Annotated in this window: 92 protein-coding genes, 3 pseudogenes and 1 riboswitch (1 of these 96 running past the window's edge); of the genes and pseudogenes, 63 read left to right on the forward strand and 32 right to left on the reverse strand. The window is 72.8% G+C overall.

The genetic code is table 11. The features are described 5' to 3' along the window. Positions 1–1110, forward strand: partial view of a tRNA uracil 4-sulfurtransferase ThiI gene (gene thiI, locus AB0K82_RS17555; RefSeq protein ID WP_364398017.1) — the 3' portion only. 144 nt of this gene lie to the left of the window's left edge; only the last 1110 of its 1254 coding nucleotides appear in the window; its start codon lies off the left edge, out of view; the stop codon is at positions 1108–1110. A 72-nt stretch (positions 1111–1182) separates the two neighbouring features. On the opposite strand, the gene AB0K82_RS17560 is transcribed toward thiI, so the two are convergent. Further along, on the reverse strand, positions 1183–1854 hold the full coding sequence (locus AB0K82_RS17560; RefSeq protein ID WP_364398019.1) for a helix-turn-helix transcriptional regulator: 672 nt from the start codon (positions 1852–1854) through the stop codon (positions 1183–1185). A 296-nt stretch (positions 1855–2150) separates the two neighbouring features. On the opposite strand from AB0K82_RS17560, the gene AB0K82_RS17565 reads away from it, so the two are divergent. Further along, positions 2151–2402: a type II toxin-antitoxin system prevent-host-death family antitoxin gene (locus AB0K82_RS17565; protein WP_364398021.1), complete on the forward strand. Its 252-nt coding sequence runs from the start codon at positions 2151–2153 to the stop codon at positions 2400–2402. Positions 2403–2404: 2 nt separating this feature from the next. Next, a complete protein-coding gene (locus AB0K82_RS17570) occupies positions 2405–2776 on the forward strand; it encodes a type II toxin-antitoxin system VapC family toxin (protein ID WP_364398023.1) in 372 nt (123 codons plus the stop codon). A 136-nt stretch (positions 2777–2912) separates the two neighbouring features. Here AB0K82_RS17570 and AB0K82_RS17575 read toward each other — a convergent pair whose 3' ends face one another. Continuing rightward, entirely contained in the window at positions 2913–3821 is a 909-nt protein-coding gene (locus AB0K82_RS17575; RefSeq protein WP_364398024.1) for an EamA family transporter, read from the reverse strand. A 268-nt stretch (positions 3822–4089) separates the two neighbouring features. Beyond that, on the reverse strand, positions 4090–5112 hold the full coding sequence (aroF, locus tag AB0K82_RS17580) for a 3-deoxy-7-phosphoheptulonate synthase (protein WP_364398025.1): 1023 nt from the start codon (positions 5110–5112) through the stop codon (positions 4090–4092). A 287-nt stretch (positions 5113–5399) separates the two neighbouring features. On the opposite strand from aroF, the gene AB0K82_RS17585 reads away from it, so the two are divergent. From AB0K82_RS17585 to AB0K82_RS17605, 5 genes are all read left to right on the forward strand, one after another. Next, positions 5400–5993: a sulfite oxidase-like oxidoreductase gene (locus AB0K82_RS17585; protein WP_364398027.1), complete on the forward strand. Its 594-nt coding sequence runs from the start codon at positions 5400–5402 to the stop codon at positions 5991–5993. A 54-nt stretch (positions 5994–6047) separates the two neighbouring features. Then, positions 6048–7262 (forward strand): histidine kinase, encoded by a 1215-nt coding sequence (locus AB0K82_RS17590; RefSeq protein WP_364398029.1) that lies wholly within the window; start codon positions 6048–6050, stop codon positions 7260–7262. Positions 7263–7324: 62 nt separating this feature from the next. Beyond that, positions 7325–8104 (forward strand): LytTR family DNA-binding domain-containing protein, encoded by a 780-nt coding sequence (locus tag AB0K82_RS17595; protein ID WP_364398031.1) that lies wholly within the window; start codon positions 7325–7327, stop codon positions 8102–8104. Then, on the forward strand, positions 8097–8447 hold the full coding sequence (locus AB0K82_RS17600; RefSeq protein WP_364398033.1) for a hypothetical protein: 351 nt from the start codon (positions 8097–8099) through the stop codon (positions 8445–8447). Before AB0K82_RS17595 ends, AB0K82_RS17600 begins: the two co-directional genes overlap by 8 nt. A gap of 40 nt (positions 8448–8487) precedes the next feature. After that, positions 8488–10185 carry a cation acetate symporter gene (locus tag AB0K82_RS17605; protein WP_364398035.1) on the forward strand — a complete coding sequence of 566 codons (1698 nt, stop codon included), beginning with the start codon at positions 8488–8490 and terminating at the stop codon, positions 10183–10185. Positions 10186–10607: 422 nt separating this feature from the next. Here AB0K82_RS17605 and AB0K82_RS17610 read toward each other — a convergent pair whose 3' ends face one another. The 5 genes from AB0K82_RS17610 to thiO all read right to left on the reverse strand — a co-directional run bounded on the left by AB0K82_RS17610 (position 10608) and on the right by thiO (position 15868). Next, complete coding sequence (locus AB0K82_RS17610) at positions 10608–11471, reverse strand: deoxyribonuclease IV (protein ID WP_364398037.1); 864 nt, start codon at positions 11469–11471, stop codon at positions 10608–10610. Positions 11472–11526: 55 nt separating this feature from the next. Next, positions 11527–13545 (reverse strand): Stk1 family PASTA domain-containing Ser/Thr kinase, encoded by a 2019-nt coding sequence (gene pknB, locus AB0K82_RS17615; RefSeq protein WP_364398039.1) that lies wholly within the window; start codon positions 13543–13545, stop codon positions 11527–11529. A gap of 180 nt (positions 13546–13725) precedes the next feature. Beyond that, positions 13726–14553, reverse strand: coding sequence for a thiazole synthase (locus AB0K82_RS17620; RefSeq protein ID WP_364398040.1), 828 nt, complete (start codon positions 14551–14553; stop codon positions 13726–13728). 2 nt (positions 14554–14555) lie between these two features. Continuing rightward, positions 14556–14756, reverse strand: a complete 201-nt coding sequence (gene thiS / locus AB0K82_RS17625; RefSeq protein WP_364398041.1) for a sulfur carrier protein ThiS — start codon at positions 14754–14756, stop codon at positions 14556–14558. After that, the gene (thiO, locus tag AB0K82_RS17630) at positions 14753–15868 is read right to left on the reverse strand and encodes a glycine oxidase ThiO (RefSeq protein ID WP_364398042.1); all 1116 of its coding nucleotides are present in this window, start codon (positions 15866–15868) and stop codon (positions 14753–14755) included. Before thiO ends, thiS begins: the two co-directional genes overlap by 4 nt. 163 nt (positions 15869–16031) lie before the next feature. On the opposite strand from thiO, the gene AB0K82_RS17635 reads away from it, so the two are divergent. The 4 genes from AB0K82_RS17635 to AB0K82_RS17650 are packed head-to-tail and all read left to right on the forward strand — an operon-like array spanning position 16032 to position 18565. Next, a complete protein-coding gene (locus AB0K82_RS17635) occupies positions 16032–17204 on the forward strand; it encodes an FAD-dependent oxidoreductase (RefSeq protein ID WP_364398043.1) in 1173 nt (390 codons plus the stop codon). 37 nt (positions 17205–17241) lie between these two features. Then, a complete protein-coding gene (locus AB0K82_RS17640; protein WP_364398044.1) occupies positions 17242–17619 on the forward strand; it encodes an Rv2175c family DNA-binding protein in 378 nt (125 codons plus the stop codon). Between the two features lie 51 nt (positions 17620–17670). Then, positions 17671–18354, forward strand: coding sequence for a thiamine phosphate synthase (gene thiE, locus AB0K82_RS17645; RefSeq protein WP_364398045.1), 684 nt, complete (start codon positions 17671–17673; stop codon positions 18352–18354). Between the two features lie 46 nt (positions 18355–18400). Next, positions 18401–18565 carry a hypothetical protein gene (locus tag AB0K82_RS17650; protein ID WP_345358450.1) on the forward strand — a complete coding sequence of 55 codons (165 nt, stop codon included), beginning with the start codon at positions 18401–18403 and terminating at the stop codon, positions 18563–18565. 146 nt (positions 18566–18711) lie between these two features. Here the strand turns inward: AB0K82_RS17650 and AB0K82_RS17655 are convergent, their stop codons facing one another. Both AB0K82_RS17655 and AB0K82_RS17660 read right to left on the reverse strand, forming a co-directional pair. Then, complete coding sequence (locus tag AB0K82_RS17655; protein ID WP_364398046.1) at positions 18712–18840, reverse strand: hypothetical protein; 129 nt, start codon at positions 18838–18840, stop codon at positions 18712–18714. Positions 18841–19090: 250 nt separating this feature from the next. Further along, on the reverse strand, positions 19091–20152 hold the full coding sequence (locus tag AB0K82_RS17660) for a polyprenyl synthetase family protein (RefSeq protein WP_364398047.1): 1062 nt from the start codon (positions 20150–20152) through the stop codon (positions 19091–19093). Between the two features lie 49 nt (positions 20153–20201). On the opposite strand from AB0K82_RS17660, the gene metF reads away from it, so the two are divergent. Beyond that, positions 20202–21110, forward strand: coding sequence for a methylenetetrahydrofolate reductase [NAD(P)H] (metF, locus tag AB0K82_RS17665; RefSeq protein WP_364398048.1), 909 nt, complete (start codon positions 20202–20204; stop codon positions 21108–21110). On the opposite strand, the gene AB0K82_RS17670 is transcribed toward metF, so the two are convergent. The 4 genes from AB0K82_RS17670 to AB0K82_RS17685 all read right to left on the reverse strand — a co-directional run bounded on the left by AB0K82_RS17670 (position 21062) and on the right by AB0K82_RS17685 (position 23884). Continuing rightward, positions 21062–21649 carry a GNAT family N-acetyltransferase gene (locus tag AB0K82_RS17670; RefSeq protein ID WP_364398049.1) on the reverse strand — a complete coding sequence of 196 codons (588 nt, stop codon included), beginning with the start codon at positions 21647–21649 and terminating at the stop codon, positions 21062–21064. The two genes, metF and AB0K82_RS17670, sit on opposite strands and share 49 nt — an antisense overlap. A 5-nt stretch (positions 21650–21654) precedes the next feature. After that, the gene (locus tag AB0K82_RS17675; protein ID WP_364398050.1) at positions 21655–21978 is read right to left on the reverse strand and encodes a hypothetical protein; all 324 of its coding nucleotides are present in this window, start codon (positions 21976–21978) and stop codon (positions 21655–21657) included. Positions 21979–22102: 124 nt separating this feature from the next. Then, complete coding sequence (locus AB0K82_RS17680; protein WP_364398052.1) at positions 22103–23263, reverse strand: hypothetical protein; 1161 nt, start codon at positions 23261–23263, stop codon at positions 22103–22105. 156 nt (positions 23264–23419) lie between these two features. Then, entirely contained in the window at positions 23420–23884 is a 465-nt protein-coding gene (locus tag AB0K82_RS17685) for a YbaK/EbsC family protein (protein ID WP_364398054.1), read from the reverse strand. Here AB0K82_RS17685 and AB0K82_RS17690 point away from each other — a divergent pair. Continuing rightward, positions 23883–24575: an RNA-guided endonuclease TnpB family protein gene (locus AB0K82_RS17690; protein WP_364398056.1), complete on the forward strand. Its 693-nt coding sequence runs from the start codon at positions 23883–23885 to the stop codon at positions 24573–24575. The genes AB0K82_RS17685 and AB0K82_RS17690 overlap by 2 nt on opposite strands. Before the next feature lie 250 nt (positions 24576–24825). Further along, on the forward strand, positions 24826–25278 hold the full coding sequence (locus AB0K82_RS17695; RefSeq protein WP_364398058.1) for an SAV_6107 family HEPN domain-containing protein: 453 nt from the start codon (positions 24826–24828) through the stop codon (positions 25276–25278). Between the two features lie 515 nt (positions 25279–25793). On the opposite strand, the gene AB0K82_RS17700 is transcribed toward AB0K82_RS17695, so the two are convergent. Further along, the gene (locus AB0K82_RS17700) at positions 25794–26288 is read right to left on the reverse strand and encodes a transcriptional regulator (RefSeq protein WP_252782932.1); all 495 of its coding nucleotides are present in this window, start codon (positions 26286–26288) and stop codon (positions 25794–25796) included. Between the two features lie 555 nt (positions 26289–26843). On the opposite strand from AB0K82_RS17700, the gene pyrR reads away from it, so the two are divergent. The 17 genes and pseudogenes from pyrR to AB0K82_RS17785 all read left to right on the forward strand — a co-directional run bounded on the left by pyrR (position 26844) and on the right by AB0K82_RS17785 (position 44570). After that, complete coding sequence (gene pyrR, locus AB0K82_RS17705) at positions 26844–27380, forward strand: bifunctional pyr operon transcriptional regulator/uracil phosphoribosyltransferase PyrR (protein WP_345358125.1); 537 nt, start codon at positions 26844–26846, stop codon at positions 27378–27380. Next, positions 27377–28285, forward strand: a pseudogene (locus AB0K82_RS17710) (aspartate carbamoyltransferase catalytic subunit); the annotation flags it as partial. The gene pyrR and the pseudogene AB0K82_RS17710, both read left to right, overlap by 4 nt. A gap of 98 nt (positions 28286–28383) precedes the next feature. Beyond that, positions 28384–29664 (forward strand): dihydroorotase, encoded by a 1281-nt coding sequence (locus AB0K82_RS17715; protein ID WP_364398161.1) that lies wholly within the window; start codon positions 28384–28386, stop codon positions 29662–29664. After that, complete coding sequence (gene carA / locus AB0K82_RS17720) at positions 29661–30776, forward strand: glutamine-hydrolyzing carbamoyl-phosphate synthase small subunit (protein ID WP_364398060.1); 1116 nt, start codon at positions 29661–29663, stop codon at positions 30774–30776. Before AB0K82_RS17715 ends, carA begins: the two co-directional genes overlap by 4 nt. A gap of 40 nt (positions 30777–30816) precedes the next feature. Beyond that, positions 30817–31014 carry a hypothetical protein gene (locus tag AB0K82_RS17725; protein WP_252799881.1) on the forward strand — a complete coding sequence of 66 codons (198 nt, stop codon included), beginning with the start codon at positions 30817–30819 and terminating at the stop codon, positions 31012–31014. Beyond that, positions 31014–34352: a carbamoyl-phosphate synthase large subunit gene (gene carB, locus AB0K82_RS17730; RefSeq protein WP_364398062.1), complete on the forward strand. Its 3339-nt coding sequence runs from the start codon at positions 31014–31016 to the stop codon at positions 34350–34352. Before AB0K82_RS17725 ends, carB begins: the two co-directional genes overlap by 1 nt. After that, positions 34349–35227: a dihydroorotate dehydrogenase electron transfer subunit gene (locus AB0K82_RS17735; protein ID WP_364398064.1), complete on the forward strand. Its 879-nt coding sequence runs from the start codon at positions 34349–34351 to the stop codon at positions 35225–35227. Before carB ends, AB0K82_RS17735 begins: the two co-directional genes overlap by 4 nt. Further along, complete coding sequence (locus AB0K82_RS17740) at positions 35224–36252, forward strand: dihydroorotate dehydrogenase (protein ID WP_364398066.1); 1029 nt, start codon at positions 35224–35226, stop codon at positions 36250–36252. The genes AB0K82_RS17735 and AB0K82_RS17740 overlap by 4 nt, the downstream gene beginning before the upstream one ends. Then, entirely contained in the window at positions 36249–36947 is a 699-nt protein-coding gene (pyrF, locus tag AB0K82_RS17745; RefSeq protein WP_364398068.1) for an orotidine-5'-phosphate decarboxylase, read from the forward strand. Before AB0K82_RS17740 ends, pyrF begins: the two co-directional genes overlap by 4 nt. 1215 nt (positions 36948–38162) lie before the next feature. Beyond that, positions 38163–38489 carry an integration host factor, actinobacterial type gene (mihF, locus tag AB0K82_RS17750; protein WP_364398069.1) on the forward strand — a complete coding sequence of 109 codons (327 nt, stop codon included), beginning with the start codon at positions 38163–38165 and terminating at the stop codon, positions 38487–38489. 49 nt (positions 38490–38538) lie between these two features. After that, positions 38539–39129, forward strand: a complete 591-nt coding sequence (gene gmk, locus AB0K82_RS17755; protein WP_364398163.1) for a guanylate kinase — start codon at positions 38539–38541, stop codon at positions 39127–39129. A gap of 14 nt (positions 39130–39143) precedes the next feature. Continuing rightward, on the forward strand, positions 39144–39410 hold the full coding sequence (gene rpoZ / locus AB0K82_RS17760; protein WP_252782944.1) for a DNA-directed RNA polymerase subunit omega: 267 nt from the start codon (positions 39144–39146) through the stop codon (positions 39408–39410). Positions 39411–39545: 135 nt separating this feature from the next. Beyond that, positions 39546–40730, forward strand: coding sequence for a bifunctional phosphopantothenoylcysteine decarboxylase/phosphopantothenate--cysteine ligase CoaBC (gene coaBC, locus AB0K82_RS17765; RefSeq protein WP_364398165.1), 1185 nt, complete (start codon positions 39546–39548; stop codon positions 40728–40730). Between the two features lie 116 nt (positions 40731–40846). After that, positions 40847–42040 carry a methionine adenosyltransferase gene (gene metK / locus AB0K82_RS17770; protein ID WP_364398071.1) on the forward strand — a complete coding sequence of 398 codons (1194 nt, stop codon included), beginning with the start codon at positions 40847–40849 and terminating at the stop codon, positions 42038–42040. A 498-nt stretch (positions 42041–42538) separates the two neighbouring features. Then, positions 42539–43846, forward strand: coding sequence for a cytochrome P450 (locus AB0K82_RS17775; RefSeq protein WP_364398073.1), 1308 nt, complete (start codon positions 42539–42541; stop codon positions 43844–43846). A gap of 124 nt (positions 43847–43970) precedes the next feature. After that, positions 43971–44168 (forward strand): hypothetical protein, encoded by a 198-nt coding sequence (locus tag AB0K82_RS17780; protein ID WP_364398075.1) that lies wholly within the window; start codon positions 43971–43973, stop codon positions 44166–44168. Between the two features lie 12 nt (positions 44169–44180). Further along, positions 44181–44570: an MmcQ/YjbR family DNA-binding protein gene (locus AB0K82_RS17785; protein WP_364398077.1), complete on the forward strand. Its 390-nt coding sequence runs from the start codon at positions 44181–44183 to the stop codon at positions 44568–44570. Positions 44571–44579: 9 nt separating this feature from the next. Here AB0K82_RS17785 and AB0K82_RS17790 read toward each other — a convergent pair whose 3' ends face one another. Then, positions 44580–45596: a hypothetical protein gene (locus tag AB0K82_RS17790; protein ID WP_364398079.1), complete on the reverse strand. Its 1017-nt coding sequence runs from the start codon at positions 45594–45596 to the stop codon at positions 44580–44582. Between the two features lie 112 nt (positions 45597–45708). Here AB0K82_RS17790 and AB0K82_RS17795 point away from each other — a divergent pair, with 112 nt between their 5' ends. Continuing rightward, entirely contained in the window at positions 45709–48063 is a 2355-nt protein-coding gene (locus tag AB0K82_RS17795; RefSeq protein ID WP_364398080.1) for a primosomal protein N', read from the forward strand. Here AB0K82_RS17795 and AB0K82_RS17800 read toward each other — a convergent pair. Next, positions 48056–48187: a hypothetical protein gene (locus tag AB0K82_RS17800; RefSeq protein ID WP_364398082.1), complete on the reverse strand. Its 132-nt coding sequence runs from the start codon at positions 48185–48187 to the stop codon at positions 48056–48058. The genes AB0K82_RS17795 and AB0K82_RS17800 overlap by 8 nt on opposite strands. Before the next feature lie 18 nt (positions 48188–48205). After that, entirely contained in the window at positions 48206–49660 is a 1455-nt protein-coding gene (locus AB0K82_RS17805) for an MFS transporter (RefSeq protein ID WP_364398084.1), read from the reverse strand. A 97-nt stretch (positions 49661–49757) separates the two neighbouring features. Between AB0K82_RS17805 and AB0K82_RS17810 the strand changes: the two genes are divergently transcribed. From AB0K82_RS17810 to AB0K82_RS17825, 4 genes are all read left to right on the forward strand, one after another. Then, positions 49758–50252, forward strand: coding sequence for a helix-turn-helix domain-containing protein (locus AB0K82_RS17810; RefSeq protein ID WP_364398086.1), 495 nt, complete (start codon positions 49758–49760; stop codon positions 50250–50252). 123 nt (positions 50253–50375) lie between these two features. Next, the gene (gene def / locus AB0K82_RS17815; protein WP_345358164.1) at positions 50376–50921 is read left to right on the forward strand and encodes a peptide deformylase; all 546 of its coding nucleotides are present in this window, start codon (positions 50376–50378) and stop codon (positions 50919–50921) included. A gap of 19 nt (positions 50922–50940) precedes the next feature. Continuing rightward, positions 50941–51867, forward strand: coding sequence for a methionyl-tRNA formyltransferase (gene fmt, locus AB0K82_RS17820; protein WP_364398088.1), 927 nt, complete (start codon positions 50941–50943; stop codon positions 51865–51867). Next, positions 51867–53252, forward strand: coding sequence for a transcription antitermination factor NusB (locus AB0K82_RS17825; protein WP_364398090.1), 1386 nt, complete (start codon positions 51867–51869; stop codon positions 53250–53252). The genes fmt and AB0K82_RS17825 overlap by 1 nt, the downstream gene beginning before the upstream one ends. 78 nt (positions 53253–53330) lie before the next feature. Here the strand turns inward: AB0K82_RS17825 and AB0K82_RS17830 are convergent, their stop codons facing one another. After that, positions 53331–54614 carry a pyridoxal phosphate-dependent aminotransferase gene (locus AB0K82_RS17830; protein ID WP_364398092.1) on the reverse strand — a complete coding sequence of 428 codons (1284 nt, stop codon included), beginning with the start codon at positions 54612–54614 and terminating at the stop codon, positions 53331–53333. Positions 54615–54742: 128 nt separating this feature from the next. Here AB0K82_RS17830 and AB0K82_RS17835 point away from each other — a divergent pair, with 128 nt between their 5' ends. Then, positions 54743–55675, forward strand: a complete 933-nt coding sequence (locus tag AB0K82_RS17835; protein ID WP_364398094.1) for a LysR family transcriptional regulator — start codon at positions 54743–54745, stop codon at positions 55673–55675. A 98-nt stretch (positions 55676–55773) separates the two neighbouring features. After that, positions 55774–56439 carry a ribulose-phosphate 3-epimerase gene (gene rpe, locus AB0K82_RS17840; RefSeq protein ID WP_364398096.1) on the forward strand — a complete coding sequence of 222 codons (666 nt, stop codon included), beginning with the start codon at positions 55774–55776 and terminating at the stop codon, positions 56437–56439. Position 56440: 1 nt separating this feature from the next. Here the strand turns inward: rpe and AB0K82_RS17845 are convergent, their stop codons facing one another. Then, positions 56441–57466: an MBL fold metallo-hydrolase gene (locus tag AB0K82_RS17845; protein ID WP_364398098.1), complete on the reverse strand. Its 1026-nt coding sequence runs from the start codon at positions 57464–57466 to the stop codon at positions 56441–56443. Positions 57467–57654: 188 nt separating this feature from the next. Then, positions 57655–57785: riboswitch (FMN riboswitch) on the forward strand. Between the two features lie 67 nt (positions 57786–57852). Between AB0K82_RS17845 and ribD the strand changes: the two genes are divergently transcribed. The 8 genes from ribD (at position 57853) to AB0K82_RS17885 (ending at position 64339) form a co-directional block, all read left to right on the forward strand. After that, positions 57853–58995, forward strand: coding sequence for a bifunctional diaminohydroxyphosphoribosylaminopyrimidine deaminase/5-amino-6-(5-phosphoribosylamino)uracil reductase RibD (gene ribD / locus AB0K82_RS17850; RefSeq protein WP_364398100.1), 1143 nt, complete (start codon positions 57853–57855; stop codon positions 58993–58995). Further along, the gene (locus tag AB0K82_RS17855; protein WP_364398102.1) at positions 58996–59595 is read left to right on the forward strand and encodes a riboflavin synthase; all 600 of its coding nucleotides are present in this window, start codon (positions 58996–58998) and stop codon (positions 59593–59595) included. It abuts the gene before it with no gap. Further along, on the forward strand, positions 59592–60239 hold the full coding sequence (gene pnuC, locus AB0K82_RS17860; protein WP_364398104.1) for a nicotinamide riboside transporter PnuC: 648 nt from the start codon (positions 59592–59594) through the stop codon (positions 60237–60239). The genes AB0K82_RS17855 and pnuC overlap by 4 nt, the downstream gene beginning before the upstream one ends. Then, the gene (locus tag AB0K82_RS17865; protein ID WP_364398105.1) at positions 60236–61444 is read left to right on the forward strand and encodes a bifunctional 3,4-dihydroxy-2-butanone-4-phosphate synthase/GTP cyclohydrolase II; all 1209 of its coding nucleotides are present in this window, start codon (positions 60236–60238) and stop codon (positions 61442–61444) included. Before pnuC ends, AB0K82_RS17865 begins: the two co-directional genes overlap by 4 nt. 55 nt (positions 61445–61499) lie before the next feature. Then, positions 61500–62012, forward strand: coding sequence for a 6,7-dimethyl-8-ribityllumazine synthase (gene ribH, locus AB0K82_RS17870; protein ID WP_364398106.1), 513 nt, complete (start codon positions 61500–61502; stop codon positions 62010–62012). A gap of 47 nt (positions 62013–62059) precedes the next feature. Then, positions 62060–62935 carry an ATP phosphoribosyltransferase gene (gene hisG, locus AB0K82_RS17875; RefSeq protein ID WP_364398108.1) on the forward strand — a complete coding sequence of 292 codons (876 nt, stop codon included), beginning with the start codon at positions 62060–62062 and terminating at the stop codon, positions 62933–62935. 40 nt (positions 62936–62975) lie between these two features. Further along, positions 62976–63404: a PH domain-containing protein gene (locus tag AB0K82_RS17880; RefSeq protein ID WP_364398110.1), complete on the forward strand. Its 429-nt coding sequence runs from the start codon at positions 62976–62978 to the stop codon at positions 63402–63404. A 335-nt stretch (positions 63405–63739) separates the two neighbouring features. Next, complete coding sequence (locus tag AB0K82_RS17885) at positions 63740–64339, forward strand: GNAT family N-acetyltransferase (protein WP_364398112.1); 600 nt, start codon at positions 63740–63742, stop codon at positions 64337–64339. Positions 64340–64720: 381 nt separating this feature from the next. On the opposite strand, the gene AB0K82_RS17890 is transcribed toward AB0K82_RS17885, so the two are convergent. Beyond that, on the reverse strand, positions 64721–65356 hold the full coding sequence (locus AB0K82_RS17890; RefSeq protein ID WP_364398113.1) for a response regulator transcription factor: 636 nt from the start codon (positions 65354–65356) through the stop codon (positions 64721–64723). Positions 65357–65402: 46 nt separating this feature from the next. Further along, positions 65403–66626 carry a sensor histidine kinase gene (locus AB0K82_RS17895; protein ID WP_364398115.1) on the reverse strand — a complete coding sequence of 408 codons (1224 nt, stop codon included), beginning with the start codon at positions 66624–66626 and terminating at the stop codon, positions 65403–65405. A gap of 169 nt (positions 66627–66795) precedes the next feature. On the opposite strand from AB0K82_RS17895, the gene AB0K82_RS17900 reads away from it, so the two are divergent. Next, positions 66796–67929 (forward strand): ABC transporter permease, encoded by a 1134-nt coding sequence (locus AB0K82_RS17900; protein ID WP_364398117.1) that lies wholly within the window; start codon positions 66796–66798, stop codon positions 67927–67929. Further along, the gene (locus AB0K82_RS17905; protein WP_364398119.1) at positions 67926–68600 is read left to right on the forward strand and encodes an ABC transporter ATP-binding protein; all 675 of its coding nucleotides are present in this window, start codon (positions 67926–67928) and stop codon (positions 68598–68600) included. Before AB0K82_RS17900 ends, AB0K82_RS17905 begins: the two co-directional genes overlap by 4 nt. Positions 68601–68744: 144 nt before the next feature. Here AB0K82_RS17905 and AB0K82_RS17910 read toward each other — a convergent pair whose 3' ends face one another. Continuing rightward, entirely contained in the window at positions 68745–69356 is a 612-nt protein-coding gene (locus tag AB0K82_RS17910) for a helix-turn-helix domain-containing protein (protein ID WP_364398121.1), read from the reverse strand. 89 nt (positions 69357–69445) lie between these two features. Here AB0K82_RS17910 and AB0K82_RS17915 point away from each other — a divergent pair, with 89 nt between their 5' ends. The 3 genes from AB0K82_RS17915 (at position 69446) to AB0K82_RS17925 (ending at position 71045) form a co-directional block, all read left to right on the forward strand. Then, positions 69446–69832: a nuclear transport factor 2 family protein gene (locus AB0K82_RS17915; protein ID WP_364398123.1), complete on the forward strand. Its 387-nt coding sequence runs from the start codon at positions 69446–69448 to the stop codon at positions 69830–69832. Between the two features lie 257 nt (positions 69833–70089). Beyond that, on the forward strand, positions 70090–70887 hold the full coding sequence (locus AB0K82_RS17920) for a Scr1 family TA system antitoxin-like transcriptional regulator (RefSeq protein ID WP_364398124.1): 798 nt from the start codon (positions 70090–70092) through the stop codon (positions 70885–70887). Further along, positions 70875–71045 (forward strand): DUF397 domain-containing protein, encoded by a 171-nt coding sequence (locus AB0K82_RS17925; protein ID WP_364398126.1) that lies wholly within the window; start codon positions 70875–70877, stop codon positions 71043–71045. The genes AB0K82_RS17920 and AB0K82_RS17925 overlap by 13 nt, the downstream gene beginning before the upstream one ends. Positions 71046–71146: 101 nt before the next feature. On the opposite strand, the gene AB0K82_RS17930 is transcribed toward AB0K82_RS17925, so the two are convergent. Then, on the reverse strand, positions 71147–71986 hold the full coding sequence (locus AB0K82_RS17930; protein ID WP_364398128.1) for a helix-turn-helix transcriptional regulator: 840 nt from the start codon (positions 71984–71986) through the stop codon (positions 71147–71149). Between the two features lie 263 nt (positions 71987–72249). Here AB0K82_RS17930 and AB0K82_RS17935 point away from each other — a divergent pair, with 263 nt between their 5' ends. Continuing rightward, the gene (locus tag AB0K82_RS17935) at positions 72250–73272 is read left to right on the forward strand and encodes an aldo/keto reductase (RefSeq protein WP_364398129.1); all 1023 of its coding nucleotides are present in this window, start codon (positions 72250–72252) and stop codon (positions 73270–73272) included. Positions 73273–73350: 78 nt separating this feature from the next. On the opposite strand, the gene AB0K82_RS17940 is transcribed toward AB0K82_RS17935, so the two are convergent. Then, entirely contained in the window at positions 73351–73905 is a 555-nt protein-coding gene (locus AB0K82_RS17940) for an NADH-quinone oxidoreductase subunit B family protein (protein WP_364398131.1), read from the reverse strand. Between the two features lie 84 nt (positions 73906–73989). On the opposite strand from AB0K82_RS17940, the gene AB0K82_RS17945 reads away from it, so the two are divergent. Continuing rightward, the gene (locus AB0K82_RS17945) at positions 73990–74898 is read left to right on the forward strand and encodes a LysR family transcriptional regulator (RefSeq protein ID WP_364398132.1); all 909 of its coding nucleotides are present in this window, start codon (positions 73990–73992) and stop codon (positions 74896–74898) included. Here AB0K82_RS17945 and AB0K82_RS17950 read toward each other — a convergent pair. Continuing rightward, positions 74867–75253 (reverse strand): PPOX class F420-dependent oxidoreductase, encoded by a 387-nt coding sequence (locus AB0K82_RS17950; RefSeq protein ID WP_364398134.1) that lies wholly within the window; start codon positions 75251–75253, stop codon positions 74867–74869. The genes AB0K82_RS17945 and AB0K82_RS17950 overlap by 32 nt on opposite strands. A gap of 76 nt (positions 75254–75329) precedes the next feature. Continuing rightward, positions 75330–75923: a dihydrofolate reductase family protein gene (locus tag AB0K82_RS17955; RefSeq protein ID WP_364398135.1), complete on the reverse strand. Its 594-nt coding sequence runs from the start codon at positions 75921–75923 to the stop codon at positions 75330–75332. 87 nt (positions 75924–76010) lie between these two features. On the opposite strand from AB0K82_RS17955, the gene AB0K82_RS17960 reads away from it, so the two are divergent. Next, on the forward strand, positions 76011–76463 hold the full coding sequence (locus AB0K82_RS17960) for a helix-turn-helix domain-containing protein (protein WP_364398137.1): 453 nt from the start codon (positions 76011–76013) through the stop codon (positions 76461–76463). A gap of 167 nt (positions 76464–76630) precedes the next feature. On the opposite strand, the gene AB0K82_RS17965 is transcribed toward AB0K82_RS17960, so the two are convergent. Continuing rightward, complete coding sequence (locus AB0K82_RS17965) at positions 76631–77284, reverse strand: NAD(P)-binding domain-containing protein (RefSeq protein ID WP_364398139.1); 654 nt, start codon at positions 77282–77284, stop codon at positions 76631–76633. Between the two features lie 66 nt (positions 77285–77350). Between AB0K82_RS17965 and AB0K82_RS17970 the strand changes: the two are divergent. Together AB0K82_RS17970 and AB0K82_RS17975 are read left to right on the forward strand one after the other, a co-directional pair. After that, positions 77351–77653, forward strand: a pseudogene (locus AB0K82_RS17970) (helix-turn-helix domain-containing protein); the annotation flags it as partial. 67 nt (positions 77654–77720) lie between these two features. Beyond that, a pseudogene (locus tag AB0K82_RS17975) lies at positions 77721–77954 on the forward strand (hypothetical protein); the annotation flags it as partial. On the opposite strand, the gene AB0K82_RS17980 reads toward AB0K82_RS17975, so the two are convergent. Beyond that, a complete protein-coding gene (locus AB0K82_RS17980; protein ID WP_364398141.1) occupies positions 77890–79365 on the reverse strand; it encodes a glycoside hydrolase family 71 protein in 1476 nt (491 codons plus the stop codon). The pseudogene AB0K82_RS17975 and the gene AB0K82_RS17980 sit on opposite strands and share 65 nt — an antisense overlap. 137 nt (positions 79366–79502) lie before the next feature. Here AB0K82_RS17980 and AB0K82_RS17985 point away from each other — a divergent pair, with 137 nt between their 5' ends. The 6 genes from AB0K82_RS17985 (at position 79503) to AB0K82_RS18010 (ending at position 84028) form a co-directional block, all read left to right on the forward strand. Continuing rightward, positions 79503–80414: a MoxR family ATPase gene (locus AB0K82_RS17985; RefSeq protein ID WP_364398142.1), complete on the forward strand. Its 912-nt coding sequence runs from the start codon at positions 79503–79505 to the stop codon at positions 80412–80414. Positions 80415–80416: 2 nt separating this feature from the next. Beyond that, positions 80417–81517, forward strand: coding sequence for a VWA domain-containing protein (locus AB0K82_RS17990; RefSeq protein WP_364398144.1), 1101 nt, complete (start codon positions 80417–80419; stop codon positions 81515–81517). Then, positions 81510–82607 carry an XdhC family protein gene (locus tag AB0K82_RS17995; RefSeq protein WP_364398145.1) on the forward strand — a complete coding sequence of 366 codons (1098 nt, stop codon included), beginning with the start codon at positions 81510–81512 and terminating at the stop codon, positions 82605–82607. The genes AB0K82_RS17990 and AB0K82_RS17995 overlap by 8 nt, the downstream gene beginning before the upstream one ends. A 166-nt stretch (positions 82608–82773) precedes the next feature. Then, a complete protein-coding gene (locus AB0K82_RS18000; protein ID WP_364398147.1) occupies positions 82774–82914 on the forward strand; it encodes a hypothetical protein in 141 nt (46 codons plus the stop codon). A gap of 62 nt (positions 82915–82976) precedes the next feature. Continuing rightward, positions 82977–83588, forward strand: a complete 612-nt coding sequence (locus tag AB0K82_RS18005; RefSeq protein ID WP_364398149.1) for a nucleotidyltransferase family protein — start codon at positions 82977–82979, stop codon at positions 83586–83588. A 116-nt stretch (positions 83589–83704) separates the two neighbouring features. Further along, positions 83705–84028, forward strand: a complete 324-nt coding sequence (locus AB0K82_RS18010; RefSeq protein ID WP_364398151.1) for a hypothetical protein — start codon at positions 83705–83707, stop codon at positions 84026–84028. A gap of 18 nt (positions 84029–84046) precedes the next feature. Here the strand turns inward: AB0K82_RS18010 and AB0K82_RS18015 are convergent, their stop codons facing one another. The 3 genes from AB0K82_RS18015 to AB0K82_RS18025 all read right to left on the reverse strand — a co-directional run. Further along, a complete protein-coding gene (locus AB0K82_RS18015) occupies positions 84047–85243 on the reverse strand; it encodes an aldolase/citrate lyase family protein (protein ID WP_364398153.1) in 1197 nt (398 codons plus the stop codon). A gap of 214 nt (positions 85244–85457) precedes the next feature. Next, positions 85458–86363 (reverse strand): aldose 1-epimerase family protein, encoded by a 906-nt coding sequence (locus AB0K82_RS18020; protein ID WP_364398155.1) that lies wholly within the window; start codon positions 86361–86363, stop codon positions 85458–85460. A 99-nt stretch (positions 86364–86462) separates the two neighbouring features. Further along, a partial coding sequence (locus AB0K82_RS18025; RefSeq protein WP_364398157.1) for a DUF2877 domain-containing protein occupies positions 86463–87380 on the reverse strand: 918 nt, incomplete at its 5' end.

Below are 87380 nucleotides of genomic sequence, written 5' to 3' on the forward strand. Positions count from 1 at the left end.
ATCCGGGCCGCCGTGAAGGGGCTCGGCATAAAGATCAACCTCTGGCAGCGCGAGGGCGTCATCGTCGTCCGCACCGAGAGCGGCGAGCTGGCCGACGTCGACGCCGTCGCCCGGCGGCTCACCGACGTGATGGGCATCGTGTGGGTGCACCGCGCCTGGCGGGTCGACAAGGACGTCGACGCGACCGTCCAGGCGGCCCTCGACCTCGTCGCGCAGCACCCCGCGCTGGCCCGCAAGGGCGCGTTCGCCATCCGCGCGCGCCGCCGCGACAAGCGCTTCCCGATCACCTCCTCCGACCTCAACGCCCTCGTCGGCGCGAAGGTGAAGGAGCGCTACGACCTGCCGGTCAACCTCAAGCACCCCGACCTGGCGGTGTTCATCGAGGTCGACCAGCGCGAGGTCTTCGTCTTCACCGACGGCACGCCCGGCGCCGGCGGCCTGCCGGTCGGCATGAGCGGCCGGGCGCTGGTGCTGATGTCGGGCGGCATCGACTCGCCCGTCGCCGCGTACCGCATGATGCGCCGCGGCCTGCGGGTCGACTTCCTGCACTTCTCCGGGATGCCGTTCACCGGCCCGGAGTCGATCTACAAGGCGTACGCCCTGGTGCGCGAGCTGGACAAGTTCCAGGGCGGGTCGCGGCTGTTCGTCGTGCCGTTCGGCAAGGCGCAGCAGCAGATCAAGTCCTCCGGGGCCGACCGGCTGCAGATCGTCGCGCAGCGCCGCCTGATGCTGAAGACGGCGGAGGTCGTCGCGGGGAACCTCGGCGGCGCGGCGCTCATCACCGGCGACTCGCTCGGCCAGGTCAGCAGCCAGACCATGCAGAACATCACGGCCCTCGACGACGCGGTGAGCCTGCCGATCCTGCGCCCGCTCATCGGCATGGACAAGACCGAGATCATGGCCGAGGCCAGGAAGATCCACACCCTGAGCATCTCGGAGCTGCCCGACGAGGACTGCTGCACCGTCCTCACCCCCCGCCGCGCCGAGACCCGCGCCAAGATCGAGGACCTCCGCCAGATCGAGAAGCGCCTCGACGCGGGCGAGATGGCCGAGCAGCTCGCCACCAACCTCCAGCAGCACCGCCCCTCCTACGGCGAGCCCACCGCCTGAGCATCCGAGACGACCGCGGACAGGACTTGAGTGAGGCCCCCGGCAGAGCCGGGGGCCTCACTGTTCGTACGGCTACTTGATGGAGTCGAGGTCGAGTTCGGCGACTTCAACGCAGGTCGCGTACGGCATCACGCGCAAGCTGACGTTCGGTCGCCGAGCGGCGTCCAGAAGCGCGCGGAGCTGGCTGCGCATGACCTCGGGACCACCGATCGGCCGCCGTAGCGCGGCCTCATCGATGATCGCAATGAAGGTCGGCGCTGTCCGGTCGGTACGGCCGAGCAAGGTCCGGCGGGCAGAGCGCGCCTGCACTCGCCGCTGCACGACCGCCTCGTCCCCAGGCAGTGATGCGCGGATGACGGCACGAGCATAGTCGTCGGTTTGCAGTAGTCCGGGGATCAGCTGCGGGCTCCACTCCTCGATCGTTACGGCGTCGTCTTCCAACGCCACGTACGAGCCCCGAAACACATCGGAGTAGTCCGTCCACCAGCCCCGGCGCCAGGAATTCTTATGGAGTTCGATGAGGGCGGCGCGGTTGGCGTTGCCGACGCCGTAGAGGTCGAGGATCGCGCGGAGGTCGGCGATCGTTGGTTTCGTCTGGGCCTTCTCGATCCGGCTGACCTTGAAGCGGCTCCAGCCGAGCTGGGCGGCAGCCTCCTCGACGGCGAGGTCGACGTCCTTGCGCAGTCGGCGCAGTTCGCTCGCCAGCTTGCGTCCGCGCACGGTGGGGCTGTGGGGCTCGGTCATGCCTGAGGCTATCCAATCGCTACATAAAGCAATCGGGCTGTGGCCGACTGTGGTCGAATGGGTGGCGAGGTCACCCGATCGCCGCCCCTCCCGGCTTGCCGCCGTCGTCCTCCTGGCTGGCGCACCAGAGGTCACTCTGACGGCCGACGAGGTCGCGCAGATCGGGGCGCCTACGTGACGAGGCAAGCGCATGGCGAGCAGGGTGAGACTTCCCGAGGGGAAGTCGTCATCTCGCGAACCTCGGTAGGCCGGAACCTACTTGACTAGACTTAGTCTGGTCGACTCAGGAGGTGCTCATGTCCGAACGAACGGCGGAGCAGTTCAACATCCACGAGGCCAAGACACACCTCTCCCGGATCATAGATCGGGTCGAGGAAGGCCAAGAGATCATCATCAGCCGTGCGGGGAAGCCCGTCGCCAAGGTGGTGCCTTTGGCCACTCGGGTCCACCGCAAGGGGCGGGGGTCATTGCGCGGCAGGCTTGCACTCGCCGATGACTGGGACTCGGACCAGACGAATGCCGCCATCGCCACCGACTTCGGGCTCTGACCGTGAGACTGTTGCTGGACACACATGTCGTCCTGTGGTGGCTGACCGATGCCCCGGAGTTGGCGGACGACGTCAAGGAACGGATCGACACAGAACCCGACGTGTTCCTCAGCGCGGCTTCCATCTGGGAACTGGCGATCAAGCAGGCGACGGGGAAGATCGGTCCTGCCGATATTCCGGAGCAGGTGGCGGCCTGCGATCTGCGGGAGCTCCCTATAACGGCGCACCACGCGATGGTCGCGGGGAGATTGCCCTCCATACACCGGGATCCGTTTGATCGGATGCTCGTAGCGCAGGCACAGGCCGAAGGCCTGACGCTGGTGACCCGGGACGCGATGGTGCAGAAATACGACGTTTCTTTGCTATACGTCTGATCGCTCAGTGCGGCTTCTGAAACGGCCGGCTGAGGCCGTGCCGGTGCCGCTGACGTGGCCGTCTACTCAGGCGAGACGGTAGCTCGCCTGAGTAGACGGCGCGGGAATCGACGGGTGGGCACCCGGCCCGGCAGGCTCAGCGGGAGCGGGTGGGCACGGTGAGGACGAGCAGGCTGGCGGCGAGGAGGGCCAGACCGCCGAGGGCGAGCGCGCTCAGGTGCTCGCCGAGGACGCATAGGCCCAGGACGGCCGCGACCGCCGGCTCGGCCAGGGTGAGGGTGGTGGCGGCGGCGACCGGGGTCGTCCGCAGCCCCCGGCCGTAGAACAGGTAGCCGAGCCCGGTGGTGATCACGCCGAGGTAGAGGGCCGCCGCCGCGCCCGGCCCGGTGAGGAGCCAGCCGGAGCCGACGACGAGCAGCACCGGCAGCAGCAGCACTCCGGACCCGCCGAACAGCGCGCCGAGCACCGCACGGCTGTCGTCGCCCCGGGTGATCAGGTACGACGCGACGGTGGCGTACGCGGCGTAGCCGAACCCGGAGATCAGGGCCAGCGCGACGCCGATGGGCTCGACGCCGGCGGCCTGGCCGCCCAGGGTGAGCGCGGCGCACCCGGCGACCGCCCCCGCCGTGGAGAGCAGCCAGCGCCGGGTGAGCGTGCCCATGCGCAGCAGCCGGGACAGCAGACCGGCGAAGACGGGCCCGCTGCCGATCGTGACGACGGTGCCGGTCGCGACGCCGGTACGGGCGACCGCGCAGAAGAACGCCACCTGGTAGACGGCGACGAGCGCCGCGCCGAGCAGGAGGATCAGCCGGGTGCGGGTGCCGCGGGCGAGCAGGGGCCGCAGTCCGCCGCAGCGCAGGGCCACGGCGAACAGGAAGGCGCCGCCGATGAGGAGCCGGGCGGCGCCCACGGCGACCGGACTGGCGTGGACGAAACTGCGGACGGTACCGGTCGTGCCCCACAGGGAGGCGGCCAGGACGATGTCGGCGGACCCGCCGAGCCGCCGGCGCGCGGGCGCGGCGGAGGAGACCTCAGTGGTGGTCAAGGAGAACGCTCCAGATATCGAACGGTTCGAAGGAACGCGAGATCCGGGGCGCGCCGAAGAGCCGCTCGGCGGCGGCGTCAGAAGAAGCGCCCGGCGGTGCCGGGCGTAGGAGTGGTGGCCCCGGTCAGAACCGGGGCGGCCCGAGCTGGGCGGTGTAGTACGCCATACGGGGCAGACTACCGTCCGCGTACCGCGAAGACGATCGGGGCGTCCGACCTCGAACCGGGCGCGCCGCCCGGAGGACCTCCGGACGGCGCGCCGCCCGCGGTTAGGCGGTGGCGAGGGTGCGGCCGACGATGGGCGGCAGGTCGCGCACCGTCTGCGCCAGTTCGCGGACGTCGTCGTCGACGAGGGCCTGCGGGCCGTCGCACAGCGCGCTCTCCGGGTTCGGGTGCACGTCGATGATCACGCCGTCGGCGCCGACCGCGATCGCCGCGCGGGTCAGCGGCAGCACGAGGTCGCGCCGGCCGCCGGAGTGCGACGGGTCGACGATGACGGGCAGGTGCGACAGCCGCTGCGCGACCGGGACGGCCGAGATGTCGAGGGTGTTGCGGGTGGCCTTCTCGAACGTGCGGATGCCGCGCTCGCACAGCACGATGTCGAGGTTGCCGCGCTGGGCGACGTACTCGGCGGCCATCAGCCACTCCTCGATCGTGGCGTTCATCCCGCGCTTGAGCATGACGGGCTTGCCGACGCCGCCGACGGCCTGCAGCAGCGCGAAGTTCTGCATGTTCCGGGTGCCGACCTGGAGCATGTCGGCGTACGAGGCGACGAGCTCGACGTCGTGCGCGTCCACCACCTCGGTGACGATGGGCATGCCGGTCTCGGCGCGCACGTCGGCCAGGATGCGCAGGCCCTTCTCACCGAGTCCCTGGAAGGCGTACGGGGAGGTGCGCGGCTTGAAAGCCCCGCCGCGCAGGAGGCTCGCGCCCGCGGCCTGGGCCATCCGCGCGGCCTGGAGCGTCTGCTCCGGCGTCTCGACCGCGCACGGCCCGGCGATGAGCGTCATGGTGCCGGGGCCGATCGGCACGCCGCCGACGCGCACGACCGAACGGTCCGGGTGGTTCTCCCGGCTGACCAGCTTGAACGGCACCGAGATCCGTACGACGTCGGTGACGCCGCGCAGGGCGTGGAGGTTCAGCGTGCCGAACTGCTCGACGTCGCCGACCAGCCCGATGATCGTACGGTTGACGCCCCGGCTGACGAACGCCTCGCCGCCCGCGCTCTCGACGACCGTGACGACGGCCTGGATATCGGCTTCCTCCGCGTCGGCGGACATGACAACGACCATGATGCTTCCTCTTCCGAAACAGTCGGTTCTTGGCCGGAAACGACAAATGCCCCGGACCCATCGGGCCCGGGGCATCTGTCGGTGGTTGCCTTCTAGCGCAGCGTCCTTCCGGCAGTCACCCGTGTCCCGGGCCCGCCATAGGTAAAGGAGAAGACGTTGCGCATGGACGACAGCCTAGCCGATGCGCCGCGCGCCGTGGGCGGAGGGGTTCGGCACACCCCGTGCGCGGGGGATGGCAGGATGGCCGATGACCATGAGCGGGCAATCGGAGAGTCGAGGACGACGCGGTGGGGCCTGACGACCGCCTCCCGCCGGGACAGTACGTTCCGCGCGGCTGGCCCGTCCTGCACTACGGCCCGGTGCCGAAGTTCCGCCCCGCCACCTGGGACCTGCGCGTGTACGGCGCCACCGAGGCCGGGCGGGAGTACCGCTGGACCTGGCCCCAGGTCCAGGCGATGCCGCGGGGCAGGGTCGCCGCCGATTTCCACTGCGTCACGAAGTTCACCGTTCCCGACGTCGAGTGGGAGGGCATCCTCACGGCCACGCTCGTCCGGCTGGCGCCCCCGGCCGACGACGCGACCCACGTCATGGTGTGGGCGGAGTACGGCTACAGCGCCAACCTGCGCATGATCGACTTCCTTGAGGAGACGACGCTGCTGGCCACCCACCAGGGTGGTGAGCCGCTCACGCCCGACCACGGCGCGCCCCTGCGGATGGTGGTGCCGCACCTATACGGCTGGAAGAGCGTGAAGTGGGTGCGCGCCATCGAGTACCTCACCGTGGACCGCCGTGGCTTCTGGGAGGAGCGGGGCTACCACAACATCGCCGACCCGTGGCGCGAACAGCGGTACTCCTACCAGGAGGACGAGCCTCCGGCGTAGGGGAGTTGCCGAAATCCCGACGTTTCCGTGACGATGGCATTACCGTCTGTGGTCATGGTGGGGATATCGGTCGAGGCGGTCCTGGCCGCCACGGCGGCGCTGATGGCGGCCGCCGCGGGTTGGTCGCTCGGCTCGGTCCGCCGACGCGACGGGCCGGACGGGCCGGACGCGCCGGGCGGTGAGGCGACGTTCGCCGTCCTGCACACCATCTCGCTGGCGTCGGCCTCCCTGCGGACCGGCCTGACCGAGGAGTCGGCGCGCCGGGCGGCCCGTCACCTGCGAGAGCTCCTCGGCGTCCCGGCCGTCGCCGTCACCGACACCGAGCGCCTGCTCGCCTGGGACGGCGCCGGGGACGCCCACGCCGAGACCGTGGTCCCGCTCGCCGCCCAGGTGCTCGGCACCGGGCGGCCCCGCGTGGTCGTGTCGGAGCTGATCGCGTGCGGCGACCCCGGCTGTCCCGTCCGGGCCGCGGTGATCGCGCCGCTGACCATCGAGGGCCGCGTCGCCGGGGCCCTCGCGGCGTACGGCGCGGGGGTCCGGGACGAACGCCTGCAGACCCTCGGCGAGGTCGCCCGCTGGGCCTCCGGGCAGTTGGAGCTGGCCGAGCTGGAGTCGTCGAAGACGCGCCTGATGGAGGCGGAGATGCGGGCCCTCCGCGCCCAGATCTCCCCGCACTTCGTCTACAACTCGCTGACCACGATCGCGTCCTTCATCCGCACGGACCCCGAGCGCGCCCGCGAACTGCTGCTCGACTTCGCCGACTTCGCGCGCTACTCGTTCCGCGACCGGCGCGACTTCACGACGCTGGCCGAGGAACTGCGGTCGATCCACCGGTACCTCCTCCTCGAGCGGGCGCGCTTCGGCGACGAGCGGCTGCGCTTCACCGTCGAGATCGCGCCCGAGGTGCTCCCGGTCGCGGTGCCGTTCCTGTCCCTGCAGCCGCTGGTGGAGAACGCCATCCGGCACGGCATGCGGTGCGGCGGCATGGAGCGGCTGCACGTCCGGATCGTCGCCGGGGACGCCGGCGCCGAGGCGGCGATCAGCGTGGAGGACGACGGGGTCGGGATGGACCCCGGCCGGCTGCGGGACCTCCTCGCGGAGGGGCGGGAGAGCGCGCCGCACGGCGGCATCGGCCTGGTGAACGTCGACCACCGCCTGCGTCAGGTCTACGGAGAGGAGTACGGCCTGGTCATCGAGACGGCCGTCGGGGCGGGGATGAAGGTCAGCCTGCGCGTGCCGAAGAGCCACACCGCCGTCGCATCCCGGTAATGAAAAACAACTACTTGGTGAAATGAGTTGCATACTCTGCGTAAAAGAGGGAGTCTCCTGCCATGCTTCGCGTCCTCGCCACCGACGATGAGGCCCCCGCGCTGGAGGAGCTCACCTACCTGCTTCGTCGGCATCCGCGAATCGAGCACGTCACGCCCGCCCGCGACGCCGCCGAGGCGCTGCGCGAGATCGGCAGGATGATCAAGAGCGGGGAGCGGCTCGACGCGGTCTTCCTCGACATCTGCATGCCCGCACTGGACGGTATCGACTTCGCCCGCCTCGTCGCCGGCTTCGCCGACCCGCCCGCCATCGTCTTCGTCACCGCGCATGACGAGTTCGCCGTCACCGCCTTCGAGTTCGGCGCCGTCGACTACCTCCTGAAGCCGATCGACCCCGACCGCCTCGGCGAGGCCGTACGGCGCGTCGACGAGATCGTGCACCGGGACACCGCGCCGTACGAGCCGGAGGCGGACGAGGTGATCCCGGTGGAGCTCGGCGGCCGCACCCGGCTGATCTCCCGCGCCGACGTCACCCACGCCGAGACGCACGGCGACTACATCCGCCTGCACACCGCCGAGGGCAGCTACCTCCTCCGGATGCCGCTCGCCGCGCTCGCCGAGCGGTGGCAGGCCGCCGGGTTCATCCGCATCCACCGCAAGACGCTCGTCGCGGCGGCGCACATCACCGAGCTGCACTTCGACGAGGGCCGCACGGTCGTACAGATCGGCGACCTGCGGCTGCCGGTGAGCCGCCGCCAAGCCCGGGAGGTTCGCGACCTGCTGATCCGTCGTTTCCGGCAGCGGCCGCCGGCACCCGATGAGCCGCCCTCGCCCGATGAGTGAACGCGTCACCGTCACCGGGCCGCCCAGCGGCTCGCCGCGGCTCCCACACCGTGCCGCCGAAGACCGGGACGGGACGGACCCGGCGCCCGTCCGGTCGCTCATGCGCGTCCAGGCGGGGCACGCCGCGCTGACGTGTGCGATCGTCGCGCTGGTCAGCGGCGGGCTACCGCTGCTGTTCGCGTGGGAGCCCGCGCTGTCGCGGGTCCGGCTGTTCGGCGTCCGGCTGCCCTGGCTCGTGCTGTCCGCGGTCGTCCCGGTGGTGTGGGTCGCCGTCGCGCGCCGGCACGTACGCCTCGCCGAACGGGCCGAGCGCGACTTCGCGGCCATGGCCCGGCGCGAGTGACCGGAGCCGGTGACACCTCCCCACCGGGCGAGGAGAACAAATGATCACAATGCTCGCGATGGCCCTGCTCATCGCCTCGCTCGCGACCGTGCCGGCGCGGGGCCGACCGGCCCAGGGGGCCGACCTGTACGCCGCCGCCCGTGAGGTCTCCCCGTGGTGGAACGCCTCGGCGATCAGCGGCGAGTACGTCTCGGCGGCGGCGTTCCTCGGCATGGCCGGCCTGGTCCTCGCGTACGGCGCGGACATGCTGTGGCTGCCCATCGGCGCCGCCGCCGGTCACGTCGTGCTGCTCGCCTCGGTCACGGCCCCGCTGCGGCGCTCCGGCGCGTACACGCTGTCGGACTTCGCCGAGTGGCGGCTGGGCTCGCGGCGGGTGCGCCGCGCCGTCAGCGCGTGCGTGCTCGTCATCGGCTGGTTCTACCTGCTGCCCCAGTTCCAGGGCGCCGGCGTCACGCTGTCGGTGATCAGCGGACTGCCCGTGTGGATGGGCTGGCTCGTCGTCGTGGCGGCGGTGGTCGTCCTCGTCCTGCCGGGCGGGGTGCGCAGCATCACCGGCGTGCAGGCCGTGCAGTTCTGGCTGAAGCTGATGGCCGTCACCATCCCCGCGCTCGTCTTCATCGCCGTCTGGCGGCTGCAGAACGACGCCGACGCGGCCCGGCCGCCGTACTTCCACCGCGACACCACCGTCACCGCCGACACGGCCGCGGGCATCCACCTGACAACTCCGGTCGCGGTCGCGGTCACCGGTGTCCTCGACGGCCGTCGTCACCACGGCGAGCGGCTGCGCCTCGTGGCGGGCCGGCACCGGGTCCGCGCCGGCACCCGTATCCGGTTCCCCGCCGGCGCGCCGGTGCCGCGCACGTCGCGGATCGCGCTGCTGCGCGGCGACCGCTGGGCGACGCCGTTCGCGGGCGGCCGCGAACACCCGCTGGCCGCGACGTACTCCGTGCTCCTCGCGACGATCCTCGGGACGATGGGCTTACCGCAGATCACCGTGCGGTTCTACACCAACTCCTGCGGGCGCACCGCCCGGCGCACGGCCGGGCTCGTCGTCCTCATGCTGGCGGTGTTCTCCCTGTTCCCCGCGCTGTTCGGCACCCTCGGCCGGGTGTACACCCCAGAACTGCTGATGACCGGGGAGACCGACGCGACGCTGCTCCTGCTGCCGCACCGGATGGTCCCCGGAGTCACGGGCGACCTGCTGACCGCCCTCATCGCGACCGGCGCGTTCGCCGCCTTCACCTCCACCTCCTGCGGCGTCGTGGTGGCCGTGTCGGGCAGCATCGCGCAGGGACTCGGCGGGGGAGCACGTGGCTTCCGCACCGCCGTCCTGGTCGCCGTCGCCGTGCCCCTGCTCATCGCGCCCTGGGCCTGCAGCCCCCAGTCGGCGGCTCTGGTGACCGTCGCGTTCGTCGTCGCCGCCTCGTCGCTGTGCCCCCTGCTCGTCCTGGGGGTGTGGTGGCGGCGGCTCACGCCGCCCGCCGCGATGGCGGGGATCGTCGCGGGCGGGGTGCCTGCGGCCGCGACCGGGCTGGCGCGGGTGCTCAGCGACCCCGGCCCGGGGTCCGGCTGGCTGGGCACGCTCGTCGAGCAGCCGGCCATCGTCACCGTCCCGCTGGCCTTCGCGGTGACCGTCACGGTGTCGCTGCTCACCCCCGGGCAGGTCCCCGAGCGCACGGAGCGCGCGATGGCCCGCATGCACCTGCCCGAGGGTCCCGAGCCGGGCGGGCCGGGCTGAGACCGTTCGTCGCGTCGCACCGACCGCTCGGCCCTGGCTTACCGAACGTATACCGCTCACTACGAACCGTTTGCCGAGGCGAGGGCCAGATGGGTTTCGCGGCGGGGCGCGCGGACCCTAGGGTTTCGGACACAGCAACGTTCTCGGGACGGCCGCCAGGCTCCGACTCGGGGGGGTGGACGCCAGGCGGCGCGCCTGGGTGCTGCTGAACGGTCGGGGGGTTGTTCAGCAGCACCCAGGCCTTTTTCATGCCCGGCGCGGGCGTGGGAGGCGTGGGGCACGACGTGAGCCCGAGCGGCGGACAGCCGGTGCGGACGGGAGACCGGTCGGCGGTCAGCCGGGCGCGGGCGGGGAGCCGCGCGATGGTCAGCCGGGCGCGGGCGGAAGGTCGAGCCGGGCGCGAGCGGGAGGCCGGGCGGCGGTCAGCCGGCGCGGAGCTTCTTGAGGGTCTCGATGTCCGCGCGGTGCGGTTCCGCGCTGCGGCCCGGGGTCTCGATGACGAGCGGCACCCCGCGGCTGACCGGATGACGGAACAACTCGGCGAAGGGCGCGGCGCCGATCAGCCCGGCGCCGATGTTCTCGTGGCGGTCCCGGCACGACCCGCAGGGGTCCTTGCTGTCGTTCGCGTGGATGAGCTTGAGCCGGTCGGCCCCCACGGTCTCGGCCAGGGCCTCGAGCATCGCGGCGACGCCTCCCGGCGCCGTCAGGTCGTGCCCGGCGCTGAAGGCGTGGCAGGTGTCGAGGCAGACCCCGGCGCGGGGATGCCGGTCGACGGCGTCGAGGTAGGGCCCCAGGTCGGTCACGGTGGCGCACAGCATCTGCCCCTGGCCGGCCATCGGCTCCAGGAGCAGGTCGGGACCGTCGGCGGGGATCTCGTCCAGGAGCGGCAGCAGGTGCTCGCGGATCTGTCGCATCGCGTCCTCGCGCGGTTGCGACACCGCCGAGCCGGTGTGCACGACCACGCCCCGCGCGCCGATCACGACACCGCGCTGGAGGGCGTGCCGGATCGACGCGACCGAGTGGTCGATCGTCTCCGGGCTCGGTGACCCGAGGTTGATGAGGTACGGCGCGTGCACGAACACCGGCAGGTCGTGCTGCTCACTGTGCTCCCGCAGCCGCCGGTCCTCTTCGGGTTTCCCGGCGGCCCGCGCCCAGCCCCGTGGGTTGCTGACGAAGACCTGGACGGCCTCGGCCCCGATCTCGGCGGCGTAGCGGAGCCCGCCGGTCGCGAGCCCGCCGGCCACCGGGACGTGCGCGCCGATCGCGTTGAAATCTGTTCTGACCATGACCGATCCAGCCTAGCCTCGTCTTGCCGGCGCGGACGCCGGGCCGGCAAGACGCTCAGTGCCAGATCTTGACGACCGAGCCCTTCGGCGTCGGGGTGTTGGGGGGCGGGTCCTGTCCGGTCACGGGGTCGCCGGGCTGGCCGCCCGTGACCTGCACCTGGAAACCGGCCTGTACGAGCGCTTGGGCGGCCTGGGCGATCGGCTGGCCCATCACGCCGGGGACCGGCGCCGGCTGGCCGTTCTGCTGGTCGTGGCCGTGCATTCGCTGCCACAGACAGGCGAAGTCCAGCGGCGCGCAGTCCTTCTGCGCCTTGGTCACGGTGACGGTGACGGTCTGGCCCGGGGTGAGCTGCTGGCCGAACGGTGGGTCCTGGTTGATGACGGTGTTCGGCTGCTGCCCGTCGCCCGGGTCCTGCTCCTGCCACTGCGGGTTGAGACCGAGCTTGCTCAGCTTCTGGGCGGCGACGTCGCGCTTGAGGCCGACCAGCTTCGGCATCGTGATGCCCCTGCTGACCACGAGCGTGACGGGGTCATCCGGGCTCTGCATCGTCCTGGCGGCGGGCCTGGTCCTGATCACCGAGCCGACCGGCACGGTGGTGCTGGCGTCCTTCACCACGTCACCAGGAGTGAGCCCCGCCTGCTGGAGCTTCTGCTTCGCCGTGTCGAGCGGATCGTTCTTGACATCCGGGATCGCGACCGGCTGCCTGCCCTTGGACAGGATCAACGTGAGCAGGGTGCCCTTCTCGACCTTGGTGCCCGCCTGCGGCTGGACCTCGGCGACCCTGTCCTTGGGGATCTTCGGGTCGAACCGCGAGGACCCGACCTTGACCTTGAGCCCGACGTTCTCCGCGGCGACGCGGGCCTGCTCCTCGGTCAACCCCGCCAGCTTGGGCACGGCCTCCTTGTTGCCCACCGTCTGATACCAGACGATCCCGCCGAGCAGCAGCACGACGGTGAGCGCGCCGGCGATGACGGCGTACAGCCCCGGCGGCCGCAGCAGCCGGTCGCGCATCGTCGGAGGCGGCGGCGGCTCGTGCTGGACCGTCATCGTGTGCGCGCCCAGCATCTGCGTCCCCGCGTGCGGCGGCGCGTAGCCGCCGGCGTGGTGCCCGAGCATCTGCGTCGAGCCGTCCGTGACCGTGGGGCCGACGGCGGGTGCCGGGAGCGCGGGAGCCGAGGGCGGCGGCGGTGTCGGCGCGACTCCGGCCAGCGACGCGTCGACCTCCGGTGGCAGCAGGCGGTACACCTCGCCCGCCGCGGCGTGGAAGTGGTCGGCGTCGGACGGCCGGCGCGCCGGGTCGCGGTTGGTGGCGCTGGCCACCAGCGCGTCGATCTGCGGCGGCAGGCCCGGGATGACGCTCGAGGGCAGCGGCACCGTCTCGTTGACGTGCTTGTAGGCGACGGCCAGCGGCGTGCCGCCTTCGTACGGCTGGCGGCCGGTGAGCAGCTCGAACAGCATGATGCCCGCGGCGTACACGTCCGTACGGGCGTCGGCGTCGCCGGAGATGACCTGCTCGGGCGCGAGGTAGCCGACGGTACCGATGATCATGCCGGTCTTCGTCTGCTTGCTCGCGGTCTCGGCGCGGGCCAGGCCGAAGTCGGCGACCTTCACCTGCCCGTCGGCGGTGAGCAGGACGTTCTCCGGCTTGACGTCGCGGTGGATCAGCCCGGCGCGGTGCGCGGCGCCCAGCGCGGACAGCACCGGCTGCATGGCCTGCAGCGCCTCGCGCGGGCCCAGCCGGCCGCGCTCGGTCAGCAGGTCGCGCAGCGTGCGCCCAGGGACGTACTCCATCGCGAGGAAGACATAGCCCTTGTCGGTGCCCTGGTCATAGACCGCCACCACGTTGGGGTGGGACAGGGCGGCCGCGCTCTTGGCCTCACCGATGAAACGCCGGACGAACTCCTCGTCCATGGCGAGGTTCGCATGCATGACCTTCAGCGCCACCGTACGGTCCAGCTTGGTGTCGTGACCGGCGTAAACGGTGGCCATGCCACCCCGGGCGACACGTGACCGTACGAGGTAACGCCCGTCGAGCACCTGCCCGACGAGGGGGTCCGCAACCGTCGTATCCATCAGGGGGAGTGTATTAGGGATTCGGGGGCATACTCGTCCTGACTCAGGATCAAAGCATCAATCCTTGCGGGATCGAGACCGACCGCGAGGCGAACGGCCTGCTCATGGGCGTGCCCGGCGCGGCGGGGGATTCCTCGCCGGTTCGCCGGACGGTCGACCGGCGGGGCGTGGTCCCTCCGGTCAGCCCGCAGAGCTCAGTCCTTCCCACGGCGAGGACGCGTGCGCGTACCGGCGCTTGGGGATCCGGCCCGCGAGGCGGGCCAGCCGACCGGCCTCCACCGCGTGCCGCATCGCCGCGGCCATCATGGTGGGCGACTGGGCGCGGGTGACGGCCGTGGCGAGCAGGACGGCGTCGCAGCCGAGCTCCATGGCGAGGGCGGCGTCGCTGGCGGTCCCCAGGCCCGCGTCCAGGATCACGGGCACCCCGGCCTGCTCGACGATCAGCTCGATGTTGTGCGGGTTGCGGATGCCCAGACCGGAGCCGATGGGGGAGCCGAGGGGCATCACCGCGGCGCAGCCGGCCTGCTCGAGGCGGCGCGCGAGGATCGGGTCGTCGTTGGTGTACGGCAGCACGACGAACCCGTCGTCGACGAGTCGCTCCGCGGCGTCGACGAGCTCGATCGGGTCGGGCAGCAGGGTCCGCTCGTCGGCGATGACCTCGAGCTTGATCCACTCGGTGCCGAGGGCCTCGCGGGCGAGCTTGGCGGTGAGGACGGCCTCGCCCGCCGTGAAGCACCCCGCGGTGTTCGGCAGCACCCGGATGCCGCACCGGCGGAGCACGTCGAGGACGGACCCGGGGGTGTCCGCGCCGACGCGGCGCATCGCGACCGTGGTCAGCTCGGTGCCGGACGCGGTCAGCGCCTCTTCGAGGACCCGCATGCTCGGGGCCCCGCCCGTACCCATGATCAGCCGGGACTCGAAGCTCTCGCCCGCGATGACGAGCGGCTCCGGGCCGGTGCCGCCCTCGGGCCGGTCGGCCGTGGGGACGTCTTCGGCGTGTCGCTGCATGGTCAGCCTCCCTGGACGGCGGTCAGCACCTCGATGCGGTCCGACTCGCGCAGAATCGTGGTCTTCCAGTCGGCGCGCGGCACGACTTCGTCGTTCAGCGCGACGGCGACGCCGGTGGGGTGTTCGGTCAGCGACGTGACCACGCCGGCCACGGACGAACCCTCGGGGGCGTCCCGTTCGGAGCCGTTGACAGTGATCTTCAATCTCGGAACCTTCCGGGTGCGAACGGCCGGATGACCTCGGGCGGTTCTCCGGTCGCGATGACGTCCGCCATGGCGTCGGCGGTGACCGGCGTGAGGAGGATGCCGTTGCGGTAGTGGCCCGTGGCGAGCAGCAGGCCGGGCAGCGCCGACGGCCCGAGGACGGGGGCGTTGTCCGGCGAGCCGGGCCGCAGCCCGGCGGTCACCTCGGCGAAGGCCAGCTCGGTGACGCCGGGGACCAGCTCGTGGGCGTCGCGCAGCAGCTCCCACACCCCGCCGGCGGTGACCGTCGTGTCGTAGCCCATCTCCTCCTGGGTCGCGCCGATGACGAGCTCGCCGTCGGCGCGGGGCACCAGGTAGACCGAGGAACCGCGTACGAGGCCGCGGACGGTGCTCCCCAGGAGGGGGAACGGGCCGCGCAGGCGTACGACCTGGCCCTTGACCGGGCGGACCGGCGGGACGGCGTCCGGCGGCAGCCCCTTCAGCTCGTGGCTCCAGGGGCCGGCGGCCAGCACCACCTGGTCGGCGTGGACGGTGTCGCCGCCGGCGAGGCGCACGCCGACGGCGCGGTCGCGGTCGGTGAGGACCTCGGCCGCGCGGTCCCGGACCAGAGTGCCGCCCAGCCGGTCGACGGCGGCCAGCAGCGCCGCGGACAGGCGACGCGGGTCGACCGAGCCGTCGTCGGGCGCGAACAGCCCGCCGCGCGTTGACGGCGCCAGCATGGGCTCCCGGCGGCGGCACTCCCGGCCGGTGAGCGCCTCGGCGGCGAGGCCGAGCGACTCCTGGAACCGGCGCAGCTCGTCGAGCACGGCCAGGTCGTCGGAGTCGAGGGCCACCTGCAGCACCCCGTCGCGCCGGTACGCGGTGTCCCGGCCGGAGACCTCCTCCAGCTCGGCCACGAACGAGGGGTACCGGTCGCGGGACTCGATACCGAGCCGCAGCAGGGCGTCCTCGCCGTAGTTCGCCTCGGTGACGGGGGTCAGCATGCCGGCGGCGACCCGCGACGCCTTGCTCGCCGGCTCCGGGTCGACGACCGTGACCCGAATGCCACGGCTGAGGGATCGCCACGCGATCCCGAGGCCGATCACTCCGCCGCCCACGATGACCACGTGCACGTGTGCGCTCCCTTCGCCGGCATGATCCGGATCAGGTCCAGAGCCCGCGCCGACCGAGGTGGTCGCCGAGGCGGGCTCATGCGGTCGGCGGCCGCTGTGCCGCCCTCTCAGCCCGGTGCGCCGGACTCCCGCGCTTACGTCAACAGACTATAAGGTCGCGAACATGGAGCGGGTGATCGTCGCAGGCGGTGGACTGGCGGGCGTCCGGACCATCGAGGCGCTGCGGGCCCAGGGCCACACCGCCCGGCTGACCCTCGTCGGAGCCGAGCCGCACCGCCCGTACGACCGGCCGCCGCTGTCCAAGGGCGTGCTGCGCGGGGACGTCGACGACACGACCGTCGAGGCCGACTGGACGGCGCTGGACTGCGAACTGCTCCTCGGTCATCGTGTGACCGGTCTCACCGACGTCCTGGAGACGACGGCGGGCCCGCTCGCCTTCGACGGCCTGGTGATCGCGACCGGCGCGTCGCCGATCCGGCTGCCCGGCGAGGGGCCGCAGCACGTGCTGCGCACCATCGACGACGCCCGGGCGCTCCGCGCCGAGCTGCGCCCCGGAGCCCGGGTCGCGATCGTGGGCGCCGGCTGGATCGGCGCGGAGGTCGCGACGGCGGCGGCCGCGGCCGGCTGCCGCGTCACGGTGGTCGAGGCCGCCGACGCCCCCCTCTCCGGGGCCGTCGCCGCCGAGGTCGGCGCGAAGACGGCGGGCTGGTACGCCGAGGCGGGGATCGAGCTCCGCACCGGCGTCAAGGTCGCGTCCGTGGAGCGGGGCGGTCTCGACCTGGCGGGCGGCGGCTCGGTCGAGGCGGACGTCGTCCTGACGGGCGTGGGAGTGCGTCCCGAGACCGCCTGGCTCGAAGGGTCGGGCCTGACCCTCGACAACGGCGTCGCCGTCGACGAACGACTGCGCACCGGCCGGCCGGGGGTCTACGCGGTCGGGGACTGCGCCGCGTGGTGGTCGTCGAGGTTCCGGCGCCGCCTGCGCGTCGAGCACTGGGACACCGCGCTGAACGCCCCGGAGGTCGCGGCCGCGGGACTGCTGGGCGGCGACCGGCTCTACGACCCGGTCCCGTACTTCTGGTCGGAGCAGTTCGGGCACATGGTGCAGTACGCCGGGCATCACCCGGTGGCCGACATCATGCTCTGGCGCGGCGACCCGGCGGCCGCCGGCGGGTGGTCGGCCTGCTGGCTGGCCGACGATCGGCTTGTGGCGATCCTCACGGTCGACCGACCACGCGATCTCGCACAGGGCAGGCGTATCATCGCAGGTCAGAAGCGAGTTGACCGGTCAGCGCTGGCGGATCTGGCCATTCCGGTCAAGGAGACCGTCCGTGAGTGAGGTTTCAGAAGATGCCGAAGGTGGTAGGCAGGGTTCCGTGACGCACACCGTTGCCGAAATCGAGATCGACCGACAGACCGACGCACTGGTGGGCGAATGGCTCACCCTTCGCGAAGTGGCCGACAAGCTCGGCCTCGATCTCAAGCGAGTGAAGCAGCTTCTCCGCGACCACAAGCTCCTGGGAGTGCAGCGCGCCGAAGGGCTCTGCGTCCCGGCGGCGTTCATCTCCGGCGATCAGCCCCTCAAGGGACTCCAGAGCACCCTGACGGTCCTCGCCGACTCCGGCTTCGACAACGTCGGGGCGCTGCGCTGGCTGTTCACCGAGGACGAGTCCCTTCCGGGCTCTCCCGTCCAGGCGCTCGCCCAGCACCGCGTCAAGGAGATCAACCGGCGCGCCCAGGCGCTGGCCCTTTGATCCGCGGAGGGCACGCCGCAGGTCCGCGCACCATCGGCGAAAGGGCCCGCCGTGGCCAGGCACCTGCCCTCTGAACGCGCCGTGACCCTGCGGGCCCGGCTCGACCGGGCCCGCCTCTACCTCTGCACGGACGCGCGCGAGGCACAGGGTGACCTCGAGGAGTTCCTCGACACGGCGCTGGCCGGCGGCGTCGACATCGTGCAGCTCCGGCAGAAGGGCCTCGAGGCGCGTCAGGAGATCGAGTACCTCTCGGTCTTCCGCGCCGCCTGCGACAAGCACGGCGCCCTGCTGGCGGTGAACGACCGCGCCGACATCGCGCACACCGTACGCGCCGACGTCCTGCACCTGGGCCAGGACGACCTCCCGGTCCAGGCGGCGCGCGCCATCGTCGGCCAGGACATCCTCATCGGCCGGTCGACGCACTCGGAGGCGCAGGCGGCCGCCGCGGCCGCCGAACCCGGCGTCGACTACTTCTGCGTGGGACCGACCTGGCCGACGCCGACCAAGCCCGGCCGCCCGGCCCCCGGCCTCGGGCTGCTGGAGTACGTCGCCGGGCGCGGGTTCCCCCGGCCCTGGTTCGCCATCGGCGGCATCGACGCGGGCAACCTCGACCAGGTGCTGGCCACCGGGGCCCGTCGCGTCGTCGTCGTCCGCGCGATCACCGAGGCCGATGATCCGCGCGGCGCCGCCGCCGAGCTCGCCCGCCCGCTCCGCGCCGCGGACCAGACGTTCTGACCGGCCCGGCACCCGATCGCGGGCTCGATGCGCGAGAATGGGAGACGTGATCAGCAACCCTGACGACGAGCGCCTCGTGGAGCTGGCCGACGACGACGATCTGGTGGTGCTGCCCGACCAGACGCGCGACGAATCCGAGCTCGGCTGGGGCGACTACCCCTCAGATGACGACGACGCCCGCCTCCTGGAGGACCGGCCGCCGCACTGGTGACGGACTCCGCCGGGGCGGCGGGTCCGCCGATACGACAGGAGCCCTTGGCCCGCGTCGCGGGCCAAGGGCTCTTCTTCATGGGGGGACGGTGGCCGGCTCTCGGCCGGCGGCTGCTCGGAGGCGCCCCCGTCGCGTCGGGTGCGGGCTCAGGGATGGACCGGCAGGCCCAGGCCCAGCAGGAACCCTGCGACGGCCACCAGCGTCAGCGCGAGGATGAGTCGGCGGCTGCGGGGGGTCCGTCGCGGCGCCGGCGCGGAGACGCGCACTCGGGCCACGGGTTCGGTGATACGCGGCGGGTAAGGCGTGTCGAGCTTCATGCGGTCAATCGATCGGTCATGCCCCCATTGTTAACCACCGAAACCGCTTTTGTCCGGCGAATGTTGATCCCGGGTCGTTCCGCAGGTCAAGTGCGGTGATCGGACGTGACGAGTCGTGGGGCGAGGGCCGGTCGGACGCGGTGATCGGACGCGACGGGTGGTGAGGCGAGGGTCGGCCGGACGCGACGAGTCGCGGGGTTCGGGCCGGTCAGACGCGGCGGGCGGTGGCGGCGATCGTCAGGTCCGACAGCGCCGCACGCGCCTCGGCGGTGAGTGGCGCGCTCGTGAGCGCGCCGGACGCCTCGTCGGCGTACCGGTCGATCATCCGCTCGCAGGCGTCCAGCGCGCCGGTGTCCACGATGATCGCCCGGAGCCGTTCGACCCCGTCGGCGTCGAGCCCGGGGTCGCCCAGCAGGCGCTCCACGGTCTCGGCCTGCGCCGGCGCGGAGCGTTCGAGGGTCAGCGCGATCAGGACGGTGCGCTTGCCCTCCCGCAGGTCGTCGCCCGCGGGCTTGCCGGTCTCGGCCGGATCCCCGAAGACGCCCAGGACGTCGTCGCGCAGCTGGAAGGCGATGCCCAGCGGCATGCCGTACGCCGATAGGGCGGCCATCTCCCCGGATCCGGCCAGCGCCGCCCCGAGCTGCAGCGGCCGTTCGATGGTGTATTTGGCGGCCTTGAACCGGACCACCTGGAGGGCCGCCTCGACCATGGCCCGCGGATCGACGCCGCACCCTCGGGCCTGCCCGACCAGGTCGAGGTACTGCCCGCACATGACCTCGGTGCGCATGATGTCGAAGACGGGCCGCCCACGCCGCAGCGCGTCCTCCGGAAGGCCGCTGCCCTGGAACATCTCGTCGCTCCAGGTCAGGCACACGTCGCCGAGGAGGATCGCCGCGCCCGCGCCGAACGCCTCGGCCGAACCACGCCACCCCGACGCGGCGTGCAGCGCCTCGAACCGGCGGTGCGCGGAGGGCTGACCGCGCCTCGTGTCGCTGCCGTCCATGACGTCGTCGTGGATCAGCGCGCTGGCCTGCAGGAGCTCGAGCGATGCCGCCGCGGCGAAGATCTCCGGGCAGTCCCCGCCGCCGGAGCCGCGCCAGCCCCAGTAGCAGAACGCGGGACGCAGCCGCTTGCCACCCGCGAGCAGCGCGTCGAGCGCCGTCACCATGGGTGCCAGGTCGTCGCCGAGAGTGCTCAGCATGGGGCGCTGCCGGTCGACGAAGGCATGCAGCGCCGCGTCGACCTCCTTACGTACGCGACTGGGGGCCATGAAGTCGAGACTAGTGGTCCTCGAGGCTCGTCCCGTTACGCTGGTCTGCATGACCTTCGCTCGTCCCACGATCCGGGAAGTGCTCGCCGCGGGCGAGCCGACGTTCTCGTTCGAGTTCTTTCCCCCCAAGACCGAGCAGGGCGCCCGCAATCTGTGGCAGGCGATCCGCCGCCTCGAGGTGCTGCGTCCCACGTTCGTCTCGGTGACGTACGGCGCCGGTGGCGGCACCCGCGACCGGACCGTCGAGATCGTCGAGCGGATCGCGATGGACACGACCCTCACCCCGGTCGCGCACTTCACGGCCGTGAACCACTCGATCCGGGAGCTGCGGCAGCTGATCGGCCGGTTCGCCGCCGTCGGCGTCCGGGACCTGCTGGCGCTGCGCGGCGACCCGCCCGGGGACCCGATGGGGGAGTGGGTCAAGCACCCCGAGGGCGTGGAGTACGCCGAGGACGTCGTCCGGCTGATCAAGTCGTCGGGCGACTTCAGCGTCGGGGTCGCCGCGTTCCCGTACAAGCACCCGCGGTCGCCGGACATCGAGAGCGACACCGAATACTTCGTGCGGAAGTGCCAGGCCGGTGCCGACTACGCGATCACGCAGATGTTCTTCCAGGCCGAGGACTACCTGCGGCTGCGCGACCGCGTCGCCGCGCGGGGCTGTGACGTGCCGATCATCCCGGGCATCATGCCGGTGACCCGGCTGAGCACGATCGAGCGGTCCGAGCAGCTGTCCGGTGCTCCGTTCCCGCGGGAGCTGGCCGAGCGGTTCGAGGCCGTCGGCGACGACCCCGAGGCGGTGCGCCGGCTCGGGATCGAGCAGGCGGCGGAGCTGTGCCGGCGTCTGCTGGCCGATGGCGCGCCGGGCATCCACTTCATCACGTTCAACAAGTCGACCGCGACGCGCGAGGTCTACGACCGCCTGGAGCTCAGCGGCAGCCGCGCGCCCATGACCGCGTAGAGCGGGCCGCCGCCCGGAAACCGGAAAGCGGTGAGCAGGTCCGTCAGGCCGAGCGAGCGGTACAGGTTCCGGGCGGGCGTCTCGGCGTCCAGCGTGGAGAGCACGACGGTGCGCTCCGGACGGTCCGCGCACAGCGTGGTGATCAGTCCACGGCCGAGCCCCTGGCCCTGACTGTCGGGATGGACGTGGAGTTCGGCGACCTCGAACGTGTCACTCATCCACGCGCCGGCGTGCTCCGGGCCGCCCACCTCGGCGAGCGCGGCGTGGACGACGTCGTGCCACCACTGGCCGGGCTCGCCGTGGAAGCCGTACGCGAAGCCGGCCACGTCACGCCGGCGCCCGGCGACGAATGCCCGGAAGCCGGGGTACGCGGCATGGCGCTCCATGATGGTGCGCCGGCCCGGCATCTGGTCGGCGGGCGGCTCCATCGCCGCTGCGTACGTCGCCAGCATCGCGTCGAGCTTCCGGAAGAAGCCGCGCCGGTCGATCTCCCGTATCTGCGGGGTGGTCTCCCGCCGGGCTCCGAAAGCTGATTTCACGTAGCTCACTTTGGTAGATAAGGCGGGACTTTTGACAGTGCGTCGTAAATGTCCCACAGAATCTGGGCGGCCGCCTGTTTGAGCCGGCCGCGCTCCGTCTCCAGTTCACGCTGCCAGGTGCGCGCCGCGGGCCCCACCCAGGCGTCGCCGACCGTGCGGATCGGCGGGTCCAGCGCCGCCTCGAGCGAGTGGGCGCTCGCGTACGCGCGCTCGTACGCGGCGAACAGCTCGACGTACGCCGGATTCGGCTGCTGTGCCGGATCGCCCGCCGACGCGGCCGGCGCCGTCGGCGGTCGTACGGTGGCCGGCGCGGGTGGATAAGCGCTCATGGATCCTCCTTCGCCGGAGGGATGACCAGAGGCGCTGTGCCCATGATGCGCTCGCTCATGTGTCCTCCTTCGTCGGAGGGGTGACCGGAGGCACTGTCCCTACTGATTCGCTCGCTGCGCTCGCTCATGTGTTCCTCCCGGTGTCGCCCTCGGACGCCGGATGAGCCGCGCCCGCGGCCCGGCCAGGCGAGCCGTCGGCCACCGCGCCGTGGCCGCCCGACGCCGCGTGACGGGCGAGGTCGTGGCCGGTGACGGTGTGATCGGCCGCCGCGTGCGGGGCCGACGTGTGGGCGGGCGTCGTATGGGCGGGCGTCGTATGGGCGGGCGTCGTATGGGCGGGCGTCGTATGGGCGGCGAGCGCCTGCAGCACCGCGGATCCGGGGTGCGCCGCGAGTGCCCGGCGTACGGCCTCGGAGTGGCGCGCGTGCAGCTCGGCCGCCGCCTCGGGGTCCGCCGCGACGGGACGGATCATCGCCTCGTGCGGAGGGTTGTGCGTTGGGATCCGGTGCCCCGGTGGCGCCGCGACCAGGTGCGCCAGGCCGATGTGCCCGAGGGCGACCTTCGCGCGCCGGTCGAGCCCGGCGTGCTCCAGCAGGCGGACCGCGTCGTCGTGCACGCCCTTTCGGGTCGCCTCCTCGAGGAGGTCGCGCAGCCACTTCTCGGACATCCGCAGGTGATGGCTGGCGAGGCCCAGTGACTCCCGGACCGCCGCTAGGCGCGCCTGGCGGCCGAGCGCGGCACCGATCAGGTCGGCGGCGCCGGCCGGGCCGAGGCGTGCGTAGAGGCCCTTGGCGTAGTCCGGGTCGTCGGCGTCGGTGGCCAGCCGCTTCCAGACGGCGGCCGGAATCGGGTGGCCGGCCGCCAACGCCGCGTGGATCGCGGCGGCGTCGGCGGACCCCGCTCTGGTGGCGGCGTGCGCGTCGGGGAAATGGCCGACGGAGTGTCCCGCCCCGGCCGTCGTCGTACCGCCCGAGCGGCCGCCGAGGTGGCCGGCGCCGACGCGCGGCATGTCGGCGGCGCCCTTGCTCAGATGGGCGATCGCGTAGCTCCGCCGCCGGCTGAGCATCCCCGGTTGGGCGCGGGCCCAGCTCTCCACCGCCGCCGCCTGATGCAGACCGGTACGCGGGACGCTCGGGGGCAGCGCGGCGTTCGTGCGCAGCCAGGCGGTGATGGCGTCCGACGCACTCGTCATCTGCTGGATGAGCCGAGCCATCGCCGCGGTGTCGATGCCGACGAAATCCTTGTCGCGTGCCGCACTGGCGCGCAGACCGTCCTGTCCAGCCATGGGGCACCCGCTCCGGAGAGTGCGCTTAAGCCTCAGGTGACCGTTGTATCACCGCCTTTCGGCGGTTGTCCCCGGCGACGCGTGCACGATCGGGTCACGGACCGTCCAGGTCCGGTCACGGCGGGGCGATGGACGAGTGCCTCGGGGCGGCGGCGATCAGTCGACGTCGGTGGGCGTGCCGCCGGTGAGGCGGAGCAACTCCTCGTACGAGGTGGGGAAGACGGTGTGCGGATGCCCGGCCGCCGCCCAGACGACGTCGTGCTTGGCCAGCCACGTGTCGACCAGGGTCCGGACCGGCTCCGGGTGCCCGAGGGGCGCGACCCCGCCGATGGGCTGTCCCGTCGCCGCCCGGACGAACTCCGGGTCCGCCCGCTTGATCTTCGCCGCGCCGATCCGCTGGGCCAGGGCGGTCGTGTCGACGCGGTGCGCGCCGCTGGTGAGGACGAGGAGGGCCTCGCCGTCGGCGGCGAAGATGAGGCTGTTGGCGATGGCGCCGACGTCGCAGCCGAGCTGAGCCGCGGCCGCGACCGCGGTGGGCGCGGCCTCGGGCAGTTCGCGGACCTCTCCGGTGGCGCCCAGTTCACGCAGGCGGGCGGCGACGTGTTCGACGTTGGGATGCATGGCAGCACCTTACGGGCCACGGCCCGCAGCGCTGCGCAAGTTCCGAAGGCTCGGCAGACAACTCGCCCGCCGCAACGGCCTTCGCACTAGTGATGATGGCAGGCGGGAACCCTCGGCGCGCTGGCGCAAGACCAAAGCCGCGTTGGGGCGGGTACACGCGAAGGTGGCCGACCAGCGGCGTGACGGGTTGCATAAACTCACCAGCCGCTTGGCCGCCACCTACGGCACGATCGTCATCGAAGACCTCAACGTCACCGGGATGCTGTCCAACCGACACCTGGCCCGCGTGGTCGCCGATACCGGCATGGGCGGGGTACGGCGGCACCTGGCCTACAAGACCACCTGGAACGGTGGGCGGCTGGTCGTGGCCGACCGGTGGTTCCCCTCCAGCAAGACCTGCTCGGGCTGCGGCGCGGTGAAAGCCAAACTCGCCCTGTCCGAGCGCACCTACGCGTGTACCGCGTGCCACCTCATCCTCAACCGGGACGAGAACGCCGCACGCAACCTGGCCGCCCTCGCGGCCAACGTCGCCCAGAGTTGCGGGGAGACGCTAAACGCCCGTGGAGCCGATGTAAGACCCACCCCAGGTGGGCCCTCGGCGCTGAAGCGGGAACCCCCGGAAGGGGGAACGCCGGGCCGCAAGGCCACGGCTGCCTTGAAGTGTGATCGCACCCGATCACATCACAGGTAACGGTAAGGGGTTTCGAACTGCGGAGACACACCTATTCGAACACGTTGACGAATGGAGTCGGGGCCGCTTTACTGAGATGCATGCTCGAACCTGTGTTCGAGTGCGGCGTGGGACTCGCGGCCCGCGCCGAGGGGATCGTCTCGCGGGCAGCGCGATGCCGGGCGGGATGCGACGGCCGGGCGGGGCGAGGGGAAGCGCTTCGCCCGGCTCCCCTGGGCCCTCGGGCCCGCCGAGCGGAAGGAGGCATGTCATGTCCGCAAGGTCGTCCACTGCCGTCCCACTGCATCCGACACCCCGGCGCAGGCCCGCCGCATCGGCGATGTCACTCCTCCAGACGGCGCGCCGCGGGCTGATCGAGGCCGCCGAGTCGGCCGCCCCGGCGCTGCGCTACGTCGCGGCGCACCTCGCGGCGCTCCGCGCCGCCGCCGCCGTGCTCGCCGAGCGCGCCGACCCCGGATCCCGGACGCGCGGCAGGCCGCGCAGCGTCTGGGTGCTGCTGCCCGAGGCCGAGCCCGCGCTGCGCGAGTGGGCGGCGTTCTTCGCCGCCGGCGCCGACAAGCGCGCCGCCGCGGAGGCCGGCCTGCCACGGGCGGTCACCGCGGACGAGGCCGACGAGCTGCTGCACGACGCGGAGATCTTCGTGTCGCTCGTCGAGACCACCCTCGGCGTTCCGGGCCAGCCCATGCTGCCCGCCGCCGGCTGAGACCTTTCCAGAGACGGGCTCCGCACACGGAGCCCCGGTCGACGCCCGCGGGTCCCGCCGCTGACCTCCCCCCGAACCGGCGGGCCCCGCGCGGCGTCCCCGCCTCACGCCCTCGGGACACCACAGCCCCGCGGCGCCCGCGCCCTCGCCGTCCCGTCGCGCCTCGGATGGCGAGCCGAATGCTCGGTGACCACAGGGACGAAACGGGTTGAACGTCGCGACTTCCCGGCGGTGGGGGCGCTCTCACCGAGCGCTTTGTCCGCCATCCGGGACGGCTTCGCGGCGGGGACCCGTGGCTCGCCAAGGGAGGCCGAGCACGCGCAGATCACTGGCGGATGCTGCTGCTACGGCGCGGTGAACGCCCGTGATCAAGGGCGGGCCGTAGCGGACGCCTCCCAGGTGGGCCGTCGTCGGCGCCATATGAGGAAACCCGCCCGGTGGGATACCGGACGGGCTCCGTCACGACGCATCGGTCATGCGGCAGCCCGGAGGGGCCGCATGATCCGGAAGGTGGATCAGAACGCTTCGACCGCGCGGCGTGCCTCAGGGTCGAGGACGCCCCAGCCGATGAGTTCCTCCGTGAGCTCCGTCGGTGACTTGTCGTAGATCACCGCCAGCGAACGCAGATCCTCCTGCCGGATGGACAGGACCTTTCCGTTGTAGTCGCCCCGCTGGCTCTGGATCGTCGCGGCGTAACGGGCGAGGGGACCGGCCTTGTCCTTCGGAAGCTGCTGGAGTCGCTCGAGGTCGATCACGAGCTTGGGCGTCGGGCCCAGAGGGCTCGGCGCGGCTCCGCCCGGGAGCAACTCCGACACCGGCACGCCATAGAACTCGGCGAGCTCGGCCAGCTTCTGAACGGTGACGGCGCGGTCGCCCCGCTCGTACGAACCCACGACGACGGCCTTCCAGCGGCCACGGGATTTCTCCTCCACGCCATGCAGGGACAGGCCCTGCTGGGTGCGGATGGCGCGAAGCCTCGCGCCGAGAGCCTTTGCGTATTCAGACGGCATCGTGCGGCCCCCAGGCTCACTTTCTCGTCGTCGATAGTGGCCCCGGGAGGGGGACCCGGACGGGTGGTTCCCGCCTGTCCCGAGACGGGTGTGCCGTGGGGCGCACTCTCAGCCGGCCGGGGGGCCGACTGCCCGAGGGGTCCATCTCCTGGGATGGTTACGGACAGTGACGGTAAAACGGGTAGCGCTCCAGGTCAAGCTGATTGGAAAAAAGCGGCGAAACAGTCGGCGTCCGCGGAGGCTCCGAAGAGGGGCTCGGAGGGTGCGGAAACCCTTGCGCAACGGGGCTTGCGCGGCCTGGCGACCACGCGTCGCGCGGGTCGCCGACCGCCGGGTAAAAGCTTGCCATACCCGTGGCCCGGCGTCCGGCGGCTCGCTTGCGCAGCGTCGTCACCAGCGTAAACGTGCTGGTCCCGGTGTCAGGGGCAGAGTACCGGGGCTGCTAACGTGAGAGCGCCCGACGTCCTTTAAGACCCGTCCAGAGAGGCGGGAAAGGAGGTTATCGAGGTGAGTGCTGCCTCCGTGCCCGCGCACGGACCGTCACCCGATAGTGATGTGAGTCACAAGACCGTTCTCGAGGCCCCCGACATCCGGCGGGCGCTCACCCGGATCGCCCACGAGATCCTCGAACGCACCAAGGGCGGCCGCGACATCGTCCTGCTCGGGATCCCGACACGGGGGGTCACGCTGGCCGCCCGCCTGGCCGGTCGGATCGCCGAGGTCGAGGGCGAGCCCGTTCCGCAGGGCTCCCTCGACGTGACGATGTACCGCGACGATCTGCGCATGCGGCCCGCCCGCGCCCTCGGCCGCACCGAGCTCCCGCCCGAAGGGGTCGACGACCGCGTCGTCGTCCTGGTCGACGACGTCCTCTTCTCCGGCCGCACCGTACGGGCGGCCCTCGACGCGCTGAACGACCTCGGCCGCCCGCGCGCCGTGCAGCTCGCCACGCTGGTCGACCGCGGCCACCGGGAGCTGCCCATCCGCGCCGACTACGTCGGCAAGAACCTTCCGACCAGCACCCGCGAGAAGGTCAAGGTGCTGCTCGCCGAGACCGACGGCCGGGACGCCGTCGTGCTGGAGGTCCCCAAGTGAAGCGCCACCTGATCTCGGCGGCCGATCTCACCCGGGACGACGCGCTGCTCATCCTCGACACCGCCGAGGAGCTCTCGCGGATCGCCGATCGCCCGATCAAGAAGCTGCCCACGCTGCGTGGGCGCACCGTCGTCAACCTCTTCTTCGAGGACTCCACGCGGACGCGGATCTCGTTCGAGGCGGCCGCCAAGCGGCTGTCGGCGGACGTCATCAACTTCTCCGCCAAGGGCTCCAGCGTGTCCAAGGGGGAGAGCCTCAAGGACACCGCGCTCACCCTGGAGGCGATGGGCGCCGACGGCGTCGTCATCCGCCACAACGCCTCCGGCGCGCCGCACCGGCTGGCCGGCTGGGTGCGCGGCAGCGTCGTGAACGCCGGTGACGGCACGCACGAGCACCCGACCCAGGCCCTGCTGGACGCCTACACGATGCGGCGGCGGCTCGGCGACCTCGACGGGCGCCGGATCACGATCGTCGGCGACATCCTGCACAGCCGGGTGGCGCGTTCCAACGTGCTGCTGCTCAACACGCTCGGCGCGCAGGTCACGCTGGTCGCGCCGCCCACGCTGTTCCCCGTCTCGGTGGACACCTGGCCGTGCGAGGTCGCGTACGACTTCGACGCCGTGCTCCCCAAGAGCGACGTCGTGATGATGCTGCGGGTCCAGCAGGAGCGGATGACCGCGGCCTACTTCCCGACCGTCCGCGAGTACAGCCGGCGGTACGGCCTGGACGCCCGCCGCCTGGCCGCCCTCCCGGACCACGCGATCGTCATGCACCCCGGTCCGATGAACCGCGGCGTCGAGATCGCCGCGGAGGTGGCCGACTCGCCGCGCTCGACCATCGTGGAGCAGGTCGCCAACGGCGTGACCGTTCGGATGGCCGTGCTGTACCTCCTCCTCGGCGGTTCGGAGCCGGCGATCGGCGGCGACACGGCGCGTGCCGGCGCCGTCTCGCCCAACGGGGACGCGAAACGCGGCGGCGACGCATCGAGAAGGGAAGACGCGTGATGTACCTCATCAAGGGCGCGCGGATCCTCGGCGGAGCGCCCGCCGACATCCTGCTCCGCGACGGCGTCGTCGCCGAGGTCGGCTCCGGCCTGACGGCGCCGGACGCCACGGTGGTCGACGCCGACGGCCTCATCGCGCTGCCGGGCCTGGTCGACCTGCACACCCACCTCCGCGAGCCCGGCCGGGAGGACGCCGAGACGGTCGAGAGCGGCACCCGGGCCGCGGCGGCCGGCGGCTACACCGCCGTGCACGCCATGGCCAACACCGAGCCGGTGGCCGACACGGCCGGCGTCGTCGAGCAGGTCTGGCGGCTGGGCCGGGAGGCCGGCCACTGCGACGTCCATCCGGTCGGCGCCGTCACCCGCGGCCTGGAGGGCGAGCGCCTCGCCGAGCTGGGCGCGATGGCCGACTCGGCCGCGCGCGTCCGGGTGTTCTCCGACGACGGGCACTGCGTGTCCGACGCGGTGCTGATGCGCCGCGCGCTGGAGTACGTCAAGGCGTTCGACGGCGTGGTCGCCCAGCACGCCCAGGAGCCGCGGCTCACCGAGCAGGCGCAGATGAACGAGGGCGAGGTCTCCGGGCGGCTCGGCCTGGCCGGCTGGCCCGCCGTCGCCGAAGAGGCGATCATCTCCCGCGACTGCCTGCTCGCCGCGCACGTCGGGTCCCGGCTGCACGTCTGCCACGTCTCGACCGCGGGCTCCGTGGAGATCATCCGGTGGGCGAAGAGCAAGGGCTGGCGGGTCACCGCCGAGGTCACCCCGCACCACCTGCTGCTGACCGACGAGCTCGCCGAGACGTACGACCCCGTCTACAAGGTGAATCCGCCGCTGCGCACCAAGGCCGACGTCGAGGCGCTGCGCGAGGCGCTCGCCGACGGCACGATCGACTGCGTCGCCACCGACCACGCCCCCCACCCGGCCGAGGCCAAGGAGACCGAGTGGGCCCCGGCCGCGATGGGCATGATCGGGTTGGAGACGGCACTGTCGGTCGTGCAGGAGGCCATGGTCGAGACCGGCCTGCTCGACTGGGCCGGCGTCGCGGACCGCATGTCGGTCCGCCCCGCGAGCATCGGCCGCCTCAGCGGCCAGGGCCGCCCGATCGAGGTCGGCGCCCCGGCGAACCTGACGCTGTACGACCCGGCCGTGCGCACGGCCGTCGACCCGACCGGATTCGTCTCCAAGAGCCGGAACACGCCGTTCGCCGGGCTCGAGCTGCCGGGCCGGGTACAGGCGACGTTCCTGCGCGGCCGCCCCACCGTTCTGGAAGGGAAACCGAATTGAATCGCGCGACCAAACCGGCGCTGCTCGTCCTGGAGGACGGCCGGACCTTCCACGGCACCGCGTACGGCGCCGAGGGCGAGGCGTTCGGGGAGATCGTCTTCAACACCGGCATGACGGGCTACCAGGAGACGCTGACCGACCCGTCGTACCACCGGCAGATCGTCACGATGACCGCGCCGCACATCGGCAACACCGGCGTCAACGACGAGGACCCCGAGTCCGGCCGCGTCCAGGTCGCCGGGTACGTCGTCCGCGAACCGTCCCGGGTCGTCTCGAACTGGCGGGCGCGCCGCTCGCTCGACGACGAACTGCGCGCGTACGGCGTCGTCGGCATCGCGATCAACGGCACCCGGGCGCTCACCCGCCATCTGCGGGACAAGGGCGCCATGCGGGCCGGGGTGAGCACCGTCGAGACCGACCCGCAGGCGCTCCTGGAGCGCGTGCTGGACAGCCCCGACATGATCGGCGCCGACCTGGCCCGCGTCGTGTCCACGCCCGAGCCGTACGTCGTGCGGCCCGAGGGCGAGGTGCGCCACCGGGTCGCGGCGATCGACCTGGGCATCAAGACGATGACACCCCGGCGCATGGCCGAGCGCGGCTGTGAGGTGCACGTCCTGCCCGCGACCGTGACCGCCGAGGAGATCCTCGCCCTCGAACCGGACGGGGTCTTCTACAGCAACGGTCCGGGCGACCCCGCCGCCTGCGACTACGCGGTCGAGTCCCTGCGCGGGGTCCTCGACACCGGCACGCCGGTGTTCGGGATCTGCCTGGGCAACCAGATGCTGGGCCGCGCGCTCGGCCTGGGCACGTACAAGCTGCGCTTCGGCCACCGCGGCGTGAACCAGCCGGTGCAGGACCGCGCCGACGGCCGGGTGCACATCACCAGCCACAACCACGGCTTCGCGGTGGAGGCGCCCCTCGACGGCCCGTTCGACACGCCGTACGGCCGCGCCGAGGTCAGCCACGTGGACCTGAACGACGGCGTCGTCGAGGGGCTGCGGCTGCTCGACCGTCCCGCGTTCAGCGTGCAGTACCACCCGGAGGCGGCTCCGGGCCCGCACGACGCCACCGGCCTGTTCGACCGCTTCTGCGACCTCATGGACCGCTCATGAGCACAGCGCCTCCGGTCACTCCTCCGACGGAGGAGGGCCCATGACCGACGTCTCCGGCCACGAGGCCGACCACGCCTCCGACACCGCGTCCCACGGCCACGTGCCCGTCGACCCGAACGACGCCGTCGTCCGGGCCCGGCCCCCGACACCGCTGGCCCTCATCCTCACCACCGTCGCCGCCGCCCTGACCGTGCTGGCCCTCGTGGCCGTCGCGGTCGCGTCCGGACAGGGAACCTGATGCCGCGCCGTACCGACCTGAAATCCGTCCTCGTCATCGGCTCGGGCCCGATCGTCATCGGCCAGGCCGCCGAGTTCGACTACTCCGGCACCCAGGCGTGCCGAATCCTCAAGTCCGAGGGCCTGCGCGTGGCCCTCGTCAACAGCAACCCCGCGACGATCATGACCGACCCGGAGATCGCCGACGCGACGTACGTCGAGCCGATCACCCCGGACACCGTCGAGAAGGTCATCGCCAAGGAGCGCCCCGACGCGCTGCTGCCCACGCTGGGCGGCCAGACCGCCCTCAACACCGCCGTGGCGCTGCACGAGTCCGGCGTCCTCGAGCGGTACGGCGTCGAGCTGATCGGCGCCAACGTCGACGCCATCCAGGCGGGGGAGAACCGCGAGCGGTTCAAGAAGATCGTCGCCGACATCGGCGCCGAGTCCGCCGCGAGTGTGATCTGCCACTCGATGGACGACTGCCTCGCCGCGGCCGGCACGCTCGGCTACCCGATGGTCGTGCGCCCGTCCTTCACGATGGGCGGCGCCGGGTCCGGCATGGCCTACGACGAGGACGACCTGCGCCGCATCGCCGGCGCGGGCCTGGCCGCCAGCCCGACCAGCGAGGTGCTCCTGGAGGAGTCGATCCTCGGCTGGAAGGAGTTCGAGCTGGAGCTGATGCGCGACCGGCACGACAACGTCGTGGTCGTCTGCTCCATCGAGAACGTCGACCCGATGGGCGTGCACACCGGCGACTCGATCACCGTCGCGCCGGCCATGACGCTCACCGACCGGGAGTACCAGCGGATGCGCGACGTCGCCATCGACGTCATCCGCGCCGTGGGCGTCGACACCGGCGGGTGCAACATCCAGTTCGCGATCGACCCGCGCACGGGGCGCATGATCGTGATCGAGATGAACCCGCGCGTGTCGCGGTCCAGCGCGCTGGCGTCCAAGGCGACCGGCTTCCCCATCGCCAAGATCGCGGCGAAGCTCGCCGTCGGGTACACCCTCGACGAGATCCGCAACGACATCACCCGCGAGACGCCCGCCAGCTTCGAGCCGAGCCTCGACTATGTCGTGGTGAAGGCGCCGCGGTTCGCGTTCGAGAAGTTCCCCGCGGCCGACAAGACGCTCACGACCCACATGAAGTCGGTCGGCGAGGCCATGGCGATCGGCCGGTCCTTCCCCGAGGCGCTGCAGAAGGCCCTCAGGTCGCTGGAGAAGTCCGGCAGCTCCTTCTCCTGGGCCCCGAGCCCCGAGGCGCTCTCCGAGGACGAGCGGGCCGCGCGGAAGGCAGAGCTCATCGACGACGCCCGCAGGCCGCACGACGGGCGGCTGCGCGCCGTCCAGCAGGCGATGCGCGTCGGAGCGACCGTCGAGGAGCTGTACGAGGCGACCCGGATCGACCCGTGGTTCCTCGACCAGATCGCGGCGCTCGACGAGGTCGCCTCCCCTCTCGCCGAGGACCAGCTCGACCCGGAGGCGCTGCGCGAGGCGAAGCGGCACGGCTTCTCCGACGAGCAGATCGCCGAGATCCGCGGCACCTCCGCCGAGGTCGTCCGCGAGCTGCGGCAGGCCCTGGGCATCCGGCCCGTCTACCTGACCGTCGACACCTGCGCCGCCGAGTTCGAGGCCCGCACGCCGTACCTCTACTCGACCTACGACGAGGAGACCGAGGTGCCCGTGGGCGACAAGCCCAAGGTGATCATCCTCGGCAGCGGCCCGAACCGCATCGGGCAGGGCATCGAGTTCGACTACAGCTGCGTGCACGCCTCGTTCACGCTGGCCGAGGCCGGCTACGAGACCGTCATGGTCAACTGCAACCCCGAGACCGTCTCGACCGACTACGACACCTCCGGCCGGCTGTACTTCGAGCCGCTCACCCTGGAGGACGTCCTGGAGGTCGTGCACGCCGAGCAGGAGACCGGCGAGGTCGCCGGCGTGATCGTGCAGCTCGGCGGGCAGACGCCGCTGGGGCTGGCGCAGAAGCTGAAGGACGCCGGGGTGCCGGTCGTCGGCACCTCGCCGGAGAGCATCCACCTCGCCGAGGAGCGCGGCGCGTTCGGGCAGGTCCTCGCCCGCGCGGACCTGCCCGCGCCCAAGCACGGCACCGCCACCACGTACGAGGAGGCGGCGGCGATCGCCGCCGAGATCGGGTACCCGGTGCTGGTCCGGCCGTCGTACGTCCTCGGCGGGCGCGGCATGGAGATCGTCTACGACGAGGACACGCTGAAGGGCTACATCGAGCGCGCCGGCGGCGGGCAGTGGAACCCCGAGCACCCCGTGCTCGTCGACCGGTTCCTCGACGAGGCCATCGAGATCGACGTCGACGCGCTGTACGACGGCGAGGAGCTCTACCTCGGCGGCGTCATGGAGCACATCGAGGAGGCCGGCATCCACTCCGGCGACTCCGCGTGCGCGCTGCCGCCGATCACGCTCGGCCGCGAGGACATCGACCGCATCCGCACCTCCACCGAGGCCCTCGCCCGCGAGATCGGCGTGCGCGGCCTGATGAACGTCCAGTACGCCCTCTCGGCGGGCGTCCTGTACGTCCTGGAGGCCAACCCGCGTGCCTCCCGTACGGTGCCGTTCGTGTCCAAGGCCACCGCCGTGCCGCTGGCCAAGGCGGCGGCCCGCGTGATGATGGGCGAGAGCATCGCCCGGCTCCGCGCCGAGGGCGTGCTGCCCGCGACCGGCGACGGCGGGCGGCTCCCGCTCGACGCGCCGATCTCGGTCAAGGAGGCGGTGCTGCCGTTCGACCGCTTCCGCACCCCCGAGGGCGTCGGCGTCGACACCATCCTCGGCCCGGAGATGCGCTCCACCGGCGAGGTCATGGGCATCGACACGGTCTTCGGCACGGCGTACGCCAAGTCCCAGATCTCGGTGTACGGCTCGCTGCCCACCAAGGGCCGGGCGTTCGTCTCCGTCGCGAACCGCGACAAACGAGCAATGATCTTCCCGGTGAAGCGGCTCGCGGACCTCGGATTCGAGATCCTGGCCACTGAGGGGACGGCGGAAGTCCTGCGGCGCAACGGCGTGCGTGCCAAGATCGTGCGTAAGCACAGCGCCGGCCCCGGGCCGGACGGCGAGCCGACGATCGTGCGGCGCATCCTCGACGGCGAGGTCGACCTCATCGTGAACACCCCGTTCGGCAGCCCGGGGCAGTCCGGGCCGCGCCTCGACGGGTACGAGATCCGCACCGCCGCGGTCCTGCGCGGCGTCCCCTGCCTCACCACGGTGCAGGCGCTCGGCGCGGCCGTCCAGGGCATCGAGGCGACCGCCGCGGGCGTCATCGGGGTCCGGTCGCTGCAGGAGCACGCCCAGCACCTCTGGGGTGGCGAGGAGGACAGTTGACCGACTCACCGGTCGCACCGGTACAGGTGCCCGGAACGGTCCTGACGATCAGGCGGACCGGGGCCTACCACGCGATGACGCTGGTGGCCCCGGGCATCGCCGAACGCTTCCGGCCGGGGCAGTTCGTCGCCCTGGCCGTCGGCGGCGATCGGTCGAGCATGCTGACGCGGCGGTGTTTCTTCGTCCGCGAGGTCAAGCCCGACTACGGCGGCACCGTCGAGATCGTCTTCGCGGTACGGGGCGCCGGCACCGAGTGGCTGGCCGCGCTCCGGCCGCGCGACATCCTCGACGTCGCGGGCCCGCTCGGCCGCCCCTTCCCGCTGCCGCGCCACCCCGTGCGCTGCGTCCTCATCGGCGAGGGGCACTCGGGGGCGGTGCTCTTCCCCCTCGCCGCCGTGCTCCGCCAGCGCGACTGCGCCGTCCACTTCGTGCTCGGCGGCGCCGAGTCCGACCACGTCTACGGCACGCGCGCGGCGCGCCGCGTCGGCGAGTCGACGTCCGTCGTCACCGAGGACGGTTCGCTCGGTCACCGGGGCCGCCCCGAGGACCTCCTGGCGGCCGTGGTCGAGGAGGTCGGCGCCGAGGTGCTGTACGCCTGCGGCCCGACCGAGACGCTGCGCGCGGTGTCCCGGATCGCCGTCCGCTACGACCTGCCGGTGCAGGTCGCCGTCGAGGAGCCCATGTCCTGCGGCGTCGGCGTCTGCCAGGCCTGCGTGCTCCCGGTCATCGACGACGAGGGCGTCACGCACATGGCGCGCTCGTGCGTGGAGGGCCCGGTGTTCCGCGGCGAGCGGGTGCGCTGGGACGACCTCGGCACGATCCCGTTCGACGCCTACGGCGCCCCCCGCTCGGTGCTCCCCGGAAACCTGTCATGATCGATATGGAGACCCGCCTCGGCGGCCTCACGCTGCCGAACCCGGTGCTGACCGCGGCCGGCTGCGGCGGGACCGGCCGCGAGCTGGGCCGCTTCTTCGACGTCGGCCGGCTGGGCGCGCTCGTGACGCCGTCCATCACGCCGCAGCCGCGCGCCGGCCGGCCCGCCCCCCGGCTCACCGAGACCCCCTCCGGCGTGCTGAACGCCGCCGGGCTGCAGGGCCCGGGAATCGAGACGTTCCTGCGGCGCGACCTGCCCTGGCTCGCCGAGCGGGAGGCCCGCGTCGTCGTGTCGGTCGCCGGCGGCAGCGTGGGGGAGTACGCCGAGGTGGCCCGCCGGCTCGGCGACGCGCCCGGCGTCTCGGCCGTGGAGATCAACCTCTCCTGCCCCAACGTCGAGGACCGCGGGTCGATGTTCGCGGCCCACCCGTCGGCCGCCGGCCGCCTCGTACGCGCGGTGCGCGCGAGCACGCCGCGCCGCCTCCCCGTGGTCGCCAAGCTGTCGGCCGACGTCACCGACATCGTCGGCGTCGCCATGGCGTGCGCCGACGCCGGAGCGGACGGCCTGTCGATGATCAACACGCTGCACGGCATGGCCATCGACACCACCACCCTCCGCCCCCGGCTCGCCGGCATCACCGGCGAGCTGTCCGGACCGGCGATCCGCCCCGTGGCGGTCCGCTGCGTCTACCAGGTGCACGCCGCCCTGCCCGAGGTGCCCATCATCGGGATCGGCGGGATCCGGACCGGCCTGGACGTCCTGGAGTTCGTCCTGGCGGGCGCATCGGCCGTCGCCGTGGGCACGGCGACCCTGCACGACCCGTCGGCGTGCGTACGCATCCTGCGCGAGCTCGAGGGGGCGTTGAAGGAGCGCGGCATCGACCGGCTCGCCGACGTCGTGGGGCTCGCCCACAAACCGGCGGGGAGCCTCCACCGCCGCATCGACCCCAACGTCGGCCTGGCGGTCGCCGGGGACACCGCCGGCGCGGGCTCGACCGAGCCGATCGAACAGGAGACCACCCAGTGAACACCGCTCCCATCGCCGTCGCGCTCGACGCGGCGGACCTCGAGACCGCCGCGCGCTGGGCCGCGCTGGTCACGCCGCACGTCAGCACGGTCAAGGTCGGCCTGGAGCTCTACCTGCGCTACGGCCCCGACGTCGTCGCCAGCGTCCGCGGCGCCAGCGGCGTCCAGGTCTTCCTCGATCTGAAGCTGCACGACATCCCGGCGACCGTCGCGGGCGCCGCGCACGCGGTGTCCCGGCTCAAGCCGGCGTACCTCACCGTGCACGCCGGCGGCGGCGCCGCCATGATCCGCGCGGCCGTCGAGGCGGCCCCGCAGACCAAGATCGCGGCCGTCACGGTCCTCACGTCGCTGTCAGAGGCCGATCTGGACGCGCTGGGACTGGGCGGCTCGGCCTCCGACGTCGTGCGCCGTATGGCCGCTCTGGCGGTCGGAGCCGGGGCCCAGGCGCTGGTGTGCTCTCCCCGCGAGGTAGCGGACGTCCGGGCGGAGGTCGGACCCGACATCACGCTCATCACGCCGGGCGTACGGCCCGCGGGCAGCGCGACGCAGGACCAGGCGCGGGTCGCCACCCCGGAGGAGGCCCTCGCGGCCGGAGCCGACCTTCTCGTCATCGGGCGGCCCATCACCGGCGCCCCGGACCCGGGCGCCGCGGCGGCGGGCATCGCGGCGGCGCTCCGCCGCACCGGCACCGCCTGACCGCTCCGGCCCTCCGCGAGCCGAGAGGGGTTCGCGCCGACCCTTCGCGGGTTGCACGCGGCCCGCGCCGGCCCTCCGCGAGCCGTATGCGGTCCGCGCCGGCCATCCGTTGTCCGACCTTTCGCGGGCGGTACGGGAGCCGCGCCGGCCACCCGCCATCGGGGACCGCCCGGCCGTACGCGGGCCGCACAGGGCGGCGTACGGCCCCGGCGTTCCGAGGGCGCTCAGAGGCGCCCGGCCTCCGTACACGGGCCGTAGAGGTCGGCGTGAGCCCCTGGGGAGGCCCGGTAGCGACGTTGAGCCACCCGGCCCCGCGCAACGCCCCCCGAGATCGTTCCGTGCGCCGCGTTCACCGAGCATTCCGCACCTCCCAGCCCACGCCCTCGCCGCCGCTCCGCATCGCGCCGCACTGCGGCGCGATGCCGCGCCGCGACGATCTTTGCCGTCACTATTGACCGCCGAAACGCGACTTTCCGGGCGTCCTCCGGCCGTAGCGACGGCAACGTGGCAACGACGACGGCCCAGTGCGACCCCTGGCGCACGACGCTGGGCGTCGGGTGTCGGCGTGCGTCTTCGGGGTCGGCCACCGCGTCGAAACGTTCAGCCCCGTACGCGGGCCGTAGCGGAGTCGTGAGCGCCTTGGGATCGGGGCGCGGCGGCGCGCCTGCGGTTCCGCACGCGGGCCACACAGGCGGCGTGCGCCCGGCCCGGCGGCGGGAAGCGTCAGAGAGCGCCGGTGGCGCTCGTACGCCGGCTGTAGGGGCCGTCAGGGCCCTGAGGGCGCGCGGGGAGCGGCGGCGCACTGTTCGGGCCCCACGCGTCCTTAGAGAAGCGCCGGGGCCGAACAGCGCGCCACCCCGGGCCCGGCGCCGCCGGGCCCGGGATCCGCTGGGCGGGGTCCGCCGGGCGGGGTCCGGCGGGTGGGAGGCGCGGGATCGCGCCGTCCCGGACGGGGGGCGGGAGTCCGGGGCGTCGGGTGCCCGGGGGGCGCTTGACTGACCCGTTTTCCCCTCGCAAGAAACGCCAGGCCGTCGTACGGTTCGGGGTGTAAGAACCCCCTACTTTCAATACAGTGAGTGACGAGGACGCCGCATAGAGTGACATCGGTAACTTAAAACCGGGCTATATGGCCTTTCACGTTGCTTTATGGGCCCTGAACTCGCTAGGTTCCCAAGCCGTCCGACTCAATCGAGTGGAAACACGAGGTGACCCGGCGTGGCGCTTCCGCCCCTAACCCCTGAACAGCGCGCCGCAGCCCTGGAAAAGGCTGCAAAGGCTCGCAAAGAGCGTGCCGAGGTCAAAGACCGGCTCAAGCACGGGGGTACCTCCCTCGCTGAGGTTCTGAAGGATGGGCAGGCCGACGACGTCATCGGCAAGATGAAGGTGTCGGCTCTGCTGGAATCCCTGCCTGGCGTCGGCAAGGTCCGTGCCAAGCAGATCATGGAGCGGCTCGGTATCGCCGAGTCCCGCCGCGTGCGGGGTCTCGGTGCCAACCAGCGCGCCGCTCTCGAGCGTGAGTTCGGTGGCGGTGCAACCCGCTGACCGAGCCGCGGACGGGCGCGGCGGGCAGACCGCCGCGGCCGGCTCCGCCATCCCCGTGGCGGGCGGCTCCATCCCGTCCAGGCGCCTGACGGTCCTCTCCGGACCGTCCGGCGTCGGCAAGAGCACGGTCGTCGCCGAGATCCGGCGTGCCCACCCGGAGGTGTGGCTGTCGGTCTCGGTGACAACTCGTGCCCCTCGTCCTGGCGAGGTCCACGGCGTGCACTACTTCTTCGTCGACGGCGCCGAGTTCGATCGGCTCGTCGCGGAGGGGGAACTGCTCGAGTGGGCCGAGTTCGCGGGAAATCGGTACGGCACGCCGCGCCGCGCGGTGCTCCAGCACCTCGAAGCCGGCGTGCCGGTCCTGCTCGAGATTGACCTGCAGGGCGCCCGCCAGGTGCACGCGGCCATGCCGGAGGCGCTGTTCGTGTTCCTCGCGCCGCCGTCCTGGGACGAGCTGGTCCGCCGCCTGGTCGGCCGTGGCACGGAGCCCGCCGAGGTGATCGAACGCCGCCTCGAGGCCGCCCGCGTCGAACTGGCGGCCGAGAAGGAGTTCGACCTCACGCTCGTCAACACGTCCGTCCGGGACGTCTGTGCCGAGCTGGTAGCCTTGCTGGCTGCACAACCACCGAACTCCGACTAGCGGAAGGCGCAGGAGTGGCATCGAATGCCCCTGGTGCCGAAGGCATCACCAACCCGCCGATCGACGACCTGCTGAAGATCGTCGACAGCAAGTACAGCCTTGTGATCATGGGTGCCAAGCGTGCCCGTCAGATCAACGCCTACTACGCCCAGCTCGGCGAGGGCCTCCTGGAGTACGTCGGTCCCCTGGTGGAGACCCAGGTTCAGGAGAAGCCGCTGTCGATCGCGCTGCGCGAGGTCCGCGAGGGCCTGCTTCACTCCGAGGCCATCGAAGGCGCCTGAGTTGTCCTCCGGCGGCCCCGGGGCGTGTCCCGCCCCCGACCCGCGCGCGTCCGCGGCGTCTCATCGGCGTCGCGCCGTGCCCGGTGAAAGGGCCTGCCGGTGAGTGAGGTCGCGGCGCGGTCCGGGCGGCCCCGCGTGCTCCTCGGGGTGGGCGGCGGCATCGCCGCGTACAAGGTCTGCGAGCTGCTGCGGCGGCTGACCGAGTCCGGCCACGACGTCCGGGTGATCCCGACGCGTGACGCGCTGCGCTTCGTCGGCGAGCCGACGTGGGCGGCGCTGTCCGGCGAGCCGGTGACGACCGAGGTCTGGTCGGGCGTCGCCGAGGTGCCGCACGTCCGCCTCGGGCAGGGCGCCGACCTCGTCTTCGTCGCCCCGGCCACCGCCGACCTGCTGGCCCGGGCGGCGCACGGCCTCGCCGACGACCTGCTGACCAATACCCTGCTGACGGCCCGGTGCCCGGTCGTGTTCGCGCCCGCGATGCACACGGAGATGTGGGAGCACCCCGCGACCCAGGCCAACGTCGCGACGCTGCGCTCGCGGGGCTGCGTTGTCATCGAGCCGGCCGTCGGGCGGCTGACCGGCGCCGACTCCGGCAAGGGGCGGCTGCCCGATCCGGACGCCCTGTTCGACGCCGCGCGCCTCGTCCTGGCGCGGCGAAACCTGCCGGCCGACCTCGCCGGACGCCACGTCGTCGTGTCGGCGGGCGGCACCCGGGAGCCCATCGACCCGGTGCGGTTCATCGGCAACCGCTCGTCCGGCCTGCAGGGGTACGCCCTGGCGCGGACCGCGCTCGCGCGCGGCGCCCGGGTCACGCTCGTCGCCGCGAACGTCGCGCTGCCGGACCCGGCGGGCGCCGACGTCCTGCGCGTCGGCTCGGCGCTCGAGCTGCGCGACGCCGTGCTCAAGGCGGCCGGCGAGGCCGACGCCGTGGTGATGGCCGCCGCGGTGGCCGACTTCCGGCCGGCCGGCTACCAGGACGTGAAGATCAAGAAAACGGACGGGGCCGAGCCGGACCCGATCCGCCTGGTCAAGAACCCCGACGTCCTCGTCGAGCTCGTCACCGCGCGTCGTCCCGGACAGGTGATCGTCGGATTCGCCGCCGAGACGAACGACGTGCTGCGCAACGGCCGGGAGAAGCTCGCCCGCAAGGGCTGTGACCTGCTGGTGGTCAACGAGGTGGGGGAGCGGCTGACCTTCGGCGCCCCGGACAACGCCGCAGTGATCCTCTCGGCCGACGGAGCCTCCGTCGACGTGCCGCGCGGCTCGAAAGAGGCGCTCGCCGACGTCGTATGGGATCAGGTGACCGGACGGCTAGAGTAAAGCCGCCGGCCCTTGTACGCCTCAAGCGTCGCTCGACCGGCCCCGGCTAGACTTCGGCCACCGGAAACGACCACTCTGCTACGTCAGTCAGCAGCCGCTGCAAGGAGTACACCTACGTGTCTCGTCGTCTGTTCACCTCCGAGTCCGTGACGGAAGGTCACCCCGACAAGATCGCCGACCAGATCAGCGACGCGGTCCTCGACGCGATGCTGAAGGACGACGCGCGCAGCCGCGTCGCCGTCGAAACGCTGATCACCACCGGGCAGGTTCACGTCGCGGGTGAGGTGACCACCGAGACGTACGTGGACATCCCCGGTGTCATCCGGGAGAAGATCCTCGAGATCGGCTACGACTCCTCCAGCAAGGGTTTCGACGGCCACTCCTGCGGCGTCTCCGTCTCCATCGGCGCCCAGTCGCCCGACATCGCGCAGGGCGTCGACGACGCGTACGAGACCCGCGAGGGCGAGGGCTCCGACGAGCTCGACCGGCAGGGCGCCGGCGACCAGGGCCTGATGTTCGGCTACGCCTGCCGCGAGACCCCCGAGCTGATGCCGCTGCCGATCACCCTCGCGCACCGGCTGGCCCGGCGGCTGTCCGCCGTCCGCAACAGCGGCGTGGTGCCCTACCTCCGCCCGGACGGCAAGACCCAGGTCACGATCGAGTACGACGGCGACCGCCCGGTCCGGCTCGACACGGTCGTCGTGTCCTCCCAGCACGCGCCCGACATCAGCCTCAGCGACCTGCTGAGCCCCGACGTCAAGGAGCACGTGGTCGACCCGGTCCTCGCCGACCTGGACATCGACACCGAGGGCTACCGCCTGCTGGTCAACCCGACCGGCCGCTTCGAGATCGGCGGCCCGATGGGCGACGCGGGCCTCACCGGCCGGAAGATCATCATCGACACCTACGGCGGCATGGCCCGCCACGGCGGTGGCGCCTTCTCCGGCAAGGACCCCTCCAAGGTCGACCGCTCCGCCGCGTACGCCATGCGCTGGGTCGCCAAGAACGTCGTCGCCGCCGGTCTGGCCGACCGCTGCGAGGCCCAGGTCGCCTACGCCATCGGCAAGGCCCACCCGGTCGGCCTGTTCATCGAGACCTTCGGCACCGAGAAGCTCCCGATCGAGAAGATCCAGGAGGCCGTCCTCCAGGTCTTCGACCTCCGCCCGGCCGCGATCATCCGCGACCTCGACCTGCTGCGCCCGATCTACTCCCAGACCGCGGCGTACGGCCACTTCGGCCGCGAGGAGCCGGACTTCTCCTGGGAGCGCACGGACCGCGCCGACGCCCTGAAGTCGGCCGCCGGTCTCTGACCCGCTCCGCTTCGTACGAGGCCGCCCTGGACACCCGTCCGAGGCGGCCTCGCCGCTTCCCGGCCAGGGGATGCACGCGCTGGTCCACCGGCACGGAGCCGGGCCGTACCGAATGCTCGGGGACGGTCTCGCCGTGGCGGTGAAATGTGAGTGTCGGCCCCTTCCTGGGCCGCGGTTGCCGAACGTTCGGTACGCCGTGGGCGGCGGACAGGCCCTGAGAACGAGCCCGAGCCCCGAGGTGGTGACGCTGGCGCGGGACGCCGACCTGCTGATCGCCGACGCGACCCATCCCGAGGTCGTTCCGCCGGAGGACGCCGAGTTCCTCACCAGCGCCCGGCAGGCGGGACACCAGGCCGCCGACGCCGGCTCACCCACCTGTGGCCAGGAGCTTCGCCCGAGGCGGCCCGGGAGGTCGTGGCCGCGACCTCCTCCGGCCCGATCACGGTCGGCGCGACCGGGGTGGAGGCGAGGCTCCGAAACCGCCGGTCACCGTCCGTGATGAGTTCGAAGCTTGAGGGCCGGTCCGGGCGGGGAGACCAGCACGTACGGACGGTGGGCCGCGCCGCCGTCGTGACCGGGTCGGGGGGCCGGATGAGTGAGCCGATCGTCTTTCCGTACGAGAACCCGGACTTCCTCGCCGATCCGTACCCCTTCTACCGCCGGCTCCGCGAGGGCGGCCCGGTCCGCCGGGTCGTCACCGTCCGCGGGCTGGAGGCCTGGCTGGTCACGCGGTACGAGGATGCTCGGGAGGCACTCACGGACCCTCGTCTGAGCAGCGACCTTCGCCGCGCCACGGACCACCGGCTCCTGGAACTGCTGCCCGCCGCGGAGCGGGACGGCGCGATGCGGAGCATGATCCGCCTCGATCCGCCCGATCACACGCGGCTGCGCCGCCTGGTGTCGCAGGCGTTCACGGCCCGCCGGGTGGCGCAGCTCGAACCACGGGTGCAGGAGATCGCGGACCGGCTGCTGGACGCGGTCGTGCCGGCCGGGCGGGCGGACCTGATCGAGGAGTTCGCCCTGCCCCTGCCGGTCACGGTGATCAGCGAACTGCTCGGCGTGCCGCTGACGGACCGGGACCGCTTCCAGGAGTGGACGAACGTCATGCTCACCCAGCATCCCGACCGGCCCGACGTCGCGGCGGTGGACCGGGCGTGGCGGCAGATGTGGTCCTACCTGGAAGGGCTGTTGGCGGCGAAGCGGAGTGATCCCGCCGACGACCTGCTCGGCGCGTTGATCATCGCCACGGACCGGGACGAGCGCCTCGATCAGGGGGAGCTGGTCGCGATGGCCTTCCTGCTGCTGGTCGCGGGCTATGTCACCACGGTCAACCTGATCGGCAACGGGATCGCGGCGTTGCTCGCCCACCCCGGCCAGCTCAAGCTCCTTCGTGACGATCCCGGTCTGCTCCCGGACGCCGTCGAGGAGTTCCTGCGCTGGGACGGGCCGGTCGACCCGGGCATCCTGCGCATCGCGGCGGAGGATCTCGAGATCGGCGGAGTGCGCGTTCCCCGGGGCGCGACCGTCATTATCGCGACCGCGATCGCCGACCGCGACCACGCCGAGTTCGACGACGCGGACCGCCTCGACGTCACACGTCCGGCCGGCGCCCACCTGGGGTTCGGGCACGGCGTCCACTACTGTCTCGGCGCGCCGCTGGCCCGGATGGAGGGACGGATCGCCATCGGGACGGCGCTGCGCCGCCTTGACGACCTCGCTCTCGCGGTGCCGTACGGGGAGCTGCCCCGGCACATCGGCGGCCTGCGCGGCCTGCGGCACCTGCCGGTGACGTTCACGGCGGTCTGATACCTGTCCGGTAATTCATTCACTTATCGGAATATTCACGAATGATCTTGCGCTCTGGGGTAGTAGAGACACATGTGACCCTTTAGCGGTCGCTGTGATGTTCCCCATTTCATGGAGGTCATCGGTGAACAGCAGCATCCCCGAACGCCGGATCCGGTCCGCCGGCCCCCGGCAACATCTGGTCAGGTCGCACTCGCTGCGAGCGCTGGCCGTCGCCGCCCGGCTCGAACGGCATCACGTCCCGGAGGGACCGCCAGGCCGGACCCGCGTGGACGACACCACTGAGGACGCCGGACTCGCCTGTGCCGCGCCGGACTGTTAGACCATAGGGACCGTGCGGGAGAGGCGGGCGGGAATGGTCACGGTCGAGGACGTACGGCGCGTCGCGTCGGCGCTGCCGCGTACGGAAGAGCACCTGATCAGGGACCGCGTGAAGTTCCGCGTCGGGCGGATCGTCTACGTCGCGCTCTCCGCCGATGAGGAGTGGATGGGCTTCGCCTTCCCGAAGGAGGAGCGCGCCGCGCTCGTCGCCGGAGAGCCGGAGAAGTTCCGCCTGCCCGGCCTCTCCGGCCAACGCTTCAACTGGGTCGAAGCCCGTCTGGCCGCGCTCGGCGAGGACGAGATGCGCGAACTCGTCCAGGACGCCTGGCGCATGGTCGTGCCCAAGCGCGTCGCCGCCGCACGTCTCGGACCGAGCCCGGTCACCGGCGCCCTGCGCCGGTGACCGGAGCGCTCAGTCCCGGGCGAGGTGTTCCCCGGTGACGCGGAGCAGCGCGACGGCCCGCTCGGCGGCGAATCTCGGGCATCGCACGGCGGCCTCGTCCACCGCCATTCCCCTCTCCGCATCCGGGTCGTGCAGGGCCCTCGCGAGTCGCGCCCAGTCCCTGGCCTCCACGTCGACGCCGGGGTGTCCGTCGGAATGCGGGCACGGCGCGGCGAGCGGAGCCTCGAGCGCCCGGTGGTAGAGCTCGGCCGTCTCCGGGGGGATCGCCTTCCACGTCGCGTGCCGCACGGCGAAGCCGACGGTGAGCGACAGCGGCAGCCGCTCCTCCTCAAGGGCGCCGTGGGCCAGCCGGTGGGCGGCCAGGACGCTCGCCTTCTCCGTCAGCCCGGGAGAGCCGCCGCACCACGCGTCGCCGGCGTCGCGGGTCAGCCGAGAGGTGTCGGCCCGGCCGTCGGGCTTCAGATAGACGCGTTCCAGGGCGTCGATGTTCGGGGGACCGAACAGCTCGTCCCGCCCTGCGCGGAGGGCCGCCAGCGTGTTCTCGGCGACACCGCGGAGGAACCCGGGACAGGACCAGCGGGCGCGTTCCCCCGCGGCCTCGGCGAAGTCCGTCCCGTAGTAGTCCGCCCACCCCTCCTCGTCATAGAGCGGCAGGATCAAGGACACGATCGAGTCGGGGCTCTCGTCCGTCAGGTCGGGATGGCCCTCGCCTCCCGGGTGCGGGCAGGAGCCCGCCTCGTAGCCGGCCGCCGCCCGCTCCAGGGCCTCGATCATCGAGTCGACGACCGCGAGGTCGTCGATCCGTCCCGACACGGCGTACCAGGACGCCGCGTGCAGGGCGAGCAGGAGACCGGGGGCATCCTCGCGGCCCGGGTGTTGGCCGTCCCCCGTCCGGTCCCGCAGATCCCACGCCGCCACCTGCAGCACGGAGGCGGGATCGCAGTACGGATAGTCGCACACGATCCCCTGGAGGTCCCGGCACAGATCCGCGAAGTCGATCCGTTCGGCGTCGGTCATCGGACTCACGGCCTCGGTCTTCTGCGCTGAATCCATGATCGGTCTGACGAACCCTCCGGATCATGGGATCCCGCCGGTTCGCGGCGGCTTCGGCGTCCGTGCGATCTGGTAGGACGGGGGAATGGCGAACGACGGCGGGGGACTCGGGACCACTCCCCAGATCCCCGGGATGGACGGCCTGACGGCCGCCACCCCTGACGCGGGCGCGGCCGCCGGTCCGGGCGTGCGCGCCGGCCGCACGACGTCCGGAAAGGCGCCGGCGAAGGGCGTACGGCGGCCCGCGGAGGCGCTGAAGGTCGCCAGGGTCGCCGTCGACGTCTCCCTGCCGCACCTGGACCGGCCGTTCGACTACCTGGTCCCCGCCAAGCTGGACGAGAAGGCGGTGCCGGGCTGCCGGGTACGCGTGCGGTTCGCCGGTCAGCTGGTCGACGGCTTCCTGCTCGACCGCGTCGAGGAGAGCGACCACGGCGGGCGGCTGTCCTTCCTCGACCGCGTGATCTCCCCCGAGCCCGTGCTGACGCCTGAGATCGCCGCGCTCGTCCGCGAGGTGGCCGACCGCTATGCCGGCACCCTCGCCGACGTCCTGCGCCTCGCCGTCCCGCCCCGGCACGCCCGCGTCGAAGCGGAGCGGAGACCCGGGGAGGCGGTGACCGTCGGCCGGGACGAGGACGAGGAGCGGGTGACCGCGGCCACGGACGCCGGCGGCGCCGAGCCGGGCACCGACCTGGACCGGGACCTCGCCGAGGCGTCGACCGGCGAGGCCGGCCGGCAAGGGGACGCCGAGCCGGCCGAGGGGGAGGCGCACGCCGAGACCGCCGGACCGGACGCCGAGGGGACCGAACCCGTCACCGAGGGCACCGGCTCGGCCGCCCTGGCCGCCGGGCCGGGCGTCGAGGCCGTCGGGTCGGGCGCCGAGGGGACCGGGGCGGCCGATGGCGGTCCCGGGCCGTGGGACGCCTATCGGGCCGGGCCGTCGTTCCTCGCCGCGCTGCGGGAGGGGCGCGCGCCCCGCGCGGTGTGGACCGCCCTGCCGGGGACCGACTGGACCGGCGCGGTCGCCCGTGCCGCGCGGGCCACCCTGGACGGGGGGCGCGGGGTCCTGATCGTGGTCGCGGACGGCCGGGAGGTGGCGCGGGTCGACACGGCCCTCGAGGCCGCGCTGGGCCCGGGCCGCCATGTCGCGCTCACCGCCGAACTCGGCCCGGCCGAGCGCTACCGCCGCTGGCTCGCCGTGCTGCGCGGCGAGGTGACCGCCGTCGTCGGGACGCGCGCCGCGATGTTCGCCCCGGTGCGCGACCTCGGCCTCGTGGTGCTCTGGGACGACGGCGACGACGTCCACACCGAGCCGCACGCCCCGTACCCGCACGCCCGCGAGGTGCTCGCGCTGCGCGCCCACCGGGCCGGAGCCGGCGCGCTGATCGGCGGGTTCACGCGTACGACCGACGCCACGCAGCTCGTGGAGACGGGCTGGGCGCATCCGCTCGTCCCGGACCGGGACCGGCTGCGGCGGTCGATGCCGTACGTCCGGCCCGCCGGTGACGACGCCGAACTCGCCCGCGACGAGGCCGCCCGCACCGCGCGGCTGCCGGCCCTGGCGTTCCGGGCGGCCCGGCAGGGCCTGGAGAAGGGGCCGGTGCTCGTCCAGGTGCCGCGCCGCGGCTACGTCCCCGCCCTCGCCTGCGCCCGCTGCCGGGGACCGGCGCGCTGCCAGGAGTGCGAGGGGCCGCTGGCGCTGACCTCGGGGCACGCCGCGCCGTACTGCCGGTGGTGCGGTCGCATCGCCGGGGCGTGGCGCTGCCCGGAGTGCGGGAGCGGACACGTACGGGCGGTCGTGGTGGGCGCCCGGCGCACCGCGGAGGAGCTGGGCCGCGCCTTCCCCGGCGTGCCGATCCGCACCTCGGGGCGGGACGGCGTGCTCGCGACCGTGGGCGCCGAGCCGGCGCTGGTCGTCGCCACCCCCGGCGCGGAGCCGGCGCCTTCGGAGGGGTACGCGGCCGCGCTGCTCCTCGACGGCTGGGTGCTGCTCGGCCGCGCCGACCTGCGGGCCGGTGAGGAGACGCTGCGCCGGTGGACGAACGCCGCCGGCCTCGTCCGCCCCGGCGGGCCGGTCGTCGTCCTCGCCGACGGCGCGCTGGCCCCGGTGCAGGCGCTGATCCGCTGGGACCCCGTGACGTTCGCCGAACGGGAGCTGGCCGAGCGCCGGGAGCTCGGCTTCCCGCCCGCCGTGCGCATGGCGTCCCTGACCGGCACGCCGCAGGCCGTCCGCGAGCTGGTGGAGGCGGCCGACCTGCCGCCGGACGCCGAGGTGCTGGGGCCGGTGGAGGTCGGCGACGGCCAGGAGCGCGCCCTGGTCCGGGTGGACCGCGCCCGCGGCGCCGTGCTGGCCCGGTGCCTCAAGACCGCCCAGGCCGCCCGCAGCGCCCGCAAGACGACCGAGGTCGTCCGCGTCCGGATCGACCCGCTGGAGCTCATCTGAGCGTGCCCGCGGCGGGGTCCGGGCGGGCTCCCGCGCGGGCCGGGGCGCTCAGGCGGACGATGCCGCCGACGTAGGCGTTGAATCGATCCTCGATGGCGGTGAACGTGGTCACCTTGGTGGCCATCCGATCCTCCGTTCGTGGTCAGGCCGGAATGTCGGCAGGTGCGGGGCGGGGCTCCGTGATCTCTTCGGTGGCGGCGCCGGTGCCGGTACGGGACCGGAGACCGAAGGCCGTGATCACCACGGCGACGACCGCCGACGCGACGGGGACGAGCAGGGCGGCCCGGATGGCGTCGAGCGCCGCTCCGCGCGTCGTCGCCGTTCCGAGGGCGGCGACGTTGACGGCGGTGACCGCGGACAGTCCCACCGCCGTGCCGAACTGCATGGCGGTGTAGAGCAGCCCGCCGGCCAGACCGTGCTCCCGCTCGTCGACGCCCTCGGTGCCGGCCATGGTGAGGGGGCCGTACGTGAGGGAGAACGCCAGTCCGAGCAGCACCATGGTGGGGAGCATGGCCGCGTAGGTCCAGTCCAGCCGGACCGGCAGGAAGAGCGCGTAGCCGAGGGCGGCCAGCACCAGCCCGCCGAACAGCACGCGGACGTTGCCGAACCTGTTCACCAGCCGTGGCGTCACGGTCGGAGCCAGGACGGTGTCGACGCCGATGACCAGCATGGCCAGGCCGGTCTGCAGGGTGGTCCAGCCGCGCAGTTCCTGGAGGTAGAGGGTGGCCAGGAACTGGAAGCCGGCGAACGAGGCGAGGAAGAGCATCGCGCCCAGGTCGGCCCGGACGAGCGGACCCGAGCGCAGAATGCCCAGCCGGACCAGCGGCGCGGCCGACCGCCGTTCGATCGCGACGAACACCGCCAGGAGCACCAGCCCGCCCGCGAAGGCCGTCAGCGTGCCGGCGAGCCCGGCCCCGGGGTGCTCCAGCCGTACCACCCCGTAGACGAGCGACAGCATCGCGCCGGTGGCCGTGAGCGCGCCGGCCAGGTCGAAGCCGCGCGCGGGACGCTCGTCCGGCTCTTCATCGCGCAGAAGGGGGATCGCCGCGCACAGGATCACCGCGGACAACGCCACCGGGGCGAAGAACACCCATCGCCAGCCGAGCGAGGTCAGCAGGCCACCGGCGACCAGACCCAGCGAGAAACCGCCGGCGGCCGTCCCGGCGTACACGCCGAGGGCTCTGGTGCGTCGCGGGCCATCGGGGAAGTTCGCGGTCACCAGCGCCAGGCCGGCGGGTGCCATGAACGCGGCCGCGACTCCGGTGACGAACCGGGCGAGCAGCAGGACCCAGCCCGTGGTGGCCAGGCCGCCCAGGCCGGAGAAGACCAGGAAGACCGCCAGCCAGAACAGGAACATACGGCGGCGGCCCAGCAGGTCGGCGGTACGGCCGCCCAGGAGCATGAACCCGCCGTAACCGAGCACGTAGGCGCTGACCACGCCGCTGAGCATCCCGGTGGACAGACCCAGGTCCGCCCGGATCGACGGCAACGCCACGTTGAGCATCGCCACGTCGATCCCTTCCAGGAAGATGGCGCCGGCCAGGACGAACAGCACGCTCCACGCGCGCGGGTCCATGCGGTCGTCGGATGGGGGCATGGATATTCCTCTCGGAGCCACGGGACCAGGACGGTTATCGAAGTGACCGCCGGTTCCCTCTTGTAACCGGCAACATCGTTGGTCACCATTGGGGACCGTGGAAGACGGCACTTCGAAGTCCCCCGGTTACTGCGGGGATACCGACGGCGACTACGACGTCCTGCAGTGGGACACCCGTGAGGACTGCGAGGTCCGGCAGATCCTCGACCGAGTCGCGGACAAGTGGTCGCTCCTCGTCATCGCCCTGCTCGACCGGCGCAGCCTGCGCTTCACCGAGCTCCGACGCATGATCGACGGGATCAGCCAGCGGATGCTGACCCGCACCCTGCGTCATCTGGAGCGTGACGGCCTGGTGAGCCGCACGGTGCATCCGACGGTTCCGCCGCGTGTCGACTACGAACTGACGGCGCTCGGCGCGACCTTGCACACGACCATTCGCGCGCTGGTCACCTGGACCGAGGAGCACCAGGGCCAGATCGCCGCGGCTCGTGCCGCCTTCGACCGTCGCGCGGCAGCCGAACAGGAGGCGGCGGCGCGGGAGGCCGCCGAGCGGGAGGCCATCGCCCGTGACGCCCTCCCGGTCCGGCGGTGACCGCCGGACCGTCGACATCTTCGTCGCGGGGGACGACGCCGGCTTCGCTCACGGTGTCATCGATCACCTGGTCGCGTCCGTAGACTGGGTGCTTCAGCCCCAGAACGTCGAACGGAGCCGTACGTGGCAGTCAAGCCCATCCGCCTCTTCGGTGACCCGGTCCTGCGGACCCCGGCGGATCCGGTCAAGGACTTCGACAAGGAGCTCCGGACGTTGGTCAAGGACCTGTCCGACACGATGCTCGACGCGCCGGGCGCCGGGCTGGCCGCGCCCCAGCTCGGCGTGGGCCTGCGGGTCTTCACCTACTACGTCGACGACCAGCTCGGTCACGTCGTCAACCCCACCCTCGACCTGTCCGAGGAGCAGCAGGACGGCGACGAGGGCTGCCTGTCGCTGCCCGGCCTCGCCTTCCCGACCAAGCGCGCCTTCGGCGTCGTGGCCAAGGGCTTCAACATGTACGGCGAGCCGATCGTGCTGGAGGGCACCGACCTGCTGGCCCGCTGCGTGCAGCACGAGACCGACCACCTGGACGGCATCATCTTCATCGACCGGCTGGACCCGGAGCAGCGCAAGGCCGCGATGAAGGCGATCCGGGAGGCCGAGTGGTTCGGCGAGCCGAAGCCCATCGTGAAGGACTCCCCGCACCGTACGTTCGGCAAGGCCCTGTGAGCGCGGACGGAGACCGCTAGTGCGCCTGGTATTCGCCGGAACACCGGAGACCGCGGTGCCCGCCCTCGAGGCACTGCTGGAGTCCCGCCACGAGGTCGTCGCGGTCGTCACCCGCCCGGACGCGCCCGCCGGGCGCGGGCGCCGGCTCACGCCGAGCCCGGTCGCGGAGCGGGCGGCCGAGGCGGGCGTCGAGGTGCTGAAGCCCGCGAAGGTGAAGGACCCGGAGTTCCTCGACCGGCTGCGGGACATCGCGCCGGACTGCTGCCCGGTCGTGGCGTACGGCGCGCTGATCCCGCGCTCGGCGCTGGACATCCCGCGGCACGGCTGGGTCAACCTGCACTTCTCGCTGCTGCCCGCCTGGCGGGGCGCGGCGCCCGTGCAGCACGCCGTGCTGCACGGCGACGACATCACCGGCGCGGCGACGTTCCAGATCGAGGCGGACCTCGACACCGGGCCGGTGTTCGGCGTCGTCACCGAGCCGATCCTGCCCGAGGACACCAGCGGCGACCTGCTGGGCCGGCTGGCGGGGACCGGCGCGCACCTGCTCGTCGCGACGATGGACGGCATCGAGGACGGCACGTTGGAGCCTCGTCCGCAGCCCGCCGACGGCGTCTCGTACGCCGCCAAGCTCACCCCGGACGACGCCCGCGTCGACTGGTCCAAGCCCGCCCTGCGCGTCGACCGGCTGCTGCGCGCCTGCACGCCCGCGCCCGGGGGCTGGACGACCTTCCGCGGCGAGCGGCTCAAGCTGGGTCCGGTCCGGCCCGTCCCCGACGCGGAGCCGCTCGCGCCCGGCCGGCTGCGGGTGACCAAGCGCGAGGTCCTCGCCGGGACCGGCACCCACCCGGTGCTGCTCGGGCAGGTCCAGCCGCAGGGCAAGCAGCGCATGGACGCGGCCGCCTGGGCGCGCGGCGTCCACCCGACCGACGAGGACGAGCTGACCTGATGCCTCCCCGGCGACCCCGTCGCACGCCCGGCCAGGGCGACCGGCCCAACCGTCCTCCGCAGCGGCGCCGCCCGCGCGACCCCGTGCGCCGCACCGCGTTCGACGTGCTCCAGGCCGTGGACGAGCGCGACGCCTACGCCAACCTGCTGCTGCCGTCGCTGCTGCGCGAGCGCGGCCTGACCGGCCGGGACGCCGCGCTGGCGACCGAGCTGACCTACGGCACGCTGCGCGGACGCGGCACGTACGACGCGGTGCTCGACGTGTGCAGCGACCGGCCGGTGGCCAAGGTCGACCGGCCGCTGCTGAACGTCCTGCGGCTCGGCGTCCACCAGTTGCTGCGCACCCGTATCCCCGCGCACGCCGCCGTCGGAACGACCGTCGACCTGGCCCGTTCGGTGGCCGGTCCCGGCCAGGCCAAGTTCGCCAACGCGGTGCTGCGCAAGGTCTCCGCCCGTGACCTCGACACGTGGCTGGGCATCGTGGCGCCCGAGGACGAGACCGGGCGGCTCGCGGTCGTGCACAGCCATCCGCGCTGGATCGTCAACGCCTTGCGCGACGCGGCCGGGCCGGCGGAGGTCGAGGCGCTGCTGGCCGCCGACAACGAGCGTCCCCGCGTCACCCTCGTGGCCCGCCCGGGCCGCGCGGCCGTCGCCGAGCTCGGCGGCGAGCCCGCCGCGTACTCCCCGTACGCCGCCTATCTCCCCGAAGGGGATCCCGGTTCCATCCCTGCGGTCGCCGAGGGCCGCGCCGCCGTCCAGGACGAGGCCAGCCAGCTCGTCGCCCTGGCCCTCGCCCGCGTCGCGATCGAGGGCCCGGACCGCCACTGGCTCGACCTGTGCGCCGGGCCGGGCGGCAAGGCCGGTCTGCTGTCGGGGCTGGCGGGGGAGCGCGGCGCGCACCTGCTCGCCTGCGACGTCCAGCCGCACCGCGCCCGGCTCGTCGCGAAGAGCGTCGACGCGGCCGGCGAGGTGGCGGTCGTGGACGGCACCCGGCCCGCCTGGCGGCCCGGTTCGTTCGACCGGGCGCTGGTCGACGCGCCGTGCACCGGCCTGGGCGCGCTGCGCCGCCGCCCGGAGGCGCGCTGGCGGCGTAGCCCCGAGGCGGTGGCCGAGCTCGGCCCGCTGCAGCGGCGACTGCTCGCGTCGGCGCTGGAGTCCGTACGGCCCGGCGGCGTGGTCGCGTACGTCACCTGCTCGCCGCACCTGGCCGAGACCAGGGTCGTCGTCGACGACGTCCTGCGCGGCCGGGACGACGTGGAGCGGCTGGACGCGCCCGCGCACCTGAAGGAGGTGCCCGGCCTGGGCGACGGCCCGTACGCCCAGTTCTGGCCGCACCGGCACGGCACCGACGCGATGTTCCTCGCCCTCCTGCGCCGCCGCCCCTGACCACTTCCCCGGGCCGTGCCCGGCCGTTCCCGCGCGGCGGGTCGCCGGGGCGCGTGGACCCGGCGACCCCGATCGGGCTCAGACGGACGCGGGAACCGCCTCGCGGACCCGGGCGGTCAGCGCCGTCAGCACTTCGGTGGCACGGTCCAGGGCGGCCGCGATCCAGGGCACCGTGAGCGGGTCGGGCGCGCCGAGAGCCGCGTCGCGCTGCTCGGGAGTGTCGCCGTACAGCAGGCTGCTCGCCACCCGGAGCCGCAACGCCTCGGGCGGGTCGCCGAACGCGCTGCCGGGCAGCACCCCGACGCCGTGCTCCTCGAGGAGGAGGTCCGCCAGGTCGGCGGAGGTCTCGATCCCGAACCGCTCGCGCAGACGGTCGCCGACCGGCCCGGCGAACTCCGGGTAGCAGTAGAACCCGCCCTGCGGGGCCACCACGCGCGCTCCGGCCTCGGCGAACCGCTCCGCCATCGCGGTCGCCACGGCCGCGTGCAGACGGCGGCTCGCCGCGACCCGGTCGGCGATCTCCGCCGGCTCGCCGAAGGCGTAGGCCGCCGCCTCCTGGACGGGGCCGGACGCGCTCGACCAGATCTCGCTGGCCACCCCGGCGAGCCGGTCGCGCAGGCCGCGCAGGTCCTCGGGCAGCCGGGCCACGCCGATCCGCCAGCCGCCGAGCGCGAGGCTCTTGCTCAGCGCCGTGGTCGTCACCGTGCGCTCCGGGGCGAACCGCGCCGGCGACGGGAAGTCGGCGCGCTGGTCGAACACCAGGTCGCGGTAGATCTCGTCGGCGATGATCACGAGGTCCAGCTCGCGGGCGGCCTCGCAGAGCCGGCGGACGGTCTCATCCGGGGCGAGCGTGCCCGTCGGGTTGTCGGGGAGCGTGAGAACGACGCTGCGGACGCTGTGACCGGCGGCCCTCGCCCGGGACACCGCGCCGGCCAGGAGGCCGGGGTCGGGAACGCCGCCCTCGCCGGGGCGGGTGGGGACGAAGAGCGGCTCGGCGCCCATCAGGCGGGTCTGGGCGGCGTAGCTGACCCAGCTCGGCTGTGGGACGACGACGCTTCCGCCGATCGCCAGCAGGAGGGCGTACAGGAGGGGCTTGCTGCCGGGTCCGGCCACGACCAGGTCGGGGTCGGCGGGCAGCCCCCGGCGGCGCCAGTATCCCGCGGCGGCGTCCCGCAGGGTGGCGCTGCCCGCGACGGGGCCGTAGGCGCCGCGCCCGGCCGCCGCGCCGAGGCGGCGTTCGAGCCCGGGGTGGACGTTCAGCCCGGCCTCCCCGAAGGCCAGGGGAAGAACCGGCAGACCGGCCCGTCGGCGGTGGTCGAGTGCTTCGTTGGCGGCGAGAGTCGCGGAGATTGCGACTGACATATCGGACGACTCCAAGGGAGCATTTGGGCGGAAAAGTGGTCGTGCGCGGCGCCGTACCTCTCAATCGTTCAGCTTCCCAGTGCATCACCACAAGCGAGGCTTTCCGCTGGTCTGCATAAGATGCGCTTATGCTGGACGTCCGACGGCTCCGCCTGCTACGCGAGTTCGCCGAGCGGGGCAGCATCGCGGCCACCGCGAAGGCGCTGGGCTACACCGCGTCGGCCGTGTCCCAGCAACTCGCCGTGCTCGAGCGGGAGGTCGGCGCGACGCTCCTCGACCGCACCGCGCGCAGCGCCGAGCTGACCGATGCCGGCCGACGGCTCGTCCGGCACGCCGAGCGCATCCTCCGGATGATCGAGTTCGCCGAGGCCGACATGGCCGAGCCCGAGCCCTCGGGGCATGTGGTCCTCACCGCGTTCCCGACCGCGGCCGTGGCGTTCGCGCCGGCGCTGGCGCACGGTCTGCGCCGGCATTCGGGCCTGACGTTCCAGCTCCGCCAGAGCGCCGGCGACGGCCTGCCGCAGGTGCGCTCCGGCGAGGTCGACGTCGCGCTGATCGACGACTGGACGGGCCGCCTGCCGACGCGCGGGGGCGGCAGCCTGCGGTTCACGCTCCTCATGCACGACCCGGTCGTCCTGGTCGTGCCGTCCGATCACTGGGCGGCCGACCCGGATGTCCGGCTCGACCTGCGGCGTCTCCGGGAGGAGCCGTGGATGGCGGCGCCGCCCGGCGAACCGTCGCGCGAGGCGTTCGACCGGCTCCTCACCGACGTCGGCGGCGCCCCGTCGATGCCCTGGGAGTTCGAGGGCCTCGGCACGATCCTCGGCCTCGTCGCCCGGGGCGTCGGCGTCGCCGCCATCCCCAGTCTCGCCCTCACCGTGGGCGTGCCGGGCATCGCGGTGCGCAGCCTGCCCCGGGCGATGACGCGCTACGTGTACGCCGTCGTGCGGACCGCGAGCGTGCGCCGCCCGTCCGTCGCGGTCACCGTCGAGGCCCTGAAGTCCGCCGCCGCCGACCTCGACGCCCGCCGCCCCGGCGCCCGCGCTCCCGGGGACGGGTGAGCGACGGCCGTCGGCGGGGGCCGCGCCGCCTGACGTCGGCATGAACCGCGCCGCCCGCCGTCGGCGCGCGGACCGCCGTCTTTAAACTTGACGGCATCATGGCCGTGCAAATAGCTCCCAGCATCCTGTCCGCCGACTTCGCCCGCCTCGCCGACGAGGTCACGGCGGTGTCCAACGCTGACTGGATCCACGTCGACGTGATGGACAACCACTTCGTGCCCAACCTGACGCTCGGGCTGCCGGTCGTCGAGTCGCTGCTCAAGGTCACGCCCCTGCCGCTGGACTGCCACCTCATGATCGAGGACCCGGACCGGTGGGCCCCGGGCTACGCCGAGGCCGGCGCGGGCAGTGTGACCATCCACGCGGAGGCCGCGAGCGCTCCGATCCGTACGCTGCGGGCGATCCGTTCGGCGGGCGCCCGCGCGGGCCTCGCCCTGAACCCGGGCACCGCCGTCGAGTCGTACGCCGACCTGCTCCCCGAGATCGACATGATGCTCGTGATGACGGTCGAGCCGGGCTTCGGCGGGCAGTCGTTCCTCGACATGGTGCTGCCGAAGGTGCGGCGCGCCCGTGATCTGATCAAGGGCCGGGACCTCGACGTCTGGCTGCAGGTCGACGGCGGCGTGAGCGCCGAGACGATCGAGCGCTGCGCCGAGGCGGGCGCGGACGTCTTCGTGGCGGGGTCGGCGGTCTACTCCGCCGAGGACCCCGCCGAGGCCGTCCGCTCCCTGCGCGAGCGGGCGAGCGGCGCGTACGCCTCCTGACTCACGGCGTCTCGTAGATCGTCACGCCGTCGCCGTCCGCGCGGCCGCGCAGCCGGCCCTGGGTGACGAGCACCTCCAGGTGCGCCTGGGTCTCGGTGGTGGCCAGCATCTGGTTGAACAGGTCGAGGTCGTCGAAGGCGCGGCCCCGCCGGGTCCAGGTGAGCGCGCGGGCCGTCTCGTACGCCGTGCCGGAGCCGGCGGTGACCGCGGCCTCGCTCGCGTCGAGGCGCTCGGCGTGGTGCTCCAGCAGGGCGTCGACGCGGGCGTGCACGCTGTCGGTGACCGGCCCGTGGGCGGGCAGGAGCCGCAGGTCGGGCATCTCCCGGACGATACGGAGGGAGTCGAGGTACGCCCCGAGCGGGGACGTGTCCGGCGCGCTCTCGAAGCCGATGGACGGCGTGATGTGCGGCAGGACGTGGTCCCCGGCGAACATCAGCCCGGCGTCGAGGTCGGCGAAGACGAGGTGCCCCCGCGTGTGGCCCGGCGTGGGGACGGCGAGGAGCTCGCGCTCGCCGAGCGGCACCGCGGTGCGGCCGTCGATCCAGTCGTCGGGCATCTCCCAGTCGAGCCGGTCCTGGCCGCCCTCCTTCCAGGCGGCCTTCAGCCGCTCCACGAGCGGGCCCGCGCCGCAGGCGAAGAGCCGCGCGAGCTGCGGGGAGTCCTCCCGGCGCACCGGCCGGGTGAGGAGTTCGAGCGTGTGCCGCTCGCCGAGGCCGAGGCTGACCCGCGTGCCGAACTCCCGGCGGACCGCGACCGCCTGCGTGTAGTGGTCACGGTGGACGTGGGTGACGAGGAACCGGGTGATGTCCCCGAGGCCGTGGCCGAGCTCCTTCAGCGCCGCCTCAAGCCGCCGCCGGGACTCCTCCAGCGCCCAGCCGCCGTCGATCAGCACCAGGCCGTCCTCGCCGGTGATGGCGTAGACGTTGACGGCGCGCAGGCCGTCGCTCGGGAGCGGTAGCGGGATGCGGTGCACACCCGGCGCGACCTGGAACGCTCCAGGCTCGATCCACTCCGTCCGCTGCGTCATCGGCCCGCCCTCATCTCTCCCACCAGAACGACATTCGACCTATATGGAACCAGAGGCGTGGGAAGCGTCGTCGCGCCGACCCTGGTCGCGCTACCAAGCGAGCGCTTGCTTGTCCAGATGTGGACGCGTGTGCATCCTCACATGTGGCACGGAATGCCCGGCATGGCACACTGGTTGTGAGTCAGTGAAAGCGTGCTCCGGGGTCGGTGAAAGTCCGAACCGGCGGTGACAGTCCGCGACCCGGCCGAAACCATCGGCCGGTTGACCCGGTGGAACTCCGGGACCGACGGTTAAAGTCCGGATGGGAGGCAGCACGCGGCCGTGTCCTTCGGGGCATGGCCCCTGCGGTCTTGCCGCACACCCGGAGCCTGATCAGGGAGGCCCGGGTGATCGTTGATCCCGCGCAGGAGCGCGCGATGCGCCGGGCGCTGGCGCTCGCCGCCCGCGCCCGCGGTGAGACCAGCCCCAATCCCATCGTCGGCTGCGTCGTCCTCGACGCCGCCGGACAGGTCGCGGGCGAGGGATACCACGCCTACGCCGGCGGCCCGCACGCCGAGATCGTCGCGCTCCGGGAGGCCGCCGGCCGCGCCGAGGGCGGCACCCTCCTCGTCACCCTCGAACCCTGCGACCACCAGGGCCGTACCGGCCCGTGCACCGAGGCCGTCATCGAGGCCGGCGTGCGGCGCGTCGTGTATGCGGTCGCCGACCCCCACCCGATCGCGGGCGGCGGCGCCCGCCGGCTCGCGGAGGCGGGCGTCGAGGTGGAGGAGGGGCTGCTCGCGGCCGAGGCCGAGCGGCTCAACGCCGAATGGCTCACCTGTACCCGGCTGGGCCGGCCGCACGTGACCTGGAAGTTCGCCGCGACGCTGGACGGCCGGTCGGCCGCCGCCGACGGCAGCAGCCAGTGGATCACCGGTCCCGAGGCCCGGCACGACGTCCACGAGCTCCGCGCCCGCTGCGACGCGATCGTCGCCGGCTCCGGCACCGTGCTCGCCGACGATCCCCACCTCACCGTGCGCGGGGCCCACCGGCACGACCACCGGCGCACCCCGCGCCGGCCCCTGCGGGTCGTCGCCGACACCCGGGCGCGCACGCCGCTGACCAGCCGGGTCCTCGACGACGAGGCCCCGACCCTGATCGCCGTCGCCGAGGACGCCGACACCGCCGCGCTGGAGGGCCGCGTCGCCGTCGTGCGCCTGCCGCGCGACGACGGCGGCCTCGACCTGACCGCCCTGCTCACCGAGCTGCGCGAGCGGCAGATCGTCTCCGTCCTGCTCGAAGGCGGCCCCACTCTCGCCGGCTCGTTCGTGGCCGCCGGCCTGGTCGACCGGGTCGTCGCCTACCTCGCCCCCCGGCTGCTCGGCGCGGGCCCGGCCGCCCTCGGCGACGCCGGCGTCGCCACGCTCGCCGAGGCCCACCACCTGGAGATCGACGACGTCACCCGGATCGGCACGGACCTGCGGATCACCGCGGTCAGGCCGGCCGTCGAAACCCCCACCCGGCCGGTAGCGGCCCGAAGGGAGAGCTGAATGTTCACCGGAATCGTCGAGGAGCTGGGCGAGGTGATCGCGCTCGAACCGGCGGGGGACTCCGCCCGGCTCACGGTGCGCGGCCCCCTCGTCGTCTCCGACGCCACGCACGGCGCGTCCATCGCGGTCAACGGGGTCTGCCTCACCGTGACCGACCTCAAGGACGACGCGTTCACCGTCGACGTCATGAAGGAGACACTGGACCGGTCCAGCCTCGCCGCGCTGGAGCCGGGGTCACCGGTCAACCTCGAGCGCCCCGTCCGGGCGGCCGACCGGCTCGGCGGCCACATCGTCCAGGGCCACGTCGACGGCGTCGGGCGGATCGTCTCCCGCGAGCCGGGCGAACGCTGGGAGGTCGTGACGGTCGAACTGCCGCCGCGGCTCGCCCGCTACGTCGTCGAGAAGGGCTCGATCACGGTCGACGGCGTCAGCCTGACCGTCGTCGAGGCGCGCGACGACGCCTTCACCATCGCGCTGATCCCCACGACGCTCGAACTGACCACCCTGGGCGGCAAGGGCCCCGGCGACCCGGTCAACCTCGAGGTCGACGTCGTCGCCAAGTACGTCGAGCGCCTCGTCACCGCGGGAGCGGTCAAGTGAGCTCCTGGACGCAGGCGGGGATCACCGTCCTCGGCGAGAAGGTCCTGTGGACCGACCTCGTGGGCAACGTCCTGTCCCTGGCCACGGTGTGGCTGGCGATGCGGCGCACGCTCTGGACGTGGCCGGTGCAGCTCTCCGGCGCGGTCCTCCTGCTGGTCGCCTCGGTCAGCGCCCACGCGCCGGGCAACGCGCTCAAGCAGGTGATGTTCCTCGCGCTCGCCTCGTACGGCTGGGCCCGGTGGCTGCGCGGCCTCCGGGAGAGCCGGGAGCTGCCGGTGCGCCCGGCCACCGGACGGGAGCGCCTGGCACTCGTCGGGACGCTCGCGGTGGGCACCGTCGCGGTCGCGCTGCTGTTCGCGAACATCCCCTGGCTGCAGATCTCCTGGTCGCCGCTGGCCAACGCGTACATCTTCGTCGGCAGCGCCGTGGCGACGTACGCGCAGAGCCGGGCACTCGTCGACTTCTGGGTCATCTGGGTCCTCGTCGACCTGGTGGGCGTCCCCCTGGCGTTCAAGTCCGGGCTGTACGTCTCCGGCGCGGCGTACGGGATCTTCTTCATCCTCGTCCTGGCCGGTTTCCGTGACTGGCTGAAGCAGTACCGCCGGCAGCGGCGGCACACCGAGCCCAAGGTGGTGGCGGCATGAGTCTCGACAGTGTCGAGGAGGCGATCGCGGACATCGCGGCCGGCAAGGCCGTGGTCGTCGTCGACGACGCCGATCGGGAGAACGAGGGCGACATCATCTTCGCCGCCGCCAAGGCGACGCCGGAGCTGGTCGCCTTCACGATCCGGTACAGCAGCGGCGTGATCTGCGTGCCCATGGAGGGCCGGGACCTGGACCGGCTGCAGATCCCGCTGATGACGGCGCACAACCACGAGCGGATGCGCACGGCGTACACCGTGAGCGTCGACGCCCGCGACGGCGTCGACACGGGCATCTCCGCCGCCGACCGCGCCCACACGATCCGCGTGCTCGCCGACTCGGCGACCGAGCCGTACGAGCTGGTCCGCCCCGGGCACATCTTCCCGCTGCGGTACCGCCAGGGCGGGGTGCTGCGGCGGCGCGGACACACCGAGGCCGCCGTCGACCTGGCCCGGCTGGCCGGGCTCACCCCGGCCGGGGTGCTGGCCGAGGTCGTCAACGACGACGGCACGATGGCGCGGCTGCCACAGCTGGAGATCTTCGCCAAGGAGCACGACCTCAAGCTGATCTCGATCGAGCAGCTCGTGGAGTACCGCAAGCGCACCGAGCGGATGGTCGAGCGGGCCGCCGAGACCCGCATCCCGAATCGTTACGGCGAGTGGCGCGCGATCGGGTACGCCAGCCACCTGGACGACGGCGAGCACGTCGCCCTCGTGTACGGCGATCTGGGCGACGGCGAGGACGTCCTCGTGCGGGCCCATTCCGAGTGCCTGACCGGCGACGTGCTGGGCTCGGAGCGCTGCGACTGCGGCACCCAGCTCGAGGCCGCGATGGGCGCGATCGCCGCCGAGGGGCGCGGCGTGGTGCTGTACCTCCGCGGCCACGAGGGCCGGGGCATCGGGCTGGTCGCCAAGCTGCGGGCGTACCAGCGGCAGGACGACGGCTCCGACACCGTCGACGCCAACCTCGAGCTCGGCCTGCCGGTGGACGCCCGGGAGTACGGCAACGCCGCGCAGATGCTGCTCGACCTGGGCGTCCGGTCCGTCCGGGTGCTGACCAACAACCCGGCCAAGGTCGCGGGGCTGGAGCGCTTCGGCGTCGAGGTGCGCGGGCGCATCGGGCTGCCCGTCCTCGTCACCGAGCACAACCGGCGCTACCTCGCCGCCAAGCGCGACCGGCTGGGCCACGAGATCGGAGATCTCGGATGAGCGGGCGCCTGTTGGGCATCGCGCCTCTGGTAACTCCTCGGACTAAGGAAAGCGCATGAGTGGAATCGGACGCCCGGGGGAGACGTTCGTCGACGCCTCCGGGCTGCGGCTGGGGATCGTCTGCACCCGATGGCACACACGGGTCACCGACCGGCTGCTGGAGCGGGCCGTGGCCACGGCCAAGGAGTGCAGGGTCGCCGATCCGGTGGTCGTACGGGTGGCCGGCGCGCTGGAGATCCCGGTCGTGGCCCAGCAGCTCGCCCGCGACAATGACGCGGTCGTCTGCCTGGGCGCGGTGATTCGCGGAGATACGCCCCATTTCGACTATGTCTGCGACTCCGTCACCGCGGGTTTGACGAGGGTTGCCCTGGATGAGGGCACCCCCATCGGTAACGGCGTACTAACATGTGAGACGATCGACCAGGCATTGGACCGATGCGGGCTGGACGACAGCCACGAGGACAAAGGGATGGAGGCGACCGTGGCCGCACTCGATACGGCACTGACCCTGCGAGGTCTTCGGCACCACGGTCACGCGCGGCACGACGCGGAGCATCTGGGCTCCTGAGCGTCGACGCCGCGAAACCCATCTCTCGAAGAAAGGCCTGCTGAACCGTGCTGTCACTCGTGCTGCCCAAGGGCTCCCTGGAGAAGGCGACGTTCGAGCTGTTCAACGCCGCCGACCTGACCGTCCGCCGGGCCTCCGACCGCGACTACCGCGCCTCGATCGACGACCCGCGGATCGACCGGGTCCGCGTCCTGCGCCCGCAGGAGATCCCGACGTACCTCGAACAGGGCCTGTTCGACCTCGGCATCACCGGGCGCGACTGGATCACCGAGACCGACGCCGACGTCGTCTCGCTCGGTGAGCTGAAGTACTCCAAGGCCACGTCCAACCCGGTGCGCGTCATCATGGCCGTGCCGAACGACGCGCCCTGGCAGACCGTCTCCGACCTGCCCGAGGGCGTGCGGATCTCCACCGAGTTCCCCGCCCTCACCGAGCGGTTCCTCGCCAAGCACGGCGTGAAGGCGCGGGTCGTGCCGTCGTACGGCGCGACCGAGGCGAAGGTCCCCGACATCGTTGACGCGATCGTCGACCTCACCGAGACCGGGTCGTCGCTGCGCAAGAACGGCCTGCGGATCCTCGACACCCTCCTGACCAGCTACACCGAGCTGGTCGCCAACCGCGAGGCGTACGAGGACGCCGACAAGCGCGCGGCCATGGAGGACATCGCGCTGCTGCTGCAGGGTGCGATCCGGGCGCGCGGCAACGTCCTGCTCAAGCTGAACGTCGAGAACGGCGCGCTACAGGGCGTCCTGGACATCATCCCGTCGATGTCGTCCCCGACGGTCACGCCGCTGGCCGGCGGCGAGATGCACGCCGTGGAGAGCGTCGTCGCCAAGCACGGCGTCAACACCCTGATCCCGGCGCTGAAGGCGGCGGGTGCCCGCGACATCCTCGAGATCCCGATCAGCAAGATCGTCGACTGATCCCGTCAGTCGACTGATTCCGTAAGGCGGCGGCACCCTCATGACCACGGCGACGTGGCGACCCCGGCGGGCCAGGATCGTCCCGTACGTCCTCGCGGCGGTGGTCGTGCTCAGCATGATCGTCCTCGCCGTGGTCATGCCGGCGCCCTGGAGCCTCGGCGACCGGATCGGCCTGGTGGCGATCGGGCTGGTCGTCGCCGGGGTGCTGCACATCCTCGCCCGCAGCCGGGTGACCGCCGACGACGAGGGCCTCACGGTCGTCAACGGCCTGCTCACCCACGAGTACGAATGGGCGGAGCTGCTCGGCATCACGATGTCCGAGGGCGCGCCCTGGCCCACGCTCGACCTCGCCGACGGCTCGACCGTCGCCATCATGGGCATCCAGGCCTCCGACGGCGAGCGCGCCAACCGCGCCCTCGCCGAGCTGGCCGCCCTGATCCACGAACGCGGCGAGGCCAAGAACCACTGACGCGACGCCCAGTACTCGGGCAGGTCCTCGGCCGGGGCGGAGTCGGTGCTCCAGACGTTGTCGAACCAGGAAGCGGTGTCGGCGGCCGGCGCCTGGATTGCCTGTTCGACCAGGGGCGGCGCCACCCGCAGGCGTTCGTTGTAGCCGGGCGGTCTGGGCAGGTAGGGGAAGATCCCGGCCAGATGAGCCCATCTGCGGTCAGGCGGTTCCTGCCGGCAGCCTCGGGGTGTGGTGGGTGGCCTCCGGTGGAAGCGGCTTGCCGCGGCTGCTCGCTCCCGGACTGTAGGGCCTGGAAGCACCGAACAAAGAAAACTTCGAAAGTGAGGAAAGCTCGTATGTCCGAGATTCCCTTTTTTTTGGAAACAAGCCCCTTACCCTCCGTCGGCGCCTGCGCTCGGGTCAACGGTGTCTCTCCGTCGGGCGGCCGGGTCGAGCTGCGGAGGATCTCCCCCGAGGACAGGCGTAGGTTCACCGAGGTGGCCGCCGCCAGCGTCGAACTGCACAGGCCGTGGATCTCCCTGCCGACCACGCCCGGCAGCTTCGACCGCTACCTGGCCAAGTTCGACCACAACACGGCAGCGGGGTTCGTGGTCTGTCGCCGGACGAACCCCACGGACCTGGTGGGGTTCGTCAACATCAACCGCATCGAGTACGCCCCGTACTGGAAGGGCGTGCTGGGCTACGGGGCGTTCGTGCCCTGGCACGGCCGCGGGTACATGACCGAGGGCGTCGCCCTGGCGGTCCGTTATGGCTTCAAGAGCCTCGGCCTCCACCGACTGGAGGCCGACATCGAACCGGGGAACACGACCTCTCGGAAGCTGGCCGCGAAGGTAGGACTGCGCCAGGAGGGGTTCTCTTCCGGTCTGATCCAGCTCCCCGATGGAGTCTGGCACGATTTCGAGCGCTGGGCGATCAGCGCCGAGTCGATGAACTGAGGGTCACCGGCAGCGGACCGCGGCGAGCGGGCTGCTGGAGACCATGAAACGATCATCATGAGTGCCATTGGCCCTCCGCGATGAACTGACCAAGCGAGTACCAAGACCGGCCCGCCTCCACCGCGCGGGCCGGTTCTCCTGATTCGGATGATCTGGCGCTCGGCGCCGGTGATGCCCGCGCGGCCGCCGCCGGGCCGCGGCCGGCCACGCAGGGGACACCCAGCGCGGCCGCCGAGCGTCGGGCCGCGCCCGGGAACGCCGTCAGGCTGCCGCTGCCGCCCGTAAGCGCCGTCTTCACGTCGGGGTCCGGCGTCGGGCCGGTGACGGGACGGGGCGCGCTCACCCCGAGCCCGTGACGATCCGCCGGGATCACCCGCTCGGTCAGCGGCGGATGAGGCCGAGGTCGGTCGCGGTGGCGACGGCGGCGGTACGGGACTCGACGCCGAGCTTGGCGTAGACGCGGGCCAGGTGCGATTTGACGGTGCCTTCGGTGAGGTGCAGCCGCCGGCCGATCGCCTGGTTGGACAGGCCGTCGGCGACGAGCGCGAGGACCTCGGTCTCGCGCCGGGTCAGGGCGGTCGCGGGGCTGCGCATCCTGTTCATCAGCCGGTCGGCGATGGAAGGGGCCAGCGCGGCGCGACCGGCCGCGGCGGTGCGCACGGCGGCCGCCAGTTCCTCGGGAGGGGCGTCCTTGAGGAGGTAACCGGTGGCCCCGGCCTCGATGGCGGCCAGAGTGTCGGCGTCGGTGTCGTACGTGGTGACGATCACGACGCGGGGGGCTCCGGGGCGGGCGGTGATGGCGGCGGTGGCCTGGGCGCCGGTCATCCCCCTGCCGAACCGCAGGTCCATCAGGACGACGTCCACGTCGCCGGCGGCGGCGCGGCGGACGGCCTCCTCGGCGGTGGCGGCCTCGGCCGCCACGGTGATGCCGGGCTCGGTCTCCAGCACGGCGCGCAACCCGGCCCGCACCACGGGGTGGTCGTCGGCCAGCAGCAGGCGGATGGGCGCATCGGTCACGGGCGCGCCTCTGATGCGGGGTACGCGGCCGGGAGCAGGGGCGCGGTCACGGGGTGGTTCCGGGTACGGGGTCCGCGGCGGCTCGGGTCAGGGGGAGCCGGGCGGCCAGAGCGGTGCCGTGACCGGGAGCGGACTCGACGGTCAGGGCACCGCCGAGGGCGGCCACGCGGGAGCGCATGGCCGCGAGTCCGAACCCGCCGCCGGCCGGGTCGGGGACCGGCGGCCGGTCGGGGTGGAAGCCGATCCCGTCGTCGACGACGTCCACGGTGACGTCGTCGTCCAGGTAGCTCAGGGTGACGTCGACGGTGGTGGCGTGGGCGTGCCGGACGGTGTTGGCCAGGGCGGACTGGGCCACGCGGAGCAGGGCGACCTCCTGGGCGGTCGGCATCGGCACCGGGTCACCGGAGAGGTGGAAGCGCACGGCGAGCCGGTGGCGGGTGGAGATGGTGACGCACAGCCGCTCCAGCGCGTCGGCCAGGGTGGTGCCCTCCAGGGCGGGCGGGGTGAGGGCGGCGACGAGGCGGCGGGCCTCGGCCAGGTTGTCCACGGCGGCCTGACGGGCCTGGTCCACGTAGCGGGCGGCGGCATCGGGTCTGCCGGGCAGCGCGCGCTCGGTCGCGCGCAGCAGCAACTGGATGCTGGAAAAGCCCTGGGCGAGGGTGTCGTGGATCTCACGGGCCAGGCGCTCGCGCTCGGCCAGCACCCCCGCAGTGTGCTGCGCGGCGGCGAGATCGGCGCGGGTGGTGGTGAGCTCCTCGATCAGCATCCGGCGCCGTTCGCCTTCCCGGTACAGGGCCTGATACCCCCACACCACCGCGACCGCCACCGCCGCGCCGAGGGTCGGGCCGATCGCGGTGGCGGGGGTGAAGGAGTCCTGATGGGCGGCGAAGGTCATGATCGCCGCGAGCGCGGTGGCGACCACCGCGACCAGGCCCGCGGCTCGGGGCAGCAGGTGAAGCTGGAGGAAGTACAGGGGAAAGGCCAGCCACACTCCGTCGGCGGACAGAACCAGCAGCCCCAGCCACACCACGCCCACGGCGGCGAGCCACACGACGGCGGCCCGGCGAGACCGGCCGACGCGGGGCAGCAGCGGGCCGGCCGCGTACACCAGCCCGAGCAGCGCGGCCACCGCGACGGCGGCCACGGCGTACGACCCGCCTCCGGCCATGGCCCGGACGGCGGCGAGAGCCAGCAGGCCGGCGGTCAGCACGTGCAGGCACCAGGTCAGGGCCCGGACGGTGACGGTCAGGGTGGGGGCGGTGGTGTTCACGGTCCTTCCAGCCTAGAAGCCGAGCCCCGGTAGAGGCCTCCATCAAAAGTTAGAACCCATCCGCCACCGTTCGAATCGGGAGGTCGCATCGTGGGCCGGATGTGCCGGCCGGGGGCGGCGGCGATGGTGGAGGCGTACCGTTCCGCCGTCGAGAGGACAGGTCCGAGCCGTGTTCGTGGGCTGGAGAGATCTGCGGTTCGCCAAGGGGCGCTTCGCCCTGATGGGGACCGTCATCGTGCTGATCACCGTGCTCGTCGGGCTGCTGTCCGGGCTGACCGCCGGGCTGGGCCGGCAGAACGTCTCCGCGATCACCGGTCTGCCCGCCGACCGGATCGCGTTCGACGCGCCCAGTGGGGGAGCGGCCCTGTCGTACGCGAACTCCACCGTCACCGCGAGGCAGTGGCTCCGGTGGGCCGGCACCCCCGGCGTGACGAGCGCCGAACCCCTGGGCATCACCGTCACCCGGGCCGTCGCCGGCGCCAAGAGCGTCGGCGTCTCGGCCTTCGGCGTCCGGCCCGGTTCCGCGCTCGCGCCGGACGGTGCCGAGATCGGCGAACACACGGCGGTGCTGTCCGCCTCCGCCGCCGACGACCTCGGCGTACGGCCCGGCGGCACCATCACCCTCGCCGGGCGGGAACTGACGGTCGCCGCGGTCCGGGGCGACGCCCACTTCAGCCACACCCCGGTCATCTGGACCAGCCTCGACGTCTGGCGGAAGACCGCGCCGCCCACCGGGACCGCCGAAGGCCCGGCCGCTGGAGGTGCGACGGCCGGAGGCTCGGCCGCTGACGGCCCGACCGCCACCGTCATCGCCCTGACCACGACCTCGCGCGCCGACGTGAAGGCCGCCGACAAGGCGGCGGGCACCAGGACGGTGTCCAAGGGCGCCTCGCTGTCCGCTATCGGTTCCTACACCTCCGAGAACGGTTCGCTGCAGTTGATGCGCGGCTTCCTGTTCGCCATCTCCGCGCTGGTCATCGGGGCGTTCTTCACCGTCTGGACCATTCAGCGCAGCGGCGACGTCGCCATCCTCAAGGCGCTGGGCGCCTCCACCGCCGGTCTGCTGCGTGACGCCCTCGGCCAGGCCGTCGTCCTGCTGACCGGCGGCACCCTCGTCGGCACCGCCATCGCCGCCGCCCTCGGCGCGCTCGTCGCGGGCTCGTCCGTGCCCTTCGTCCTCACCCTCGCCACCGTGCTGGTCCCCGCCGCCGTGATGATCCTCCTCGGTGCGCTCGGAGCCGCCCTGTCCGTCCGCCGCATCACGTCCGTCGACCCGTTGACCGCCCTGGGGAGCGCCCGTTGAGCCTCACGCTGACCGACATCACCCTCACCTATCCCGACGGCGACGGCCGCCTGACCGCGCTGGACCAGGTGGACTTGGAGGTGCCCAAGGGCGGTCTGACCGCCGTGGTCGGCCCCTCCGGCTCTGGCAAGTCCAGCCTGCTGGCCGTCGCCGCCACCCTCATCACCCCCGACGCCGGCACCGTCGCCATCGACGGCACCGTCACGACCGGGATGACGCGCGGTGAGCTGACCGCCGTACGCCGCGCCAAGATCGGCATCGTCTTCCAGCAGCCGAACCTGCTGACCTCGCTCACCGCCGTCGAACAACTCCAGGTCATGGCCCAGATCGACGGTCGCTCCCCGGCCAGGGCCCGGCCCAGGGCGATGGAACTGCTCGACGCGGTCGGCCTGGCCGGTCAGGCCGGTCGGCGTCCCCACCAGCTCTCCGGGGGCCAGCGTCAGCGGGTCAACATCGCCCGCGCCCTGATGAACGACCCCACCGTCCTCCTCGTCGACGAGCCCACCAGCGCGCTCGACCACGAACGCGGTGCCGAGATCATCGACCTGCTCGCCCGCCTCACCCACCAGCGGGCCACCGCCACCGTTCTGGTCACCCACGACCGCACCCACCTCACCGCCGCGGACCGGATCGCCCACGTCGACGATGGGCGTCTCCACTTCCCTGCGTGAGCCCGCTCGGCCTTGGCCCGGTGATCCCCCTACCTTCCGGGCCGGCCGTCACCCAGACCCTGACCGGCTGATCTCCCGCCGCACGATCGGGGGCCTTGCCCCTGAGAATTCACGCCGCCGTGTGAGCCGACCGGTGCGCAATGCTTACCGGGGCTGGGATCGTAGCCCGTCGAGGATGAGTCGGGCGAGGTGTGCCGAGCGTTCGGGACTGGTCTCCGCGCCGGCGTGGCGGATCGCGGCGAAGGCGCCGGCGACCAGTGCCATCACCTCGTCAACGGTGACGTCGTCGCGCACGACGCCGGAGGCGTGCGCGCGGCCGAGCAGGTTCGCGACATGGCGGGTGAGGTCTGCCGCGACGCCCGGGGCGGCGGTGCGCAGGTCGAACTCGGCGGCCTCGAGCGCGCTCTTGACCGTCGCGTTCTCGGCGCCGTTGGTCATCATCCGGGACAGCAGCGTGAACAGGGCCGCGGGGTCGTCCGTGGCGGCGAGCGCCTCCGCCTCCGCGATCAGCCGTTCGAGCTGATCGGTCGCGACGGCGAGATAGAGCGCCTCCTTGGTGGGGAAGTGCCGATGGACGGTGCCGGGACCGACGTCCGCGCGGCGGGCGATCTCATCCAGCGAGACGCCGAGACCTTCCGTCGCGAACAGCCGTTGCGCGGTCCGAAGCACCCGCTCGCGGTTGCGGCGCGCGTCGGCGCGCAGCCCACGGTCGCTCCCGGGAGCCGCCGCGACGGCCTTGTGAGGATGGCTGGACATGTCGATATCAGCATAACCGGGGCGGCGCACCGGTTATGGGATCGTGCCGCTCACTACGTCCGGACCCATCAGCCGTGAGGAGATCGCCGGTGACTGCACGCGATGAGGCCAGCGCCCTGATCCAGCGGATGCGGGAGTGCTTCAACACGCGGGAATTCGACCAGGCCGCCGAGTTGCACACGCCTGGCTTCTTCAGCTATCCGCTCGGCACCACCGGATTCGCGGCGGGTATGGGCGCCTGGCGCGCGCTCACCACCCGGTTCCCCGGCATACGCGTCGTCGCCCAGGACATCCTGGTCGACGGCGACAAGGCCGCCGTCCGCTCGACCGTCGAGGGGATCGAGACCCTGGACGGCGCACAGCCCATGCTGTTCGAGATCTTCCGTATCGACGATGGCCGGTTCGCGGAGATGTGGGGTACCAGCACGGGATTCCCGCCCTCGGTCAGCCCTGAGGATGTGCTCGGTCGGCCCTGAGGGTCGCGCCGCCGGAGCGTCAACGAGGTCGAGGCGGCGTGTGCCGAATGCTCGGCTAACCGGCCGTGAAAAGCGGCGAATCCCGCCTTTCCGCGCCTCCGATCCATTGGTCACCGAGCTTTTCGCGCCCGAGGTGCCGAATATTTGGACACGAAGCGTGCTCATGTGCGTACGCTGGGGAGCGCTCCACTGTTACCGGACGAATGGGACGCCTCTCATTTCGGGCGAAAGGGTACGGGTCGATGAGCGGAAACCGGATGACGGCACGAGTATTCGTCGCCAAAGAGCTTCGCCGCGCCCGCGAGGCGAAAGGGCTGAGCCGGGCAGCGGTCGGAAAAGCCCTCTTCGTCTCGGACTCCCTGGTCGCCGCGTGGGAGGTGCCTCGGATGCTGCCGAGGCCGGAGCATCTCGAACGCCTCATCCCACTCCTCGGCACGAGCGACATCCTGACCCGCATCATCGACGAACTCGTCGCCGGAGAGGTCCCGCCCGAGTGGCTCGACAAGTGGCTGGTGGTCGAACGCCGGGCCACGTCACTGCTGTCATTCGAGTCGACGGTGATCCCGGGTCTGCTGCAGAACGAGGAGTACGCCCGCGCGGTACTGCGGGCGGGTCGATATGACGTCGCCGACCTGGAGGACATGGTCAGCGCACGGTTGGAACGTCAGGCGATTCTTTCTCGGGAGGACACGCCGCCCGTACTGGTCGCCGTCATCGCCGAGAGCGTGCTCGGCCAGAACGTCGGCGGCGCCAAGGTCATGGCCGACCAGCTCCTGCACCTGGCGGCCACGGCCGAGCGGGACAATGTCATCGTCCAGATCGTCCCGGCGAGCGCCGAGGCGTGCGCCGGGTTCACGGGTCCGTTCGCCATCGCGACGCTCGACGACGGGGCCGAACTGGCCTACGTTGACAGTCAGCTCAGCGGAGAGGTGATCGGGACTCCCCACGATGTCGCGGCTCTGCGGCGAATGTTCGAGGTGTTCCGGGCGGACGCCCTCCCCAGGCGGCAGTCGATCGAGTTGATCCGGAGGAAGTCGGAGCAATGGACGACCTGACGTGGCGGAAGTCGACTCGCAGCGGTTCGAACGGCGGCAACTGCGTGGAGCTGGCGGTGACGTGGCGGAAGGCCGCGCGGAGCACGGCCAACGGCGGCAACTGCGTCGAGGTGGCCGTGCTCGAGTGGGGTGGCGAGGGGGCGTCCGACCGCCCATGACGGTCCGGCGTCGTGGTGTGCTGAGGGCTCGGCCGAACGGCGTCTGCGGATGGGCTGATCCCACCATTTCGAGGTAGCGCCGTTGTCGACGAGCTTTTCGCTCAGTAGGTCAGATTCTGGAGGCCGACCACGCGCAGGAGTTCCAGCCGCTCGTAGGACTCGCTGCCCGGGCGGGCGGTGTAGACGACCAGCCGCTGGTCGTGCTCCGGGCTCAGCAGCACCTCGCAGTCCAGTTCCAGCAGGCCGACGACCGGGTGCAGGAAGCGTTTGACGTCGCTGCGGCGTACGGCGACGTGGTGGGCGTCCCACAGCGCCGAGAACTCCTCACTGCGGGCGCGGAGCCGGCGTACGAGCGCTGCCAGGCACGCGTCGTCCGGGCGGCGGGCGAGTGTGGCGCGCAGATCCGCCACCGCCGTGCGGGCGGCGCGGTCACGGTCCTCGGCCGGGAAGATTTCCCGTGCGGCGGGGTCCGTGAAGTAGCGCCAGACGACGTTGTGCTCCGCCTCGGGGCGGGCGGACGCGTCCCCGTGGAGCGCCCTGGCCATCGCGTTCTGCGCGAGGACGTCGCCGCGGTCGCTCACCACTCGGGCGGGGGTGTCGGTCAGCCGGTCGAGGACAAGGAGCAGGCCGGGGCGGACGTGCTCCGTGGTCGGCCGGTTGCGTGGAGGCTCCTCACCGGCCAGATGGAACAGGTGGTCTCGTTCGTCGTCGGTCAGCCGCAGCGCGCGGGCGACGGCGGCGAGCATCTGACGAGACGGGCGTGAGCCTCTGGCCTGTTCCAGCCGCGTGTAGTGGTCGGCGGACATGCCCGCCAGCTGCGCCACCTCCTCGCGGCGCAGTCCCGGGGTGCGGCGCCGTGCGCCCTGCGACAGCCCCACGTCGGCCGGGGCGAGCCGGGCGCGGCAGTGGCGCAGGAAGTCGGCGAGTTCGCTTCTGTCCACGCCTCCACCATGCCCTGCGACACCGGACGCAGCCAGGGACGGCCCGTCCCCGGATAAGGACGTCTCTTCCGCCGGCGCCCGTACCGCCGCAGGCTGGGAACCGGCTCGGCGGACCGGCGGCACCCGCGGGTTCGACGAGACGAGCACCGAAGAGCCGCCGCGTGGCGCATACGGCAGCCGCACGGCTGCCATATCCGCCTGGTGTGGATTCGCCGGCGTCGTAGCTCGCTCCGTCCCTTCCTGCGAAAAGAGGCGTCTTCCGTATGCAGTACCGCACGCTCGGCCGGACCGGCATCAAGGTCAGTCCCTATGCGCTCGGCGCATTGATGTTCGCGACGTCCGTCGGCAACCCCGACCCCGGCGACTCGGCCCGCATGATCCACAAGGCGCTGGACGCGGGGATCAACCTCATCGACACGGCCGACGCCTACCAGGACTCCGAAGAGATCGTCGGGAAGGCGCTCAAGGGGCGACGTGACGAGGTCGTCCTCGCGACCAAGGTGAGCCGTTCGATGGGTGACGACCCCAATCACCAGGGCGCCTCGCGGCGGTGGATCGTGACCGCGGTCGAGAACTCGCTGCGCCGCCTGCGGACCGACCACATCGACCTCTACCAGATCCACCGGCCGGACCCCACCACGGACATCGAGGAGACGCTTTCCGCGCTCTCCGACCTGATCCACAGCGGGAAGGTCCGTGCGATCGGGACGTCCGGCATGCCGGCGTCCGAGATCGTCGAAGCCCAGTGGGTCGCCGACCGGCGCGGTCTGGCACGGTTCCGCACGGAGCAGCCGCCGTACTCGCTGCTCGACCGCGGCATCGAACGCGAGGTGCTGCCGGTCGCCCAACGCCATGGGATGGGCACGCTGGTGTGGGGCCCGCTCGGGCAGGGACTGCTCACCGGGCGTGTCCGCAAGGATGAGCCGAACGAACTCCGCCGCGCCGCCTTCGTCAAGCACGTCAACGACGAACGCCGTCTCGAAACCGTCGAGCGGTTCATCTCGCTGGCCGAGGAGGCGGGACTGCCGCTGACCCACCTCGCCATGGCCTTCGCGATCACTCATCCCGGCGTGACCAGCGCGATCGTCGGGCCGCGCACGATGACCCACCTGGACGACCTTCTGGCCGGCATCGACGTGACGCTCACCGACGACGTCCTCGACCGGATCGACGAGATCGTCCCGCCGGGCACCGACGTCGGCACCCTCGACCAGGCGTACGTGCCGCCAGCCCTCCAGCAGGCGCGCCTCCGCCGCCGGCCTGCCGGCGAACGCGCCGCCGCCTGACGGACAGCCGTGCCGGGGATGTCCGTCGCTGCAACGACGAACATCCCCCGGCATCGATGACGCGGCGGAGCCGGAGCCTCAGTGGGCGGTCGAGCAGGCGTCGGCCAGGGGGAGTCGCGTCAGGCGGGCGCGTTCCTCGGCCACGATCTCCGCCCGTCGGTGCGCGCCCAGTCTCGTGTTCTGGATCTTGTCGTGCAGCTTGACGATGGCGTCCAGCAGCATCTCCGGGCGGGGCGGGCAGCCGGGCAGGTAGATGTCGACCGGCACGATGTGGTCGACGCCCTGCACGACGGCGTAGTTGTTGAACATCCCGCCCGACGAGGCGCACACGCCCATCGCGATGACCCACTTCGGCGCGGCCATCTGGTCGTACAACTGCCGCAGCACCGGCGCCATCTTCTGGCTCACCCGGCCGGCGACGACCATGAGGTCCGCCTGCCGGGGCGAGCCCGACGGACGCTCCATGCCGAACCGCGAGAAGTCGTGCCGCGGGTCGCCGACGGCCATCAGCTCCATGCCGCAGCAGGCCAGGCCGAACGTCATCGGCCACATCGACGACTTACGGGCCAGGCCGGCCACCGCCTCGACGGTCGTGAGAAGGAAACCGCCGGGAATTTGCTCTTCGAGTCCCATAGCCCTTCCAGGCTGGCCGCGCCGGGAGGACCGATCAATGACGGATCGCGCCACGATCGTTAAGCGGGGCGACACAATGGGTGCATGGAGATGCGGGAGATCGAGGCGTTCCTGGAGGTCGCCCGGGAGTTGCACTTCGGCCGGGCGGCGGCGCGGCTGGGCGTCTCCACGCCGCGCGTGAGCCAGGCGGTGCGCGCACTGGAGCGCCGGGCCGGCGGTCCGCTGTTCGAGCGCACCAGCAGGCGGGTCCGGCTGACGCCGCTGGGTGAACACCTGCATTCTGAGCTCCGGCCCGCGTACGAGCGGATGGAGCGGGCGCTGAACGAGGCGCGACGCAGCGCGAGCATCGAGGCGCTCCGCGTCGGCGTCGCGACCAGCCTGCCCGACGCCGTGGTCGACGGGCCGATCCGGGCGTTCGGGCGGGCACGGCCGCACTGTGCCGTGGTGCGGTCCGCGCATCCCAACACCGACCCGGTCCGCTGGGGCGACGACTGGCCGGTGGACGTCTTCGTCGGCTGGCTGCCCGCCGATCTCGCGCCGGTCCAGGCCATGGGCTTCAGCGTCGGCCCGGCGTGGCTGCGCGAGGAACGCGCGGTGCTGGTGGCGGCCGGACACCCACTGGCGCGGCGCGTCGCCGTCGACGCCGAGGAACTGGCCGGCCACGACATCCTGTATCCGAGCACCATGCCGGAGCAGATCGCCGATCTGTGGATACCGCCGGCCACCCCGAGCGGCGTCCCGCTCCGCCGGGTCCTCCGGCACACGTCCACGTCGCTGGAGGAGGCGATCGTCCTGGTCGCCGGGGGAGACGTGGTCCACCTGACGATCGCCGCCGTACGCCCGGACAACCCCCACGTCGTCACCGTGCCGGTGGCCGGCCTGCCGCCGATGATCTGCGCCCCCGTCTGGCCCGCCGCCTCGGACAGCGCCGTGATCCGCGACTTCGCCCGGATCACCGGTCTCAGCCCACGCTCTGCCGATCGGGCTCGATGAGTGCGACGACCCGTTCCTCGTCGCGCGAGTAGGGGCCGCCGATGTACTTCGTCGAGATCCGGTCGACGATCTCCCAGGCGGCGTCGCCCTCCAGCCATTCGACGACCCTGCCGCGGATGATGACCGGCTGGAACGGGTTGTCGGCCGGCGTCAGGGAGAGCGCGACCCGCGGGTCGCGGCGCAGGTTGCGGGCCTTGCGGGAGTCCGGGCCGGTGAGGATCGCGACGTGGTCGCCCTCCGTGTCGACCCAGACCGGAACGGAGTGGGGAGCGCCGTCGGGCAGGACGCTGGCGAGGTGGGCGAGCGAGGTGCCGTCGAGCACGCGGCGTACGTCGGGGTTCAGCATCGTGGTCATCTCCTGGCGTGGGTTCTGTGGATTTCGTGGACGACGACCTCATCGCCGATCAGCGCGAGGCCGTCGGTGATGAGGGTCAGCGCTCGACCTCGTAGTGGAGATGGGTGACGCCCGGGGCGGGCACCACCTCGACGAGGCGCAGCCGGACGTGCGCGGGCAGCTCCTGGAAGTAGGGACGGCCGGAGCCGAGCAGGACCGGCACCTGGTGGAGGACCAGCTCGTCCACGAGCCCCGCCTTCAGGGCCTCGGTCACGACGCCGCCGCCCATGAGCGCGACGTCCTTGTCGCCGGCCGCCTCCCGGGCCGCCGCGACGGCCTCGCCGATCCCGGCCGTGACCAGTGTCTGACGGTCGGTCAGCTCCGGCGCCGGCCGGTGGCTGAGGACGAAGAGCGGCGCCGTCGGGTGCGGGCTCCCGCCGCCGAAGCCCTCGGAGCCCTCGTACGTGTTGCGGCCCGCGACGACGGCGCCGACGCGACCGGCGACGGCGTCGAAGACCCGGGCGCTGGGCTCGCTGAGCCTGAAGCCGCCGAACTCTCGGCTGGGGACGTCGCCGTCGAAGTACCAGTCGAAGAGCGTCGCCCCGTCGCCGAGCCCTTTTCCGGGGCCGGGACCCCGACCGGTGACGTACCCGTCGACCGAGACCGCCATCGCGCTGAAGACCTTGCTCATCTCCGACCCTTCGAAGTTCCTTCAAGAGACTCCATGACGGTAACAGCCGGAGTTCCGTAAGGGAACTCCAATCGTTAAACTGCCTTCATGCAACGCACGAACTTCGGGGAGATGGCCTGCTCCATCGCGCGCACCCTCGACGTCATCGGGGAGCCGTGGTCGCCGCTGATCCTGCGGGACGTGTGGGTCGGGGTGAGCCGGTTCGACCAGCTCCAGGCGGATCTCGGGATCTCGCGCAAGGTGCTGACCGAGCGGCTCAACCACCTCGTCGACCAGGGCGTGCTCGAGCGCCGTCCGTATGACCGGCGGCCGCGCTACGAGTACCGCTTGACGGAGAAGGGCGCCGAGCTCGTCGACCTGCTCATGGTCATGGTCGGCTGGGGGGACAAGTGGCTCGCGGGCGAGGCCGGCCCGCCGGTGCTCTACCGCCACCACGCGTGCGGTGAGATCAGCGGTGTCGAGCTGCGCTGCGCCCACTGCGGCGAGCCGATGCACGCGGGCGACGTCGACCTGCTGCCGGGCCCCGGCGCGGCCGTGTGACCGAGGCGGCGTCCAGAGACTCCTTCGATGTCCAGCGCGGATCGACGTCGCCGAGGACGCCACCGTCAGCGGGCGGCGTCTCGACGACTCGATCATGAAGCGGATCGACGAGGTGCTCGACGACCTCGTCGACCGCGATCCCGCCAAGACCGCGTCGATGTTCGACGTCATGCCGTCCTGGCGTCGCTGACCTCCGGTTCGGGCGAGGGCAGGGCCGAGCGCGGGTCGACGCCGGCGATGTGCAGGCCGATCACGTACGCCGCGGTGGCCTCCAGGACGCCGGCCCGGTCGAGGTCCCCGGCGTCGGCCGGGACGCCCCCGAGGTCGGTGACCAGCGTTCGTACGATCTCCAGGGCGGTCGGGTCGTCGCCGCAGATGGGCACCGTCAGCGGGCGGCCGTCGACCCGGGGCGGCGTCATCCGCCACATCGCGTCGGGGCACAGGTTGAACGCCTTCACCACGTGGGCGCCGGTCGCGTCGGCGATCCGCCGGGCGACAGACGGCCCGGTGCCGGTGGCGAGCGTGACGCCCGGATGCACGACACCGTTCACGCAGTCGATCACCGTCCGCCCAGGCAGGACGTCCCCGACCTGCCCGAGGACCTCCTCCACGCCCTCGTACGCCACCGCGAGCAGCGTCACGTCGCCGAAGGCGGCGGCCTCGCGCAGGCCGCCCGCGCGGGCGCCCGGTCCGATCTCCGCGGCGCGCTTGTCCGCTTTGTCCCGGCCGCGCGCGCCGACGAGCACCTCGTGCCCCGCACGCGCCCACTGGGCGCCGAGCGCGCCCGCCATGTTCCCCGCTCCGAGGATTCCGATTCGCATGGGCGCGACACTAGGAGTCCCGATGGGCACCGATCGGTGCCCGGCCGGTGCGGTAAGGACTTAGGGATGGATCGGGATCTTCTCGCCGACTGCCAGACGCGGCTGGCGTTCGACCTGCTGGCGAACACCTGGAACGCCGTCGTCATCTACGCGCTGCGCCACGGGCCCGGGCGGCCGGTCGAACTGCGCAAGGTGATCGGCGGCATCAGCGGCAAGGTCCTCACCGAGACACTGCGCCGGTTGGAGGACGACGGCCTCGTCACGCGGCGCGCGTACGCCGAGGCGCCGCCGCGGGTCGAGTACGAGCTGACCGAGGCCGGTCGCGGCCTGCTGGAGCCGATCGAGGCGTTCGGCCGCTGGACCGAGGAGTACGCCGACGCGGTGGTGGCGGCTCAGGAACGCGCGGCTAACGAGCGCGCGGCTAACGAGCGCGCGGCTAACGAGCGCGCGGCTAACGAGCGCGCGGCTAACGAGCGCGCGGCTCACGAGCGCGCGGCCGTCCGCCCACCGGAGGACGGCCGACAGGCCGGCGACGCGAGCCGCCGGCCGCAGGACGCCGCACGGACCGGCGACGGGAACCGCCGCTCCGTGTCGGGCTCGGGAGCCTACCGGCCGCTGGTCACGCCGTAGTACTGCTCGTCCTGGACCTGCGGCTTGGCGGTCACGGTGAACGGCGAGGCCACCTTCGCCGTGACCGCGCCGTTCCGCGTCACCGAGACGCTGTTCGTGCCCGCTTTCAGGGGGAAGGTCTGGACGTGCAGACCCGCCGGCGCGCTGTACGTGTGGGCGGTGCCGCCGATCGTCGCGGTGACCGTCGCGGCGGCGGTCAGCATCGTGAGCACCTCGACCTGGTCGCGGGCGGGCGTGCTGCCCGAGCGCAGCGTCATGAGCTTGGTCTCGGCGAACGTCGGCTTGGCCGCCGCCGGCTGGACGCGGTGCGTGACGTACACGACGTCCTTGGTGATGGTCGGGTACTTCCCGGTCTTCAGCCGGGTGAGGTAGTACGACGACAGGTCGAGGTAGGTCCACCCGTGCTTGGCCGAGGGCGAGAGCTGCGCGCCTTCGGAGTAGTCGTTCCAGGTGGGGATCTGCACCCAGTCGGCGCCGTTGATCGCCGCGTTCCAGGTGACCCGGAGGTTCTCGGTGTTGCCGGCCTCGTCGTACTTGCCCTGGTTCGGCCGTTCGTCCTGGACCGAGACGGGCTGCATCCATTTCTTGCCGAGCTGATGCGCCTTGGTGATGTTCGCCGCCAGGCCCGTGTTGGCGGCCGGGTTCCGGTTCCCCCAGTTGGAGAAGCCGTAGCTGATCGGGGCGAAGGCGCTCGCGTTGGAACCGAAGTTGAGGAAGCAGGGGACGAGGGCGATCTCGATGCCGTACTTGTCGCGCATGGTGGTCATCCAGGACGACCACCACGCCGCGGTCTTGCCCTCGGCCTTGAACGGCGAGACGACGAGCCGCTTGTCGGCGAGGCGGTAGACGGCGGGCGACTTGGCGACGCTCGCGACGGCGGCCGCGAGCGTGGCGGCGTCCACGTTCGCGAGGCCGTTCATGTCGGGCATCAGAACGATCTTGAAGCCGGGGTCGACCTGCTCGGCCGCCTGGATGAGCAGCTTGACGCGGGCCCAGTTGGGACTGGAGGAGCCGACCGACAGCAGGTCCACGGTGAAGCCGTCGAGACCGGCCGCGGCGGCGCGCCGGATCTCCGTCTTCATGTCCTCCAACTGCCAGTTTCCGCTGATCGGGGCGCGGCCGATCGGCCGGTCCCGCAGCAGCCCGCCGTAGGCCGCGTGCTTGCCGCTCTCACCGGTCGGCGACAGGTAGTTCCTCGTGTAGTAGTCGCTCGCCGCGTCCTTGTTGTCCAGGGAGACGGGATACGGCGTGAAGTAGTGCGCGAACACCTTGTGCCCGGAGGCACGCAGGACGCTCTGGGCGGGCAGCTGGAACGGCAGCGGCCCCGTGTTCGCCGCCGCGCCGGCCGCGGTCTGCGACGCCCGCTGCGCCGGCGAGCACGCCGTCGTGGCCATCCCCACCGCCAGGAGCGCCGCCGCGGCGGCGCCCATCACCGGAGATCTCCAGCCCATCGAACGGCTCCTCACCATGGTCGCTCTTTTCATGATCATCGGAGCGTAGTGTGCACCGTCCATATATTCCGGCAGTTCCGACAAGACGGCTATTTCGGGTACGGTGCGCGATCCGGCGGGCGAAGTAGCCTTGAGGCGTGCCGCACCCCACGACGTCCCCGGCATCCGACCTCACCTCGCCGGCGGCCTTGAGCGAGGCCCTGAACCGGCATGCCTACCTCGCCGACGAGGGGCTCGCCACGGCCTGCTTCCTGAGCCTGCGCATGAGCCGCCCGCTGTTCCTGGAGGGCGAGGCCGGAGTCGGCAAGACCGAACTGGCCAAGACCCTCGCCACCGTGCTCGGCGTCCCGCTCATCCGGCTCCAGTGCTACGAGGGCCTGGACGCCGCGCAGGCGCTCTACGACTGGGACTTCCCGCGCCAGTTGCTGCACCTGCGCGCCGCCGAGGCCGCGGGCGTGACCGACGTGCAGCGGCTGGAGTCGGAGCTGTACGACCGGCGCTTCCTCGTCGCCCGGCCGCTGCTCCGGGCGCTGGAGACCTCCTCGGCGGAGCGGCCGAGCGTGCTCCTGGTCGACGAGATCGACCGCGCCGACGACGAGTTCGAGGCGTTCCTGCTGGAGGTGCTGAGCGACTTCACGATCTCGATCCCCGAGCTGGGCACCGTACGGGCCGAGCGCCCGCCCGTCGTCATCGTCACCTCGAACCGTACGCGCGAGGTGCACGACGCGCTGAAGCGCCGCTGCCTCTACCACTGGCTGGAGCACCCGGCGTTCGACCGGGAGGTCGCGATCATCCGGCGGCGGCTGCCGGAGGCGTCCGAACGGCTCGTCCGCCAGGTCGCCGGCGCGGCGGCCCGGCTTCGGGGGCTCGACCTGCTGAAGACGCCCGGGGTCGCCGAGAGCCTCGACTGGACCGAGGCGCTGGTCGCCCTCGGCGCCCGTGAGCTGGATCCCGACACCGCGGCCGGCACGCTCGGCGCCGTCCTGAAGTACCGGGAGGACACCGAGCGCGTCGCCAAGGGCCTCGACGCGCTGCTCGACGGGTCCTGACGATGGGCGGGCCGCGCGACCTGGTCGAGACGCTGACCGGCTTCGCCCGTACGCTCCGCGCCGCCGGCGTGCCCGCCGACCCCGAGCGGCTCCAGGCGATGATCGGCGCGCTCGACCGCCTCGACGTGCGGAACCCGCGCGACGTCTACTGGGCCGGCCGCCTCACCCTGTGCGCCGACCCGGCGGACCTGCCGCGCTACGACCGGTGCTTCGCCGCGTACTTCTCCGGCGAGTCCGCCTCGATGCGCCGCGTGTCCCGGTCGCCGGTACCGACCGCCCGGCCCGCCGCCGGGTCCGAGGGGGAGGAGACCGAGGGGAGCGGCGACCCGAGCGTGACGGCCGCCAGCGCGGCCGAGGTCCTGCGCAGACGCGACGTCGCCCGGCTCAGCGCCGCCGAGCGGGACGAGGTGCGGCGGCTCGTCGCGCTGCTCGACAACGTCTCGGCGCGCCGCCGCTCCCGGCGGTTCGCCCCGGCCCACCGGGGGCGTCTCGACCCGGGCCGGACGGTCCGCGCCATCCTCCGGCGCGGCGGGGAGATCTCCCGGCCGCACCACCGCGCGCACCGGACCCGCCCGCGCCGCGTGGTGCTCCTCATCGACGTCAGCGGGTCCATGAGCCCGTACGCCGACGTGCTCCTGCGGTTCGCGCACGCCGCCCTGCGCTGCGCCCCGCGCAGCACCGAGGTCTTCACGGTCGGCACGCGGCTGACCCGCGTCACCCGGGAACTGCGGCACCGCGAACCCGACGCGGCGATGGCGGCGGTGTCGTCCGCGATCCCCGACTGGAGCGGCGGCACCCGGCTGGGCGAGGAGCTGAAGGAGTTCCTCGACGAATACGGCCGGCGGGGCATGGCGCGCGGCGCGGTCGTCGTGGTGGCCTCGGACGGCTGGGAACGCGGCGACGCCACGCTCTTGGGCGCGCAGATGGCGCGGCTGCGGCGGCTCGCCCACCGGGTGGTGTGGGCCAACCCGCACAAGGCCCGGCCGGGGTACGAACCGCTCACGGCCGGGATGGCGGCGGCCCTGCCGCACGTCGACGACTTCGTGGCCGGGCACAGCCTGGCCGCCCTCGAGGAACTGGCGGGAGTGATCGGCGATGCGTGACGTCCTCGGCGAGGTCCGCCCCTGGTACGCGGCGGGAGAGACGTTCGGCCTGGCCACGGTCGTGGACACGTTCCGCAGCGCGCCCCGCCCGCCGGGCGCCGCCATGGCGGTGTCGGCCGCGGGCGAGGCCGTGGGCAGCGTGTCCGGCGGCTGTGTCGAGGGCGCGGTGTACGAGCTGGCGCGCGAGGTCATGGAGACGGGCCGGCCGGTGGTGCGGCGGTACGGCGTCAGCGACGACGACGCCTTCGCCGTCGGCCTGACCTGCGGCGGCATCCTCGACGTGCTGGTCGAGCCGGTCGGCCCGGCGACGTACCCGGAGTTCGCGGACGTCGCGGCGTCCATCGAACGGCACGAGCCGGTGGCCGTCGTGACGGTCGTCGCCGGCCCCCGGGAGACCGGCGCCCGGCGGATCGTCTGGCCCGACCGCGTGGCGGGCTCGCTCGGGCTCGACCGGCTGGACGCCGCCGTGGACGACGACGCCCGTGGAATGCTCGCCCAGGGCCTCACCGGCATCCGCCGCTACGGGCCGGACGGCGAGCGGCGCGGCGACGAACTGTCCGTCTTCGTGCACTCCTTCGCGCCCCCGCCGCGGATGCTGGTGTTCGGCGCGATCGACTTCGCCGCGGCGGTCGTCCGCGTCGGCAGGTTCCTCGGCTACCACGTGACCGTGTGCGACGCCCGCCCGGTCTTCGCCACCGCCAAGCGGTTCCCCGACGCGGACGAGGTGGTCGTCAAGTGGCCGCACCGGTTCCTGGCCGAGACGGAGGTGGACGAGCGCACGGCGATCTGCGTGCTCACCCACGACCCGAAGTTCGACGTGCCGCTCCTGGAGGTGGCGCTGCGCACCCCGGCGGGTTACATCGGCGCGATGGGCTCCCGGCGCACCCACGACGACCGGCTGAAGCGGCTGCGGGACGCCGGCGTGACCGAGGAGGAGCTCGCGCGGCTGCGCTCGCCCATCGGCCTGGACATCGGCGCCCGTACCCCGGAGGAGACCGCGGTGTCGGTGGCGGCCGAGCTCATCCGGCTCCGCTGGGGCGGCACCGGGCGCCCGCTCAGCGAGACGGAGGGCCGGATCCACGGGGAGTGATCCCCGCCGGGACCGGGCCGGGGGAATCCACGGCGGTCGTGCCACCGCGACGGATTCATGGGAGCTGGCCCCACCGTCCAAGAGTCGACCTGGCCCCACTGCGCGGGCGCGCGCCGGGGCCCAGACTCGGAAGAGTCCAGCCGAACGGGGAAGAAGGCCGATCATCATGTCGCAGAACGCCCGGAAGATCGTCGTGCGCCGGCTCGTCGTCGCCGCGTTCATCGCCGCGGCGGTGGCCGGAGGGACGGCGGCGGCACCGCACCACGTCGGCCACGGCGTGCTGCCACCCGTCGCCGGCCACCGCTGACGGATCCGCCGGGCTCCCGATCGGCACGTGACCGGGACCACGCCGATGGATACGCTCCCAAGGTGGGGATCAGACACGCGGGCGCCCCGGCCGGGCTGCTGCTGGCCGCCGGAGAGGGGCGCCGGCTCGGTACACCGAAGGCGCTCGTCGAGATCGGCGGGGTGCGGCTCGTCGACCGTGGGGTCCGCATGCTCCACGAGGCGGGCTGTACCCCGATCGTCGTCGTCACCGGCGCCGCCGCGATCGACGTGGCCGGCGCGGTCGTCGTCCACAACCCGGACTGGCCGACGGGCATGGGCTCGTCGCTGCGCGCCGGGCTGTCGGCGCTGGCGGCCGACTGCCCGGCCGTCGTCATCGCCCTGGTCGACCAGCCGCGGGTGACCGCGGCGGCCGTGCGCCGGCTCCGCGCGGCGTACGACTCCGGGGCGCGGGCGGCGGTCGCCACCTACGCGGGCCGACCCCGGAACCCCGTCCTCATCGCGCACGAGTACTTCGCGGAGGCGGCGGCCGGCGCCTCCGGAGACGTCGGCGCCCGCGCCTTCCTGCGCGCCCATCCCGAGCTGGTCGCCACCGTGCCCTGCGACGACGTCGCCGCCCCCGACGACATCGACACCCCCGAGGATCTCGAGCGCCTGAGCCGGCGGTGGAGCGGGGAGAGGAAGGCCGGAGCGTGAAGTCCCGGCTGTCAACCGGCGGGCTGACTCGCGCGTCATACTGACGCGCGGGGACGTGTACGGTCGGACAAGATCGCCGGGCCGGGGGCGCCGGCTGGAGAGGTAAGCAGCCCGCTATGACGTCTGCCTGGCCGGAGGAACCCGGCTACCACTGGGTGACGCACAACGACAGTGCCGCCTCCCACCTGCTCAAGGCCGAGAACGCCCTGGCGCGCACGCCCCCGGACACGGCGGCGGCACAGGTCCACGCCACCCTCGCCCAGGCGGAGGCGACCCTCGTGGTCGTCCACACGCTGCGCGACATCATGGCCAAGATGCGCGAGCAGACCATGGCGATCGAGGACCTGCGGCAGCTCATGGGGGTCGACGACCGCGGTGAGGACCGGCGCGTCGACGACGGCGTGCCGCTGCCCCGCCCGGGCGCGGTGGTGGACCGGTAGGGCGCCCGCCCCACCCGATCAGCCGATCAGGTCACGGACGTCGTCGCGGTCGACGGCGCCGCAGTCGACCGCGTGCCGCAGCCGGGCGGTCAGCGCCGCGACCGCCGCCGGGCCGTCGACGGTGGCGTCGGACCGCCCGGCGCGGTGGGCGCGCAGGCGGTCGAGGGTGTCGTCCAGGCCGCTCAGCAGGAACGCGTACACCGCGGCGTAGCGGCTCGGCAGCTGCGCGACCTCCAGGTCACAGCCCTGCTGGAAGCCGTGCATCAGGGAGTAGCGGACGAGCCCGGCGTGCAGTCGCCACGCCTTGTGCACGTCCTTGGTGTCCTCGCCGGCCGGGGCGATCCTCGTCGCGCCGTCCGACAGGCGGATGCCGGTGCCGGCGAGGGCCACCTGCATGACGTGGCGCGCGTGGTCGCAGGCCGGGTGGTCGAGCCGCTGCTCCGACGGGGGCAGCCCGCAGGCGGCCGTGTAGTCGTGCACGCCGAACTGCGCCGAGCTGAGCCGGTCACCGGCGGCGGACACGACCTCCGGCAGACGGGCGATCGACTGCGGGGTCTCGATCTGGATCTCGAGGCGCAGCAGTCCCTCCGGCAGGCCGATCTCCGCCTCGAAGCGGGTGAGGAAGTCGGCGAAGATCCGCACGTGCTCGGGCGTCACGATCTTGGGGAAGGTCACGACGAAGCCGCCCGGCAGCCGGCCGAGGCGCTCGGCCAGCCCGGTGAGGAAGCCGTCGAGGGTGCGCATGGCGCGGCCGTGCCCGCCGTCCGCGAACGACTTGACCCGCAGCCCCCAGTAATAGGGGAGGGAACGCGTCTCGTACGCCTGGGCGACCGCCTCGACGGCGGCGGCGACGTGCCCGTCCTCCTCGGCGTCGTCCCGGACGCCGTAACCGTCCTCGAAGTCGATGCGCAGGTCCTCCACCGGTTCGCGGGTCAGCTTCGCGGCGACCCGCTCCCGTACGGTCTCGGCCAGAGCCGCGTCGATGCCGAAGGCGCCCGCCGCCGCGGCGCCGTCCGCGACGTGCGTCTCGAGCAGCCGCAGCGCCTCCTTCCCCAGGTCGGCCGGGGTGGTGGCGGTGAACCGGTCGGCCGGGACGTAGAGCGTGTGCACCGGGCGGCGCTGGTCCGGCAGGCCGGGGTAGTGGCGGTCGTACTCCGCGCGCGCCTCCTCCACCCGGGCGCTCAGGTCGTCGACGGAGGACAGGGTCAGCTTCATGCAGTTCCTTCCCAAAGACACCGCGTCACACGTTACCGATCCGGGGCAGCCCGTCCGCGGTGATCGCTGACAGGCGGGCACCGGGGCCGGGGGAGACCTCCGGGGAGTGTGATCGCCGCCCGCGGCGGTCGGTTCGCGGGAACGGCCGGTCAGTGGCCGACGATCCTCCGGGCGTGATCGCCGCCCGCGGCGGTCGGTTCGCGGGAACGGCCGGTCAGCGGCCGACGATCCCCCAGGAGCCGCCGAACTGCGCGCCCGGCTCGAGCGTGATCAGGTCCGTCCCGGTGACGAACGCGTTGGGCGGGCAGGTCATCGGCTCGGCGCCCACCCCCGCCCGGCGCATGCCCCCGGGCGCCTCGTCGGCGGTGTAGATCTCCAGCCACGGATGCGCCTCGTCGGTCCACAGCGCGACCGAGCGGGCCCCGTCCTCCAGGCGCACCCACGCACGCCCGTCCGCGTCCCGGCGCAGGTCCGTGAACGGGTTGTCGATCTTCAGGTCTCCGAGGCGCCGCCCGTCGCGGAGGTCGTACGCGGTGCCGGCGACGTCCCGGGCCGCCGGTTCGGGGACGGCGCGCTCGTCGACCTCCAGGTACCGACCGGCGGGGATCGTCAGGGCGCACTCGTCCAGCGGGCGGCCGAGAGTGAGGTACGGGTGCGCGCCGTGCCCGTACGGCGCGGGCCGCGTGCCGGCGTTGTGCGCCGACAGGCGTACGGTCAGGCCCTGCTCGGCGTCGAGGGAGTAGTCCACGGTCAGGTTCAGCCGGAACGGATAGCCGCCGTGACCGAGGAGCCGGTACGTGAGGAGCACCCGGTGCGCCTCCTGCTCGGCGACCGTCCACGCGCCCTCGCGCACGAGGCCGTGGATGGCGTTGTCGAGCGCGCGCTCGTTGATCGGCAACTGGTACGTCGCGCCGCCGAACTCATAGCGTCCCCGGTCGATCCGGTTCGGCCACGGCACCAGCAACTGTCCCGAGGCCGCGGGCGGCTGCTCGTCCGCGTCGTGCGTGAGGATCAGCGGCCGGCCGTCCCTCGACAGCGCGCGCAGCGAACCGCCCTGCTCGGTGACGACGGCGGCGTACGGGCCGGCGGCGATCTCGTACTGGTTCCCGGAAAGTGTCATGGGTCGATTGTGGCCGCCGTTCCCCGGTCACGGCTCGCCGGGCGCGGGGGCGCCGGGATCTGGAGCGCCGGGGTCACGGTTCCAGGGGGCGGCGTCGTGTCACGGCTCGCCCGGGCGCGGGGTGCCGGATCGGCCGCCGCGGTCACGGCCGCTGAGCGCGAGGGCGGCCCGGCAGCCGGTCAGCAGGCCCCAGGCGACGTCGCTGCCGGAGGTGTGACCGACGTCGACGAGGCGGCGCGCGGCGGGCACGACGGGTTCCTGACCGGCGATGCCCCGCAGCACGGCGGCGGTCTCCACGCTCGCCTGCCCCCGCGCGGCGCACTGCAGCAGGGTCGCCGCCAGGGCGGTCGTGCGCTCGCACGCGTACGCGGTGACGGCGGCGCCGATCCAGTCGGCCAGCCGGACGGCCCGGCCCCCGCCGGGGACCGCCCCGCCCAGCAGGCGCAGTGCGAGCAGGAGGCCGGCCAGCGCGTCGTCGCCGCTCGGCGTCAACCCGGGTCCCAGACCGACGATCCGTTCCGCCGCGTCGACGGCGTGGGCGAGGTCGCCCGCCGCGCAGCTGTCGGCGAGAACGTCCGGCATCGGATGCCCGCTCAGCCCCCAGGGACCGGCGAGCTCACCGAGCGCGCGGGCCCCGTGCGCCAGCCGGGCGAGCGACAGCGGGCCGAGCACCGGGGTGGGATCCCACCAGCGGCGGATCCGCACGCGGAGCCGGGCGGCGACCTCCACGCCGCCGTCACCGACGAACGCCACGTCTCCCTCGCGGACGCCGCGGAACGGCTCCTGCCGGGCCGGCGCGGCCAGGACCACGGCGTTCGGCGGCCGGACGGCGTCCGTGGTGACGAGCGCGACGACGACCGGCTCGGCGGGCCCGTCCACCCTCAGGTACGTCGTGGCGGGGAACACCGCGACCGCGCGGGCGCTCCCGCCGCCCCCTACCAGGGCGCTCCGCAGCAGGGTGGCGGCGGGTTCCAGGCGCCGTACCAGAACGCGCCGAACCAGGGCCCCTACCAACAG

Origin of the sequence: Actinoallomurus sp. NPDC052274 (assembly GCF_040679475.1) — a bacterium.
Lineage (GTDB): Bacteria > Actinomycetota > Actinomycetes > Streptosporangiales > Streptosporangiaceae > Actinoallomurus > Actinoallomurus liliacearum.

Bases quoted from the DNA above. Each gene is read 5' to 3' on its own strand.
- AB0K82_RS17560 (WP_364398019.1), bottom strand. From the start codon at position 1,854: ATGACCGAGCCCCACAGCCCCACCGTGCGCGGACGCAAGCTGGCGAGC.
- AB0K82_RS17565 (WP_364398021.1), top strand. From the start codon at position 2,151: ATGTCCGAACGAACGGCGGAGCAGTTCAACATCCACGAGGCCAAGACA.
- aroF (WP_364398025.1), bottom strand. From the start codon at position 5,112: ATGGTCGTTGTCATGTCCGCCGACGCGGAGGAAGCCGATATCCAGGCC.
- AB0K82_RS17590 (WP_364398029.1), top strand. From the start codon at position 6,048: ATGGTGGGGATATCGGTCGAGGCGGTCCTGGCCGCCACGGCGGCGCTG.
- AB0K82_RS17595 (WP_364398031.1), top strand. From the start codon at position 7,325: ATGCTTCGCGTCCTCGCCACCGACGATGAGGCCCCCGCGCTGGAGGAG.
- AB0K82_RS17600 (WP_364398033.1), top strand. From the start codon at position 8,097: ATGAGTGAACGCGTCACCGTCACCGGGCCGCCCAGCGGCTCGCCGCGG.
- AB0K82_RS17605 (WP_364398035.1), top strand. From the start codon at position 8,488: ATGATCACAATGCTCGCGATGGCCCTGCTCATCGCCTCGCTCGCGACC.
- AB0K82_RS17610 (WP_364398037.1), bottom strand. From the start codon at position 11,471: ATGGTCAGAACAGATTTCAACGCGATCGGCGCGCACGTCCCGGTGGCC.
- pknB (WP_364398039.1), bottom strand. From the start codon at position 13,545: ATGGATACGACGGTTGCGGACCCCCTCGTCGGGCAGGTGCTCGACGGG.
- AB0K82_RS17620 (WP_364398040.1), bottom strand. From the start codon at position 14,553: ATGCAGCGACACGCCGAAGACGTCCCCACGGCCGACCGGCCCGAGGGC.
- AB0K82_RS17635 (WP_364398043.1), top strand. From the start codon at position 16,032: ATGGAGCGGGTGATCGTCGCAGGCGGTGGACTGGCGGGCGTCCGGACC.
- AB0K82_RS17660 (WP_364398047.1), bottom strand. From the start codon at position 20,152: ATGGCCCCCAGTCGCGTACGTAAGGAGGTCGACGCGGCGCTGCATGCC.
- metF (WP_364398048.1), top strand. From the start codon at position 20,202: ATGACCTTCGCTCGTCCCACGATCCGGGAAGTGCTCGCCGCGGGCGAG.
- AB0K82_RS17675 (WP_364398050.1), bottom strand. From the start codon at position 21,978: ATGAGCGCTTATCCACCCGCGCCGGCCACCGTACGACCGCCGACGGCG.
- AB0K82_RS17680 (WP_364398052.1), bottom strand. From the start codon at position 23,263: ATGGCTGGACAGGACGGTCTGCGCGCCAGTGCGGCACGCGACAAGGAT.
- AB0K82_RS17690 (WP_364398056.1), top strand. From the start codon at position 23,883: ATGGCAGCACCTTACGGGCCACGGCCCGCAGCGCTGCGCAAGTTCCGA.
- AB0K82_RS17685 (WP_364398054.1), bottom strand. From the start codon at position 23,884: ATGCATCCCAACGTCGAACACGTCGCCGCCCGCCTGCGTGAACTGGGC.
- AB0K82_RS17695 (WP_364398058.1), top strand. From the start codon at position 24,826: ATGTCCGCAAGGTCGTCCACTGCCGTCCCACTGCATCCGACACCCCGG.
- AB0K82_RS17700 (WP_252782932.1), bottom strand. From the start codon at position 26,288: ATGCCGTCTGAATACGCAAAGGCTCTCGGCGCGAGGCTTCGCGCCATC.
- AB0K82_RS17715 (WP_364398161.1), top strand. From the start codon at position 28,384: ATGTACCTCATCAAGGGCGCGCGGATCCTCGGCGGAGCGCCCGCCGAC.
- AB0K82_RS17725 (WP_252799881.1), top strand. From the start codon at position 30,817: ATGACCGACGTCTCCGGCCACGAGGCCGACCACGCCTCCGACACCGCG.
- carB (WP_364398062.1), top strand. From the start codon at position 31,014: ATGCCGCGCCGTACCGACCTGAAATCCGTCCTCGTCATCGGCTCGGGC.
- AB0K82_RS17740 (WP_364398066.1), top strand. From the start codon at position 35,224: ATGATCGATATGGAGACCCGCCTCGGCGGCCTCACGCTGCCGAACCCG.
- AB0K82_RS17775 (WP_364398073.1), top strand. From the start codon at position 42,539: ATGAGTTCGAAGCTTGAGGGCCGGTCCGGGCGGGGAGACCAGCACGTA.
- AB0K82_RS17795 (WP_364398080.1), top strand. From the start codon at position 45,709: ATGGCGAACGACGGCGGGGGACTCGGGACCACTCCCCAGATCCCCGGG.
- AB0K82_RS17800 (WP_364398082.1), bottom strand. From the start codon at position 48,187: ATGGCCACCAAGGTGACCACGTTCACCGCCATCGAGGATCGATTCAAC.
- AB0K82_RS17805 (WP_364398084.1), bottom strand. From the start codon at position 49,660: ATGCCCCCATCCGACGACCGCATGGACCCGCGCGCGTGGAGCGTGCTG.
- AB0K82_RS17825 (WP_364398090.1), top strand. From the start codon at position 51,867: ATGCCTCCCCGGCGACCCCGTCGCACGCCCGGCCAGGGCGACCGGCCC.
- AB0K82_RS17830 (WP_364398092.1), bottom strand. From the start codon at position 54,614: ATGTCAGTCGCAATCTCCGCGACTCTCGCCGCCAACGAAGCACTCGAC.
- AB0K82_RS17835 (WP_364398094.1), top strand. From the start codon at position 54,743: ATGCTGGACGTCCGACGGCTCCGCCTGCTACGCGAGTTCGCCGAGCGG.
- rpe (WP_364398096.1), top strand. From the start codon at position 55,774: ATGGCCGTGCAAATAGCTCCCAGCATCCTGTCCGCCGACTTCGCCCGC.
- AB0K82_RS17845 (WP_364398098.1), bottom strand. From the start codon at position 57,466: ATGACGCAGCGGACGGAGTGGATCGAGCCTGGAGCGTTCCAGGTCGCG.
- AB0K82_RS17855 (WP_364398102.1), top strand. From the start codon at position 58,996: ATGTTCACCGGAATCGTCGAGGAGCTGGGCGAGGTGATCGCGCTCGAA.
- AB0K82_RS17865 (WP_364398105.1), top strand. From the start codon at position 60,236: ATGAGTCTCGACAGTGTCGAGGAGGCGATCGCGGACATCGCGGCCGGC.
- ribH (WP_364398106.1), top strand. From the start codon at position 61,500: ATGAGTGGAATCGGACGCCCGGGGGAGACGTTCGTCGACGCCTCCGGG.
- AB0K82_RS17880 (WP_364398110.1), top strand. From the start codon at position 62,976: ATGACCACGGCGACGTGGCGACCCCGGCGGGCCAGGATCGTCCCGTAC.
- AB0K82_RS17885 (WP_364398112.1), top strand. From the start codon at position 63,740: ATGTCCGAGATTCCCTTTTTTTTGGAAACAAGCCCCTTACCCTCCGTC.
- AB0K82_RS17910 (WP_364398121.1), bottom strand. From the start codon at position 69,356: ATGTCCAGCCATCCTCACAAGGCCGTCGCGGCGGCTCCCGGGAGCGAC.
- AB0K82_RS17920 (WP_364398124.1), top strand. From the start codon at position 70,090: ATGACGGCACGAGTATTCGTCGCCAAAGAGCTTCGCCGCGCCCGCGAG.
- AB0K82_RS17925 (WP_364398126.1), top strand. From the start codon at position 70,875: ATGGACGACCTGACGTGGCGGAAGTCGACTCGCAGCGGTTCGAACGGC.
- AB0K82_RS17935 (WP_364398129.1), top strand. From the start codon at position 72,250: ATGCAGTACCGCACGCTCGGCCGGACCGGCATCAAGGTCAGTCCCTAT.
- AB0K82_RS17940 (WP_364398131.1), bottom strand. From the start codon at position 73,905: ATGGGACTCGAAGAGCAAATTCCCGGCGGTTTCCTTCTCACGACCGTC.
- AB0K82_RS17945 (WP_364398132.1), top strand. From the start codon at position 73,990: ATGGAGATGCGGGAGATCGAGGCGTTCCTGGAGGTCGCCCGGGAGTTG.
- AB0K82_RS17950 (WP_364398134.1), bottom strand. From the start codon at position 75,253: ATGACCACGATGCTGAACCCCGACGTACGCCGCGTGCTCGACGGCACC.
- AB0K82_RS17955 (WP_364398135.1), bottom strand. From the start codon at position 75,923: ATGAGCAAGGTCTTCAGCGCGATGGCGGTCTCGGTCGACGGGTACGTC.
- AB0K82_RS17960 (WP_364398137.1), top strand. From the start codon at position 76,011: ATGCAACGCACGAACTTCGGGGAGATGGCCTGCTCCATCGCGCGCACC.
- AB0K82_RS17965 (WP_364398139.1), bottom strand. From the start codon at position 77,284: ATGCGAATCGGAATCCTCGGAGCGGGGAACATGGCGGGCGCGCTCGGC.
- AB0K82_RS17980 (WP_364398141.1), bottom strand. From the start codon at position 79,365: ATGGGCTGGAGATCTCCGGTGATGGGCGCCGCCGCGGCGGCGCTCCTG.
- AB0K82_RS17990 (WP_364398144.1), top strand. From the start codon at position 80,417: ATGGGCGGGCCGCGCGACCTGGTCGAGACGCTGACCGGCTTCGCCCGT.
- AB0K82_RS17995 (WP_364398145.1), top strand. From the start codon at position 81,510: ATGCGTGACGTCCTCGGCGAGGTCCGCCCCTGGTACGCGGCGGGAGAG.
- AB0K82_RS18000 (WP_364398147.1), top strand. From the start codon at position 82,774: ATGTCGCAGAACGCCCGGAAGATCGTCGTGCGCCGGCTCGTCGTCGCC.
- AB0K82_RS18010 (WP_364398151.1), top strand. From the start codon at position 83,705: ATGACGTCTGCCTGGCCGGAGGAACCCGGCTACCACTGGGTGACGCAC.
- AB0K82_RS18015 (WP_364398153.1), bottom strand. From the start codon at position 85,243: ATGAAGCTGACCCTGTCCTCCGTCGACGACCTGAGCGCCCGGGTGGAG.
- AB0K82_RS18020 (WP_364398155.1), bottom strand. From the start codon at position 86,363: ATGACACTTTCCGGGAACCAGTACGAGATCGCCGCCGGCCCGTACGCC.